The sequence below is a fragment of the Paenarthrobacter sp. JL.01a genome, from assembly GCF_025452095.1.
Classification (GTDB): domain Bacteria; phylum Actinomycetota; class Actinomycetes; order Actinomycetales; family Micrococcaceae; genus Arthrobacter.
In genome coordinates this window covers 619156-733869 of sequence record NZ_CP104877.1, presented here as the reverse complement: position 1 = coordinate 733869, position 114714 = coordinate 619156, and the positions used below count along the sequence as shown (strand labels likewise).

The following is a 114714-nucleotide window of genomic DNA, read 5'->3' as shown; positions in this document are numbered from 1 at the left end:
CAAGCGTCCCGCGCCCCGTACGCCTGCCACCCCAGCCAAGCGACCGGCGTCGAGCGTCCCAACCCAACGCAAGCCGGCCCCCAAACGCTGACGCCCCTGCGTTTCCAGGCCCGCTCTGCGGCCGTACACACGGCTCACACGCGCAGAGCAGGCCTCACAACGGGGGTTCCGGGGCGTTTTCGGGAGGCACCGAGCACTGCCGTCGCCACACCCAGAAGCAGGATCATCCCTCCCATGACCTCTGCGGGCGTCGGAATCTCGTTCAGGACCAGCCACGCCGCCGTCATGCCCACCACCGGGACCAGGAGCGTGAAAGGCACGACGTCGGAGCTCGGGTACAAGGACAACAGCCGGTTCCAGATGCCGTACCCCACCAACGACGCGAACACCGCGGTGTACACAGCGCTCAGGATGGTGGCCGGCTGCAGGTCCGTCAGCGTTGCCCACACGGTGCCTGGGCCATCCACCACCAACGACAATCCAGCCAATGGAACCGGCACCACGGCCCCCGACCACACCACCAAGCCCAGCCCGGACGCTGCCTTTGAGTGCCGGGCCACAACGTTCCCCACCGCCCACGACAAGGCTGCCGCCAGCACGATCATGAGCGGAAGCACCGGAGCCACGGCACTGCGCCCCACCGCCACCACCCCCAACCCCGCGATGCCCAGCACTACACCAAGCAGCTGCATCCGACTCGGCCTTTCGCCAAGGAACCGGGCCGCGAGCAGGATGGTGAACAGGACCTGGGCCTGCAGCACCAGCGAGGCCAGGCCTGCGGGCATTCCGAGGGCCATGCCCAGGTACAGGAGGCCGAACTGCCCCGCACTCATGAAGAGCCCGACGCCGGCAATCGCCTTCCAGCCGACGTCAGGTTTACGGATGAAGAAGATGAAGGGAAAAACAACCAGCAGGAAGCGCATGGCCACGAAAAGCAAAGGTGGGACATCCCGCCCGTTCGTGTGCAGGCCGAGGTCGATGGCGACGAAGTTGACGCCCCAGAGGACAGCTACAAGAACGGCGAGGGCAGAGTGGCGAAGGTTCACGTCTACACTCTGACGCTCTTTTGAATGAAGCACCAGCGTTGAATTCAGCATGAAACCAAGTAGATTTGCTTCATGATTGATATTTCGGCCTTGCGGGCCCTCGTGGCCGTCGAACAACACGGCTCCGTAGTGGCGGCCTCTGACGTCATGGGCTACAGCCCCTCCGCGGTGTCGCAGCAGATCAAGAAACTCGAAAAGCAGACAGGCGTTGCCGTCCTGGAGCGCAATGGCCGGGGTGTCCTGCTGACGGAACGGGGCCTGGCGCTTGCAGGTTACGGCCGACGGATCATGGGCGAACTCGAAGAACTTCAGGCGACGTTGCTGGCCGATCCCGCCAAGCCGTCCGGGCTGTTGCGGCTGGTGGCTTTCTCCACGGCATGCCGGGGCCTGGTAGGGCCCGTCCTCGGGCGCATGGCCGCCACCCGCTCCGCCCTGGACATCACCGTCCTGGCCGAGGACCCGCGCGAGGCCGTGCAGCGGGTCGCCTCAGGCGAAGCAGAACTGGCGGTGGTGCACAACTGGAACTCGGTCCCGCTGGTGATCCCGGAGAACCTCGTGCACGAGGACCTCTGCATCGACCAGGCCGATGTCCTGGTCAACAGCACCCACGCGCTCGCGGCACGTACCGCCGTCGAGCGTGAGGACCTGCTGGACGAGACCTGGATCAGCACCCCCGCGGGCGCCATCTGCAACGAGGCACTCCTGCAGATCTTCGCGGGACTGGGCCGGGTGCCCGACATCCGCGTCTACGACCCCGACTTCTCCACGCACATCGCCATGGTGGAACAAGGCGTGGCGATCGCACTGGTGCCACGGCTCGGCAGGCCCGCGCTGCCGCCCGGGGTGGTGGCCATCCCCGTGGTCAAACCCACGCAGCAGCGGTCCGTTGGAATTGTGTACCGGAAAACCATGACAGCAAGCCCGAACATCAGGCATGTCGTCCGCCTGCTGCGCGAAGCAGCCGCGGCGGAACTGCACGGGCAGCAGCTGCCTGCCGCTAGTGCCGGGGAACCGTGAAGTGCGTCAGCCGGGCGTCCTGACCATCGAGCTCAGCCCAGGACTTTTCCGTTTCCATGACCGTCAAGGCGCTGGTCGGGTAGCGGGTAGCGGCATCCATGTAGGCATCGTGGTCTGAGTCGCGGGAGGCCAGGTGCATGGCAAGGTCCTGCACTCCCGGCATGTGCGAAATCACCATCAACGTTGTCACGGTGTCCGGAACGTGATTGATCACGGTCAGCATGCGGTTGGCCGAGGCCGAATACAGCCCGTCCTCAAGCTTGGGGGTTGGCGCCTTCTCCCCCAGTTCATCGCACACCCAGGTGCAGGTCTGCCGGGTCCTCAGGGCGGAAGAACAGAGAATGAAATCGGGAACCACGCCGTGCTTGAGCAACCACTTCCCGGCAAGCGGGGCTTCGCGATGACCGCGCTCTTCCAGGGGACGCTCGTGGTCCGGCACGCCCACAGGCCAATCAGCCTTGGCATGGCGCATGATCACAAGACGCTTGATGTGGTGGTCGCTCATGCAATAACCCTATAGCCGCGAAGGCACATGCTCACTGGCCGGACAACGCGAAAGCGCCCGCCCTGGAGGGCGGACGCTTCCGGCAGTCAAAAGATCAGATCGAGTATTCCGGAGCGGCCCAGACGATGACCTCGGGGTGCTCGTAGAAGCGGTAGCCCTGTCCACGGACCGTACGCACAGTGTTGGCCAGGCGTCCCAGCTTGGAACGAAGGCGGCGGATGTGGACGTCGATGGTGCGCTCGTTCGGCACTTCCTCGGCGTTGCGCCACAGGCCCTCAAGCAATTCGTCGCGGCCCACGGTGCGCGTGCCGTTTTCAACGAGGTAGTTCAGGAGCTCGAATTCCTTGAAGGTCAAGTTCAGCGACTCGCCATCGAGGTGTACCTCGCGGCGGGCAAGATCGATCAGCACGCCGGAGGGGCGGGCTTCCTGCTGCGGCGCCGGACGGGCGGCTTCAGGGCGCTGGCGGGCGGCCACGGTGGGGTCGCCGAAGGTGGAACGTACGACGTCGAGCGCGGACCCGGGTGCCCCGGCGGGGGCGACGGCGACGGCCGCGTAGCTCTCCGCACCGGTCACCAGGGACTGAGCGTAGGCTCGGATTTCCTGGGCGAGCTTTGCAATGGACGTTCCAGCCGCGGCTGCAGTCTCCTCGTCAATGCCCATGTAGAGCACGAAGCCGCGGGCCACGTTGTCGTTGGCAACGGGGCGCAGCTTGTCCGAGTGTGCAATTACCGGAGTGGGAGCGGTAATGGGTGCCGGCTCTGTGGTGGGTACTGCGCGCAACTGGCCGTAGGAGTGGGGGTTGTAACCCTGGGGCACGTAGCCGGGAGCCTGCTGGCCGGCGCCCTGCGAAGCAGGAGAGTAGCCGGGGCGGTTGCCGAAGCCTGGGCGGAGCCCGGCGTTCGATGCGGCCTTGTTGGCGTTACGGACGGAGATGTGGACGTATCCGGATGCAACTGACATGGAGTGCTTACCTCAAAAGTGAATAGCCGTCATCGCGGCTTCGAATGCTGAATGTCCCCGCAATGAGTTTGGGGAGGGGCGCCCAACGCTGGGCTAGGGGGCGAATGCCTGAAACTTCTTGGGGTGGAAAGTTAGGCTTGCATTCGACAACAGCGGTCATCACGGCCAGCGGGTGTGCTGGACCAGGTTGCTGCGGCTGCAGGTGCTGTTGAGTTCTTGTTCACATTGGAAGTGTGCAACGTAACAAAGGCAACACGCAAGTAACAAAGCTCAGAACCGTCCACATTTTGAGACGTGGAGGTCTATTGTGCTGCAAATCACAATTCAGTGGGGTGCCAAAATGAACGCCATGAGATTCGGTTAGCAAGAGAAATATTCGCCTTCCAGTGAATTTTCTTCGGCCCATGAGGCATGATTCGCACCTTAAGCCACACCAACCCATCCGCAGCGGAATCTCACGATCTGAAACATTTCTTGTCCAATCGGCGCCGGCTCCGATCTCGATTTTTTTGCCTGCGATCTGCTAGAAGCGCTGAAAACGGGCGCGGCCAGCGCCCGTTTTCTCAGGACGTCGTTCTCAGGACGTCGTCCCTGAACCGGACGTGGAGCCCTGCCCCGTGGACGACGTTGCGGTGGTCAGCCGCACCGATGACGCGTTGTAGGCGTCCCCGCTCTTGGCAGCCGTGACGCGCACCGTTGCACCGGAGGTGATGTCAGCTATGGTCAGGCTGCTGGAGGTGCCGCCACGCTGCCTGGTTCTTTGTGCCACCGCAGTGTCCGTGCCAAGGACGTAGGTCCGCGTAAACCCGTCGGTGCTTTTGACGGTCAGCGAGTTGGAAGAAACCTCGCTGACGACTCCCACCTGATCGGCCATGGACACGTACTCGTTGTCGCGGAGGATTACGTACTCCGAGTGGATGGCGGCGTTCAAGCCCCCTCCGAACCCATCCGGTGCCATTCCGCCCATCTGACCGCCCATCTGACCGGGCATTCCCTGGCCGGTTCCATCTTGCCCTGATCCGCCCGGCCCCAGGCCCTGTCCAGGCACGGCTTGGCCCTGCTGCCCACCCAATCCACCGGCCTGCCCCAAGGGAACGTTGGCAGCATCGGCGGAGCCTGCACTGCCCAGAGAGTAGAAACCGGCGGCCGTACCTGCCGCGACCACTACGGCCACACCCGCCACGATCAGCGTCTTCTTGACGGACCACCGGTTCTGCACTCCCGCCTTATCCCTGCCACCGGGCGCCGACCCCCAGCCGGACCCCGACGTTTCCGACGACGGCGCGCCCCACCCTGCCGAAGGACCGTTACTGCCGGACTGGCCGCTTTGGGGCTGGGCAGGCCGGGCCTCGCCCCACGCCCAGGATGACCCGGAGTTTTGGTCGGTGGGTTGGGCAGGCTGCGGCCGTATGGCTTCAGGTTGCTGGCCGGCGGAAGTTGACTCCTGGGTTGACTGCGGCCCTGGGTCTTGGGGGAATTGCTGGTTCCTGGGGAAAATTTGCTCGCTCATGATGGTCTCTCTTGTCTGTTGTTGTCCGATTACGCCCCAGCGTCAGCCCGCCGGCTGTGCGGAAGCTGTGTTGGGGAGCAGTTGATCCTGTGACCTGTGGATCCACGTGCCCCCGGACTCCCACCTCGCTAGTGTTGACTTCACAGGGTCCTCACAGGAGCGGCTCAGCCCGGGCAAACCAGCAGAATGGAGAGTTGTCACATGGCATCCCCGCACTCCATGACGAACAACCTTCCCCAGCTCACCCACCCCGACGGCTCACCCATCCGTGCCTTGGTGGTGGATGACGAACCAAGCCTTGCCGAGCTCATGAGCATGGGCCTTCGGATGGCCGGATGGTCGGTGGGCGTGGCCGCTGATGGACCCCAGGCAGTAAAGCTCGCCAAGGAGTTCCGCCCCGACGTCCTGGTGCTTGATGTGATGCTCCCCGGCTTTGACGGCGTCGAAGTCCTTGGCCGGATACGTGCTTTCGCCCCGGAAGTTCCGGCCCTGTTCCTGACAGCCAAGGACGCCGTGCAGGACCGCATCGTGGGACTGGCGGCGGGTGGCGACGACTACGTCACCAAGCCCTTCAGCATGGAAGAAGTACTGCTTCGCCTGCACCGGCTGGTCCAGCGCTCAGGCGTCGCTGCGATGGACACTGCTGAGCTCGTGGTGGGTGATCTGACCCTGAACGTGGACACCCGGGAGGTCACCCGCGCCGGGGAGGACATCGCCCTGACGGCAACCCAGTTTGAACTCCTCCGTTATCTGATGGAGAACCCGAAACGGGTGGTCAGCAAGGCCCAAATCCTGGACCGGGTGTGGGACTACGACTTTGGCGGCCAAGCCAACATCGTCGAACTCTACATTTCCTATCTCCGCAAGAAGATCGAAGCGAACCACGCGCCGATGATCCACACCGTTCGCGGAGCCGGCTACGTCATCAAACCTGCGGACTAGGCCTTGAGCACACTCTCAGGGGTTGCCAGGAGCCGGCAGCGCAATTGGCTCAATCCCTCCACCTGGCATTTGCGGACCCGCCTGGTCCTGGTGGCCATGGCTTTGCTGGTGGCCATTTGCGGCGCAGTCGGGTTGGTCAGCTACGCCTCGATGGACATGGTTTTCAACAAGCAGCTCGACAGGCAGCTGGAGCAGGCGTCGCGCCGCGCTGACGACTTCGGCAGGCCGCCGTCGAGCTTTCCGAATTCGCCGACAGGACGCCCGGACCCGCTGGAGGCCCGCGGGCAGGCGGCCGGCACGCTGAGCGCCCGTATAGATGGGTCAACGGTGCGCAGCTCCGGGCTGATCGACGCCCGGGGCAACCGCGTTTCCTTGTCTGCCGCCGACGAGCAGGTCCTGCTCGCGCTGCCGACGGGCGACCGTCCCGTGGACCGCACACTGTCCAACGGCGACTACCGGCTCATGGCTGTGAAGACCAATTACGGCGATGTGATCGTCACGGGCCTGCCGCTCGCGGACAAGCAGACAGCAGAGGCTTCGCTGGTCTGGACCATGGTTCTGGTGTCACTGGGCGGCCTGGTGGTGATCGGCCTCGTAGGCACCGTGATTATCCGTCGCACCATGCGGCCCCTGGAGCAGCTGTCCGATGTCGCCACCAAGGTTTCGCGGCTGCCTCTCGACGCCGGTGAAGTGGCACTTGCGGTGCGTGTACCGCCGTCGGCTTCCCATCCCGGCACCGAAGTGGGCAGCGTGGGCCATGCCCTGAACCAGATGCTGAACAACGTCTCCAGCGCGCTGGAGGCCCGTCAGGAGAGCGAGACAAAAGTGCGGCAGTTCGTTGCCGACGCCTCGCATGAATTGCGGACGCCGCTGACGGCCATCCGCGGCTACACCGAGCTGCTGCGGATGACCGAGACCTTAACGGACGATGGCAGGAAGTCCCTGGCCCGGGTGCAAAGCCAGTCCGAACGCATGACTACGCTGGTGGAGGATCTGCTGTTGCTGGCAAGGTTGGACGAGGGCCAACCGCTGAAGGTCACGGACGTGGACCTGACCCAGTTGGTGATCGAGACCGTGAGTGACGAGAAAGTCATGGCCCCGGACCACATCTGGCAGCTGATGTTGCCGGACGAACCGATCACGGTGCGTGGAGATGCCACGCAGTTGCATCAGGTATTGGCCAATCTGCTCTCGAACGCCCGCAAACACACAGATCCTGGAACCACGGTGGTCACCGGGGTGATGCTTTCGGCAGACGGCAGCGCAGTGGTTACCGTAACGGACAACGGGCCCGGCATTCCCGGAGATTTCCAGGGCAGGATTTTCTCCCGGTTCGCCCGGGCAGATGCCGCAAGGTCGGGGGCGGAGGGGACGTCCGGCTTGGGCCTGTCGATAGTCGAATCCATCGTCACGGCCCATGGCGGAAGCGTGGAAGTGACGTCCAAGCCGGGGCGGACAGAATTCGCTGTCCGGCTGCCCGTCGTCGCTAGCGACTGAAGGTAACGGCCCCGGCAAGGCGACTCACCGGCGTCGTGATCTCTGTTACCTAAATGTGACTTCTGACGGAACCTCCTGTACCGTCGAAAGTGTGGGTCGCCCCAAATGGCCCGCATCCGGGATGCGCCGAGCTCTGCCACATCCCGGAGTCCGTTCTTACTCCGAGGCAGAGACGGGGGACCCAGAGTCTCCGGGCCTGGCATTTGCCGGCCCTTGGGGTGAAGCCGCAGCGTAACGCGCGGCCGGATGACCTCATCCGAACCCGACAGCTAACTCCGCAGGCGCTGAGAGGTAATCACACATGTCTGAACTTAACGATCAGACGCGCCCTTCCGCGCGTCACCGCGACCAGAACGACACCCAGTTGACCAAGTCGCAGACCGTCCTCAAAAAGGCCGCCCGTGAGGGCAAGTCCGGCAAGCGCATGCCCGTTGTAGCCGGCGTCATCGCCGCCGCGCTGGGTGTTGCATCACTCGGAACCGCTGCCAACGCCGCCCTCAACCTTCCTGAGGCCAGCCGCGTGGCTGAGACGCAGACCGCCGTCGAGGCCAGCAACGCCAAGGCCGCTGAAGAAGCCGCCGCTGCCAAGAAGGCTGCAGACGAAAAGGCTGCCGCCGCCAATGCCGCGGCAGACAAAGCAGCGGCCGATAAGGCTGCAGCTGACAAGGCCGCTGCGGACAAGGCAGCTGCCGACCAGGCCGCCGCTGCGCAGGCAGCAGCTGAGAAGGCCGCCGCCGACCAGGCAGCAGCAGAAAAGGCTGCCGCTGACGCCGCCGCCAAGCAGGCCGCCGACGCCGCTGCTGCCGCCGCCGCAGAAGCAGCCGCCGCCGCAGCCGCCCCCAAGGCTGTTGACGACCCCGCTGCCGCCAAGGCCTACGCCGCCAGCATCCTGGGCAGCTACGGCTGGAGCGCCTCTGAGATGACGGCACTGAACACGCTGTGGGAGAAGGAATCAGGTTGGCGGACCACTGCCACCAACGCTTCCAGCGGTGCGTACGGTATTGTCCAGTCGCTTCCGGCCGGCAAGATGGCTTCTGTCGGCGCCGACTGGCAGACCAACTACCAGACCCAGATCAAGTGGGGCCTGAACTACATCAAGGAACGCTACGGCTCCCCGTCAGCTGCCCTGGCCTTCCACCTGGCCAACAACTGGTACTAAGCCAAGAGCTTTCCCGAAAAGCCGCTCCCGTTCCGGGGGCGGCTTTTCGCGTGCAGGGGGCGCCTATTCGCGTGCAGGGGGCCCTGCATACTTACACAGTCGCGTCACAGCTTCCGCCTAAAGCCCTCACAATCGGCGGCCCCACTGTGAATGCATGACGCTCATAGATCCCGCCACCAGTGCGCTGCCGAACCCCGCCCATGCGGGGAACTTCGCCGCTCCTGCCTTGCCCCACCGGCAGCCGCGGCGCTTTCCCGTGGACACGCGGACCTCAGTCCCTGTCCTGGACGTCACCATTCCCGTCCACAACGAAGAGACCGACCTCGAGGAATGCCTGCGCCGCCTGCACGGTCACCTGGTGGAGTCGTTCCCGCATACGTTCCGCATCACGGTGGCGGACAACGCCAGCACGGACAACACGCTGAAGATCGCCGAGCGTCTGGCCCGCGAGCTCCCCGAAATCGGCGTCATGCGCTTCGAGGAGAAGGGCCGGGGCAACGCCCTGCGCCAGGTCTGGCTCGCCTCGCCGTCCCCGGTGCTCGCCTACATGGATGTGGACCTTTCCACTGATCTGGCCGCCCTGGCGCCCCTGCTGGCTCCACTGATCTCCGGCCACTCAGACCTTGCCATCGGTACACGTCTGTCCCGCAACTCCCGAGTGGTCCGCGGGCCAAAACGCGAGTTCGTATCCCGCAGCTACAACGTCCTCCTGCATACGCTCATGGGGGCCCGGTTCTCCGATGCCCAGTGCGGCTTCAAGGCCATCCGGGCAGACGTCGCCCACAGGATCCTCCCCCACACCCTGGACAACGCCTGGTTCTTCGACACCGAACTCCTGGTCCTCGCCGAGCGCTGCGGCCTCCGTGTCCATGAAGTCCCCGTCGACTGGACGGACGATCCCAACTCAAGTGTCGACGTCGTACGAACCGCCGTGGCCGACCTCCGCGGAATGGCGCGCCTGACGCGCGACCTCGTCACCGGCCGGATCCCCATCCCGGAGCTGCGCGCGGCCCTGGCCCGCGGCCCGTTGCCGGCGTCGTCGCGAACCTCGGAAGCGACCCCACGCGCCAGCCTGTTCGGGCAACTGGTGCGCTTTGCTGTGATCGGCGCGGCGTCCACCGTCGCTTACCTGCTGATCTTCCTGCTGTGCCGGGGATTCATGGACCCGCAGCTCGCCAACTTCCTGGCCCTGATCGTGACCGCCGTCGCCAACACAGCGGCCAACCGGCGCTTCACGTTCGGCATCCAGGGCGGCAACCACGCCCGCCACCATTTCGAAGGCCTGATTGTTTTCAGCATCGGCCTGGCACTCACCTCGGGCGCGCTGGCCCTGGTGCACGGAACCACGACGCCGGACCGCTGGCTTGAGGTGGCAACCGTGGTTGGCGCGAACCTCGCCGCGACCGTGGCACGGTTCCTCCTGTTCCGCCTGTGGGTGTTTCGCCGCCCCACCAAACCCGCCCCTCAGCCCGAGGGTTCCGACAAGACCACAGAGGTGGCAGCGAAATGATCACAGCCCTTCAGCCAAGCCATGCCGTTGACGAACCCGTGACGTCCCCGGAGACAGCAACCCGCCTGAAGCGCCTCGCTTTCGGACAGCAACCACGCTGGGTACGTCCGTCCGCCGCCTCGCTTCTGGTGGGGACCGCGTTCCTCTATCTGTGGAACCTTGCCGCCACCGGGTACGGCAACTCCTTCTATGCAGCAGCTATCCAGGCAGGCACCAAGGACTGGACGGCACTCTTCTTCGGCTCCCTCGACTCCGGCAACGCGATCACGGTGGACAAGCCGCCGGCGTCCCTCTGGATTCCGGCCTTGGTGGGCAGGATCTTCGGCTTCTCCCCTACCAGCATGCTGGTTCCGGAGGCGCTCATGGGGGTCGCCGCCGTCGGGCTTCTGTACCTGACGGTCAAGCGCGTGTCCGGTCCCGCGGCAGGGCTCCTCGCCGGTGGCGCCCTGGCCCTGACACCCGTTGCTGCCCTGATGTTCCGCTTCAACAACCCCGACGCCATGCTGACCTTGTGCCTCGTGCTGGCCGCGTACCTGACGACCCGCGCCATTGAGAAGGCCGGCTGGAAATGGCTGGCCGCGGCCGGCGCAGTGGTGGGCCTGGCGTTCCTGAGCAAGATGCTCCAAGGGTTCCTGATCGTGCCGGGCCTTGCACTGGCCTATCTCTGGGCAGCTCCCACAACCCTGCGCAAGCGGATCCTGCACCTCGGTGCTGCGGGCGCGGGCATCGTTGCCGTGGCGGGTACCTACATCGCGATCTTCCAGCTGACTCCGGCCTCGGCCAGGCCCTATATGGCCGGCTCGGAGGGCAACAGTTTCCTGGAACTGACCTTCGGCTACAACGGGCTGGGGCGCATCACCGGCTCGGGTGAAGGCGGCGCAGGCGGCATGCCCGGGGGTTCCGGTGCGGGCGGCGGTCTGCCGGGCGGTGGCTTCGGGGGCGCCGGTGGTTTCGGTGGCGCTGGTGGCGGTGGCTTCGGTGGCGCGGCCGGCCTGGGCCGGATGTTCGGGACCAGCTTTGGGGGTGAAGTCTCCTGGCTCCTGCCTGCAGCGTTGATCCTGCTGGTGGCGGGGCTGTGGTTTACGCGCCGCGAAGCCCGCACGTCGCGAAGCCGCGCTGCCCTGCTGATGTGGGGCGGCTGGCTGATCGTCACGGCCGGCATCTTCAGCTTCATGAGCGGCATCGTCCACCCGTACTATGCGGTGGCCCTGGCACCTGCGATTGCCGCCCTTATCGGCATCGGATGCGTCGAACTCTGGCGCGGCCGGGCGTCGTGGATGCCCCGGATCGTGCTGGCAGTGGTGGTGCTGGGCAGTGCGCTGTGGTCCGCAGTGCTCCTGGGCCGGGACGCCTCATGGCTGCCGTGGCTGCGGATCGTCGTGGTGGTCCTTGGTGTCCTCGCCGCCGCCGCACTCCTGCTTCGTGTGGATCAACTGGGTGCCTCCAAGCTCAAGGGTGGCCTCCGACGGCTGCCCGCTGCCGCCGTCGTCGTGTTGTCGTTGCTCGCCGGAGGGCTGGGAACCGGGGCGTGGACAGTGGTTACTGCGGCGACTCCGCACTCGGGTTCCATTCCGACGTCGGGACCTGCCGGTGCGGCCAGCGGCGGCTTTGGCGCCCGGGCCGGACTGGACGGCAGGAACCGCGACTTTGGCGATGCGGAGAATGGCCTCGGCGGGACGACCGATCCGACAGCCAACGCCTTCCCGGGCGCCGGAGGATTCGGCGGCCCCGGCGGCGGGAGCACCGCGAACGCCGAGCTGACGGCACTGCTCAAATCCACCACCACCAAATGGTCGGCCATTGTCTCCGGAGCCACCCAGGCAGCCGACCTGGAACTCGCCACGAACACCAGCGTGATCGCCCTCGGCGGCTGGAACGGCGGCGACCCCTACCCCACTCTGGCCCAGTTCCAGGACATGGTGGACAAAGGCCAGATCAGCTACTTCATCTCCGGCGGCGGAATGGGTGGCGGTATGGGCGGCCGTGGCGGCAACTCCGAGGTCGCAGCCTGGGTAGCTGCCAACTACCAGGCCCAAACCGTCGGCAGTACCACCGTCTACAAGCTGGTGGGCTGACCATGACCACGTACTTCAAACCGCTGACTGAACCAGCGGGCCCGGCGAGCGCGGCACAAAGCCGCGTGGCTCCAGGAAGCCGGGCCGGACGTCGCAGCAACCGAAGCCCCGTCCGGTACCGCCTCGAACTCACGGCAGTCCTTGTGGGAACCGCAGTCCTGTACATCTGGGGCCTCGGAGCCTCCGGTTGGGCCAACGCGTTCTACTCCGCCGCAGCCCAGGCCGGCTCGCAGGACTGGACAGCGTGGTTCTTCGGCTCTTCCGACGCCGCCAATTCCATCACCGTGGACAAGCCTCCGGCGGCACTCTGGATCACTGGGCTGTCCGTCCGAATGTTCGGCCTGAGCTCCTGGAGCATCCTGGTTCCGCAGGCGTTGATGGGGGTGGCGACCGCGTGGATCATGTACCTGGCCATCCGCCGGGCAGCGCTCCCCGCCACGGACAACCTCCGCTTGGCGCACCGCGCCGGCCTCCTGGCCGCCGCGGTCCTGGCCCTCACGCCCGTTGCCACGCTCATGTTCCGCTTCAACAACCCGGACGCTTTGCTTGTCCTGCTGATGACCGCTGCTGGCTACGCGGTGGTCCGCTCCATCCAGGACCGGAAACTGCGATGGCTCATCCTTGCCGGGGTATTCCTTGGTTTTGGCTTCCTGGCCAAGCAACTGCAGGTCCTCCTGGTGGTACCGGGCTTCGCGCTCGCCTACCTTGTTTCGGCCCACCCCAAGCCCGGCAAGCGGGTACTCCACCTCCTGGCCGCAGGGGGCGCAATGGTGGCGTCGGCTGGTTGGTGGATTGCCGCCGTCGAACTTGTTCCCGCGAACCTGCGACCCTATATCGGCGGCTCACAGAACAACTCGATCCTGGAACTGACGTTTGGCTACAACGGCTTGGGCCGGCTCAACGGCGACGAGACCGGCAGTGTCGGCGGTGGCGGCAACGGGTGGGGCACCCCGGGCTTGCTGCGCATGTTCGGCACGGAGTTTGGTGGCCAGATCGCGTGGCTCATTCCGACCGCGCTCGTTCTTGGCGGTGCCCTCTTGTGGCTGGGCCGCCGCGCGCCGCGAACCGACGTGGTCAGGGCCTCGGTCCTTGTGTGGGGTTCGTGGCTGCTGGTGACCGGCCTGGTGTTCAGCTACATGCAGGGCATCATCCACCCCTACTACGCAGTGGCACTGGCTCCGGGAATTGCCGGGCTGGTTGGCCTGGGCGGTGTGCTGTTGTGGCAGCGGCGCCCGCAACTCCCTGTCGCCTTGCTCCTTGGGGCGTCACTGCTGGCCGCGGGGCTCACGGCCTTCGCCCTCCTGGGCCAAGCCCCGACGTTCCTTCCGTGGCTGCGGTGGGTGGTGATTCTTGGCACCGTGCTGCTGGCCACCGCCGTTGTCCTGACCGGCCGCTGGCGCCGGGCCTGGTTGACGCGTACGACGGCGGGCCTCGCCGTCGCTGTTGCCCTCGCCGCACCGCTGGCCTACTCAGTGGCGACCGCCGCCGTGCCGCACACGGGGGCAATCGTGAGCGCAGGTCCGGCCACGGCTGCGGGGTTCGGGCCCGGTTTCGGCCGCAACGGATCAGCGCAGGGTGTTCGGGGACCGGCCACACGGCAGGGCACGGGGCAGACGCTGGGCGGGCAGGGTTTTGGTGGCGGCGGTATTAATGGTGGCGGGCAAGGCGGAGCCATGGGCGGGCTGCTTGGTGCCACCACGCCGTCGTCCGAACTGGTGACCGCTCTCAAAGCCGACGCCGACAACTACACCTGGGCGGCCGCCGTCGTGGGTTCCAACAACGCGGCCGGCTACCAACTGGCCACCGGGCTGCCGGTCATGGCCGTTGGCGGGTTCAACGGAACGGACCCTTCACCGACCTTGGCGCAGTTCCAGCAGCTCGTGGCCGACGGGAAGGTCCACTACTTCATTGGAGGCCGCCTCATGCAGGGCAATGGCGGTTCGGATGCTTCCAGTGAGATCGCGGCTTGGGTGGCCGCGAACTATCAGGCGCAGACCATCGGCGGAACCACAGTGTACGAGCTCCGGGGCTAGGGGCTTGCACCTGACGTAGTCCGGGCCGTCTGACAGGGTGGGCCGCTCAGCTCCGTCGTCGGAAATGCCCCGGAATGATTTTCCCGCTACGCACGTGTTCGGGCACCCAGACGTGCCCATGCGATTGTCGGGGTTTCGACTCACTTGATGCGCCGATATCGATGACTGCCGGAGCGGGAGTCAAGGATGCTACACGCCTGCTGTTCTCACCTTCGAAGGCCCTAACCATGTAGTCCAGGGTTTCAGCATCAGCTCCGAGGCTGAGGGCCTCCTCCCGCCAGTGGGATACCGCTTCCGCGACGTGCTGCAGTCTTTCGATGGCCGAGTCCCGGGTCAACCGAAAAGCGTCGGCGAAGTCCAAGAGATCCCGAACGTCCCTATCGAACAGGCCACCGTGTGGAGTGAGCGGAGTTTCCGATGTCCCCACAGGCATCGGATTCACGTCAAACGACGGTGACAGACGCCAGCCTGTTCCAGTCCTTAGAAGTCCGTGGTTTCTCATGTGGTCATCGGTGTTGTTGACCATGGCTATAAAAGCTGCCCGGCTGAACAACTCGTTGGCGTCCTGAACTGGACTCGCAGATAGGTGTGCGACTTCCGAGGCAATTTTTACGTAATCGGGATGCGAGTATGTGTCCAACTGGAGCGCCGTTCGCACGCTCATGTAAGGAATGCGCCGGGAGCCGTCGCGGTCGAATCGCCGTGTGAGGAAAATGTGGGAAAACTCCGTCAGTGGCATGAGCCGCGACTCGGCGACAAGGATGCGTGCCCGCTGTTGGAGTCTGACAGCGACCATTTCCCACATTTGTACGTTGTTGATGTCCGATGTCTTCGGGAACTTAGCCAACAGCATTGACCCGTCATGGTCCCGTATCCAAGCCTTGGGCTGTGCACCGCCAGGAGAAGAACCGGCTCCCATGAGCAAAGAGTTCTCCTCTTTGACTTCACCGGTTTCAGAAAAGAGCCTGGCTTCATCAGCGAGAACTTTGAGGTCGCGGACCCGGGCCTCCCGACCCCACGACGACAGGAATTGGCCGTTCTCCCTGAACCGGAGCGCTCCCTGTCTCGTTTCATCATTGACCAGCAACAAGTAACCCGCCTCGCCCGTGGGCGGGATCCGGCGGGCACCGTCGGCGAGCGCCTTTTGGCGAAGTTCCTGGAACAGCAGCTTTTTACCCCAGTCGTCCGGGGCAGCATCCTGAAATGACCCGAATAGGTCCCGCCCCAGTGTGGGCGTCTGGGGACCACGACGCAGGGGGAGCTCTGGAGAAACTTCGAAAGCTTCCGCTGCCGATAACCAGCTGTCAGCGTATGTGAAAGAGATATGTTCGCGGGAAGAATGGCCGTCCGTTGCAACGTCCATCGTGCCCGCCAAGGCCTCGTTGACGAGTACTTCAATCTGCCTGATGTTTCGGACCGCCATTAGCTCCGCCTCGGGGCACGTTGCCTGTTCAGCAAATGCGCCCGTGCCTTGCCAAGGTCAGTATTCAGAGGATCGACAGCATTAATAAGATCATCAGCAACACCAAGTACTGACGCTACGGTCATCAGGTGCTCAACCTTTCCACCTTCACCCGCTTCAAGACGCATTAAGGTCTGTCGTGAGATGTCCGCACGTTCGGCAACAAGCTCTTGCGACAAGCCGAGAATGATTCTTCGGCTTCGGAGATTCTCCCCTAGACGCTGGGCGGCATCACTAAGAGTCATGTAGCTATTTTGGAGCATTAGAGCAGCTAATACAACAGAATAGCTACTTTATGCTCCAGCGGAGAGCTCGGCGAAGGCCTCTAATCTTCCGGCTCTGCCTCCACGGCACCCCGGACCGCCGCGATGGACGCGGCCACGTCTCCGGCATCCGTGGTCCAGTTGCTCACGGAAATCCTGAGGATCTCCCGGCCCCGCCAGGACGAGCCGGACATCCACACCGCGCCTTCGGCCATGAGACGTTGCGTGATCCTGTGGGTGCGGTCGTCGCTGCCGAAGCTCACGGAGACTTGGGTGAACACCACGTCGTTGAGGACTTCGACGCCGGGAATCGCAGCCAGGCCCTCCGCGAGCGCCCGCGCGTTTGCCGCCAGCCGCTCCACCATGGCGATCACCCCGGACCGGCCCAGTTGCCGCAAAGCAGCCCACACCGGGATGCCGCGTGCCCGCCGGGACATCTCAGGGACCTTCTCCAAAGGGTCACCCAGTCCCGTTTCGCTGGCAATCAAATAGCTGGTGTGGACGCTGAAGGCGCGGCGCAAGGATTCGGGGCGGGAGACGATCGCCAGTCCGCAGTCATATGGGACGTTGAGGGTCTTGTGGGCGTCGGTAGCCCAGGAGTCGGCCTCCTCTACACCGGCCAGCCGCTGCCTCAAAGTCGGGCTCACAGCAGCCCACAGACCGAAAGCACCATCGACATGGACCCACGCTCCACGGTCGTGGGCAACCGCGATTGCTTCTTCCATGGGATCGAAAGCGCCGGAGTGCAGGTTACCTGCCTGCAAACACACCAAGGACGGACCCGGCTGCTCATCCATGGCTGCTGCCAGGGCGTCGGGGAGGATACGGCCCTCGTGGTCAGCATCGACAGGAACGCAGGAACCCAAGCCAAGGTACCGCAGCGCAAGGTCCACTGCGGCGTGGCGTTCCCTGCCCGCGAAGGTGGTGATTCTCGGCCCGCCATTCAGGCCCAGCGACTCAAGGTCCCAGCCGGCTTCGTCCATCAGGTACTGCCGTCCCGCTGCCAGCCCCACGAAGTTGGCGGTGGTAGCGCCAGTGGTGAATCCGACGTCGGCTGTTGCGGGAAGGTGAAGAAGGTCCAGCAGCCAAGCAGCGGCCGATTCCTCGATGGCGGCTGCCGCCGGGGTGGCGAAGCGAAGCCCGGTGTTCTGGTCCCAGGCCGAGACGAGCCAGTCGGCGGCCATGGCCGCGGGCAGGGTGCCGCCCATGACCCACCCGAAGAAACGGCCAGACTGTATGGCCATGAGGCCAGGCTCAGCCAGAGCCGCAAGCTCATCCACTACCTCGGCGGCATCGGTGGCCTCATCAGGAAGGCGCTGCAGGATGCTGCCGGCTACTTGGTCGGCGTCGGATGAAGGGCGGACAGGACGAGTAGGCACTGACGTGAGCCAAGCACCGGCATGGACCATGGCCCGTTCCAATGCAGCCCCGTAAGCCTCCGGCATCGCAGACATGCGCACAGCGTACCTCCGGTTTTCCGGCGGGAACAGACCAGGCCGAACAGTACCGGGCCGAACCTTGCTAGAGGGTCAGCGTCAGGAGGTGGCCGCCGTCGTCATCCTTCACAGCGGTGACCGTCACCGCCGTGTAGTCCGGGATCCGCCACATGCCCTCTTCCAGTTCGCCGCCGGAGTCACCGACGACAACGGTGCGCATACCTGCCGCGCGCGCAGCGGCAATACCTGCGGGCGCGTCTTCAAAAACCACGACGTCGGCCGGTTCGGCTCCCAGCAGCGCCGCGGCTTTGAGATAGCCTTCCGGATGCGGCTTGCCCCGGGTGACGGATTCGGCGGTGACAGCGGTGGGCGGCATGGTCAGGCCGGCAGCCTTCATGCGGATCTCGGCCAGGACGCGGTCCGCGGAGGTGACCAGGGCGATCGCCTCATCCGGCAGACCCGCAAGCAGGGCCTCGGCACCGGGAAGCGCGATCACGCCGTGGGTCCTGGAACGCTCCATCTCGCCAAGTTCTGCGGTCAGCGCCTCAAGATCAGCGTCTGCGGGCGCGTAACGGCGGACAGTGTCCCCTGCCTGGACGCCGTGGGAGGTGCGAAGAATCTCGTCGTAGTCCAGCCCATAGCGTTCGGCGAACTCCAGCCACACCTGCTCGACGATGGCCGTCGAGTCCACCAACGTCCCGTCCATGTCGAAAAGGACGGCGCGGACGGTCAGCGCGGGTGGTTCGATGGCGGAATTCGCGGCGGGGTGGGTCATGGTTCCATCCTGCCGCACCTGGCGGGAGTTACTCACCCATTGGGTCGCTGCGGCAGATACTGGACCGCCCACTTGTTGCCATCCGGATCCGCGAAGTACACGAAGTGGCCCCAGTCCTGGATGTCGATGTCGCTGACGTCCACGCCGTTGGCTTTGAGTTGCTCGTGTGCTTTGTTGATGTCCGCCACTACGATCTGAAGCGACGGTGCCGTACCCGGAGGTGCGTCATTCAGGCCCTCGCCAATGGCGATGGAGCAGGCAGATCCTGGCGGGGTCAACTGCACGAAGCGGATGCCGTCCGTGGGACGCTCATCGTAATCGGCGTTGAAACCAACCTTGTTGACGTAGAAATCCTTCGCCCGGTCGACGTCGGACACAGGGACAAATACCAGTTCAAGTTTCCAGTCCATGCGCCACAGGCTAACGGCGCGGGGAGGAAACCGGTAGGGGTCTCGGATTTCGACAGCCTAAGCCGCCCTCCGCCGCCTCCTAACCCTGAATACGAGGGACATGAGGAAAGCGCATGCCAGGGCACCCAGGCCGCTGATGACAAGGAACTCGACCACGGGCGAATGCAAGACAGTGTCGTCAGTGAAAGCCCGGACGTGCGATACGGCGAAACCCATGGCTGTGTCCGGAAAAACCAACAGGGCGGCAGGGGCGCCGTAGCAAAACAGTGCACGAGACGCCAGTTGGATCGCTCCGATTGCGCTCGGTTTTCGTACAAGATACCGACAAACCGCAGCAGAGGCCCCTGTCCAGATGAGGAACCATAAGACATTCCCTAGGTGGGACCCGGACTCAAATGCCTGGTAAGACTCGAAGATGCCGAGACCGGAATACTGCGCGGACGTTACATAAACGGCGAAGGATCCCAAGGCCCACGGAAACAAGGCAGCTCCCAGCAGGACCCACTTGTGCACGGCCTGTCTTGGCATCGTCGAGTCCTCCCTTTGTTACCAGTTAACGATCACAGCACCATTGGCGTGAACCGGCACGCAAGCAACCTTCAGAACACGGCTATATGTGCGCCCATCGCAGTTACGACGAGCGCACCACAGTTATGACATAAGAAACGGGACCGTGTATTCCTTAGCCGGCCACGCCGTAGAGGCGGTCGCCGGCGTCGCCCAGGCCCGGCACGATGTACGACTTTTCGTTGAGCTTCTCATCAATCGAGGCCAGGACAATGTTCACGTTGGCGTCCGAAAGCTCTTCTTCCAGCTTGGCCAGCCCCTCAGGAGCGGCGAGCAGGCAGATGCAGGTGACGTCCGAGGCGCCGCGCTTGAAGAGGAACTTGATGGCCTCGCGCAGTGTGCCGCCGGTAGCGAGCATGGGGTCCAGGACAAAGATCTGGCGTCCCGTGAGGTCCTCGGGGAGGCGCTCGGCGTAGGTAATGATGTCCAGGGTTTCTTCGTCGCGGGCCATGCCCAGGAAGCCGACCTCTGCGGTGGGGACCAGTTTGGTCATGCCCTCCAGCATGCCCAACCCTGCGCGCAGGATGGGAACCACCAGCGGCGTGGGCTTGGTGAAAGCCGTGCCGATGGTCTTGGTGACCGGGGTCTCGATCTCGACCGGCTGCGTCTTGACCTCGCGGGTGGCTTCATAGGCCAGGAGGGTGACGAGTTCTTCAGTGAGTTGCCGGAAGACCGGTGAAGGAGTGTTCTTGTCCCGCAATACGGTGAGCTTGTGAGCGACCAGCGGGTGGTCCACGACGAATGTGCGCATCCCCCAAAACTATCATTGAGACATGAGCGCCACCGAGCCGTATCACGCAGATCACCTGGCCTGGATGGGGCTTGCCCTGGACGAGGCCAGGCTGGCGCTGGAAACGGACGATGTGCCGATCGGCGCAGTGGTGTTGGGGCCCGACGGCGGCGTGCTGGGTTCCGGACGCAACGAACGGGAAGCCCACGGGGACCCAACCGCCCATGCCGAGGTGGTGGCGATCCGCCAGGCGGCCGCTGCGCTGAGGCAGCGTGCCCTGGATGCCGGTGCTGAGGGCGATGGATGGCGGCTCGAGGACTGCACCTTGGTGGTGACCCTCGAGCCGTGCGCCATGTGTGCCGGTGCGATTGTGTTGGCCCGAATCCCCCGCGTTGTGTTTGGGGCGTGGGACGAGAAAGCCGGGGCAGCGGGTTCCGTGTTCGACATCCTCCGCGAGCGCCGCCTCAACCACTGGGTGGAGGTCTACGCAGGAGTCCGCGAGGACGAGTGCTCGGTACTTCTCAGGGACTTCTTCGCCGCACACCGGGTGCCCGGCTCTCCCCCGCGAGTTGGCACTTAATGACAATCCGGCGGCCCGGGATTGTCATTAACTGTCACTTCGGTGGAGCTTCCAAGGCGCCCAGCACAGTCCTGGCAGTGGATTCCCAGCCGGGAAGGTGGTCGCGGGCCTGAAGGGCGTTGTCCCGCCAGCGTTGCCGACGGGCGTTGTCCGTGAGCCAGGCCCGGAGTGTTCCCGCCAACGACCCTCCCGGATCCCACGCCGTTCCCGCGCCGGTGTCGCCCAGCGCTTCCACGGCACCGGTCCCCTGCCGCACAATCACCGGGATTCCGTGAGCAAAGGACTCCGTCACCACCATCCCAAACGACTCTGACTGCGAGATCAGCACACTCAGGTCCGCCCGATGCCACTGGTCCTGCAACGCCTGCCCGGTCAGTTCGCCCGTGACACGGATGCGGTCCTGCAGACCGTGATGTTCGACGGCGGCCCTCACCTCTGCCGCGTACGCCGGGTCGGCTTCCTCGGAACCGATGAGAGCGGCCGTCCAGGGCAGGTCCTTGACCTGGCTTAGGGCTTGGATCAAGAGTGTTTGACTCTTGTTCGGCAGGAGGGCCGCGACGGCCACGATGTGCTTGGGGTGGGAGCCTTCGCTGATGTCTGCCGGTTCCGCGCCCGGCGTGGCCACCACAATGTCCAACCGGCCGTGCCTTGCCCGCAATTCGGCTGCCGAGTGGGCACTCGGGCAGATGATCCCCGTCGCCGCTGCCAACGCCTTCGCCTCAAGCCCGGGATGGTCCGCCAACGCCATGTGCGAAAGGATCCACACCTTGGTCCCGGCCTGCACGGCGCCCGCAACCTCTTCCGGTGCGCCGCTCGCCACCAAGCCGTCGGCAATCACGGTAGTGCCGCCGTCGAGCGCTTCTTCGAACAGTTGCCGGTCCGTTGGGCTGCCCACCGGCCAATCGCCGTCGACCGTTACTGTCTCAACCATCGCGCCGAGGGTTGTCAGGTGTTCGGCGAGCTTGGCGTTGTACTTGTTGCCGCCGGAGCCGTGCCGGACGTTGCCGGGGACGAGGAAGCGGATGCGCACTTACTTGGCCGCGAGCTCCAGCGAGTAGCCCGCCCAGGCGTCGGGGTTCTCGCGGAGGACGACGTCGATACCAGCCAGCGCCGGTCCGTCCTCGGTGTCCTGGATCCGGGTGGCCATGGCGTCCGCAATGTGCTTGGCGAGGGCCTCGGTGGTGGAGAGCTTGCCCTTGAAAGCCGGGTGCTCGTCCAGGTTCTTGTAGTTCAGGTCTTCGAGGATTTCCTCCAGGATGCCGCCCGCGGCGCCGATGTCCAGGACGATCGCGTCGTTGTTGAGTTCACGACGCCGGAAGCTGACTTCGGCAACGAACGTGGCCCCGTGGAGGCCTTGGGCCGGGCCGAACGCTTCGCGGGGAAGGCTGTGGGCGATCATGAAGTGGCGTCGGACGGTCAGGCTGAACATGTATTAATCCTCCGGGTTTGGATACGCGACCACGTGGCAGAAACCGCCGGGCCGTTCGAACAATTTAACGAGCGTGCTGGGCAGGCTTTGGAACTGGCATTCGCTGGTCAGGAATGTGTCGAACAGCGGGTCTTTGAGCTGGGCGGCCGCTTCCTGCAAGCGCTGCGCGTTGGTCCGCCGGTGCCTGCGGGGCAGCGCCACCGCGCCCACCTGGCTGGAGCGGATGTTCAGCCTGCGGGCATGGAAATCCTCACCAAGCGGCAGGGTGACTTCCTTGTCAGCGAACCAGGAAAGCTCAATGACGTCGGAGTCATCGCCGGCCAGTTGCAGGCTCAGTTTGAGGCCGTCGTTGGAGGCGGAGCAGTGGAAGACGATGTCGTTGTCGTTGTCCGCGTTCCCAGGCTCGGCAAATTCGATGCCCAGCTTGTCGGCGAGGTTTCGCTTCTCCGGGTCCGCGTCCACCAGCTGCAGGCGGCTCAGGGGATACTTCCGCAGCAGTGTCGCCAGGACGCCGCCCACCAAGCCGCCACCGACGACGGCGACCCGGTCTCCCAGCCTCGGCCCGGCTTCCCAGATGGCATTGATGGCAACTTCGACGATGCCGGTCAGCACCGCACGGCGCGCGGGGACATCCGCGGGGATGGGCGTCAGCTGGCTCGTGGGGACGACGTAGAAGTCCTGATGCGGGTGGAGGCTGAAGATGGTCTTGCCGATCCATTCCTCAGGTCCCTGTTCGACGACGCCGACGCTCAGGTAGCCGTACTTGACCGGGCCGGGGAACTCCCCTTCCTGGTGCGGGGCCTGCATCAGATCGGCCACGCGTTCGGGAACACGGCCCTCGTGAACCACCCGTTCAGTGCCCCGGCTGACCCCGGAGTACAGGGTCCTGACCAGGGCTTCTTCTTCTTTGGGGTTCTCAATGGCTTCGGGGCGCAGTTCACCATCGCCGGACTTGGTGACCCAGTAGGCGGTGGCTTGGTGTACGTGCTCGCGAGGAATAGTCATGGTACTTATGAATCTAGTGGCGGGGCGCTTCGGATGGAAGTTGGCGCTGTTTCGTGGGTGATTTCGGGGTGTCCGCGCTGGCGTGTTGGGGTCTCGTTTTGGGGAACCGGGTCCAACTCCGGTACCCTATTTCAGTTGGTGACGTGTCCGAGCGGCCGAAGGTGCAACACTCGAAATGTTGTTTGGTGTAAAAGCCAACGTGGGTTCAAATCCCACCGTCACCGCCAATGAGAACCCCCGGGAAACCGGGGGTTCTCTGCATTTTCAAGAGCCCCACGGTGGATTCATTGCGCAGTTGCGACTACGCCTGAACGCCAATTCACACGCGACACGATTGGCGGGCCGTGAACAAGGTCAAGGCGTCAGCTCGGCGCGGCGGAACCGAAGCTCGCGCAGGGTTCCGTTCAGGGGCGAGCCGGTGAAAGGCAGCTCCTCGAGCTTGATGGCCGATGCTGTCGCGAGGGCTGTGGCGTTGGCTGCGGCCGCCGCCCGCTGAGGCAAGCCGATGGCGGCGGCAAACTCGCGCCAGTGTCTCGCCCTCAGCCCCTTGGCCCTTCCACTGACAGGGAGAGCCATGGTGTCATCTCCGTAGAGGAGCGTGCACGGGATGTCATAGATCGGCGCCACCGCCCGCCCACCCTTCGGACGACCCAGAACTGAAACGTTCTTCGCGTGCAGGTCGCCGTTGCCGGTAAGCCAGGCGAACACGAACTGCAGATAGAGGTTCCGCACGGCCACCGGCCTGGCCTTGCACAATCCCGCCAAGGCCATAACGACATCCTCGGAGCTGACAGCGTACTTGGATGCCGGCGGAAGATTCATGACCTGCGCAGCGTCCTCCAGAGGCAACCGCCGGACGTCACCGCCGTCGTTCTGGATTCGGTCAAACCGCTCCACGAGCAGTCCGTGCAGACCCAACCGGTCGCGGACCACGTTGTGGGCCGCGACGGGGATCTTCAGGGCCTTGGCCCCAGCCAGGTGCGCCGCCTCATTGACCACAAGCTGCCGGTGCAGTGGCGGGTCCAGCTTGAGCAGGTACCGGCGGCCTGCCAGCGCGAGCGGGGTGGTGAGCATCGAGGCGCTGGCCTTGCTCTGGACACCTGGCAGTCCGTGCAGGTCCACGGCCTCGGCCAAGGAGGCAAAGTCGAGGTCTTCAGGCCTGGACGCGTCGGCCAGGGATTCGGGCTCCAGCGGCGGCTGTCCCGCTGGGACGATCTGGACGTCGCCGGGAACATCGGCGCCGACGGCCAACAGAAGGCTGAGCTCGTCCGCCAGGCTCGTCTTGACGGCATCCTTGAGGACGGTCAGGCGGTGGCCTTCGGGCAAGAGACCGGCGAAAAAGGCCGGCAGCGCACCGTTCGGGGATTCGACCGGATCAGGCGCGAAAGGCAGCGTACTTGCGACGGGACTGGCTGCGTACTCCGGGACGTAGCCGAAGACCACACTGCCGCGCTGCGTGCGTTCCAAGTGGCCGGCCAGTACCCCCGATTTGTAGACATCCGCCTTTCGGACGAACTTCAGCCGGGCCAGATCCTCAGCCATCAATGGTCCCCAGTCGCAGGCCCACAGCATTGGCCGCCGCGACAACCGTCTGCAGCGATGGGTTACCCGTCCCCGTTTCAATGGCGTGGACAGTACGAGCGGACGTGCCAATCAGATCCGCGAGAGTGCCCTGCGTGATACCGGCGACCTTCCGGGCATTCCTGATGTTCACACCAATAGCCTTGACGTCATCCATTAGCTGACCGTTTCTGAAATATGTTGCTGATTTGGCTAGCACCGCCTCCTACGGTGCCCGATATGAAGAGATTACGCAACATATTTCCGAAACGCTGTCGTTGCTCACCTCGCAGCCCCTCCCTGGACGAAATCGGCAACATACTTCCGGTTTTCAACCTCGTAGTGACACCCGCAGCAGCGCGGTACATTATTCACGGATGCCGCAATGACACCCTCGGAGCCGCACGGACGGTGGAGGCAACAATGGCCGGGTCGACCAGCAAGACAGGCAAAAGTACCGACTACGAATTCGTCACTGTCTGGCGCGTGGCGGGGACGCGTGAGGAAGTAGTGGACGTCCTTGGAGATGCCGTGACGCTGAAACAGTGGTGGCCGTCGGTCTACCTGAACGTTACGAGAATAACCCCGGGCGGCCCCGATGGAGTGGGCGCTTCCTTCGACCTCCACACCAAAGGCTGGCTCCCCTACACCTTGCGTTGGCGGCTCACTGTCACGGAACCGGTGACCCTGGATGGCTTCGCACTCACAGCCGTTGGCGACCTGAACGGCATGGGGCGCTGGACCCTCGCAACGGATGGCCCTGAAACAGTCATCACCTACGACTGGCGGGTCAGCACAGCCAAACCCCTCCTTCGCAGGCTGAGTTGGCTCCTCAAACCTGCGTTCTCGGCGAACCACCACTGGGCCATGGCCCGAGGTGAGGAAAGCCTGAAACTTGAGCTCCGGCGTCGTAGGTCCACCACAGATCGGGGCAGCGTTCCGGCCCCACCGGGTCCCACCTTCACCTCGCGGCGCAAACAAACGCAGGAAGGACGTTGACGATGCCCGAGGCCTCCAGGAACAGCGTCCTCTGGCTGCCCGAACCCGAGGAACAGGACTACCCGGCCGCGGCGGACTACCTGTCCTTCCTCGGGTCTGACCATGTGGTGAACCAACTGGTGGATGCCCTGCGGAACGAGAGGATCGTGCATAGGAAAGCCAAAGATATTCTCCGCGCTTCCCGGCTGACCCTGCTGCCGGAGGACAACGCCCACGTGGCATCGGACCGGCGCAAGATCCGCAGCGGCAAAAGGCTTTCACCTGTGCTCATGGTGCGCGGGGACCTGTCCCGTGGCATCCCGGCCCAGATTGTCGATGGGTACCACCGCGTCTGTGCCAGCTACTACACGGACGAGAACACTGACATCCCGCTCAAATTGGCGGACCTCCCGCCCGAGCAAAACAGGTGACATTCCTTCAGCTCTCCCTGATTTCCGCAGTGGCCCTCCTGGGGCCACTATTGGCGTTGCCCCGGAAATGGCATCTGCCGGTAGTCCTTGGCCAACTGCTGGCGGGAATCCTCATCGGACGCACAGGACTGAAACTGGTGGATCCAGGGGATCCAACCTTCACGTTGCTGGCTGATGTCGGCTTTGCCTTGATCATGTTCGTCGCCGGGACCCACGTCCCCGTCCGTGACAAGGCGATCCGGGCGGCCCTGGGTGGTGGTGCGGCGAGAGCTGGAGCAGCAGCTGCGTTGGCGGTGGCAACAGGCATAGGTATCGCTGCCATTTTCGGGACTGGCCATGCACCGTTGTACATTGTGCTGCTGGCGTCGTCTTCCGCGGCCTTGGTGCTGCCGATCGTGGACTCCCTGAGGCTCGGCGGTCCCAAGGTTCTGACAATGATTGCGCAGGTGGCCATCGCTGATATCGCGTGCATCGTTGCCCTGCCTCTGGCCGTCGATCCGCCCAACGCGGGACGTGCAGCCCTGGGTGCGGTCGCGGTCGCGGCATGCGCACTGATCCTGTTCTTCGTCCTTCGCGCCTTGGAGCGCAGGGGCACACGGGACCGTTTGCATGATGTTTCCGAAGACCGGAAGTTTGCCCTCGAGCTCCGGATCCAACTGGCGTTGTTGTTTGCCTTGGCGGGACTGGCCGTCCTCGGCCACGTCTCCGTGATGCTGGCAGGATTCTCCTTCGGCCTGGCCGTGGCGGCAGTAGGCGAACCGAGGCGGCTTGCCCACCAGCTTTTCGCCGTCAGCGACGGTTTCCTGGGCCCCGTCTTCTTCGTTTGGCTCGGGGCGTCCCTGAACCTGAACGACCTCGCCGCCGATCCACGGATGATCCTGCTGGGCCTGAGCCTGGGCGTCGGCACACTGGTGGTCCACTCTGCAATGCGCGTCCTGGGTCAGCCCTTCCCCTTGGCCGTCCTCTCGGCATCGCAGCTGGGAGTCCCCGTGGCGGCGACCACCATCGGATCCCAACTGCACCTGCTGCAGCCCGGCGAAGGCGCGGCCATGATCCTTGGCGCGCTCATCACCATTGCAGCCAGTGCCGTGGCAGGGTCCCGGGCCGCTACTGCGCAGGAAGCCGTAACCAACCCATCCGGGACTGGACCGGCACCGAACTCCCGATAGAATCAAGACGCCTCAACAAGCCAACGCGACAAGAAAAGGGAGGAACCGTGCGCACTTCACAGCCCCGGGCACCCTTCCACGCGTTGCGGTCCGGCGCCATAGCGTTGGTCATCGTGGCCTTGGCGGCCGGCGCCCACGTGGTCGGCGGCGGTTTGCTGCCCATGGCCCCGGTCCTGTTGGCACTGCTGGCCCTCACGGCGTTGGCCACCACGTTGGCAACCCGGTTCAAGCTGAACCTTGTCACCATGGCAGCACTCCTGGGCGCAGGGCAGCTTGCACTCCACGAGGCCTTCACCGCGCTCGGACCCGTAGCCGCCGGCACACCCGGAGCAGCGCACCACCTCGGCAACGAGCCACTGAATCCGGCCCTGCACACAGTCACTGAACACACCCACGAGGTTGGCACCACCGTGGGCGTCCTGATGCTGCTTGCCCACATCGCGGCCACGCTTGGATCTTCGATCCTTCTGGCCAAGGGTGAGGACGCCCTGTGGCAGCTTGCCGCCTGGCTGCGCCCGCTGGTCGCCCTGCCCACGTTGCTCTTCAGGCCCGACGCCGGTGCCTCGCCTGTCGCACTTGGCGCACCTGACGTCTTTATCCCCCGCCCCTGGCGGAACCTTAGGCAAGACAGCCGCCGCGGCCCGCCCGCCGTCGTCGTTCTTACCTAGTTCCGCCCGGCACCAACGCTGCAAAAGCCTTTGCACGGTGACGGGCTTCAAACCCGTACCCCGCGCCGCCTCAGAAGGCGCACCCGAAAGGCAATCCCATGAAGAAGTCCACGCTCCGCCGTACCCTCTCAGCTACCGCCGTCGCCGGCGGAACCGCAGCCCTGATGATGGCCGGAATCGCCGGTGCCTCGGCCCACGTCTCGGTCGATCCGAACAAGACGGCGGCAAACTCCTACGCCCTGTTGACCTTCAGTGTTCCCCACGGCTGCGGCACGTCCGGCACCACCAAAGTGGCCATCAGCCTGCCCGAAGAACTGACGGATGCAACCCCCACTGTGAACCCGAACTGGACCGTGGAAAAGGTGACCGAAAACCTCGCCGAGCCCAAGAAGCTGGAGGATGGCACGTCCATCACCAAGCGGACCAGCCAGATCGTGTACACGGCCAAGGCCCCGCTGGATCCGCACATGCGCGATGCACTGGTCCTTTCGGTGAAGCTGCCGGACTCTGCTGGCAAGACCATCTACTTCCCCACGTACCAGACCTGCGAAACGGGCAAGACGGATTGGATCGAAATCCCCAAGGACGGCCAGAGCGAGGACGACCTGAAGTCGCCGGCTCCGGCCATCGCCATCACCCCGGCAGCAGCAGCGGGTGACCACCACGCGGCATCCACCGAGTCCACGGAGCAGGCAGCAGCAGTAACCGACGACGGCTCGCAGGCCCGTAGCTGGGCCGGCCTGATCGCCGGTATCGCGGGCCTCGGCCTGGGCGGTGCGGCGTTCTTCCGCAGCCGCTCGGCGAAGCCTGCTGCCGTGAAGGCAGAGACGAAGTAACAGCGCAGGTGGCGCCCGGAAGATCACGATCCGGGCGCCAATCCGCGCTGTAACCCGTGGCTGAATTGACTAGGGCCACCGCCGGGGCAAGGCTGGTGCCCATGTGGACTCAGCGCATCAAAACCGGTCTTGTGACGACGACGGCGGCCGCCTCGCTGCTGCTCCTGGCAGCTTGTGGGCCAAGCCCCAGCCCTGCGGACTCGAGCAGTGCCCCGCCAACATCTTCCACTCCTTCAGCGCCCGCGACGTCGGCTTCCCCGTCTGCGTCGGCCACCACGACGCCCTCGCAGACTTCCACGCCCACAGCCACCACTGAGCCACCGGCAGCAGTGGGACAATGCAAGGCCGGCTCGCTGACCGCGGCCACCGATTCCACCGGCGGCGGCGCTGCCGGAAGTGTCTACGAAAAGTTGATCCTGACGAACTCGGGGACGGCCCCCTGCGTTATCGAGGGTTTCGCGGGAGTTTCCCTGACGGCTGACGCGAACGGTGAGCCAATCGGCGAACCCGCAACGCGCGAGTCCACAACCCCCGTCACCAAGATTGAGTTGGCTCCGGGCAAGGCCGCCTGGGCTGAAATCCGCTACACGCAGGCCGGCAACTACGGTGATTGCACCAAGGTCCCCGCGGCTGGCTTCCGCATCTACCCGCCCAACGACACGGCATCTCTGTTCGTCGCCGAGCCGCACGACGCCTGCAGCAACGCCGGCATCAAGCTGCTGACCGTCACCGCTTTCCAGGCTGTTTGATCCCGCCCCCACGGTTCCGGCTTATTCTGTCGGAGCCGTGGGGCATGATGGATGAATGCAGGAGCCGCAGGCGCCCGATGGCGCCATCAGCCGTTTCAGCCAGGCAACCAGGGAATGGTTCCTCGGCGCTTTTTCCGAGCCCACACCCGCCCAGGATGGTGCCTGGAACGCGATCTCCTCGGGTTCGCACGCGTTGGTCGTGGCGCCAACAGGCTCCGGCAAAACGCTCGCGGCCTTCCTATGGGCCCTGGACAGGCTGCACTCCACCCCAGCTGACACGCTCCCTGGCCTTGAGTCCGTGCCTGCCAACGGCAAAGGGCGGGCCAAGCGCCCCAAAACCAAAACCCGCGTCCTGTATATCTCGCCTCTCAAGGCGTTGGGTGTCGACGTCGAACGGAACCTTCGTTCGCCGCTGATCGGCATCACGCAAACGGCAAAGCGTTTGGGCCTTCCGGCACCTCTGGTGACGGTCGGTGTCCGCTCGGGAGATACGACGGCGGCTGATCGCCGAACGCTGCTGACCAACCCTCCGGACATCCTCATCACCACTCCGGAATCACTCTTCCTGATGCTGACCTCCCGTGCCCGGGAAACGCTCAGCGAGGTGGACACCATCATCATCGACGAGGTGCACGCGGTCGCGGGCACCAAACGTGGTGCCCACCTGGCGGTTTCACTGGAACGCCTGGACGCTTTGCTGCCGAAGCCTGCCCAACGGATCGGACTTTCAGCCACGGTCCAGCCCCGGGAGTTGGTGGCACAGTTCCTGGCCGGCCAAGCTCCCGTGGAGATCGTCGCGCCCCCGTCCAAAAAGAACTGGAACCTCACGGTCACTGTGCCTGTGGAGGACATGTCGGACCTGCAGGGTGCGGCCGGCGGTTTCGATTCCGGCCCGGCGTCCGGACTCCAGCCGCAGGCGTCCATCTGGCCACACGTAGAGGAACAGATCGTGGATCTGGTCCTTTCCAAGCAATCCACGATTGTCTTCGCCAACTCCCGCCGGCTCTCCGAGCGCCTGACGGCCCGGCTCAACGAAATTTACGCCGAACGACAGCTGATGGCTGTAGGCGGAAGCGAATGGGGGGCCTCTGAAGAGAACCCGGCTGTTCCGGCTTCCACGGCAACCCCGGCACACATGATGGCGCAGGCCGGCAGCACCACCGGGGCAGATCCGGTTCTTGCCCGCGCCCACCACGGCTCCGTCTCCAAAGACCAGCGGGCCATGATCGAGGACGACCTCAAGTCCGGCCGCTTGCGTTGCGTCGTAGCCACCTCATCCCTGGAACTCGGCATCGACATGGGCGCCGTCGACCTTGTGATCCAGGTGGAATCACCACCCTCGGTAGCCAGCGGCCTGCAGCGCGTGGGACGTGCCGGACACCAAGTCGGCGAGATCTCCGAAGGCGTGCTGTTCCCCAAGCACCGCGCAGACCTCCTGCACACCAGCGTCACCGTGGAACGCATGCTCAGCGGCCAGATCGAGCGGTTGAGCATTCCGGCCAACCCCTTGGACATTTTGGCCCAGCAAACGGTGGCCGCCACGGCTCTGGGCAGCATCGACGTCGAAGAATGGTTCGCCACCGTGCGTCGCTCCGCTCCCTTCGCGAGCCTTCCGCGCTCCGCGTTTGAGGCCACGTTGGACCTGTTGGCCGGACGCTACCCCTCCGACGAGTTCGCTGAACTGCGTCCACGGATCATCTGGGACAGGCACGCCGGAACCATCGAGGGACGGCCCGGTGCCCAACGCCTTGCTGTGACCTCCGGCGGTACCATCCCGGACCGCGGCCTTTTCGGCGTGTACATCATCGGCACGGAAGTCGAGGGCTCGTCCTCTCCAGCCAGCGGGGACGGCAGCGAACCCACGGCATCCGCCCGCGCGGCGAAGGGCGGCCGCCGCGTTGGCGAGCTTGACGAAGAAATGGTGTACGAATCCCGGGTAGGCGATGTGTTCGCCCTTGGCGCCACCAGCTGGAAGATCGAGGACATCACCCACGATCGCGTGCTGGTCTCCCCCGCTTTCGGCCAGCCCGGCAAGCTCCCCTTCTGGAAGGGGGATTCCCTGGGCCGTCCCGTCGACCTCGGTAAGGCCCTGGGTGCGTTCATCCGGGAACTGTCAGCGGCAGATGAGGCACCCGCCATGGAACGCTGCCAAGCCAGCGGCCTGGACGCCTTCGCAGCCAGCAACCTCCTGCAATACCTCAGGGAACAAAAAGAAGCCACGGAGATCGTCCCGAGCGACCGGACCCTGGTAGTCGAGCGTTTCCACGATGAACTCGGCGACTGGCGGGTGGTGCTCCACAGCCCCTTCGGCATGCCTGTCCACGCACCGTGGGCACTCGCCGTCGGACAACGCCTGCAACAGCGCTATGGCCTGGACGGTTCCGCCATGGCAGCTGACGACGGGATCGTTTTGCGCGTGCCCATGATGGAGGACGAGCCACCGGGGGCCGAGCTGTTCCTCTTTGACCCCGAAGAACTCGAGCAGATCGTCACAGCCGAGGTTGGCGGCAGCGCGATGTTCGCTTCGAGGTTCCGTGAATGCGCTGCCAGGGCCCTCCTCCTCCCCCGCCAGAATCCAGCGAAACGGCAGCCCTTGTGGCAGCAACGCCAGCGCTCAGCACAGTTGCTGGACGTCGCCAAGAAGTACCCTTCGTTTCCCATCGTGCTTGAAGCTGTGCGTGAATGCTTGCAGGATGTGTACGATCTTCCGGCTTTGAAAGACATTGCCTCATCGGTGGAACGCCGGGAACTGCGGATCGTGGAAACCACCACCCAGCAGCCCTCCCCCTTCGCAAAGTCACTCCTGTTCGGCTACGTGGCCCAGTTCCTATACGAGGGCGACTCCCCGCTGGCCGAACGCCGGGCGGCTGCCTTGGCCCTGGACTCCACCTTGCTCAACGAACTCCTGGGCCGCGTGGAACTCCGGGAACTCCTGGACGCTGCAGTCATCGACTCCACCGCAATGGAACTGCAACGGCTCGCCCCGGACCGCCGTGTCCGTGGGATGGAAGGCGTCGCTGATCTCCTTCGCCTGCTGGGCCCGCTCAGTGTTGAGGAAGTAGCGGAACGGCTCCAGGGGACAGAGCAAGCGGAAGCAGCCGCCCCGCTGGCCGCGTTGGATCAGCCGGTCGACCCCGACTCACCGGATTACGCAGAGGAAACGCCGTCTGTCGCGCCACACGGCACTGCCGCTGAAGCTACTGCCCACCTCGTTGCCCTGCACAAAGCCAACCGCGCGCTTAAGGTGACCATTGGCGGCGTCGAACGCTATGCGGCAGTGGAAGACGCCGCCCGACTCCGCGACGCCATCGGTGTTCCGCTCCCTATGGGCGTTCCCCTGGCGTTCATCGAACCGGTGAACGATCCCCTGGGCGACCTCGTTTCCCGCTACGCCCGTACCCACGGGCCGTTCACGGCAGCGGAGGCTGCGGCGCGGCTGGGACTGGGCGTCGCCGTCGTCAATACCGCCCTGAAGCGCCTGGCCGGGGATGGCCGCGTGGTGGAAGGCGAGTTCCGGCCCCACGCTGTCGCAGAGCAGCCCGCTGAAGACCCAACTGCAGAGCTCATGAGCCTTGACGCTCCGCCGTCCAGCGAGTGGTGCGATGCCGAAGTGCTGAGGAAGCTGCGGCGTCGCTCCCTTGCCGCGCTGCGGGCCGAGGTGGAGCCGGTTGACACCGCAGCCTATGGCCGGTTCCTCCCGGCATGGCAGAACGTGACCGCCCCGGGGAAGTCCAGAAGCCAGGCGCTGCGCGGGCTCGACGGCATCATCACGGCAGTGGACCAACTCTCGGGGGTACCAATTCCGGCGTCGGCGTGGGAGCCGTTGGTGTTGGCAAGCCGGGTGGCCGACTACAAGCCCGCCATGCTCGACGAACTCATGGCCGCCGGCGAGCTCCTATGGTCCGGGGCCGGATCCTTGCCCGGCAACGATGGCTGGATCAGCCTCCACGTGGCCGACTCCGCCGAGCTGACCCTCAACCCGGACCCCGAGTTCGAACCCGGGGATGCCCAGCAGCGGCTCCTTGAGCACTTCAGCGCCGGGGGTGGGTACTTCTTCCGGCAGCTCACCGAGGTGGCAGGGGGCATGGATGCGGTGCTCAGTGACGATGCCGTCGTCACCGCGCTGTGGGATCTGGTGTGGGCGGGGCGGGTCACCGGAGACACCTTTGCTCCCGTCCGTGCCATGATCTCCGGCGGCAAGACGGCCCACCGGCAGGTCGCCAAGGCTCCACGGGCAAGGGCTCCGCGGATGAGCAGGCTCGGCCGCTCACACGGGACCGGGTTGCTTGGGTCACCGGGCCTCACCGGCGGACGCTACGGTTCGGTATCGGGTGGCATCGCGCCCGCGCCGCCGTCCGCCGTCGGCCGTTGGTCTGCCTTGCCCGCGCCGGAGCTGGACCCCACCATCCACGCCCGGGGCACCGCCGAACTGTTGCTCGACAGATACGGCGTAGTGACCCGTGGATCCGTGATGGCGGAGAACATCCTTGGTGGCTTCGGCTTGATGTACAAGGTCCTGGCCCGGCTGGAGGAAGCAGGCAGGTGCCGCCGCGGTTACTTCATCGAACACCTTGGAGCGGCACAGTTCGCCGTTCCGGCAACTGTGGACCGGCTCAGGTCTTTCACGGAGGATGCGCGCATAGCAAAGGCGGAACCCGTCGCCCTGGCACTCGCGGCAACAGATCCAGCCAACCCCTACGGTGCCGCGCTCCCCTGGCCCGCACTGGCTGTCGACGCCGGTTCGGGGCATCGTCCCGGGCGGAAGGCGGGGGCGTTGGTGGTTATGGTCGACGGCGCCCTGGCCCTTTACGTCGAACGCGGCGGCAAGACGCTGCTCACCTTCAACCAGGACGAGGGCGTGCTGGCAGTAGCTGCCCAGGCCTTGGTTGATGTGGTGCGTCGCGGTGCCGTGGACAAGCTTTTCATGGAGAAGGTCAACGGCCACGACCTCCTGGACACTCCCGTTGCTGCTGCGCTGGCGGCCGCGGGTGCTTACTCAACCCCGAAGGGACTACGGATCCGTGCCTGAAGGCGATTCAATCTGGCGGGCTGCCCACAGACTGCACGAGGCCTTGGCAGGCCAGGTCATCACAGCTTCCGACTTCCGCGTGCCCCGCTTCGCCACACTGGATCTCGCGGGCTGGACCATGGCCGGAGTGGTTCCCAGGGGCAAGCACCTGCTCATGCGCTTGACCGGTCCGGAGGACACCGGGCCCGGAGCCAGCCGGAAACCCCGCGCACTGACCATCCACTCGCACCTCAAGATGGAGGGCAACTGGATGATCTATCCGCCGGGAGGCCGCTGGACCAAGCCCGGGCACACGGCCCGCTGTGTCCTTCGCACGTCGACTGCTGATGCTGTGGGGTTCTCCTTGGGCATCCTGGAAGTAGTGCCCACAGCGGATGAAGACAAGATCGTTGGACACCTCGGACCGGACCTCCTTGGACCGGACTGGGACGAGGAGGAGGCACTGCGCAGGCTGAAGGCAGAGCCGGACGTTACTGTTGGGTTCGCCCTGCTCGATCAGCGGAAACTTGCCGGGATCGGCAACATCTACCGCTGCGACTCATGCTTCTTGTCCGGCGTTCATCCTGCCCTGCCAGTGGGCCAAGTTCCTGATCTGACCAAGATCGTCCGGGATGCCAAACGCCTCTTGGGCGAAAACCTCGGCCCGGGACGCCGGACCACGCTGGGTCCACGTGCCCTGCGCCCCGGTTACTGGGTTTACGGCCGGGAGCGTCAACCTTGCAGGCGCTGCGGAGCCACGATCCGGCGCGGCCTGCTCGCGGGACCCGACGGCACGGAAGAACGCGATATCTACTTCTGCCCGCGCTGCCAGCCGGCCCCGAGCTGAGCCGGTCCTCGTGGCTGCAATGATCCCCGCAGCTGCGACAGCCAGTTGAAACCGCGGCCCGGCCGGGTACTGGATCTTCGTCCGGCCGGGCACAACGGTAACCGCCGCGACGGCGACGCGCGCCCGGCGCAAGGTCCCGTCGACTACTCCAGGAAGCTCCCCAGCCGCCCCAGCAATAGTCGCCGGACCCGCACTTGCTGCGCGCCGCCGTCGGACGCTTTTCTACGCCATCCGCCACCATTTCTGGTTGGCGGAACCGGCGCAATCCCATAATTGCAGACGCGAACCATTCGCGGACCCCCAATCCGCCACATCCACGCATTTGTTGGACTGCGGATTAACCAAATCTCCGGCGTGGGTCAGCTGGAATTGTTGCGCTGCGTTTCCGTTGCATGTAACCAGCTGGATGCGGGCTCCATTGTCAGTGGAGCCCCAGGCCACATCCATGCATTTGCCCAACGATCGAATGGTTCCATTGCTGGCGAAAGTCCATTGTTCCGAGGCGGAGGCGTCGCAATCCCATAATTGCAGTTGGGAACCGTCGACGGCCTGCCGCCCGGCAACGTCGATGCATTTGCCGGCATAACCCTGGATTCGGACAGAGGCCGGCGCGGCCGGTGACGACGGCACGGCCGCCAGTTCGTAAACGCGGACATAATCCACCAGCAGGGATTGCGGAAACACCGTCCCTGCATCCGGAGCGCCTGGCCAGTAGCCGCCAACGGCGAGATTCAGCAGTAGGAAGAAATCATGGTCAAAGGCCCACACCCCGGAAACCGCGGCCGCGCTCTTTCGTGAGTAGGCAATGCCGTCGATGTACCACGTGATGGAGTCTGGGCCCCAGTCCACGGTGAAGGTGTGGAACGCGTCGCCCAGGGCCTTTTTGTTGGGAAGTGTGTAGCTGCCATTGGCCGCGTTGGCGCCGGAATAGCCGGGGCCATGGATGCTCCCCCAGACCGTTCCGGGTTCTTTGCCGACGTTTTCCATGACGTCAATCTCGCCGCTGGTGGGCCAGCCATCGGTGAAGACGTTGTCGCCCAGCATCCAGAACGCGGGCCACATTCCTTGTCCCTTGGGCAGCTTGAGACGGGCTTCGAAACGGCCTTGGGTCCGGCTGAACTTCCCTGCAGTCGTGAGGCGTGCGGACGTGTATTGGCACGGTCCGTAATGGCAGGAGTAGCCCTCGGGATTTTCCCGGCGCACCGTGATGGCCAAGTTTCCCTTGCCATCCAAAGCGGCGTTGCGCGTACTGCCGGTGTAGGACTGCAGCTCTCCGTTGCCCCAGCCCGAACCTCCCGTGTCATGAACCCATTTGCTGTTGTCCGGGGCCGTCCCCGCGGGCCCATTGAACTCATCGCTCCACACCAATGCACCGGCAGCGGGCATTCCGGCTGCCGCCAGCGCCGGAGGCTCAGGAGCGATGAGGGTCGCCACGAGGGTAAATCCGACGAAGACCAGCACCAAGGGCGTGAGTCGTCGCTTCATGAACGCAACTCTGACGGCCCTTTCATACGGAGCGCAAGAGCCTGTGGGCGTGACACGCGAAACGTCACTGGAAGGAAATAATCAACGCGAAAGTACTTAGCAATCCCGTAACGGCGACGAAACGCAGGCGGGAGAAAGTGGGATAAGGAACTTCCGTTCGCAACTGAATTCCTTCCGCTGAGCATCGACGATGCATGCTCCAGGCGCGTCAGCCGTGTCCTCCCACATTTCGCCGTGAAGGCGTCCGGACACCTGCCGCGCCTTTGCCTTTTCCCCAGCAGTTACCGGAGGCTAAATATGGGCATTCGCCAGCAAATTTTGGTCAGGATCCTTGCGGTCCTGGTGGTGTCTTTTGGATTGATTTACATCAGTTGGCGTTGGTCAGGGACCGTTGCGTGGGATGCGTGGTGGATCTCCCTGCCGCTTGTCGCCGCTGAGACGTACAGCCTGGGCGAGTCCACTCTGTACGCGGTCGCCATGTGGAACGCACGACGGCGGCCACCGCCCCCGCCTGCCCTGCCGGGCAGGACCGTGGACGTGTTCATAGCCACCTACAACGAACCCCTCGAGCTCGTCCTCAAGACCGCCATCGCGGCCCGGGACATGGAGTACCCCCACGAAACCTGGATCCTGGATGACGGGAACCGCAGCGCCTTTGCGAGCGCAGCCCGGCAGATCGGCGTGGGCTATATCACCAGAGGTCCCGAGTGGGACGGCCGGCAGCGCTTCGCCAAGGCCGGCAACGTCAATAACGCCCTGTCCATGACCACGGGTGAATTCGTGGCCATCCTTGATGCCGACCAGGTTCCGGAGCCCCGGTTCCTTGACCGCGTCCTGGGCTACTTTGATGCCGAGGAAGTGGCCTTCGTACAGACCCCGCAACATTTCTGGAATGTACCGGACCGTGATCCCCTGGGCAGTCAGGCCGAGCTGTTCTATGGACCCATCCAGCAGGGCAAGGATGGGTGGGATGCCGCGTTCTTCTGCGGCTCAAATGCTGTCCTGCGCAGGGAGGCCCTCATGGCCCTGGGCCTGACGCGCTACACCCGAACCGCCACTGAACACACCTGGAGTGCATTGCGCCGGGGCCGTTCGCGTTTGCAGGATCTCCTGGGTGAGCTGGGCCGCCGGCATCCCACTGCGATGCCGGTGGTTGAGCAGGCGTTGGAGGCGATCAGCCGTGCCGAACAGCAGCTTCGCCGCGGTGAAGTCCTCGCCGAGATCACCTTCGAGCTCAGGGTCTCCTTCCATACGGCGGCGTTGGCTGTTCCGGATGCCATGGAGGATGTCGTGCCGGAGCTTGACGCTGTCCTCGAATCTGTGGACGTCGCCCACACAGACCAGGCATTGGCCATCCATCCGATGGATACCACCACCATTACGGAGGACATGGCCACGGCGATGCACCTTCATGCCATGGGTTGGGGCAGCGTGTACCACCACGAGGTCCTTGTCCACGGGCTGGCCCCGGAGGACGTGTCCACCATGCTCTCGCAGCGGCATCGTTGGGCAGCCGGAACCATGCAAGTGTTTTTCAACGACAACCCGCTGTTCCTGCGCGGGCTGACCCTTGCACAGCGCCTTATGTACCTGGGCACCATGACCAGCTATCTCAACGGCTTCGCGGCACTGAGCTACATCGCCGCGCCGGTGGTGTTCCTGCTCGCCGGCACCTATCCCCTGACGGCAAGTCCTGTGGTGTTCTTCTGCCTGTTCCTGCCGTTCTTTGTCTCATGCCAGCTCTTGTTCCAGGTTGCCGGCAAAGGATCACGCGGTTTGTGGCGCGGCCAGCAGTGGTCCTTTGCCCTGTTTCCCACCTGGATTGCTGCCACCTGCTCGGGTGCTGCGGCTGTCTTCCTGGGCAAGCATCTGACGTTCTCTGTCACGGCCAAGAGCAAGCAGGCGGCGGGCCACGGCTTCCGCCACGTCCGGCTCCAACTGGTGGCGATGGCCATCCTCATTATTTCCTCCGGGGTGGGCATAGCCCGTGCAGCTACTGGTGCGGCGCCGCTTTATCCCACGCTCATCACCCTCGCCTGGGTTGCCCTGGACCTTGCCCTGCTCAGCGTCGTCATCGGGGCCGCCCGGTACCGCGGACCGGGAGAGGAAGAAGTAGATCCGATGCCCGTGCCCGACGAACTCGCCAGCCTCCTTGGCACAGATTCGCTCGCCCCGCCTGCCACCAGGCGCTGACCAGACAAACCCACAAATAAACGCCGTTCCATCCCCCAGCAAGGAGCGACCATCATGTCTACGCTTTCCCATGTCTCAAACGCCACGCCAACATCACTGAAATCATTCGACCTGATCCTCGATGGCGCCTTGGACGCAGCAACGGTCCTCGCCATCCGGCACGACTCCGCCAACGCCGCAACCGACGGGCCCATCCTGGTCCTGTTGGACGTGACCGCAGTGACTTCGGTTGGCGCTTCCGGCGTCGTCGGGCTTTTGGAGGTACTGCACCTCCTGCGCGCCCGTGGCGGAGATTTGCGCCTCTTCGGCAGCTCCGTGGCACTGGAAGACACCCGCCTCCAGGCCCATCTTGGGCAGGTCGCCCGCATCTACGAAAGCCGGGAAGAAGCCGTCGACGGCGGCTGCACACCAGTGCGCGCACGTCACCTGACGCCCCGGTTCGGTGTGCGTAACCTCTTCATGCGTCGGCATCGCACCTTTGGTTGGGGCTGACATGGCCCGGACATCCACAATGATGCCGAACCCGTCCCGGCAGAAAGCAACGCCTCCCACCTTCGCCGGCCATCCCAACCGCAAACGCCGCCGCGCGAGCCTGCTGGTCCCCTTGCTCGTGACAGCCCTGGCAGCTACCGGGCTGGGCTTCGCCTCCAAGGAAGTAGTCCCGATCGTCCAGGCACTATCGCTGTGCAAAGCCGGTGCCGCGGCAGCGATCATCCCCAAAGACGGCGTACTCATGGGGGTAAACCTGGACTGGCACTCCGAAACCCTTGCTGAACACACACAGAATTTGGGGCACAATCCCGCGGTGGTGGTGCAGTTCTCCGACATCCCCTACGACGACGAAACGTGGTCGCACACCACCAACGCCGTCACCCAGGTCCGTGCCGCGGGCGGCGTGCTGCTCCTGACGCTTGAGCCGCACGGCGGCTTGGCGACCATGAGCGACGAAGTCATCGACAAGCTGGCCACCGACTTACGCGCCATCAACGATCAGGGGACGCCCGTCGTCGTACGCTTTGCGCACGAGATGAACGGTTCCTGGTACGCCTGGGGCCAGCAGCCAATCCGCTATGTGGAAGTTTTCCGCAAGGTGGCCGCTGCAGTGCATACCAAGGCGCCGGGCACCTCCATGATGTGGGCGCCGAACTACGGGGGCGGCTATCCGTTCACCGGCGGGCAGTACGCGGCCCGTCCGGGCAGCCCGGATTTCGCCGTACTGGACACCGACCACGACGGCACCCTCACCATGGCCGATGACACCTACGCGCCCTACTATCCCGGGGATGACGCTGTGGACTGGGTAGGAGTCTCGCTGTATCACTGGGGGAACCAGCGGCCTTGGGGCAACAACGATATCGCCGAGCCCGGCAAGTTCCTGGCGATGCTCACGGGAACGTACAACGGCACGGCCGGCAACGACAGTCCGGTGCCCGATTTCTACCAGGTGTACGGCGTCGACCATAACCGTCCGGTAGCCATCCCGGAGACAGCGGCGATCTTCACGCCCGCCCGCAACGGTGCCTCGGAAATGGACGTCAAGCGCACCTGGTGGCGCCAGGTCTTCTCCCCCGAAACCCACCAAAAGTATCCGCAGTTGAAAATGATCAACTGGTTCGAGTGGAAGAAGTACGAGATCGAGATTAACGACGACGTCGACTGGAGGAGCGCTGGATCGCCCGCCATCCGGGACGCGCTGGCTCAGGACCTGCCGGATTGGTTGCGGTACGGCGAGGATTTGGAGGCGTGCCGCTAGGAGCGGCGCAGCGTTACTGGCAGTCCGGCCTCTCGATGGGTGCCATCAAGGACTGGGTTCAGGCAGCGGTTGCGGCCTCCACGGCTTCCGTGGGGGCCGTTTCCTTTGCCCGCTCCGGCACCATGAACCTGGGCAGGAGCACTTGGACGATCGGGCCGATCGCTAAGGCGTACACCACGGTACCCACGCCAACGGAACCGCCCAGCAGGAAGCCAACAGCAAGGACAACCACTTCGATTCCGGTGCGGACCAGCCGAACCGACCATCCCGTACGCCGGACAAGGCCTGTCATGAGGCCATCGCGGGCACCGGGGCCCAGCCGGGCACCGATGTAGCAGGCAGAAGCGATGCCGTTGAGGATCACCGCACCGGCCAGCATGGCGATCTGTCCGCCCAGATGCGAGAACTCCGGGATGAGCCAAAGGCCCAGGTCCGCGAAGAGACCCACCAATACCGCGTTGGCGATGGTTCCCACACCCGGCATCTGCCGAAGGGGAATCCAGAGCAGCAGCACCAGGAAGCTGACCGCGATAACCACGACGCCGATGCTGAGGCCGGTCTTGCCGGCCAGGCCCTGGTGGAAAACGTCCCAGGGGTCCAGACCGAGACCGGCCCGGACGAACATGGCCAGGGAGATTCCGTACATTGCCAGGCCGATCAGGAGCTGCGTGATTCTGCGGGTCATCATGATGTCTATCGTCCAGCAAAACTGGCCTTGTATTCCATAGCCAGTTTGGAATACTGGTCTGATGGCTCCCTCCTTGAATCCCACCGCACTGCTTCGCCTCCTGGGGCAGTGGAACTCCGGCGCCCTGCCCGCCTACCGTGAGCTTGCCGACGTCGTGCGTTTGCTGGTGATGGACGGCCGCATCCCGCTGGACGTCGCCTTGCCCAGCGAGCGCGCACTTGCACAGTCACTGGGCGTCAGCCGGACGACCGTCACGGCGGCGTATGCGAGCCTCCGCGAGCAGGGTTTCCTCACGGCGGGCCAGGGCAGCCGCGGCCGGACCTGCATCCCTCACCGCTCGGCGCCGGCGAGCATGCCTGGCCTGGCCGCGCCGGAAGGCCTCCTGGACCTGGCCTATGCTTCCTTGCCCGCGGCGGGCGAAGCGGTCCACCGCTCGTTCGCGGACGCGCTCACCGAACTTCCGGCGCTCCTGCCGGGGTTCGGATACGACGCCATGGGTGTCACCGCCCTGCGTGAAGCGATCGCGGACAAGTACACGGCCGACGGCGTGCCGACCACCCCCGCACAAATCCTCGTCACGTCCGGGGCGCAGCACGCGCTCAACATCGTGCTGCGCACCCTGGCCGGCAGGCAGGACAGGGTGATGGTGGAACACCCCACGTACCCCAACGCACTGGACGCCATTCGCTCGGCGGGATGCCGGATCCTGCCGGTGGCCCTGCCCCCGGACACCTCACCCGCCTGGGACATCGATGCGATGGTGGCGGCCATGAGCCAGCAACGGCCCGCAATGGCCTACCTGGTTCCGGACTTCCACAACCCGACAGGGCGCATCATGTCCGACCTCCAGCGGAGGAGGCTGGCCCGGGCCGCCGCAGCCGCGGGCACGGTGCTGGTGGTGGATGAGACGCTGCGTGGCCTCAACCTCGACGGCGTACGCACCTCCCCGATGTCAGCATTCAGTTCCGCCGTGGTTTCCATCGGGTCGCTGAGCAAGTCCCACTGGGCCGGCCTCAGGACCGGCTGGATACGCGCGGACGAAGCACTGATCCCCCGCCTCATTGCGACAAGGACCGTGATGGACCTGGGAGGTCCAGTGGTGGAACAGCTCGCGGCCGCGCGCCTGATCAGGTCCTTCTCCGAACCCCTGGAAGCCCGGCTCGGGGAGCTCCGCCGCAACCGGGAGTCGCTGCTGGGCCTGCTGGAGCAACACCTGCCAGAGTGGGACGTGGAAAGGCCGCGAGGTGGCCTGACCGTGTGGTGCCGGCTACCGAGCCCTTGCAGCACAGCCCTCACGGTGCTGGCCCCCGATTTCGGCGTGCGCTTGGCGGCGGGTCCGCGCTTCGGGGTGGGCGGAGCGTTCGAGCACTACCTCCGCGTCCCGTTCACACTGCCCCCGGAGCAACTCGAGGTCGCCGTCCTGGCCTTGCGTGCCGCACAAGAGAAGCTCGACAATTCTCCCCAGCTGCGCCGGACCCTCAAACCCGGGCGCCCGGCCGCCGTCGCCTAACCTTGCCGCCGCACCGCCCAACCCCGGCGCCGCCCAACCAGGGGACAGCACTTGCTTCAATGAGGCTCCGTAGCGACGTTTGCTGTCCCCTAGTTGGGTGAGGTGGCCGCTGAACGCATCCGCTGCTTTGCCGTATTGGTACCCGGGCCGACGGGAACGTGCGATGTTGCCTTCGCAAGGCCGAAGGCCGGCATGCCGTTGTACACCACTTCAATACCCGACGCCGGCACCTGGTACGTCTCGTGCCACACGCCGACGTCCCCGCTGCCCGCGATCTCCCTCATGAACTTCCGCCACGGCCCAAGGTGGGGCGAATCCCGGTCCGCAGCAAATCGCCTCAAGTGTTCCGGGCTTTCCCAGTAGCTCACGATGATCGTGGTCCGCCCGAACCACTGTTCACTACCGAGCAGCCCCGCGTCCGGGTTGGTGGCAAGGTGACGCATCATGGCGGGCATGGCCGAGGCCACTTGGGCAAGCCTGCCAATCTTCCACCACCTGTTGGCCCGCATTCCGATGAGGAACACGGTCACTTCGCTGCGCCCGATGTCGGCTGTGAAACGGCCGGGGAAGATTTCCTGTGCCATGGCGATCCTTATGTTTGTGGAATGTAACCCAGTTTCGTAACAGCGTTATGAAACGATGTTATGAAACAATGGGAAACATGGCAAGACCCATCGTCCACGATCACCTGGTCCAGCAACGGCTGCTGGCAGTCACCGCCGATCTCGTCGACCGGGACGGCCCCGCCCGCGTCACGTTGCGCGACGTCGCCTCCGCTGCAGAAACCTCGACTACGGCCATCTACTCGCTCTTTGGCGGCAAGGCCCAACTGCTCACGGCCGCCATCGACGACGGCTTCCGATCGTTCGGCGAATCCCAGCGCGCGGCGGCAGAAGGCGGACTGCCAAATCTCGGGCGGGCCTATCGCACCTGGGCCTTGGAGCATCCGGCCCTGTACCGGCTCATGTTCGGCGGCGCTCTGGCGTCCTATGTTGAATGCAGCCCGACGCCGGATGTCGCCTCGGACTCGATGCTTCCCCTTGTTGAGGCGGTCACCTCAGCGCAGGAGGCCGGAAGACTCCGGGCCGGGGATCCCATGGTGATCGCGATGGCCATCTGGGGCCAGGTCCACGGCCTGGTAAGCCTGGAGTTGGCACAGATGAACCAGCCGGACACCGACTGGGCGGCCATCTACGATGCCGCCCTTGATGGAGTTGCCCGCGCCTGGGCTCCGTAAGGAACCCAGGCGCGGGACCCGGCCCTTACGCGTATACCTTCTCCAGGAACGCACCCCAGGTTTTCGCGGTCAGCTCCGGGTCTGCCGAACCACTGAAGTCGTGCACGGTCATCCCCACGGGAGCGCCAAAGACATTGCGGCCAAAGAAGCGGTACATGGCATCTGCCGTCCGGAGGCCGAGGAAGTTCTCATCCGAGAAGTCCACCTCGCCGCTGCGCCGCCCAACGCCGTCGAGCTCCAACTCAACAGTAGTCCCCGCAGTGGTTCCATCAACCCCCAGAGCCTTCTTCAGCTGAACGAAACCATCCGGCGTTTGCGACGACGCAGGCGCCTGGATGTCCGTGAATGTCACGGGCTTGCCGTCGAAGAACTGCAAGTACTGGCCCAAGGTGTGCAGGTAGAAGCGGGTGTGCTTGCTGGCGCCGTCGTACTGCTCGTCCCAGTTGTCAGCGAAGATCCCGCTGTGCACGTAATGCAGCTTGGCGCGCCCACCTTCGAGCGGCTCAAGAACGTGCTCGAGTTGGTTGAACCAGCCATCAGGGCCGTCCATCCGCGACACGAGGTGATTCGGGTACTCCTCCACATTTCGCACGGCAGGCCACTGATCCGTGGGGAACATCCAGGCCGCGGTATCGGCGGTGACGGCGTTCCACACGCGCTCGGGGGTGCCGGGCAGCTCGGTATCCGCCACGATTTCGAAGTTCCGGTTGTCAGTCATTGCTTTGGTCCTTGTCTGCTGGTTGTTCTGCTGCGGGAGTGGTTTGTGGTGTGGTTTTCAGTGCGGGGTGAAGGACGACGACGAGCCGGTGCTTGCGCCCGCCACCTGCCTGGGCGGCAGGACCGCCGTCGTGGTACTTGTCCACGAGCTGAGTCACCGCCACCCCGAGTTCTTCCGCGAACGCGGCGCGTTCGGCGGCCGAGCGGAAAGTGATTTCGCCGTCGATCGCGAAGCTGGCCAGTTTTTTCTTGGCCGCGGCTGCGCCGGAAATGAGCTTGCCCATCTCCTGGACAGTGCGGGACGCGAGCGCCAGCAACCAGAAGGCCGAGAAGCGGTCCGCGAATCGGCGGGGGTCCGGCGCAACGGAAGCCAGCGCCACAGGCGAAATCAGGTATGACGCCGCCGTCGCACGCAGTACGCGCTCGGTGACGTTGCCCTTGCGGCGCTCCTCCACCAGTTCCACCAAGCCATGACGCTCCAGGGCCTTGAGGTGGTAGTTCACTTTCTGGCGCGGCAGGCCGACCTTGGCGGCCAACTGGGTGGCCGACGCCGGTTCCACCAGTTCCTGGAGGATGCGTGTCCGGATGGGGTCCAGCGAAGCTTCCGCTGCTGCCGCGTCCTCGATCACTTCGATGTCCAACATGGATCCAGTATGCCTACCGACAATTTTTCTTGTCAAGAACTTTTTTGTGTTCGGTCGCTGGTCCTGTTGCGAGGCAAAGTAGAATTGTCCGGTGATGCAATCCCCCCTCCCCGTACGCGACGGCGTGAACGCCACCCGCCTCCGCCTCCCGGACGAGGGCCCTTGGGACACGGCGATGGACTACATGATGCATCGCTGGGGACACATCGACCCCCAAGGCATCGAGGACCGTTTCGACGCCGGCGAAATCGTGGGTGAAGGCGGCGTGCCCCTGACACGGAGCACCAAGCTGGAGGACCACACCTTCATTTGGTACTACCGCACCCTGCCTCCGGAAAACCGCCTGCCCGTGGAGATCAGCATCCTCCACCAGGACGAGCACATCCTCGTGGTGGACAAGCCGCACTTCCTGCCCACCACGCCCGGCGGCACCTACATCCAGGAATCGGCGCTGGTCCGGCTGCGGAACCTGCTGGACCTGCCGGACCTCATCCCCATGCACCGCCTGGACCGCATGACCGCTGGTTTGCTGCTGCTCTCCACCAACCCGGAGACACGCGGCAAGTACCAGGTGCTCTTCGAAAAGCGCCAGGTTCAGAAAGAGTACGAGTGCGTCTCGGCCGCGACGCCCGCCGCGGGCTATCCCGCCGTCGAATTTCCCGCCACGGTCCGCAACCGCATGACCAAGTCCCGCAGCTATCTGCTGGCCGAAGTCATCGACGGCGAACCTAACGCGGAAACGCGGATCGAGCAAGTAAAAACGTTCGACGCCGGCACTCAGCAGCGCGCGCTGTACCGGCTGGAACCCCACACCGGCAAAACGCACCAGCTGCGGGTGCACATGGCCTCACTCGGCCTCGGAATCGTCAACGACGCCTTCTACCCGGAGCTGCTGGACAAGGCCCCGGACGACTACAGCAAGCCGCTCCAACTACTGGCCCGCGGCATCACCTTCGTGGACCCCATCACCAAGAAGCCCGTGGAATACCAAAGCCAACTGGAACTCAGCGAAGCACACCCCTCCTAAGGCAACGCTGAGCGGAAGACCGCCGTCGTGTCCTCCGAGAACAGCACGAACTCCACCAACTCCAGTGGACCGTCCCCCGTCCCGCCTGCCGCAGCAGAGGTCGCAAACCGTTCAACGGCGTCGAACGCTACCTCGGCGACCTGGCGGGCATCCCAACCATAGATACCCGCGCTGATTGCCGGGAAGGCAATCGACCGGGCACCCAAGCCGGCAGCCACCACCAAGCTCTCGCGGAAGCAGGACTCCAGCAGCGCCGGGTCGGTCTGCCCTGCATGCCGGTTCGGCCCCACGGTATGGATCACCCAGCGCGCCGGAAGCCTGAACCCGGGCGTCGCCACTGCGGCTCCCACGGGCAGCCCATCAGGCAGGCTGGTGCGGCGTAGTTCGCGGCAAGCCTCAAGAAGCTCCGGTCCGGCGGCCCGGTGAATGGCGCCGTCCACTCCCCCACCGCCGAGCAGCGAAGAATTGGCCGCATTGACGATTGCGTCCACTGAACGGGTGGTGATATCCCCCTGAAGGATGTCGATGCGCATGCCCACAGTCTCGCGTCCGAGCGGTGGACGCGGCAAGTGCGGTATTTTGTGCGCATGGACATCACCGCCCCGGAGACCTGGGGATCCGCAATCTACCTGTGGATCGTCCCCATTGTGCTGGGCGATGCCATTTTCCCGCCCATTCCCTCCGAGATGGTGGTGATCACCGGCGGAGCGCTCGCAGCCGACGGTCACGCCAACTTCTGGCTGATCCTTGTCTTGGCCGCATTTGCTTCCTGGCTCGGTGACATGGCGGTTTTCATGCTGTTCAAACGGAGGATCAGCCACGTCCTGGACCGGTGGTCGTGGGGCCGCCGCGTTCACCGCGGTATCCACGAAGCGATCGCCAAAGCGGGCCGCTCGTCCACCTACGGCGCAATCATCGGTGCGCGCTTCATTCCCGGCGGCCGGCTCGCGACGTCCGCGGCAGCTGGAATCGCCAACGTCTCCATCCGCGGATTCGGTTTCTGCGCAAGCCTCGGCGGCGTCCTGTGGGCAGTGTGGCAAGTGGGACTGGGCTACTTCACCGGCTCGGCTACCAAACTCCCGTTCTGGGCCAGCTCGCTCATCGGGGTGGGCGTCGGCCTGGTGATCGGCGTGGTGGTAGGCCTGATCGTCACCCGGCGGCGCGGGTCCCGCTCTCCGGTGGATGAGCCGTTCGACGCCGACGGGTCCGGCAGCGTTGCCCGCCCGGAAGAGAGCTAGACGGGCGACCAGCGTCCGCGGCTGCGGCGCAGCACGTACAGGCTGCCGGTAACAGCAACCCGTTCGACGGCGTCACGCATCATGGCTGCCGACGTCAGGGCGTCGTCGTTCTCACCTGCGTAGTCCCGGTCATTCACTGTGAAGCGAAGGCTGATCTGCGGAACGCCGCCCACGATGTCCAACTGGTTCGATTCCACATGGTGGCGGGTTTCCAGGGCCTCGATCGCCGCGGCCATGACGGACTCCGGAGCGTTTCCCGGTTTGAGGCCAGTGATCTTCAGCTTGGTTTGGAACGACGGCATCCCACCACCCTAACCCTCCCTCACATCCCCCGCCCTTTAAACGGATCCCTCCCCCACATCCCCCGCCCTTTAAACGGATCCCTCCCCCACTGGGTGAGGGAGGGATCCGTTTTACCGCTCGGGATGTGAGAGAGGGTTTAGCCGGTGTTGCGGAGGCCGGCGGCCACACCATTGACGGTGATCAGCATGGCCCGCTGCAGCCGCTCGTCGATCTCGGCGCCGGAAACGGACTCCTCGCGGACACGACGGAGCAGTTCCACCTGCAGGTAGCTGATCGGATCCAGGTACTGGTCCCGGATTTCCAGGGAGCGCTTCAGCGTGGGCTGGGCGTCCAGCAACTCAATCTCGCCGGTGAGCCGTTCCACCTCGGCCACAGTGAGCTCGTACTCGTCACGGATCATGTGGAACAAGCGGTGCAGTTCCTTCGGAACCAACGAGGAAACATAGTGCCCCGCGATCTCCATGTCCGTCTTGGCCAGGGTCATCTCCACGTTGGAGATGACCGAGCGGAAGAAGTGCCAGCGGTCCATCATCTCGCTGAGCTGCCCGGTGTCACCGGCCTCGCGGGCGGCCTTCAAGCCGGAACCGACTCCGAACCAGCCCGGCACGATCTGGCGGGACTGCGTCCAGCCGAAGACCCACGGAATGGCGCGGAGCCCACCGAGTCCTGCGCCGGAGTCCGGACGCTTGGAGGGCCGCGATCCGATGTTGAGGGAGCCGAGCTGTTCCACCGGAGTGGAGGACAGGAAGTAGGCCGGAAGGTCGGGATCGTCGATGAGCTCGCGGTAGCGGGCAAACGCGGCGTCAGAAATGGTCTCCATGACGTTGGCGTAGCGTTCACGCTCGTCTTCAGAGGTCCGCGGCGTACGGTGCAGTGCCGAGCCCTGCATTACCGCGGCCAAAGAAAGCTCAAGGTTTTCCCGGGCAAGATCCGGCAGCGAGTACTTGTCTGAGATGACCTCGCCCTGTTCGGTGAACTTGATTTCCCCTTCAAGGACACCGTTCGGCTGGGCCATTATGGCGTCGTAGGTGGGTCCGCCACCACGGCCCACGGAACCACCGCGGCCGTGGAACAGGCGCACCCGTACACCATGCTTGGCGGCAACATCGCGCAGCTTGCGCTGGGTCTTGTGGATCTCCCACTGGCTGGTCATGACGCCGGATTCCTTGTTGGAGTCCGAGTAACCGAGCATGATTTCCTGGATATCGCCGCGGAGCCGCACCAGTTCGCGGTAGGACGGATCGGACAGCAGCTGGTCCACGATCTCCGCTGAGGCACGCAGTTCTTCCACGGTTTCCAGCAACGGAGCAAAACCGATCTTGGCGTGGGGCTTTGCGCCGAAGAGGTCGATCAGGCCGGCCTCGCGGGCCAACACGGTCGCGGCGAGGACGTCGTCGGCACCACGGGTCATCGAGATGATGTAGGTCTCCACCACGTCCGGGCCATAGGTGTGCAGGGCCTGCCGGATGCTGCGGAAGACGTCATAGGTGCCGTCAGCCGTTCCCTCAAGCTTGATCGGGTGACCGGAGAGCGGACGGCGCGAAGCGAGCTCTGCGCCAAGGAACTCGAACCGCTCTTGGCGGGTCAGTTCGCCGTACGGCTTTTCGGTGCCGAGCCGGTCTACCAGCTGCCCGACGGCGTCGTGGTGGTAGTCGGCATGCTCACGGATGTCGAGGGTGGCCAGGTGGAGGCCGAAAGCTGCGATGGCCCGGCGGACGCGTGCCAGTGCACCGTCGGCCACCAGTGCTGCCGAGTGGTTCCGAAGCGAGGTTTCCAGGAGTCCGAACTCGGCCAGCAGCTCCGGAGTTGTGGAGTAGTCCCGGCCCGGCTCGTGGTGGGTCGAGGCCGCAATACGCCTGCCCGTGTTGATGAGCTTTGCCTTGATGCACGTGAGCTTGAGCCGGTAGGGCTCCTGGGCATTCAGTTCCAGGATGCGCTTGTCCAGGCCCGGCAGGTTCTTCAGGTCCACCTCGATGGAGTCCACCAATTCCTGGTCCGCACCGAACAGCGCAGTCGAGTTGGACAGGACGGAAATCAGATCATCGATCAGTGCGATGCCGATACGGACCGCGTTCTGGTTCTGAAGCTGCAAAATTTCGCGGGTCACTGCCGCCGTGACGTTCGGGTTGCCGTCGCGGTCGCCACCGATCCACGAACCAAAACGGAGCGGCGCACCGGCGGCAGGGAGCTTCACGCCGTGTTCGGCAAGGAGCTCCGCGAGGTCGGTGAGCATTTCCGGCATGGCGTCCGTGAGGATGCTGTTCAGGTAGTAGATCGCGTTGCGTGCCTCGTCCACAGGGGTGGGCCGGACCTGACGGAGTTCGTCGGTCTGCCACATCTGGTCGATGATTTCCGAGAGCTGGCGGTCCTGGCGGCGGCGGGCGGAGGTGCCCTCCTGCGTCGGTTGGGCCAGGACGTCGGAGAGTTTCCGGATCTTGTCCAGCACGGAACGCCGTGAAGCCTCTGTGGGGTGCGCCGTGAAGATCGGACGAACGTCCAGCTCGTTGACAACGTCCTGAAGGACCTGGGGACCTGCCTGTCCGGCGATCTCGGACACGGCCTTGGCCAACCAGCCATCCTTCTCCTGGCGGGTACGCAGGCCGCGCACGCGGTGCACCTGTTCAGCTGCGTTGCTGAGGTGGAAGTAGAACGCGAAGGCCCGGACCAGGTCGGTGGCTTGCTCAAGCGGCAGGGAGGCGAGCAATTCGCGGACCTGGGCAACGACGTCGTGCGCGCTCCAGGGGCCGGTGGCGTCAGCGCCGCCCCGCGCTGCTTCCTTTGATTCCTTGGTCAGCAAGCGGACCTGCTCTACGAGTTCGAGCAGTTCCGGACCGTGCTGCCGGACCAGGGACTCCCCCAACAGGGTGGAAACGCGGCGCACATCGGCGCGCAGTTCTGCAGCGAGGTCGGTGTCTTGATGGGCAGTGTGAACCATGGATACATACCTTCGGGGAGAGGTTTGGCCCGTACACTGCGCTGGATACTGTGAGCCGGATTACTGTTGTTTCCTACGGGATCTTACCCGGCCCCAACCCCAGCAAAGAATGTGTCTCAAAATTTGGCACAGGCTGTTGCGCCCTGCCGTAAAGTCACACCGCGCCGCCCACCACCTGCCCGGCAGCGTATCGCTTCATGGCATGGTGCAGGAGTTCGGGCGCGTACGCACTGTGCGGGCCGAACCGCGCATTCACTTCCAGGACCACCGGCGTTCCGTCCGGCATGCGCCGGATGTCCATATCTACGGCCCCCGTCAGGCCCAGGGCCGCAGTGGCTGCGGCTGCGGTGCCGGCGACGTCGGACGCCGACGACGGCGCCAGCCTTTTGACCGAGACGGCACTGCCCCAGCGTCCGTACTTGAGTTCGGATTTCTCCATCACCACAACAACGTCGCGGTGATCGCCTTCAATTCCACTTCGGTACACCATGGGCGCATATTCAGTTCCCGTGGCGAAGCGCTGAACAAGCCAGGAATCGTCCAAGGTGCGCCAGATGCGTTCGGCGTTCCGGCCGCCGTCGGTGTGTCTTTCCAGGATCTGCACTCCCCGGCCGCCCCGGGACACGCGTGGTTTCACCACCAACCATCCGCCCATCCTGGCCATCGCCTCATTCATGGAGCTGAAGTCTCCGGGTAATCCGAAATCGGGTACCGGTACGCCGACGTTGTCCAAGCACTTCATGGTGAGGTATTTATCGCTCGCAATTGAGACCGGCGCAGGGTCTGCAATCAGCATCTCGGCGCCGGGGGCAAAGTCTTTCCTGGCCGCTGCTGCGGCCACCAACTCCCCGCTGACCGTCGGTATGACAACATCGACGCCGTGGGCGGCCACGAGTCCGCGCAGTTCCCACAAGTAGCCGGGAGCGTCCACCGGCGAAACCACGGCCACCGCATCTGCTGCCGAACCATGGACCGGCCGCATATCAACACCCAGAACCCAGTGTCCAAGGTCCCTTAGCTGACGTGACAGCGAAAGCCCTGTCGACCCACCGACACCTGTAACCATTACCCGTACCATCGCGGCTCCCATCAGTATTTGCAAACAAAGTTGGCGGTCGTAAGGCCTGTGCCACTAAGGGAGTAGCTGAGCAGGCCGCCGGAACCGGGATCATTGGGCACGGATTCCAGATGAAAGTGGAGGTCACTTCTCTGGACCAAATCCGTCACGCAGGACACCGCATTGGAATTTATCGCCGAGCACGACCAGCCGGCAGGCGCCACTACGGGCTGGGCTCCGATCAGGACATCGTTATCCAGCGCCAGGACAACCTTGCCGCTCCCCAAGGGTTCGGTTCCCGATGCGGTGAAGTTGATATCCCAGCTTGAAACGCTGGAGGTCCCTGCCCCGTTACGGTCCGTCGTGGTGACCCACTTTGCTGAACCGCTGACGGCAGCCAACGACGTCGACGGCGGTTTGGGCGCGGTGGTCGCCGACGGCGTCGGGACTGGTACGGGCGTAGTCTTCGGCTCCGGTGGAGTGACAGGTGCCGGTCGCTCTTCCACGGGCACAGGAGGGGCGTCGGCGGTGGGCGCTGTGACGGTGGGCGGTGCCGGCGGGGGTGTTGGCGGCCTTGGGCTAGGCTCCGGAGACACAGCACCGGTTTCGACGGCGTGGGGCTCCGGAGGAGCGTCGGGCACAATGATGTCCACAATTCCCATGGTCCCCAGCACCAATCCGACAGCGGCCGCCGCGGTGACCGCAGTGGCGACCGGATGAGCCAGTGCGGGTACGGCGAGGAAACCCTTGACCGGTAAGATCCCGCCCAGCACCCCAAGCCCTGCCCCCTTTCCTACCCACGCTGCCAGCGGAATGCCCGTGACCAGGGGCAGGAGAACCGCCCGCATGGTTCCCTGGACATCTTTCAACTCAGCGAGGGCTGCCGTGCATTGTGCACAACCGCGCAGGTGCGCGCGGACTTTGGCCTCGGCGCCGCTGGCGAGGCCTCCTCGAATGTAGGAGCCAAGCTTCCCAGCGAACTCTGCGCAGGCGCTGTCAGCCTTTTCGGCAATGTGGAACTGCAGGTACTGCCTCCGCAATCCTTCACGCGCGCGTACTGCCAGGGCGGAGACGGCATTGGCTGACAACCCCAGGATCGGAGCGACGGCCGCGGGTTTCATCCGTTCAACGTCCAGGTACCACAAGACGGCCTGCCAGCGTTCGGGCAATGACCGGAACGCCTTGGCCACCGTCTTGGACTCGAAAGCCTCGACGGCGGCGTCAGGCCCGGCCATGGTCTGGTCCAGCAAAGACTCGTCGCCACTGGGAACCAGCCTGCCGCTCTTACGATTCTGCTGGTGCGAGAGCCTGGTTACTGTGGATAACAGATAGGCCCGGAAGAAGTTGTCGGGCCCTTTGCCGGCCACCAGGCTCCGGAGTACCGATTGGAAGGCTTCGGCTACGACGTCTTCAGCGTCGCTCGGGTTGTCGACATTACGCTTGGCAACGGTTGAGGCGATGGCTACGTGGCGCTCATAAAGGTGGTTGAAGGCCGACATGTCTCCGCTGCGGACCAGCTCAATCAAATGCCCGTCGTCGTTGACTCCACGGTTGGATTTGTTGCTCGAGCGTGACCCCCGTGCCATCTATGCGCCCCCAAAACGTCATGAACCGTGCCCATATAGATGAAGTGGGGGCCGACTGTGAGACGTGACGCGATTTTGTCCACAATCTTTACCAACGTTCTCTTGGACCTGCGTCGTCACGAAACGGCATCGGCGGGCACTGTTCCGATATGACATCGTTCCGGACAAAGCCACTTGCCGAATGCGCCTTTCCGCGGCATCTTTTGCTGCGCCGGTGGCAAACCACCAGCTACCAGGCAGGCTGGAGGTTCCGCTCGGATTGGTTCCAGCCGGAGGTCCGGACCGTGGTGATGTCCCTCGCCACAAGGGCCGTCATTCCGGCAAACACGGCCAAATCCCTGGGCGCTGCGCGGGCCAGGAATGGCGTGGGCATCAGCGAAACCATGATGGATTTCAGGGCCCTCTTCACGGCGGCGAATCAATCCCTGGACGTGGATGCCCTTCAGTCGCTGGCCGAGGGCTGGGCCGAGGCCACCGAGGCCGCTCCGCCGATTTCCTGCACCGACGTTTATACAGGCCTGGCTACCAAGGCCCATTTCCAACGCCAAATCCACGAGGTCTCGGGGTTAGCCACAGGATGTCAGGGGGCGTATGCGCTGGCTGTCCTCTCGATGCCCGGCCACCGGGGCAGCCACGGCTATTGTTGGACCCAACTGGCCCTCCTCGGAGAGGCAGTGAAAGGACAACTCAGAGGGACCGGGGCAACAGCCATGTACCAGGATTCCGCGATCCATATCCTCTTTCCCGTCAGTGAGGAGAACCTCTCCAGGGTGGTCCAGTGCAAAGCGGCCTTGGAAGCTGTTGAGGACGCCGCCCTCACCCCTGTCCGGATCGCGTTCTATCCCCTGGCGTCCGATGCTGCGGCGGTGCCCACAGTAAAGGCCCCTGTTGTATCCTTCTTCGAATCAAACTGAGGAAGGTCACTGCGTCATGAAGTGACCAAATCTGACACTGACTCTTTGATGGGCCACACCCGGGACTCTCCGGGCGTGCCATCACACGCGGCTCGCGCTGGCATGGGTTGGGGGCCAGCGCGAGCCGTTCCAAGGGAATGCAACCTGCTGGTGCATGGTTGAGAGGAATGCACACAACGCGCGACCCTCAGCCAAGGAGAACCATGAGCTCGCCAACCACAGCAACCGACCCCCTGATCGCCCGTTGGGAGCGGTTCCGTGAGGGGCGGAATTCAGCCCTGGCCACCGAACACGGCTGGCTGACGTTGACGTCTTTCCAGTGGCTCGCCGCGGAGCCGTCTCCGGTGGACCTGGCGCCGGGCCTGTGGTCAACGGACGGAACAACGGCCTTCCTGACTGCCAAAGCAGAGGACGGACTCACGGTAGTGGCCACCGGAGCGAAGGTGGACGGAACCATCAGCGCAGTTCTGGAGGACGAAGAGTCGCTGATGTGGGTCCAGTACGGCGGTACTGACGGCAAGCAGGTCGTGGTGGAACTGGCCATGCGCGCTGACAAGTACGCCATCCGCACCCGCGATGACGCCTCTCCTGTCCTGACGGAGTTCACGGCCGTACCCACCTACGATTACAACCCGGCGTGGGTCATCAATGGCCGTTTTGAGCCCTACGAGGAACCCCAGGATGTCCCCATCGGCACGGCCAACCCGTTGGTGGACGGCGTGCATCGTTCAGTGGGCGAGGTTGTCTTCCACGTCCCGGGCATCGGGCACGAGATCCGGCTCCATGCCGAGGCCGAAAAGCTGGGCGCGCTCAACGTCACTTTCCACGACGAAACCAACGGGGACACCACTGACGAGTGGCGCAAAGTCTTCATCCCCCGGCCCCGGCCCGATGGCTCAGTGGTGATCGATTTCAACCGCGCCATCAACTACCCGAGTGCCTTCACGCCGTACGGCACCTGCCCCATGCCCGTCCGGGGCAACTCGATCGATGTGCGGGTGGAAGCCGGAGAGAAGATCCCGGCGGCCTAGGCGATGGCAGATACGCCCGTCACGGCCCGGCCGGCGATCAGCGAGTTGATCTCATACGAGCCCTCGTAGGTGTAGATGGCCTCGGCATCGGCAAAGATCTTGGCCATCCGGTAGTCGCTGACAATTCCGTTGCCACCGAGGATGGACCGTCCGCGGGCCACGGTGTCGCGCATTCGGGCGCTGCAATAGGCCTTTGCGAGCGCCACCTGGGCCATGTCCGCGCCTCCGTGCCGCACTCCGTTTGCGTCCGTGAAGATGTCCTCCTGCAGTTGGGCAATGCGGACCATCATCCCCATGCTGGCCACCGCGTTTCCGAGCATTTCCACCAGGTTCTGCTGAACGAGTTGGAACCTCGCCAGCGGACGACCGAACTGCAAACGCTCGACGGCGTACTGCCGGGCGACGTCGAACGCCGCCAGTTGCTGGCCTACTGCCTGCCAGGCAACCATGATGCGCGATCCCCGCAGCAGGTGGTTGGTGTCGGAAAAACTGCTGATACCCGAGAACCGGTCAGCCTCGGCAACGTGTACATCCTGGAAAACAATGTCCGCGTTCTGCACTGTCCGGAGGGCTATCTTGTTCTCGATCCGGCTGCGGGTGATGCCCGGCAGTGACGCGTCCACGATGAAGGCCCGCATGGCTCCGTCGGCTTCGTCCTTGGCCCACACCAGCATGTAATCGCAGAACGTCCCGTTGCCGATCCAGCGCTTGGCGCCGTTGACCACCCAGTAATCACCGCCGTCGGAGGCTGGCCTTTCGACCCGGCGGGCGGTGGTTTCCATACCGCCCGCGACGTCGGAACCGTGGTCGGGTTCGGTGAGGGCGAAGGCCCCTGTGGTCCGGAGGTTCGACGCGTCGTCGAGGTAGCGGTCCTGCTGGGAGTCGCTGCCAAAGTCGTACAAGGACTCCACGAAGAGATCGTGGTGGACCATGAAAAAGGTGGCGATAGAGGTATCCACGCGCGTCATCTCCGCGATCACCAGTCCCGCAAACAGGTGCGTGTACCCGCGTTGGGCAGGGGCACTGAGCCGGAGCGCGGCGAGTTTGGGAAGGATGTGCTCGGGGAATTCCGCTTTCTCCCACCATTGCCCGGCATAGGGTGCGATCTCGGTGGCCAGAAAGGCCCGGAGTTCGTTGAGTTTCCGCTGTTCCTGGACACTGAGCAGCGATTCGAAATCGAAGAAATCCGCCGTGGGCAGGCCTGCCACCGAGGCGGGCACGGAACCGGCTGAGACGGGCGCACCGCTGTAATCACCCATCATTTGATTCCCATCCGGATGGCGCCATCCAGGCGGATGGTCTCGCCGTTCAACATGGCGTTTTCCACGATGTGGGCGGCCAGGTTGGCGTATTCCGCGGCCCTGCCGAGGCGTGCCGGGTGGGGAACCTGCTGTCCCAGCGAGTCCTGGGCCGCCTGGGGAAGTCCGGCCATCATGGGGGTCTCGAAAATGCCCGGCGCGATGGTGGCCACCCTGATCAGTGACCGTGCCAGTTCACGTGCCAGCGGAAGGGTCATGGCGGCAACTGCCCCCTTGGAGGCTGCGTACGCAGGCTGGCCGATCTGGCCTTCGAAGGCCGCCACCGAAGCGGTGTTGATGATGACGCCGCGCTCAGGACCACCCAGTTCTGTTGAGACGGGCTCGGTTTCCGCCATGGCCGCAGCGGCAAGGCGGGTGACGTTGAAGGTACCGATGAGATTGATCTGGATGACCTTGTTGAAGGTCTCAAGCGGCAGCACACCGTCCCGCCCAAGAACCTTGCCCGGCGTCGCAATACCGGCACAGTTAACCACGATGCGGAGGGGGCCCAGCGAGGCTGCCGTGTCCACGGCGGACTGGATCCGGGCTTCGTTGGTGACATCAGCCGGGGCAAAGACAGCTTTGCCGCCGACGCTTCGGGAATTCAGTTCCGCCGCGTAGGCCTCACCCGCCGACTGCGGCAGGTCCACCAGCACCACCGAGGCTCCGGCGTCGAACAGTCGCTTTGCCGTAGCGGCCCCCAAACCTGACGCGCCGCCAGTGACCAGGGCCACCGTGCCGTTGATGTCCATCCATCCTCCTTGATGCCGAAATCCGTTAATGCATGTTAACTGGAATTATGATCCAGCGCACCCCGGCTCCCCCGATAGGCTGGGTCAATGACCAGCCATGCCGAGCCGTCAACGAACCCAAGCGAATGGGCCGCACGCGCCAACCAGGCGGCCCGTTCCGTGACCCGCAGTTTTGGCAGGCGGCTCCTGTTCCTGCCCGGTACCCATATCGGCGCCATCAAAATTCCCGGCAACAGTGTCCGCAGCCTTCTGGGTCCGTGGCATTACTGGTGGCAGGCGCATTACGTGGACTGCCTGGTGGACGCCGGCCGCCGGGAACTCGCCACCGGAACAAGGTTCGACGGCGACTCCCGCCCGAGCGCGGGACGGCTCGCCTCCCGGCTGGTCACCACCATCCGGCTGCGGAACCTGCTGAGGTTCGAGAACCATTTCTACGACGACATGGCATGGTTGGCCCTCTCAACGCTCAGGCTCGAAAAGCTGGCGGAGGAAACCAGTAAGCCGGGCCGACGCCGCAATGCCTACGTCCGGAAGCGGTTGACCCTGCAGTTCGACTCAGCCTCCACCGACGACCTCGGCGGGGGCACGTTCTGGAGCACCAAGAGGGACTTCAAGAACACCCCGGCCACCGCTCCCGTAGCCCTTTTCTATGCCCGGACCGGCCACGGTGAACGGGCGCAAGCACTGGTGCAGTGGCTCAACTCCAGGCTCCTGCATCCTGAGCGTGGCGTTTACCAGGACGGCATCCGGATCCGGAACGGGGCTACGGTCCTGGAAGAGGCCGTGTACACGTATAACCAGGGGCCCATCCTCGGGGCTTTGCTGGAACTGGGCGGGCAGGAAAACCTTGACCGGGCCGCACGCCTGGTTGATGCCGTCGCCCGCGAGCTGACGGTACCGGGCACGCGCGTGATCCGTGGCGATGGGACCGGCGATGGCGGCCTCTTTACCGGCATCCTGGTCCGCTATCTGGCGTTGGCAGGGCGGGACAACCGGCTGCCAGAGCCAACACGGCAAACGGCGCGGGGCATGGTCCTCGCCACGGCGGAGGCCTTCTGGTCAAGCCGCCGTGAAGCTCCCGAACTTGCGCGAGGCACTGCACACGGCAACCCTCCTCTGCTCTTCTCCCCCGACCCGCTGCGGCCGGCGACCGAAACCTATCCGGCGGGTACCGGTGTCGAACTTTCCACCCAGCTGCAGGCCTGGATGACCCTCGAAGCCGCCGCCATGCTCTAGCCGGCTTCGGTTTGTTTCGGCTGCTTCTTTTGCGGATACGGGCTCTCATGGCGGGCCAGCATCTCCACAAAAGCTGCGATCTTGCGTGCCCGTGTATCGGCCCGCTTGACCAGGTTGGTCCGGTGGATCAAGGCGAAGCGGTTCTGGGAAGTGAGGACGTCGAACATGGCTTGTGCCTCGGGAACTGCGGCGATTGCCGCGGCGAGGTCTTCCGGTACCACCGAGTCCGCAGGCCCGGCGTAGGCAGCTTCCCAGCGGCCGTCGGCCTGTGCGGCCTCGACGGCGGCCCGCCCGGCGTCGGTCATCCTGCCCTCGGCTTCCAGCCGGGCAATGATCCCTACATTCCGTGCGGACCAGATGCTGCGGCGGCCGCGCGGGGTCATGCGCTGGAAGTAGCTTTCGGCGTCGCGCCTGCGGGTCTGGCCGTCGATCCAGCCAAAGCAGAGGGCCTCGTCAAGTGCGGCGTCGTAGTCCAGTTCCGTGACGTTGCCGCCCTTTTTGTGCAGGACCAGCCACACGCCGGGACTGTCCGCGGCATGCTCGGCCAGCCATGCGCGCCAAGCGGCGCCGTCTTCGACGATCAATTCCTCAAGCTCGATGGGCATGGTCCCATTCTGCTGTGGAAGCGGCGGGCACGGATACGGCCACGCGGAATAGGCTGGGAACCGACCACCAGAAACCGGAGGACCAATGCTGCGAGCCCGCCCCATCCACTACACCTCACGGCCGGAACAATGGTCCGCGCTGCTGCACGCCTTGGGTTTGGCAACGACCGTTGACGACGGTGACTGGAAGGAGTTCGACGCCGGTTCGGGTCGCCTTGCCGTGGCCCGGGTGGAGCACGGCCACCCCCTGGACGCCATCACTGTCTTCAGCGTGGAAGTCGGAGACCTGGAGGAATTCGCACGGCGCACCGAAGACGACGGCACCCAGGCCGAAGTCCACCAAACGCCGGATGGCGCCACTGTGCAGATCTCGGCCGATGACGGGTTCGAGTTCTTCGCCTTCCCGGCTCAGCGGGCAGCCGACGGCTCGTGGGCCACCTCGCCGGAGGCCGATCCCGCCCTCACCGTAGTGGCAACGTGGGTCAGCCCGCTGGTGGGTGTCGCAGCCAACGATCTCCGGAACATCGGCGCCCGGCCCCGAACCGAAGACGACGAATCAGCCACGTTGACCACCAAGAATGGCGGAATCCTGCGCGTCATCCGCGGTGCGGACAGCGGGAACGGCGACCTCGCGTTCGAGTACGACGGCGATCTGGAACCTTTGCTGGGCCGGCTCCACTCTGCGGGCGCCGACGCAAGGCTCGAGGACGATGTCCTGTATGTCGCCAACCCTGATGCCGCAGGTGGGTCGGCGCCGGCGTCGATCGTAGTGGAAAGGTCCCGCGCCGCCAGCACGCAAGCCCTCTAATGCCGCCGAGAGCGGAACGGCCCCTGCAACGGGACGCCGCCACGGAAGTTCCACCGGGGATGCGGTAGAACTTAACCATGAGCGTACGTACACCTGACCCGTATCCAGGCTGGCTTTCCGATGAGGACCTATTCGAAGCCCGCGGCCGTCTGCCCATGGTTTACGTGGAGGCTGTTCCCGTCAGGCTGGATCCGCTCGGATATGTCAACGAAGTAGGCACCCTGCTGCAGGGCGACGCCGACGGCAACATGGTCCGCTACCTCGTCTCAGGCCGGGTACTGTACCGCGAGACCATTCGCGCTGCGCTCCTGCGGCACATGGAAAAGGACCTCGGCCCCCTGGCGTTCCCGCAGCTGCCCATCAGCCCTGTTCCCTTCACGGTGGCCGAGTACTTCCCGGCTCCCTCGCAGACGGGCTTCACCGACGAACGCCAACACGCCGTGTCGCTGGCCTACGTCATCCCTGTCACCGGAGAGTGCGAACCCCGGCAGGATGCTTTGGAACTGACATGGATGACGCCGCAGGAAGTGCTGAGCGACAACGTGCAGCAGGAGTTCGACGGCGGTCGCGGCAACCTCGTCCGGCAGGCGCTCGCTTTCTCGGGCGTCGTTCTCTAGCGGGTCACGGCCCCTCTGACAGCCGGTCTTTGTAGACTGGACGGCGGACCCCAAGAGAACCAAAGGATTTCCGATGACTCACAGCCCAGCCACACAGCAGTACAGGGAAAAGCAGGCTGGGGACCTGCGGCCCGGGGATTTCGTGTTCCCACCCGGCGACGGGCCGGCCCAGGAAATCGTCAGTATCGACGTTGAGAATGATGACTACGGCGTCGCCGCTTTGTTGCTCGTGACGATCGACGACGGCGGCACCTTGCGTATCGCTGTCGGGTCCAGCGTTCCGGTAGGGGACGGTGCTCCCGCGGGCGTGGGTGCCGACGGGATTGTCGACGACGCCGACGCGGCCGCCGGGCCCGCCGTCGTCGTGCCCCCGAGGCCCGAAACCCCACCCACGTACACCGGCCCCAGCGCCGAGGAACTCGCGCTCATCCCCGAGCCGGACGGGACGCCCGAAGCAGTGGTGCGGTCCGCCGCCGCGAACCACAAGGGCAAGAACAGCGTGCAGGTGCTGGCGGAGAGGCTCGCGAAGGGCATCAATACCAAGTCCGGAAGCTGCCTCCGGGACCTCAGCAACCTGGCGTTCGACCTCTGCATTGTGCTGCGGGATCCGGACAACGCCCTGGCTGTGGCGGACCTGCTGAACGTGCTGCCGTTCGACGGGAACCTTGACAGGTGGGCCTCGATCGAGCGGGCCCTGGCTCTTTCCAGTTTCATCTGCCGGGAAGCCGGACAAAGCGAACGCGCAGCCGTGTACGAGAAACTGCTTCGCGCCCCTGAATTCCAGGAGGAAGACCCCTTCAAGGCCCGGGTCAACGCCCGGGTGCGCCAACGCTCGCTGAACGAACCCAACCTGTATGACAAGGAAATCTTCCGCGCGATCGACAACGGCAACCACGAGGCCGAGCGCGACTGGCGCTTCCTGCGCCTGGAAGCGCTGCTGTTCCTGCGGGCACACGGCGGCTCGAAAACCATCAGCGAGGACGAGCTCGCCAGGCGGATCGACAGCGAATTGGAATCCGTGCGCGCCTAGTTTTCGTGCGCCTTGGGCCGGGGAATTTCAAGGCCTGTTATGTGGGCTCGAACGGCGGTAGATTCGGGGCCATGACGAACAATCTGAGCGTTGTGGTTAATGCCGATGCGCAGCAGGTGTGGACCATGCTGCGTGAACCGTCGTTGGTGGCCCAATGGCACGGTTGGGAAGCCGATGATCTCGCCGATGAAATCAAACAAATCTACTTCAACACGGACGTCGTGGAAGGACCCGACCACACGAGCCTGACGGTCAATGGCGGGGACGTTTTTGAGCTTCACCCCGTCTCCGGGGGCACGGAAGTGAGGATCACCCGGGTTGCCTTGGACCATGATTCCGAGTGGGCTGACTGGGACGAGGACATCACGCAGGGCTGGCTGACGTTCCTCCACCAACTGCGCTTTGCCTTGGAACGGCACCCCCACGGTCAGCGGCGGACGCATTTCGTGTCGCTGCCCGGCAAAGGCGGTCCGGCGATTGAGAAGCTTGGCCTCGGGGACCTGCCTCCGGTTGGTGAGGAGTACTCGCTCACGCTCGCTACAGGCGAGAAGATCTCCGGCAAAGTCTGGTTCAAGAGCCGGCACCAAGTGGGCCTTACGGTTCACAGTTATGCCGAGCACGGGGATGGCCTGTTGATCGTCGCCGAGCAACTGCCGATTCCGGAAAAGAGGCCCGACGGCGGCTCCATGGTGATTGCCTCCACTTTCGATTTGGGGGCCCACACCCTGGCGGACATCCGGTCCTCGTGGGACAACTGGAAGGCCGAAAACTACGGCTCCTAGGGCTTATCCGGCAGGTTGCTCCCGGTAAAGCTGGCACACTTGGTAGCGTGCCAGCTTCCTCATCTGCCCCTGCATCTTCCCCTTCGCTGCCCGGTTTGTCCGAGCGGCAATCCGGGTTCTCCTTCTCGGTGGGCACGCGCCTGACCGAGACGTGCTCGCCGTCGTCCTCGCTCGTGGAGGCGAACGGGGGCGCGTTCCTGGGCCGGACTGGAACCATCACCACGCCGCACGGGACAATCCAGACGCCGGCGTTCATCGCCGTCGGGACCAAAGCCACCGTAAAGGCCGTGCTGCCCGAGTCCATCGCGGACCTCGGCGCGCAGGCCGTGCTGGCCAATGCCTACCACCTTTACCTGCAGCCCGGACCGGAAATCCTCGACGCCGCGGGCGGGCTGGGCGCGTTCATGAACTGGTCAGGCCCCACGTTTACGGACTCCGGCGGATTCCAGGTGATGAGCCTTGGTTCCGGGTTCAAGAAGGTCATCGACATGAAGAACGTGGACTCTTCCGGACCTGACGACGCCGTGGCCCCCGGCAAGGAACGGCTGGCGCACATTGACGATGACGGAGTCTGGTTCAAGTCCCACCTCAACGGGGACCGGCACAGGTTCTCGCCGGAGATCTCCATGCAGGTCCAGCACCAGATCGGCGCGGACATCATGTTCGCCTTTGATGAGCTGACTACGCTGCAGAACTCCCGCGGCTACCAGGAAGAGTCGCTGGAACGGACGCGGTTATGGGCGCTGCGGTGCCTGGCGGAGCACTCGCGTTTGACGGAATCCCGCGTGGGCAAGCCGTACCAGGCGTTGTTCGGCGTGATCCAGGGTGCCCAGTACGAGGACCTGCGCCGCAAAGCCTGCCGTGACCTCGGGGCGATGCCTTTTGACGGCTACGGCATCGGCGGGGCGTTGGAGAAGGAAAACCTGGGCACAATCGTGCGTTGGTGCAATGAGGAACTGCCCGAGGACAAGCCCCGTCACCTCCTGGGCATTTCCGAGCCGGACGACATCTTCACGGCAATCGAGAACGGCGCCGACACCTTCGACTGCGTCTCCCCCACCCGCGTGGCCCGCAACTCCGCGTTCTACACACCGTTCGGGCGCTTCAACCTGTCCGGGGCGAAGTACAAGACTGATTTCGGCCCCTTGCAGGAAGGCTGCGACTGCTACGCCTGCGCCAACTACTCCCGCGCCTACATCCATCACCTGTTCAAGGCCAAGGAAATGCTGTCGGCGACGTTGATCTCCATCCACAATGAGCGCTTCGTGGTGAAGATGGTGGACGATGCCCGCCTGGCCATCGAATCCGGGGACTTCTTCGAGTTCAAGGCGGAGACGCTGGGGCGGTACTACTCGTAACTGCGCCGGGTTCGCGGGAAACGTGCGACGGCGTTGGGAAACTTCCAGCGAATTGGCACGTTTCCGGCGAACTCGGCGAGTAGTTAGGCCGCGACTACCCCGTAGCTCGGCTCGCGCTTCTTGATCCAGCCCACCACCAGCACGGTGATCGGCACGAAGATGAACTCGACGGCGGTCTTGTAGAGGAAGCCGACGAGGACGTAGTTGACGAACGAACCCACGTCGGAGATACCGATCACGGACGCCGCAATGCTGCAGAAGATCAGGGTGTCCACGAATTCGCCCACCACCGAGGAACCCATCAAACGCGCCCACAGGCTCTTTTCGCCAGTGCGTGCCTTCATCTTCACCAGGATCCAGGAGTTGATGGTCTGGCCTGCCAGGAAGGCCAAGAGCGAGGCCAGGACAATCTGCGGCACTGGTCCGAGCGCACCCTCGATGGCGGCCTGCTTGGCCGTTCCGTACTCGTCATCGAAACCCGGCAGGATGATGATCACCCAGTAGCAGAGGGATGCGAAGACGGACAAGGCGAACGAGGTAATGATGGCCTTCCGGGCCTCCTTGAAGCCGTAGACCTCGCTCATGACGTCGCCCAGTATGTAGGCCAACGGGAAGAGGAAGAAGCCCCCGTCCGTGATGATCGGGCCCAGCGCTACACCCTTGGAGGCGCCGATGTTGGAGAGGATCAGCACCACGGCCATGATGGCCAACATGATGCCGAAGTAGGGGGAACCTATCGAGGCAAAGCGCGGTGCCGGTTTGCTGAGAGTGCTGGAGCCAGAGGGCGTGGGCATGGGTCATCCGTTTCGTAGTGGTTCGCGCAGGCGGCCCCGACGTGAGGCGGCCCCGCTGTATTAGCACTGGGCGGTGGGGCATGCGGCCGGCACCGGTTACATTGTCCCACCCCGCCCGGCACCCTTACTTACAACCCACCCCCTTCCCCCCAACCCTCACTCACAACCCACCCCCTTCCCCCCAACCCTCACTCACAACCCCCACTTTTGAACACGTTCAATTCGTGCCATACTATTTTCTGAACACGTTCAAAAACCCAGGAGTGACGAATGGCTGCCAAAAGTGAACAAACCCGTCAATTGGTGGCAGACGTCGCGCTGAAGATGTTCCGCGAGATTGGCTTCGAGAAGACCACCATGAGGGCCATAGCCCAGGAGGCCGGGGTGTCGGTGGGCAATGCCTACTATTACTTCGCGTCCAAGGACGAGCTGGTCCAGGAGCTCTACATCCAGGTGCAGGACGAGCACGCCGCGGCCGCCGCCCAGGCCCTCGAAAACGTCCGGGATCTCGCCGGCCGCCTGAAGGCCGTGCTTCACACCGGAATCGACGTCATGACGCCGTACCACCAGTTCGGTTCCGACTTCATCTCGACGGCGATCCGGCCGACGTCGCCCGTCAATCCGTTCGGAGAGGCGTCCACCGCCGCCCGGGACGCGTCGCTCGCGATCTTCCGCACCGCCGTCGACGGCTCCTCGCCCGCTGTCGCCAAGAAACTGCGCGGCGACCTGCCCGAACTGCTGTGGCTGGCGTACATGGGTGTCGCGCTGTTTTGGGTCTACGACGAATCCGAGGGCCAACGCCGCACACGCAGGCTGATCGACGGCGCAGCGCCGCTGGTTGCCCGTGGCCTGTCGCTCGCGAAGATTCCGGGGGTCGGCAAGGTGTTCGACGACGTCCTCGGGCTCGTACGCAGCGTGAAGGAAGACTCGTGAAGACTGTGGTGATCGCGGGTGCTTCCGGCTTCATCGGCAGCTACTTCCGGCGCCGGTTTCTCCAAGACGGTTGGCAGGTCCGGACGGTTGGGCGGGCCGCGTCGGCCAACGCGCAATGGGACGACGACGGCGCCATCACCAAAACGCTGGACGGCGCTGAGCTGCTGGTGAACCTCGCCGGACGATCCGTGAATTGCCGTTACAACGAGCGCCACAAGCGGGAGATCCTGGAGTCCCGGGTGCAGACGACGCGTGCCTTGGGGCGTGCGGTTGCTGGGTGTGCCGAACCACCCCGGACGTGGATCAACTCGAGCACCGGAACCATTTATCGGCATGCGGAGGACCATGCGCAGTCCGAGATTTCGGGAGAGTTGGGCAGCGGATTTTCCGTGGACGTGGCCCGGGCCTGGGAGGACGAGTTGGCAGCTGCTGTCGCGCCCGCTACGCGCAAAGTGCCGCTGCGCATTGCGATCGTGCTGGGCGCCGGTGGCGTCATGGGTCCCCTCCGGAACCTCGCCCGACTTGGCCTGGGCGGGCACATGGGTCCGGGCACGCAGAAGTTCAGTTGGATCCATGTGGAGGACCTGTGTCGAGCGGTGCTGTTCATTCACGAACGGCCAGAGCTGACTGGTCCCGTCAACGCCGCTTCACCCTACCCGGTGGACAATCGTGAGCTCATGGCTTTGGTGCGGCAGAGCCTGGGTGTGCCGTTTGGCTTCCCAACGCCGTCGTGGCTGCTTGCGGCCGGGGCTATTCTCATCCGAACCCAGACCGAGCTGGTGCTGAAAAGTCGATGGGTTGAGCCCCGCAGACTGCTCGATGCTGGATTCGCGTATGAATACCCGTCGCTGGCCGGTGCGCTCAATGAGATCACCGAGGGCTCACTCACGTAACCACCCCACCCGACCAACCCTCACTCACCTACATGTCCGGAGGCGATTATGAACGATGACAGTTGGACTGACGAGGCCGAATATGGGTTGATCGCAGCCGGACCGCGGCACAGCTGGCGATACGGATCAAAGGCCCGGGTGGTGATCGATGGCAAGGGGTTGGCACTCGGAATTGCTGTTGCACACCTGACTTTTTGGTTTTTGCTGACTCTTCAATCACCGGGATGGGCAGTTCTTTTCTTCATCTACAGCCTGCTTCCGGTGTGGGCTGTCGGCGCTGGCGTTGGATCACTCCTAGGGCTGGCGCTGCGGCGGGTCCGTAACCAGTGGGTTCATGTCGCCGCCTTTTTCGCCGGTCCCTTGCTTGTCTGCGTACCGGTGGGCGGGCTGTCGCAGGCCGGTTCGGTTCTGCTCTCATTATCCGTCGCCGTCGCTGGGGGCGTTGGACGACTCTCAATTTGGAAGTTGGTTCGCGTCAACGATCCCGGTCCGGGCCATGGGATGTGACCGAGCGTCCACCCCAAACCCGCGGAACCTGACCGAGCGTCCACCCCAAACCCGCCGAACCTGAGCGAGCGTGCGCCGGAAACCCTCGGGGCGTGAGAGAGCGTGAGCCGGAACCCCGCGGGACGTGAGCGAGCATGCGCCGGAAACCTAAGGAAGTGTTAGGAAATCCGTTCCCGCGTTGGCTGTGCCGTGCATCACCCATAGTTTGGAATACGTCCTCTTCATCCCCAAGAGGGCCTTTCTTAGTCGACGAAGAGCCATGCGCAACGAAGCCATGAGCACCCGCTTCATGGACAGAACGAACACATGCAAGACACGGCCGCCTCAGCTGCTGCCGTCCAGGAAGGTTCATTGATGAGCACCCAACAAGCTGCACCTCTGAGCGAAGCCGCCCAGACCCGCAAGGCAGTGAGCAACATCCTCAAGGGCTCCGCGGGCAACCTCGTGGAATGGTTCGACCTCTACGTCTACACAGTGTTTGCGGCGTATTTCCAGTCGCACTTCTTCAACTCCTCCGACGATCTCCAGGCCGGCCTTGAAGCGATGGCCGTCTTCTCGACGTCGTTCCTTATGCGTCCGATCGGCAGCTGGTTCTTCGGCCGTTACGCAGACCGGAAGGGCCGCAAGGCCGCGTTGACCTTGAGCGTGACCCTCATGTCGGCTGGTTCGTTCGCCATCGCGATCCTCCCAACACAGGATGTCATCGGCCTGTGGGCGCTCATTCTGCTGGTCTTCATCCGCGTGCTCCAAGGCTTCTCGGTCGGCGGCGAGTACGGCACCAGCGCGACGTACATGTCCGAGGCGGCGACGGCCAAGCGCCGCGGCTTCTTCTCGAGCTTCCAGTACGTGACGCTCGTGGGCGGCCAGATGCTGGCGCTCCTGGTGCTCGTGATCCTGCAGAACACCATGACCAAGGAAGCCCTGACTGAATGGGGCTGGCGTATCCCGTTCGCCATTGGCGGCGTGGCAGCGCTTGTAGTGCTTTGGCTTCGCCGTTCCATGGAAGAAACGGTCTCCGCTGACCAGATCCGCGCGGCACACGTCAAGGTTGCAGGGGAAGCACAGCCCGGCACCATGAAGCTCCTGTTCACCAAGCACTGGAAGCCGTTGCTGATCTGCATCGGCATCACCCTTGGCGGCACGGTGGCGTTCTACACCTACACCAACTTCATCCTGAAGTTCATGAACGATACCTCCGGCATCGCCAAGACGGACACTTCGGTGATCAACTTCTGGGCCCTCTTCATCTTCATGCTGCTCCAGCCGGTGTATGGCTTGATCTCGGACAAGATCGGCCGCAAGCCGTTGCTCGTATGGTTCGGTGTGACCGGCGTGCTGTTCACCTGGCCGCTGCTCTCCACGCTTGCAGGCACCAAGGATCCCTTCGTTGCCTTCCTGCTCATGATGGGTGGTCTGCTGATGGTGGGTGGTTACACCTCCATCAATGCCCTGGTGAAGGCCGAACTGTTCCCGGCTTCCATCCGCGCTCTCGGCGTCGGCCTGGGCTACGCAATCGCCAACTCGCTCTTCGGTGGCACGGTTCCGCTCATTGGTGCAGCGCTGCAGAAGGCCGGCCAGGAGGACCTGTTCTTCACCTACGTCACGGCAGCAATCTTCATCTCGCTGTTGGTCTACGTCTTCGCCCTGAAGAACAAGAAGGCCACGCACCTGGATACTGAGCAGGGCCACGCCTGGAAGGGCCGGGGCGATGACAAGAAGGATCTGATCGACGCCTGACCCACCCGATTGTGAGGCACGTTCTGCGCCCGTTGTTACTCCCGGAGGACGCAGAGCGGGCCTCGCAACGTTAAGGGGTGATGGAGCGTTTCGAAAAAGGCGCCCGTAGGTGATCGAGCGTTGGGATGTACGACGGCGGCTGCCGGGCTTGGGTGCCCCGGCCGGCCGCTGAAAGGGGCGGACGCTCCGGGAAAGGAGTAACCTCCAAGACGGACCAAAGCCCCGAGACAAAGAAGGAACCACCGTGCACGTGCTCATCGTCGAGGATGACGACGCCATGGCCTCAGCTTTGAGCGCCGCCGTCGCCTCCGCCGGGCACAAGCACACCCGGGTTTCCCGGGGCGAGGACGCACTCCTGGCACACCGGCAGCATGAGGTTATCCTGCTGGACCTGGGCCTGCCGGATCTGGACGGCCTGGACGTCCTCAGGAAGCTGCGCCAAGTCACCCAGATCCCCATCTTGATCCTGACGGCCCGCGACGACGAACGCAGCGTGGTCCTTGGCCTCCGCTCAGGCGCCGACGACTACCTGGTCAAACCCGTAAAACTCGTCGAACTCCTTGCCCGCATCGAGGCCGTCACCCGCCGGAGCAACCGCGCCGGGCAAGCAGCGCCACACACGATCGTCCTGGGCGAACTGGAGGTGGACCTCGACCGCCGTGTTGCCTCGATCGGCAAAAGGGAACTCCCCCTCACGGCGACGGAGTTCGACCTCCTGAGCCTCCTCGTCAGGCATGCGGGCTCCGTGGTGACCCGCGAACAGATCCTCGACGCACTCTGGGGCGATGCCTTCCTGGCCCATTCCCGTTCAATGGACGTGCACCTGACGGGCCTCAGATCCAAGCTCAAGATGCCGGGGTTCATCATCAATGTCCGGGGCGTCGGCTACCGCGTCGAGCAGCCGTGAAACTCCGGGTCCTGGGCATCCTGAGCCTGTTGGTGGTGATCATCGTGGTGACGGTATCCAGCGTGATCCTGACATCGGCCAGCCGCGAGCTCACCCAGGAGCTGCAAATCAACCGTGTCGCCGCCCTGAACCGCTTCGCGCAGCTGGCAACTGACGCCCTGGAGGACAACAACACCACCCAACTCCAACGTGAAATGAACCGCTACACCGAGCTGTATGGCGAAGGAATCCTGATCCATATGCAAGGCCAAACCCTCCATTCAGGGGAACTTCGCGATGACCAGCCACAGGTCCGGGACGCGCTCGGCCGGGCAAGCCTGAACCTCAGCGACACCACGTTGGATCCCGTTCGCGCCTTCGGGACAGGCAACCAAACCATCTCCCGTTCCTTCGGCACGGCCAGCCAGGTCCTCGGCGAGGTGGTGCTGGAAGTGAACCTCGACGTCGCCCGCCAGAAGTTGCGGGAGCGGTGGCTCGTCGTCGGGGTGGCCGCCGTGGCGCTTGGCGCGCTGCTCCTGCTGGCCGCTGCCCGTATCACCGGCTGGGTTTTGCGACCGGTCCAGCGCCTTAGCAAGGCCGTCCATGAGCTTCAAGCCACCGGCACAACCACCCAACTGCCTGAAGCCGGGCCGCCTGAACTGCGCGAACTCAGCCGCTCCTTCACCACCATGGCCAACACAGTGAGCCAGAGCATGGAATCGCAGCGCCGCCTCATCGCGGACACCTCGCACCAGCTCCGCAACCCGGTCGGGGCCTTGCGTTTGAGGATCGATCTGCTGCAGCTGGCGCTCCGTTCCGAACCGGAGAAGGCCGCCGCTGCCGAGGTCGTGGCCGAGCTTGAGCGGGTGGAAGGAATGCTCGACGGCGTGCTGAAGCTGGCGACCGCGGAACATCGCGCCTCCGCAGGGGCTGCCCACGCCGATCAGGAGTCTCAAAACCAGCGCCTTTCGGTGATCGACCCCTTTCCCATCCTGCAAGGAGAAGTGGAACGGGCATCCCCCGCGGCCGCTCAGACAGGCGCCACAATCGGGCTCAGCCAGCCGCCACGGCCAATCACCATCGCATGCAACCCGGAGGAACTCGCGCATATGGTCGGTGAGCTCCTGGCCAACGCCATCAAATACGCCCCCGCCGCCCACATCGAAGTGGCGACCGAACCCGCCCAAGGAGGCACCGCCGTCGTGATTTCCGACGACGGTCCCGGCCTCCCAGCCGATCAGCGTGCCGTGTCCACCAGCCGGTTCTGGCGGGCGCCCCAACACAGCAGCATCCCCGGCAACGGCCTGGGGATGACGATCGTGGAAAGGCTGGCGGAAGCGAATGGGGCGAGGTTGGTGCTGGAAGACAGCAAGCCACACGGATTGACGGTTCGCTTGGAATTCGGGGGCCCAAGGGAGGGTTCCGATGCCTGACTTTCCCGCGATCTCGCGGCGGAACGCCATGAGAGCCGCCGTGTCGTTCGGTGTGCTGGCAGCGGCTGTTGGCTGCTCCCCGGCGGAGAAGCCTCAAGAACTCACCGTGGCCGGCGGCGAACAGGGCGGCTTCTACCTTGAATTCGCCGCGCTCTTGGCCGACTTGCTGCAACGCGAACGCATCGCGGACAGGGCCCGGGCGTTGACCACCGGCGGCAGTCTCGAGAACATCCAGCGGGTGTTGTCCGGCGAGGCGACCTTCGCCGTCGCCCTGGCCGACGCCGCCGCCCAACCCGCCGCCAGCAGCCACAGCGAAGGACGACTGGTTGCCCTCGGCAAGGTGTACCAGAACTACGTCCACTGCATCGTGCGCCAGGACAGCGCCATCCGGTCGTTCGCGGACCTCGCCGGTAAGACCGCGGGGGTAGGCGAAGTTGGTTCGGGAACCACCCTTACGGCCGGCAGGATCATTGCCGCGGCGGGTCTTGCGCCGCAGACGGCACAGCCGGACAAGGCCGTGAAACAGGTCAACCTCGGCTTGAACCAAGCCATAGCGGCACTTGCCGACGGATCAATCGACGTCATGATCCAGTCCGGAGGCGTCCCGACGGCGCCCATCGCCGCTGCTGCCCAGGACATCGGCGTGCGGCTTCTTGATTTGTCCGGGCTCATTCCGGCAACGCGGGCGCAGTCCGGGTTCTTCTACGACCGCGTCCTCATTCCAGCCAACAGCTACGGCAACGCTCCTGCGGTGTGGACCGTGGGCGTCGCCAACCTGCTCCTGTGCCGCAGCGACTTGGCAGACCACGTTGTTCGGCAGACCGTGGAGCTCATGGTGGAAAAGGCCCAGGACCTGGTGCCGAAGTCGAGCGCAGGAGTTCAGTTCCTCAGCCCGGAGACGCTGATCAACACCGCTGGAGTGCCCTTGCATCCGGCTGCCGAGGCCGCTTACCGGGCCTTGCACGGCTAGCCCCATTTAGGAGTCGCGCAGGAGCAACTGCCAAAATGGAATCATGACTTCAGCCGTTGCCCCAGCCATTGCCCTGACCATCGCCGGCTCCGAAGCGACCGGTGGCGCCGGCGCGCAGGCCGACCTCAAGACCTTCCAGGAACTCGGTGTGTTCGGAATCGCGAACCTCACCTGCATCGTGTCCTTCAACCCGCAGGACAGCTGGAACCACCGTTTCGTGCCGGTGGACCAGCAGGTCATTGCGGACCAGCTGGAAGCCACGACGGCGGCATACGGTGCCGCTTCTGGCGCACCTTCGGTTCTGGACACCGTGAAGATCGGCATGCTCGGCAGCCCGGCAACCATCAGCACCGTGGAGAATGCCCTGTCCGGCGGCACGTTCAAGCACGTGGTGCTCGACCCCGTGCTGATCTGCAAGGGCCAGGAACCGGGCCATGCCCTGGACACCGACCAGGCCTTGAAGGCACAGATTCTGCCACTGGCCACGTACGTCACGCCCAACCACTTTGAAGCCGAGTCGTTGTCAGGGCTCACGATCACGGACGAGGAGTCCCTGAAGGCCGCAGCCATCCGGATCCACGAGATCAGCGGCGCAGCAGTCCTCGCCAAAGGCGGGGTGCGGCTGGAAGGACCCGACGCCGTCGACGTCTACTACGACGGCGAAACGCTGGAAGTCCTGCGCGCGCCGAAGGTTGGCGAAGTTGCGGTCTCCGGTGCCGGTTGCTCGCTTGCTGCGGCCGTGACCGCGGAGTTGGCCAAGGGCGCGACGCCCCTGGAAGCCGCCCGCACCGCCAAGGCCTTCGTCACGGCGGGCATCAAGAACCGGGTGTCCTCCGGCGCACCGTTTGACGCGCTGTGGCAGGGCGGGGCATTGAGCTAGCCCTTCCGCTTTCCAGACAAGAACAGCCGCTCCGGAAACCCTTCCGGAGCGGCTGTTGTTGTCAGGGGCTAGCGCGAAACCTTGCCCATCAGCGAGGCGATCGGGCGCAGGAACAACGGCCGTGCCAGGAACCAGGCGGCGGCTGTGAAGACGATGGAGGCCGCGAAGATTCCGAAGCCCCACCAGCTGTTGTCGTTGTTGGCCGCGTACATGTGGTTCAGGTTGTTCAGCGCCCCCGTGGCCAGCACCAGGGTCACATGGACGATCACGAACGCCACGAAGTAGATCATCACGGGGAAGTGGATCTTGCGGGCCAGCTCGATGGGGTAGAACTTGTTGATGGCGGCCTTCTTTGGCCATGCACCGGACATCCGGATACCTGTGATGATAGCCAGCGGCGCGGCGATGAAGACAGTGATGAAGTAGGTCAGGAGCTGGAGGCTGTTGTAGTTGTTCCAGCCGTTCTCAACGGGCCAGTTCAGCGAGGCGTACTGCAGGCCGGCCGAAACCGCGTTCGGGAAGACGTCCCAACTGGTCGGAACGATCCTCAACCATTGGCCGGTCGCGAAGAGCAGAACGATGAAAATGATGCCGTTCAGGACCCACAGGGCGTCCAGGGTCAGGTGGAACCAAAGGTCCAGGCTGATTTTGCTGGGCGGGTTCTTGGTCTTGATGAAACCCTTGTTGTTCCTGGTCCAATACGCCGGCGGGCGGCTAGTGGTGCGCACCTGCCAGCCCGAACGAATGATCAGGACAATGAAGAACATGTTCAGGAAGTGCTGCCAGCCAAGCCACGCCGGGAATCCAGTGGGCGTGCCCTCCGGGATCGCTGAGTGGCCAGGGTAGTCCGTCAGGAACTGCTGCACCGGCTGCAGGGTTCGGAGCCACTGAGCCACCAGAACCACGATCAGGGCCACCACCAAAGCTCCCGCAGTGACGACGACGGGCTTGAACCACCTGTTCGACGTGATCCCGGACGACTTGCTTGAAACGGACATCAGGCCGCGTTCCTCTCTGGCTTGGTTGGCTGCGACCAGTTGGCGCTATATAGCGATTCAACCAGTTGCAGCCCGACGGCGAAAACGGCACCCGGGTTTCGGGGCGTCCCACGTCAAAAATCGCAGCATTCGGATATATGCCGCAATATGTATTTCTAGAACCGACTTCCAAAATTATTTCCCGTCCCTGTTGCGCTGGTCAAGGGTCACTGCTGGCTATGTGGATAATTTCGAGGGTAGGATTCCAGAAAATAACGGTGAAACACGCCGAGTCCTGGCCCATCCGCGAGGGAGTTCCGGTTTGGTCCGCAAAACCTCTGAAGCAGCAACCTCCGCGGGCTCCTGGAAGTGGACACGCACCGCGGCAACGCAGCGCAACCTGTTGGATGCCGCCGCCGACGTGTTCGTGGAACACGGCTTCACGGACGCCAGCATCTCCGACATCGTGGCCCGCGCAGGATCCAGCGTCGGCAGCCTCTACCACCACTTTGGCGGCAAGACCGAGCTCTTCCTGGCCCTCTGGGACGATTACCAAAACGAGCACGAACGCCTGGTAGCCGCCGCAGTGGCCAAGGCCCGCAAAGCCGGGGAAACCGAACCGCTGGCCCTGTTCAACGTCGGCAGCCGCAGCTACTTCGATTACACCTGGAAGCACCGTGACTTGGAGCGCGTGTTCATCGAGGGCGACACTCCCCCGGGCTTTGAGGTCCTCCGTCGTGAACGCGGCCGTGAATGGGTCCGCCAAAACTCTGTGCTGCTCGGAACCAGCGAGGACACCCTGGGACGGCTCACCGTCGCGGTGATCACGGACATCATTACGGTTGCCGGCCACGAGGTCGCCTTGAGTGCCACCAAGAAGGCGGCGGACGACGTCGTCAACGCTGCGGCAGTGCTGGTGGCGCGGCTGGTTCCCTAGCCCAGGTGCGCCGCGAGTTCGCGGGAAACCGGCGAGATCGCCCGGAAACTTCCAGCGATCTCGCAAGTTTCCCGCGAACTCGAGCCTCCGGCCACCGAAAGACTCAGCGCCCGGAGTGGGCCTCCAGGAAGGAGTACACCTCGGTCTCGTCCACGCCGGGGAACGCCCCCGGAGGCATCGCGGCGAGCAGGTGTGAGTGGGCCCGGGCCGAAGGCCACGCGTTTCCGGCCCACTCGTCGGCCAACGCCGCGGGCGGACGCTTGCAGCAATTCGGATCCGGGCAGTTCGACGTTGCCCGGGCCGTGGTTTCACGGCCACGGAACCACTTCACGTGCTGGTACGGCACGCCAATGCTCAACGAAAACTCCCCTGAAGCCGAACGCTCGGTGCGGGCGGTGCACCAGTACGTTCCGGACGGCGTATCGGTGTATTGGCTGTAGGCGCTGAACTTGTCCGGCACATCGAACACAGCCCGCGAGGTCCACGCCTTGCACGACGGCTGCCCCTCGATCGCCCCGGTGTGATCCTGCGGGAACGTCACGCCGTCGTTCTCGTAGGCCTTGTAGATGATGCCGGACTGGTGGGTCTTCTGGAAGTGCGTGGTGATGCCCAGGTGCTTGGTAGCCAGGTTGGTGAAGCGGTGCGCGGCGGTTTCGTACGACACGGCGAAGGCATCGCGGATGTCCTCCACCGCGATTTCCTTGGCAGCTTTGGCCTTTTGCAGGAACTCCACTGTGGCATGCTCGGGCAGCAACAAGGCCGCCGCGAAGTAGTTGGTTGCCACGCGCTGTGCCAGGAAGTCGCCGTAGTTCCGCGGAGTTTCGTGCCCCAGGACGTAGTGTCCCAGTGCCTGCAGCAGCACAGAACGGGGGTCGTGGTCCTGCCTCTGGTTCTGTGTCAGGTAAATTCTGCGGTTCTTCAAATCCGTTACAGACCGCGTGGAATGCGGCAGGTCACCCACATGGTGAAGCGAAAAACCGAGGTTCTCGGCGATGTCCGCAATGACGTGTTGGCTCAGCGGACCCGTAGTGTAGCCGACCCCTTTCAGGACCTTCTGCGCCTCGGCCTCATACTCGGGGAAATAGTTACCGCGCTCGCGCATCATGGCACGCAACTCGCCGTTCGCGCGGCGGGCTTCCTCCGGCGTCGCGGCTTGCTCATTAAGTTTGCGTTCGAGCTCCTGAAGCAGCCCCACCTGCGACTCCAGAACCTCCAGCGGAAGCCGCGAGCTGATGCGGATTTTGGGCAGGTTCAGCGACTCGTACAGGGGTCCGCGCTGGTACCGTTCGAGCTCGATTTCCAAGGCTGCGCGGCGGCTCGGCGGTTCCGCACCAAGCAATTGGTCGATGCTCACGTTGAGGGACGCGGCCAGCTGCTGAAGCAGTCCCAGTTTGGGCTCGCGCTTGCCGTTTTCAATCAGGCTCAGCTGGCTTGGTGCGGTCCCGACGGCGGCACTCAGGTCATCGAGCGTCAGGCCGGCTTGCTTGCGCAGGTGGCGCACGCGGCGGCCGAGGCTGATGACGTCCAGTTCGGGGGTTGCAGGGGACGACGACGGCGACGCGACGTCTCGATTCCAGCTTGAAGGCGACATTTCTTGAGAATACGCGAAGAACTGCATTTCTTTCCATACTTTTCCTCTAGAAAGGCCCTTGAAAGTGCAGAAAAGTAGTTCTCACGAAAAAGAAATACAGACCCCGGTGAGCCGGCCGAAGCAGCAAGGAAGCTGCGGAGGCCAGCCCGGGAGCCCCGCCAGGATATTAGGAGACATGCAATGACCGCATCGTTTGAACCAGCAGAGCAGACCGCCGAGCAGCAGGCAGCAGCGCTGGAACTTGAATGGTCCGCCAACCCGCGCTGGGAGGGCGTCACCCGTGATTACTCAGCTTCCGACGTCGTCCGCCTCCGCGGTCGCGTCTCCGAAGAGCACACCCTGGCCCGCCGCGGTTCGGAGAAGCTCTGGAAGCAGCTCACCGAGGAAGCCCCGAACGGCGGCTACACCAACGCCCTCGGTGCACTGACCGGCAACCAGGCCGTCCAGCAGGTCAAGGCGGGACTGCGAGCCATCTACCTGTCCGGCTGGCAGGTTGCAGCCGACGCCAACCTCTCCGGTCACACCTACCCGGACCAGTCCCTGTACCCGGCCAACTCGGTGCCGCAGGTTGTCCGCCGCATCAACAACGCACTGCTCCGCGCAGACCAGATCGAATACGCCGAGGGCGTCAAGACCGTTGAGGACTGGCTGGTGCCGATCGTCGCCGACGCCGAGGCCGGCTTCGGTGGCCCGCTCAACGCCTACGAGCTCATGAAATCCATGATTACCGCCGGCGCCTCAGGCGTGCACTGGGAAGACCAGCTCGCATCCGAGAAGAAGTGCGGACACCTCGGCGGCAAGGTCCTGATCCCCACCCAGCAGCACATCCGGACCCTGAACGCAGCCCGCTTGGCAGCCGACGTCGCCGGTACCCCGACCGTCGTCATCGCCCGCACCGACGCCGAGGCAGCAACCCTGATCACCTCCGACGTCGATGAGCGCGACCAGGAATTCATCACCGGTGAACGTACCCCCGAGGGCTTCTACAAGGTCCGCAACGGCATCGAACCCTGCATTGCCCGCGCCAAGGCCTACGCACCGTACTCCGACCTCATCTGGATGGAGACGGGTACCCCGGACCTGGAGCTGGCCCGCAAGTTCGCCGAGTCGGTCAAGGCTGAGTTCCCGGACCAGATGCTCTCCTACAACTGCTCCCCGTCCTTCAACTGGCGCAAGCACCTGGACGACGCCACAATCGCCAAGTTCCAGCGCGAACTCGGTGCCATGGGCTTCACGTTCCAGTTCATCACCCTGGCCGGCTTCCACGCCCTGAACTACTCGATGTTCGACCTCGCCCACGGCTACGCCCGTGAAGGCATGAGCGCCTACGTCGAGCTCCAGGAAAAGGAATTCGCCTCCGAGTCCCGCGGCTACACCGCCACGAAGCACCAGCGCGAAGTCGGCACCGGCTACTTCGACGACATCGCAACCGCGCTCAACCCGAACGCATCAACCTTGGCCCTGGTGGGATCCACCGAAGAAGGCCAGTTCCACTAACCCACCCCGACGGCGATTGTCGCCTCCGGCCTGCGGAGCGGTGATGCTCTGCCTGCTATTCCCCACGTCCCGGTTTCGACCTCGCTGAGCGAGGACGGACCGGGACGCAGGGCCCCTTTTACGCAGGCTGCCGCATCACCACACCTCCGGCCTCGTGGGCACCTCACCCGACCTGCCGCCGTCGAACATTTTCTTAGGAGTCTTGAAATGAACAGCTTCACCGACAACTTCACTATTAATGGCATCACCCTGACTGCGCAGCCCATTTCGCGGCAGAACGAGGTCCTCACTCCGGATGCGCTTGAGTTCGTCGGCAAGCTGCACCGTGCTGTTGCTGATCGTCGGCAGGAGCTGATGCAGGCACGGCACGCCCGGCGTAACGCGATTTCGAGTGGCCAGGATCCCCGTTTCCTGCCGGAAACCGAGGGCATCCGCAATGACCCGTCCTGGCGCGTGGCTCCCCCGGCACCGGGTCTCGAGGACCGCCGCGTGGAGATTACCGGTCCGGTGGATAAGAAGATGACCATCAACGCCCTGAACTCCGGCGCGAAGGTCTGGCTGGCCGACATGGAGGACTCCTCCACTCCGACCTGGCGCAACGTGATCCAGGGCCAGTTGAACCTGACCGATGCGCTGGAACGCCGGATCGACTTCACGTCACCGGAGGGCAAGGAGTACAAACTCAAGGCCGCTGACGAGCTGCCCACTATCGTGGTCCGTCCGCGTGGCTGGCACCTGCCGGAGAAGCACATGCTGATCGATGGCAAGCCGATTGCCGGCGGAATCGTGGACTTCGGGCTGTACTTCTTCCACAATGCCCGCCGCCTGCTCGCCCAGGGGAAGGGCCCGTACTTCTACCTGCCCAAGATCGAGAACCACCTCGAAGCCCGGCTGTGGAACGACATCTTCATCCTGGCACAGGACCTGCTCGGCATTCCGCAGGGCACCATCCGCGCCACCGTGTTGATTGAAACCATCACGGCCGCGTTCGAGATGGAAGAGATCCTGTACGAACTGCGGGACCACGCCAGTGGATTGAACGCCGGCCGTTGGGACTACATCTTCTCGCTGATCAAGAACTTCCGTACCCGTGGGCCCCGTTTTGTACTTCCGGACCGCGGCCAGGTGACCATGACCCAGCCGTTCATGCGGGCCTACACCGAGCAACTGGTCCGGGCTTGCCACCGACGCGGAGCCTTGGCAATTGGTGGCATGGCAGCAGCTGTTCCGAACCGCAAGGACGAGGCAGCCAACGCAGCTTCCTTCGAGAAGGTCCGTGCCGACAAGACCCGCGAAGCCAACGACGGCTTCGACGGCTCGTGGGTTGCCCACCCGGACCTGGTGCCCGTATGCCGCGAAGTCTTCGATTCGGTGCTCGGCGAGAAGCCGAATCAACTCGCCAAGACCCGCGAGGACGTCACCCCGGACGATCGTGCCCTGATCGACATCTCCACCACGACAGGAACCATCACCGAACACGGCGTTCGCCTCAACATCGAAGTAGGCATCCGCTACATCGAGTCCTGGTTGCGCGGCAATGGTGCGGTGGCCATCCATAACCTGATGGAGGACGCCGCCACCGCCGAAATCTCCCGGTCCCAGCTATGGCAGTGGATCCACTCCCACGCCATCACCGACCAGGGCGACATCATCACCCGCGAGTGGGTCGAGGACATGCTGGACGAGGAATTCGCCCGCCTGGAACGCTTCGACGGCGACCGCTTCGCTGATGCACGCGCCATCTTCGAAGAAGTGACCCTGGCAGAAGAGTTCCCCACCTTCCTGACCATCCCCGCCTACGCCCGCTTCCTCACCGAAGCCCGCGAAGAAGCTACGGAAGAAGAACTGGTCGCCGCCTAGCAGCACTCGCCACAGCAACCCAACAAGCCCCGTCGCTGGGCTGCCTGCACTGTTCGCAACAAGTGCCCCCGAAGGCCGGGGAGGCAGCCCAGCACCGGAACAACCACCCAACCAGGGGACAGCAAACGCTCCACTGAGCACTCAGTGGAGCGTTTGCTGTCCCCCAGTTGGGTTAAAGGGGTTTAGGCCTGGCGGGATACCCAGCGCACGGACAACGTGGTGCACACACAGAACGCGACTACAGAGCCCAGGATCACGAACAACGGCGCAGTCCAACCGTCGGACACGCTGTGGACGTAACCAACAATCGTCGGCGCCAAGGCAGCAAAGCAGTAACCCACGCCCTGGACCACGGCAGACATCTTCCCCGCGGCAGCCTGGGAACGGGCGAACTGGATGATGGCAATGAAGATCACCGTAATCCCGCCGCCCTGCGCAATCCCACCGAGGGAAGACCACAGCCACCACCACGACGGTGCCAGCAACAAACCAACGGGAACGGTCAGCCACAAGGCACTCAAGGTGGCCGCGACCGCCGTCGTACTGCTGAAACGGGCCAGGAGCGGCACGCCCAGGCCGCCCAGGATCGCGAAAATCTGGAACAGCGAGGAACCGGCGCCCGCCTGGGCGGTGTCCATCGCGAGTTCGTCGGACAGGAAGCTCGGGAGCCACGCGGTGACGCCGTAGTAGGAGAAGGCCTGGCCGGCAAAGCCCAGGGTCAGGCCGGCGGTCAGCCATCCAACACCGGCGACGCGCCCCGAACCGGACGGCGCGGAAGACCCGACGGCGGCAGGCACCAGGGCGCGCCTCGCACCTACCGTCGGGACCCAGAAAAGGATCGCGGCCAGGGCCAGCAACGCGCTTGCGGCGAGGGAGAGCCGCCACCCCACCAGTGCAGCCAACGGCGCTGTAGCAACGGAGGTGAGGAAGGAGCCGATGTTCAGTGCCGCCGTATAGACGCCCATCGCAGTCGCCTGCCGTCTGGGAGCGAAGTCACGCCGGATGATCAGCGGGACCGCGATGTTCCCGATGGTGATGGCCAAACCGATGACGACCGTGCCCGCCATCACCAGCGCGCCGCCACCGACGGAGCGGATCACCACACCGGCCAGCACTCCGAGCAGGGTCAGCATGACCGCAAACTCGGCGCCCAGCCGGCGTCCGGCCAATGACGCCAACGGCGAGGCAAGCGAGAAGCAGAGCACAGGGATGCCTGTCAGCAACCCAAGTTCCACCGGCGAAAAGCCGAGGTCCTGTCGGAGCAGATCCACCACCGGCGCCACGGCGACGAACGGCCCGCGCATATTCAGGGCAATCAGCCCGATACATGCCAGCAGCAACCAGCCTCTGGGAACTTTGGCGAGGAATTGGCTCATGGTGTGGACCGGCAAGTGACAGGAAACGTTTTCATCAGTTTCATTGCTATCACGCCTGCGCGTCCCCACCGGCATCCATGAAGCCTCACCCCGTGGCTTGCAGCGTGGCCTCGATCACCGCAGGCGAAAGGACGTAGCGGGTCACCATCTGGCTCGCGCCAAGGATCGCGGAGCGCTCGCCGGCCATGGAGATACCGATACGGAGGTGCGTGGTGGCCAACGGCAGCGATCGCCGGTAGACCACCTCGCGGATGCCTGCCACCAAGTGCTCGCCGGCCTCTCCCACACTGCCGCCAATGATGATCATGGAAGGGTTCAGCAGGTTGACCACGGTGGCCAGGACGTCCCCGACGTCGCGCCCGGCCTGCCGCAACGCCTGGATGGCCTGCAGGTTTCCCTCACCGACCAAGCGCAGGACGTCCGCGCCGTTGCTGGCTTCCAGCCCTTGTGCCCGGAGTTGGTGCGCGACGGCGGGACCCGACGCCAGTGCCTCGAGACAGCCGTAGTTGCCGCATCGGCAAAGGACGTCGTCTCCGCGTGGAACACGGACGTGGCCGAGGTCGCCGGCGGTGCCGTTGGCGCCACGCTGCAGCTCACCGCTGCTGATGATGCCCGCACCAATGCCGGTGGCCACCTTGATGAAGAGGAAATTGTCGTGGTCGGGCCAGTACGCGGTCCGCTCCCCAAGCGCCATGATGTTGACGTCGTTGTCCACCAAGACAGGAACAGGCAGCGAGCGCTGGACGTAAGTTACGACGTCGAACCCGTCCCAACCCGGCATGATCGGCGGCTTTACGGGCCGTCCGGTGTCGTGTTCCACGGGGCCCGGAAGTCCGATGCCCATGCCCGCAAGGTCGCCCGGCTCCCGACCGGCCTCGGCCAGGAGCTCGCGGCCCGCGGACACCACACGGTTCAGGACCACTTCGGGACCGTCGGCTACTTCCTGCTTCAGCCGCCGCTCCGCCAGGACGCTGCCGCCGAGGTCGGTGACGGCGACAATCACGTGGGTTGCTCCGACGTCGACCGCCAGTACCACCCGCGCGGCAGGGTTGAAGGCAAAGCGCGACGGCGGCCTGCCGCCGCTGGAGCTTGCCTCACCTGCCGGACCGACCAGTCCGGAGTTGATCAGCGCGTCGATGCGGGAGGCGACGGTGGAGCGGGCCAACCCCGTGGTGAGGGCCAACTCGGCGCGGGTCCGGGCCTGGCCGTCGCGGAGAAGTTGGAAGAGATCACCAGCGCGCGACAGATTGCCGGCCTCTAAGACCTGGGCGTTTCCGGCGTCGTTTGCGGGTGCTGGAGTCATGCACTTAGTGAAGCACGATTGCTTATGCGTGTCATGCAATAAAAGTTTGTCGGCCATATTTCAACTTTTGCTTGACCGCCGTCAAAAGTCCCCCTAGGTTGTGATGAGCAGCACATCACGACCGCAGATGGTGGTTATCACCCCGGCCGATTCCGCACTCACCCACAATGACGAGGAGAGACAGTGTCATATTCGATCCAGCTCTACACGGTCCGAAAGGCCTTGGAAGAGGATCTTGCTGGAACCATCCAGCGTTTGGCAGAAATTGGTTTCACGATGGTGGAGCCGTACCGCTTTGTCGCCAAGGCCGCTGAGCTGAAGCAGGCATTGGCAGAGAACAACCTCACCGCCCCCTCCGGCCACGCTCCATTGCTCAGCGATGACCAGGACGCAATCTTCGCCGCTGCACAGCAGTTGGGCATCGGCACTGTCATCGACCCCCACGTTCCCATTGAGCGCTGGAACAGCATTGAAGACATCAAGGAAACCGCCAACCAGCTCAACGCAGCCGCCGCCAAGGGTGCCGAGTACGGAGTCCGCGTCGGCTACCACAACCACTGGTGGGAAGTTGAGTCGGTCATCGACGGGAAAACGGCCATTGAGCACCTCGCCGACCACTTGGCTCCTGAGGTGGTCCTGGAGCTCGACACCTACTGGGCAGCGGTTGGTGGCCAGAACCCGGCTGAACTCCTGGCCCGCCTCGGTGACCGGGTGAAGTTCATCCACATCAAGGACGGCCCCGTCACCTCGGATCCGTCCCAGCAGTTGGCTGTGGGCGACGGCAAGATGCCCATTTGGGAGGTTCTCGACGCGGCCGGTTCGCTCGAGGCAGGCGTCGTCGAGCTTGACGACTTCGAGGGCGACATGTTCGAAGCCGTCCGCGACAGCTACAACTACCTCAGCGCTGGAAAGGTCAACGCATGAGCCACGCAACAGGAGCATCCTTCGGCCCGGTTGGTTCCGGCCCCGTCGGAGTCGGCATCATCGGCGCCGGTGTCATCAGCAAGCAGTACCTGGACAACCTGACCAGCTTCCCGGACGTCAAAGTAGTTGCCATCGGCGACTTGTTCGAAGACGCGGCAGCCGCCCGCGCCGCTGAGTACGGCATTGCGAAGCACGGCGGGGTGGACGCCGTCCTGAATGACCCCGACGTCGAAATCGTCGTCAACCTGACCATTCCTGCCGCGCACGTTGAAGTAGCTACCCAAGCGGTCAATGCCGGAAAGCACGTGTGGAGCGAAAAGCCCTTTTCCCTGGACCGCGAAAGCGGACTTGGACTGCTCAAGGTCGCTGATGCTGCAGGTGTACGCCTGGGTTGCGCGCCGGACACCTTCCTCGGCGCCGGGCTCCAGACGGCCCGCCGCATGATCGAGCGCGGAGACATCGGTACCCCGTTGACCGCCCTGACACTCATGCAGTCCCCCGGCCCTGAGTCCTGGCACCCCAACCCCGCCTTCCTCTTCCAGGACGGGGCAGGGCCACTGTTCGACATCGGCCCTTACTACCTGACCACGCTGGTTCAGACCTTTGGCAGCATCCGCCGGGTTGCCGCTTTCGGTTCGAAGTCCCGCGAGACCCGGGTCATCGGTTCCGGCCCCAAGGCAGGCGAAGTCTTCGACGTCACCGTTCCCACGCACGTCAGCTCCATCCTTGAGTTCGAAGGTGGCGAGTCCGCGCAGAGCATCTTCAGCTTCGATTCGCCGCTCAAGCGTGCAGGGTTTGTGGAAATCACGGGAACGGACGCCACCATCGCGCTTCCGGACCCGAACATGTTCGACGGCGACATCAGGATCTGCGCGCTGGGTTCCGACGATTGGACCACTGTTCCGTCGGTGGGCTCTACCGCGAGCCGGGGCGCCGGCGTCCTTGAAATGGCACGCGCCATCCGCGAAGGCCGTCCTCACCGTGCCCAGGGCGAGTTGGCCTTCCACGTCCTGGACACCATGGCCTCCATTGCGGAGTCGATCGACAACCGGGCCTTCGTGGATGTCGAAAGCTCCGCTGACAAGGTTCCCGCCCTCCCCGAGGACTGGGACCCCACCGCAGCAACTCTCTCCGCCTGATCAACAGCAAGCAACAGCCCCAATCAACATAGCCCCAGCTCGACGACGAGAAATCGGAGCAATAATGAAGAACCCCTTGAAAGTCCTTTCGGCATTCGCCGCCACGGCCGCCCTGGCCCTGAGCATGAGCGGCTGCGGTGGAGGCGACACTCCACAGGCCTCCAGCGACACCATCACCTACTGGGCCTCCGACCAGGGCAACAGCCTTGACGACACCGCAGCCAAGTTGAAGCCCAGCCTTGACCGGTTCACAGAGAAGACGGGCGTCAAGGTCAAGCTGGAAGTTATCGGCTGGACCGACCTCTACAACCGCATCCTTACGGCAGTAACCAGTGGCGACGGTCCCGATGTTTTGAACATCGGCAACACCTGGGCCGTGACGTTGCAGGAAACGGGCGCCTTCGAGCCTGTTGAAGGCGAGCTCCTCAACGCCGTCGGCGGCAAGGACCGCTTCCTGCAGACCAGCTGGTCAACCGGCGGCGCCGAAGGCAAGACGCCGACGTCGATCCCGCTGTATGGCTTGGCCTACAACCTGTACTACAACACCAAAATGTTCAAGGAAGCCGGCATCGAAAAGGCGCCGGTCACCTGGGAAGAGTTCGTGGCCGACGCCAAGAAGCTGACCAAGGATACCGACGGCGACGGCAAGCCGGACCAGTGGGGCTTCACGGCTGCTGGAGCCTCGGTATCCGCCAACTCGCACCAGGCGTTTGTCCGTGGCCTGCAGAACGGGGGAACGCTTTTTGATAAGGATGGCAAGCCGACGTTCGACAGCGACCCCCAGGTCCAGGGCGTCAAGCAGTTCGTTGACCTGATGGCTGTCGACAAGGTGATGTCGCCCTCTGACGCCGAACTGAGCCAGGGTAGCCAGAAGGTGGACAACCTCATCAACGGCAAGGCAGCCATGATGTTTGACCAGAGCCCGCTGAAGAACTTCGCAGCACGTGACTTCAAAGACTGGGGCGTTGCCGCCATCCCGATGATGACCGCTGACGCAACGGGCGACCGCGCCACACAGAGCCACGTGGCCGGCATCAACCTGAGCGTGTTCAAGAACAGCAAGAACAAGGCAAATGCCATCAAGCTCGCTGCCTTCCTGACAAGTGACGAGGAGCAGGTCGCCCTGAACAAGGCTTACTCCTCCCTGCCTGTTGTCAGCGCCGCATCCAAGGACGCTGCATTCCAGACCGAGGAGGTCAAGGCCAAGAACGAAGCCTTGTCCAACCACTCCAAGCCGATGCCGCTGATCGCAAAAGAAGGACAGATGGAGACCCTGACGGGTACCGCCATCAAGAACCTCTTTGCCAAGGCAGCAACCGGAACTGTTTCCGAAGACGACATCAAGGCGGCCCTCAAGGACGCCAACAACCAGATGGCCGCGGCCCAGTAACCATGCCCTGCGGGTGGGGGCGCCACTGACGGTGGCGCCCCCACCCCGGCAAAGGAGCTTCCATGTCACATTCAGCACTGGACAGCGGAAAAGCCGCTGAGGGCAGCAAACCGCCCGCCAATCCTGAGCCCGATGGGCCCACTCAAGCGCCGCCGATCCGCAAACGGCGCCGGTCTTTCCTTCCCTACGGCCTCATTGCACCGGCCGCCATCCTTGAACTCCTCATCCACATCGGACCCATGCTTCTGGGTGTTTGGATCGCGTTCATTTCCCTGACCCAGCTCAACCTCACCAACTGGCTCAATGCGCCGTTCGTGGGCCTGCAGAACTTCATCAACGGCCTCAACCCGGAGAGCACCATCGGGCAGGCCTTCTTCAGCACAGTTGGCCGTACCCTCCTTTACACCATTCTCGTAGTGGGCTTCTCATGGGTACTCGGTATGGCCGGTGCCGTCTTCCTTTCCTCGAACTTCAAGGGCCGCGCTCTTCTGCGGACCTTCTTCCTGGTTCCGTACGCGCTTCCTGCTTACGTCGGAACCATTGCGTGGGCCTTCATGTTCAACCAGCGCGACGGCGCGGTGAACCAGATCCTGGTGGACACCCTCCATCTCTTCGGTGACCACCGCCCCTTCTGGCTCCTTGGCGAGAACTCGTTCGGAGCCATGGTGGTAGTCAATGTCTGGCAGCTGTGGCCCTTCGCCTTCCTCATGCTGATGGCGGCACTGCAGAACGTTCCGAACGATGTCTACGAGGCAGCAGCCATTGACGGCGCCACCCTCTGGCAGCAGTTCCGGACCATTACCCTGCCCATGGTCCGCCCCGCCAACGGGGTGCTGCTGATGGTGATGTCCCTGTGGACGTTCAACCAGTTCAACATTCCTTTCGTCCTGTTCGGTGCCACTTCCCCCAAGGAAGCCACCCTCATATCCCCCTTGATCTACCAGAACTCGTTTGGCAGTTGGAACTTCGGCCTCGGCGGAGCAATGAGTGTTCTCCTTCTGATCGCCCTCTTCATCGCTTCTGTCTTCTACATCCGCATGGTGCTGCCAAAGGGAGCCGACAATGATTGAGACCCGTAAGTTCCGGATCCTGAGGAACGTGGTCCTGACCGTCCTCTCCCTCTGGGTCGCAATACCACTCTTCGTGGTGGTTTCAACGTCCATCAAACCCTTGAAGGACGTCGCCGGGCTGTTCCAGTGGATTCCGCGCGAGATCACCCTTGCTCCGTACTTTGATATCTGGACCACAGTGCCGCTTGCGAAGTACTTCCAGAACAGCCTCATCATCACCATTGCTGCCACGGCGTGCTCCGTCACCGTCGCGGTGCTGGCCGCGTACGCGATCGCGAGGTTGCCGTTCAAGGGCAAGCGCGCCTTCAGCCTCACGGTCCTGTCCACCCAGATGTTCCCCGGCATCCTGTTCCTGTTGCCGCTCTACCTGATCTTCACCCAGATCCGGAACATCACCGGCCTTCAGCTCCAGGGCTCCTACCTCGGCTTGATCATCACGTACATGACGTTCACCTTGCCGTTCGCCATCTGGATGCTGAGCGGGTACTTCGCTTCCATCCCCAAGGAGTTGGAGGAAGCCTCCATGATTGACGGCACGGGCCGCATGGGCGCACTCTTCCGCGTCATCCTCCCGGTCGCCAAGCCGGGCATCATCGCGGTGGCCGTCTACTCATTCATCTCGGCGTGGGGTGAAGTGCTGTTTGCCTCGGTCCTTACCAATGAGTCCACCAAGACTCTGTCCCTTGGTTTGAAGGCCTATGCCAGCGAGTCCGATGTGTTCTGGAACCAGCTCATGGCCGCCTCCGTGGTGGTCAGCCTGCCGGTCCTCATCGGATTCATCCTGGTCCAGAGGCACCTTGTCGCAGGCCTTTCAGCGGGCGCAGTCAAGTAACTGCCGAGCACATCACGCCTCCGGGCACTGTCCACCGGACCCTTATCTAGGAGCATCACAATGAACACGGCGCAGACGCCCGCACTGTCGAAGGACAACACCGACCGCCCCCTCGGCGTGGCCGCCATCGGTTACGCCTTCATGGGGAAGGCCCACTCGAATGCGTGGCGGAACGTGGCCAGTTTCTTCGACGTCCCGGCCTTCGAGCAGAAAGTGCTGGTGGGCCGGGACGCCACCCAGGTGGCCGAAGCCGCCGCCAAGTACGGATGGGCCGAATCGGCCACAGACTGGCGTGAAGTCATCGAGCGCGAGGACATCGACATCATCGATATCTGCGCACCCGGTTGGATGCACGCCGAGATCGCCATCGCCGCCCTGGAAGCCGGCAAACATGTCCTGGTGGAGAAGCCGCTGGCCAACACACTGGGTGAAGCCGAGCTCATGACCGCCGCCGCTGCCAAAGCCCGCAAACGTGGCGTCCAGTCCATGATCGGCTTCAACTACCGCCGGGTCCCCGCGCTCGCCCTCGCCCGCGAGTTGATTGCCGAGGGTCGCCTCGGCACCGTCCGCCATATCCGCGCCGCCTACCTGCAGGACTGGCTCTCCGACGCAGAATCCCCCATGACCTGGCGGCTCCGTAAGGAAACCGCGGGCTCCGGCGCGCTCGGCGACATCGCCTCGCACGCCATCGACCAGGTCCTCTACCTCCTCGGCGATGCCGTCACCGAGGTCTCCGGCCGCCTGCAGACCTTCGTAGACCGCCGCCCCGGCGACGCGGGGCTGGAAGAAGTAACGGTCGACGACGCCGCTTGGGCCACGCTGACCCTCGCCTCCGGAGCAATCGCCTCAGTGGAAGTCAGCCGCGTGGCCACCGGCCGGAAGAACTCCCTCACCCTCGAGATCTACGGCGACAAGGGCACCATCCTCTTCGACCTCGAGGCATTGAACGAGCTCGGCTTCCTGGACTCGACAGTTCCGGTGCGGGAGCAGGGCTTCCGCCGGATCCTGGTCAACGAGCCCGGGCACCCGTACCTTGAAGCATGGTGGCCGCAAGGGCACATCATCGGCTGGGAACACACCTTCACGCACCAGATCCGCGACTTCCTGACCGCCATCCACGACGGAAGCCAGCCGTCGCCGTCGTTCGAGGAGGGCCTGAACGTCCAGCACATCCTGGCCGCCGTCGAAGAGTCTGCGGCCGCTAAAAGCTCACTGATCCAACTGTCCCCCAAACCAATCAACACCCCTATCGAAGGAGCCTGACCATGCCACGCCCGTACACCCTGTTCACCGGCCAGTGGGCCGACCTCCCGTTCGAGGAAGTCGCCAAACTCGCCTCGGGCTGGGGCTACGACGGCCTGGAAATCGCCGTCTCCGGAGACCACCTCGACGCCTGGCGCTGGGATGAGCCTGGCTATGTCGAGTCCAAGCTTGCCGTGTTGGAGAAGTACAACCTCAAGGTCTGGGCGATCTCCAACCACCTCAAGGGCCAGGCCGTCTGCGATGACCCGATCGACTTCCGCCATGAAGCAATCGTCGGTTCCAAAGTGTGGGGCGACGGCGACCCCGAAGGCGTCCGCCAGCGCGCCGCCGAGGAAATGAAGCACACTGCCCGCCTTGCCAAGGCGCTCGGCGTGGACACCGTTGTCGGGTTCACCGGCTCCTCGATCTGGCAGTACGTGGCCATGTTCCCGCCCGTCCCCGAGAAGGTCATCGAAGCCGGCTACCAGGACTTCGCCGACCGCTGGAACCCCATCCTGGACGTCTTCGACGAATGCGGTGTGAAGTTTGCCCACGAAGTACACCCTTCCGAGATCGCCTACGACTACTGGACCACGGTCCGCACCCTTGAGGCGATCGGCCACCGCGAAGCCTTCGGCCTCAACTGGGACCCCTCCCACATGATGTGGCAGGGCATCGATCCCGTCTCCTTCATCTGGGACTTCAAGGACCGGATTTACCACGTGGACTGCAAGGACACCAAGGTCCGCCAGACCGGTCGCAACACGGTTCTCGGCTCGCACCTGGCCTGGGGCGATCCCCGCCGCGGCTGGGACTTCGTCTCCGCCGGACGCGGCGACGTGCCCTGGGAAGCCTCCTTCCGTGCACTCACCGCCATTGGCTACGACGGACCCATCAGCATCGAATGGGAAGACGCCGGCATGGACCGCCTCCACGGCGCCCCCGAAGCCCTCGCCGCGCTGAAGAAGTTCGACTTCCCGGCGTCGCAGACCAGCTTCGACGCCGCCTTCAGCCAGGACTAACCCCTCCCCCTCCGGAGTTTTTGTACAGATAACGCCCTTTAGAAGCCTTCTTTAGGGCGTTATCTGTACAAAAACTCCCATCACAAGTGGCAAAGGAGCCCACCGTGATCCGCACCTTGCAAACAGGACAACGCTGCGAGGTGCGGATCGCGTCGGTCTCCAGCCGCAGCGAACTCCTTTACAGCACCGGGGACATCCTCCTTGAAGCCCCCAATTGGACCCTTGACGGGCAGTCCCTGATCCTGAACGGGGACGGGAAGCTCTGGAAGCTGGACGTTGACTCCGCGCAGCTGACGGAAATCCCGCTCACTGGCATCCCGGACCTCAACAACGACCACGTCCTGGATCCCGAGGGCGAAGGCATCTTCCTCTCGGCCAACGACGGCCACATCTACCACGCCCCGTTGGAGGGCGGCGCCGCCACGCGCATCACCAAGGACGACGGCTACTTCCACTTCCTCCACGGAGTAAGCCCGGACGGCAAAGAACTCGCCTACGTCGGTATCGAGGGTGGTGACTTTACGCGGCCCGGTCGCCTCATGGTCATGGCGTCCGACGGCGGTGCTGGCGCCCCCATCGACGTCGGTCCGGGCCACTGCGACGGGCCGGAGTACTCGCCTGACGGTGCATGGCTGTACCTGAACACTGAATCCTTCGGCTCGACCAAAGGCCACGCCCAACTTGCCCGCGTCCGCACGGATGGCAGCGATTTCGAGCAGCTGCTGCAGTCTGGATCAGTCGACTGGTTCCCGCACCTCTCCCCCGATGGCCGTCATGCCAGCTACATCCGGTTCCCCGCCGGAACCGTAGGCCACCCCGCTGACTTGCCTGTCGACGTCGTGCTTGTTTCGACCGAAAACTGGGCTGCCCCGCTGAGGACGTGGCCACTTTCCGGCGGTCAAGGTACCCTCAACGTCAACAGCTGGTCGCCGGATTCCGCGTGCTTTGCGATTGTGGCGTACCCGCTTACTGACCCAGCAAAGGACCAACCACGTGACGCTTAGCAATGGCACTTCCGACGGCACCATCCGCTGGGGAATCCTCGGCACCGGATTCATCGCTGGACTTCAAACGCAGGACTTGAAGGACAACGGCTTCACAGTGCAGGCTGTCGGTTCGCGGTCGTTGGATACCAGCCGGGCCTTCGCGGAGCAGTACGGCGTGGCAACGGCGCACGGCAGCTATCAAGAGCTGGTGGCGGATCCCTTGGTGGACGTGGTCTACATCGCCACGCCACACCCCATGCACCACGCCAACGCGCTCCTGGCGCTCAACGCGGGCAAGCACGTGCTGGTGGAGAAGTCGTTTACGATGAACGCCCGCGAAGCACAGGAAATCGTTGAGCTCGCTGCCTCCAAAGGGCTCGTCGCACTGGAAGCCATGTGGACGCGTTTCCTGCCGCACATGATCCGTCTCCGGGAAATCATCGCCGCAGGCACCATCGGCGAAGTCCGCAAGGTGGTGGCCAGCCACAACCAGAGCCTGCCCAAGGACCCTGCACACCGCCTCAACGATCCCGCCCTAGGCGGCGGCGCGCTGCTGGACCTTGGCATCTATCCCATCTCCTTCGCGTTCGACATCCTCGGCGCACCGTCCGCCATCCACGCCAGCGCGTCAATGACGGCCACCGGGGTGGACCGCCAAACAGCGGCGATTTTCGATTACGACGGCGGCGCGCAGGCAATCGTCGACTGCGAACTTGACGCAGCAAGCGCCAACCGGGCCATGGTGATCGGCACCGAAGGCTGGATCGACGTCGAGCACACTTGGTACAACCCCGTTCCGTTCACGGTCCACGCGGTGGATGGCAGCGTCGTTGAGCGGTACGACCAGCCAGTGAACAGCCGGGGAATGCAGTACCAAGCCGCGGAATTGGAACGACTGGTCCGGGAAGGTTCCACCGCCGGAACTATCTTGCCCCCGGGCGAGAGCGTTGCCATCATGGCTGCCATGGATGGGATACGGCGGCAGATCGGGCTCCGCTACGAGGCGGACGCTGTCGGGGAGGGAGACGACAATGACTGATTCCCCGCGCCTCACTGAACTCCGGCAGCAGGAAGAAGAGCTGGTCTTCGCTTCATTCGATCACCATGACGCCTGGCGGCTCGGTTCCCTGATCGCCAACCACGCCATCGCTTCCGGGTTCGGGGTTGCCATCGACATCCGCCGCCACAACATCGTGCTCTTCCGCTGCGTCCTGCCCGGCGCTACGTCCGACCAGGAAGAATGGATCCGCCGAAAATCCGCCTCCGTGCTGCGCTTTGAACACAGTACTGCCTTGCTTTCAGAGGAATTCGCGACCCGGGGCCACAGCCCGGTGGGTGGAGGTTGGCTGGCCCACGAGGACTACACGTTGGCGGGTGGATCCTTCCCTCTCCGCGTGCGTGGTGCAGGGGTGATCGGGGCTGTGACGGTGTCCGGTCTGAGCTCCGACGAGGATCATCAGCTCGTGGTGGACGGGATCCGGAGCTACCTGAAGACGGTGGGGGTTTAAGGGCGCGGCGCCAAGTACCGAGTGATCTCGGCCGCTGAATCCTGCAGTTCAATGGTGCCCGCGGCGACTCCAACCACTAGGTCAAAGCCCTTATCTGTGGGGAAGTCATGCCTGTATCCGTTGATCCAAAGCAATAGCACCATGAGCGTCCACGCAGTCCGCTTGTTGCCGTCGATAAGTGGGTGGAACCGGGCGACGGACTCCAATAGGGCAGCTGCCTTCATTGCAAGATCAGGGTAGGCCTCCGCTCCCATGACGGTTGTCGCCGGTCTGGCCAGCGCGGAGGCCAGCAGACCAACGTCGCGGACATGGAAGCCGTAGCGATCAACCACCTGAAGAGCGTCTTCGATGTCGAGGTACGCTGTCACGCGTCCTCGAGCCGAGTCAGCAGCTCAGCATCGTGGCTCATCACGAAATCGAGACCTTCACTGATTTCGCGTCGACGCGCATGTCGCTGCAGCACCAACTCTGCGCCCTGCAACAGGAGCGCGGACTTGGACGTGTGTTCCTCAGCGGCCAACTTTTCCAGCCGGCGATCCAGGTCTTCGGGGACACGCAGATTCATAGCCATGGGATTATGGTACCAATTCGGTACCTCGAAGCCGAGCTGGGTCTGATCTGAGCGGGTCACCGCCCCTTCAGCACATAGCGCCTTTCAGGACGCCCGACGCCGTACTTGAGTCTCACGTCCAGCGCGCCTTCGTCGTGGAGGTATTCAAGGTAGCGACGGGCGCTGACCCTGGAGGTTCCGAGCTGTCCGGCGAGCTCGGCCGCGGAAAGATCGCCCGGGGCTGATTTCAAAGCGGACTCGACCAGTTCCAGCGTCTCCACGCTGCAACCCTTCGGCAGCGAACGCTCGGAGACACTCAAGCCGAAAACCCTGTTGACGTCGGACTGTTCGGCCTCGTGCTTGGAAGCATCCAGCCCTTGGTAGGCACTGAGGTAGTGCTCCAACCGTTCCTGGAGATCGGATTGGGAGAACGGCTTGATCAGATAATGGACAATCCCGCCGCGAAGGGCTTTGCGCACCGTCTCCACCTCGCGGGCGGCACTGATCACCAGCACGTCCAGGTCCGGGGCAACATCCCGCAGCTGGTGCATGAGGTCCAGCCCATTGATGTCGGGCAAATGGATGTCCAGGAGCACCAGGTCCGGCTGCAACCGTCGTGTTTCGAGGACTGCTTGCGCTCCCGTGTGGGCAACTCCCACCACCCCAAAGCCGGGGCTTCGCTGGATAAACCCGGCATGGACCTTGGCCACCATGAAGTCGTCGTCAACGATCAATACCTTTATCACGGTTGCGATGCCCCTTTGCTGAATCGTGCGGTGAACACTGCACCATCGTCGTTTGCCACGGTCAGGTCGCCGCCGCTGCGCCGGCAGATAACCCTGGACAGCGCCAGGCCGAAACCCCTCGCGTCACCGGGCCCCCGCTCCTTGGTGGAGTAGCCCTGCTGGAAGATGTTCTCGGCAGAACCGGAAGGCACACCGGGTCCATTGTCCTGGACAGTCACCACCACGTCGTCGGGCGAGTCCACCACCAGCACACTGACCGATGCCCCGGGAAGGCCAGTGACGGCGTCGAACGCGTTATCCACCAGGTTGCCCACCACAGTGGTAATGTCCCGCGAAAGTTCATCCTTGACGCGAGGAAGCGCGGACCGCGGGTCCAGCTTCAGCTCGACGCCGCGTTCGGTAGCCAGGCTGGCCTTCGCGATCAGCAGGGCTGCGAGCGCCGGGTCCTCGATCCGGCGGGTCACATCGTCGTTGAGGCGGGTTCGTTCCACGGTGGCGCCGTTGACGAACTGCACCACGGAATCGTACTCGCCGATCTGGATCAGGCCGGAGATGACGTGGAGCTGGTTGGCGAACTCGTGGGCCTGCGCCCGCAAGGTGTCCGTGACTGTGCGGGTGGCGCCGAGTTCACTCTCGAGGGACGACAACTCGGTGCGGTCCCTCAGGGTAGTCACGGATCCGATGTCGCGCCCGTGGGAACGGAGGGCCACGCGGTTCATCACCACCAGCCGCTCCCCCACCAGTACCAGTTGGTCAGGGTCCGACTGTTCACGGGTCAGCACCACTTTCAACGCCGGATCCACAGGAAGGGAACGGAGCTTCTTGCCCACGCAATCGTCGGGTAATCCAAGCAGTTGGCGGGCGCTCTGGTTCGCCACGGTGATCCGTTCGTGCGGGTCCAACGCCACCACGCCTTCCTTGAGGCCTTGCAGCATGGCTTCCCGGTTCTCAACCAGCCCGGTGATTTCCCGTGGCTCCATGCCGAGGGTCTGCCGTTTGACGCGCCGGGACAGCAGAAGAGAGCCGGCCACACCGAGGACACTGGCCACGCCAAGGTAGGTAAGAAGGTTGGGGACAGCGTCGCCGAGCCTTTCCAGGGTGGAGGGGTAGTTGCGGCTGATGGAGGCAATCCCGATCATTTCTCCGGAATCGTCGATCACCGGCACGTGGGCAGAGAGGACTTCCCCGGTGTTGCCGTGCAGGACCCCGGTCCAGGCCCGCCCTTCCATTACCCTGCTCTCACCCAGCGGCAAGGGCCGGCCAATCAACCCAGGGTCCGAGGCCGTGATGACGGTGCCGTCCAGTTTGGCGAGGGCCACGTGGGCTGAACCAGAGACCGTCCTGACGGATTCAGCGACGGCCGGGAGCGCCGAACCTCCGCGTGGTTCGGCGGTGGGGAGCAAAGCCCTCACGGCGGGGTTGTTGCCCAGGGCTTCGGCAGCGGACAGTGCCCTGCGGCCCTCGGTGCGTTCAAAAGCTGCGGCAGACTGCGCCAGGGAGATGGCCACCACCGCCACCAGAACGGCCAGGACAATCAGCAACTGCAGCACAAGGTACTGCCCGGCAAGGGACATGCCTCTTCTTCGAGCCAGTCGAGTCACTGAAAATTCCTTTGGTGGTGCCAGAGAGTGGAGCATGTTAGGGGCGCTCCGCGTGGCGTACCGGAACTATACCCCAGAGCCGCAGGGGACCTTCCACCACCGTGAACGCAATGAACTTAAAGATCACTGCGAACACAAGAGTGATCGCCGTCACGGCCGCCCCTAGCATCAATGCACGGGGCACAACGTTGATCGCCCTGCACAGAATTCAACACTGAGAAGAGGAACACCATGCGCCAGATCCGCGCATTGCGAGTCGCCGCCGTCGCCGCCGGCCTCGCCCTTATGGCCACCGGTTGCGGTGCCACGGGCAAGAGCTCCACAAGTTCTGAAAGCTCCGGCGCTGCCGCCGGACCCGTCACCGGCCTCCAGATCATGGTTCCGAACACCCCCGGTGGCGGCTACGACACCACCGCCCGGGCAGCGGCGAAGGTCCTGGACGACGAGAAGATCGCCAACAACACCGAGGTCTTCAACCTCGCGGGCGCAGGCGGAACCGTTGGCCTGGCGCGTGTGGTGAACGAAAAGGGCAACGGCGACCTCACCATGCTGATGGGTCTGGGCGTCGTCGGCGCCAGCTACACCAACAAATCCCAGTCGAAGCTGACTGACACCACCCCCCTGGCCAAGCTGATTGAAGAGCCGGGCGCCATCATGGTCAGCAAGGACTCCCCCTACAAGACCATCGACGACCTCGTGAAAGCCTGGAAGGCCAACCCGGCATCCATCTCCGTTGGTGGCGGTTCCTCCCCCGGCGGACCTGACCACCTCCTGCCAATGCAGCTTGCCGGCGCTGTCGGCATTGACGCCACCAAGGTCAACTTTGTCTCCTACGACGGCGGCGGCGATCTCCTCCCCGCCATCCTCGGCAACAAGCTGGGCTTTGCCGCATCCGGTGCCGGTGAGTACCTGGAGCAGATCAAGTCCGGTGAAGTCCGCGTCCTGGCCACCAGTGGCGAGAAGCGGCTTGACGGCGTGGATGCCCCGACACTCAAGGAATCCAACATCGACCTCGTGTTCAGCAACTGGCGCGGCATCGTGGCCCCTCCGGGCATCAGCGACGCCGACAAGAAGTCGCTGATCGCCGCACTCGAGAAGATGCACGCTTCTGAGGGCTGGAAGCAAGCGCTCAAGACCCACAGCTGGACTGACGCATTTGTCACCGGTGATGAGTTCAAGTCGTTCCTGACCGACCAGGACAAGCGGGTGGCGGACGTCCTCACCAAGCTTGGTCTGGCGTGAGCTCTGCAGTAACAGGCTTGAAAGGCCGCGCCGAGCTGGGGGTAGCCCTCCTGCTCGGCGTGGTTGGCGTCCTGGTTTTCCTCGACGCCAACGGCCTGGTGACCCCGTACTCCAAGTCAGACCCCGTAGGCCCCAAGACGGTCCCCTTCATTGTTGCCGGCATCCTCCTGGTCTGCGCCGTGATGCTCGCCATCAACGTTCTCCGCGGCGGCAAGGGCGAAGCCGAAGAAGGCGAAGATGTGGATCTGACCCACCCCGCGGACTGGAAGACCATCCTTCCGCTTGCCGGCGCATTTCTGCTGAACATCCTGCTTATCGACTGGGCCGGCTGGGTTATCTCCGGCACCATCCTGTTCTGGGGCAGCGTCCTTGCCCTGGGCAGCCGCCGGTACATCCGCGACGGCATCATCTCCGTGGCACTTTCCCTGCTCACCTTCTACGGCTTCTACCTCGGCCTGGGCATTGCTTTGCCGGCCGGGCTCCTGGAAGGAATCCTCTGATGGACGTCTGGTCCTCCTTGATGGACGGCTTCTCCACCGCCCTGACTCCCATGAACCTGATGTACGCCATGATCGGCGTCATCCTGGGCACCGCCGTCGGCGTCCTCCCCGGACTGGGTCCGGCCATGACCGTGGCACTGCTCCTCCCCGTCACCTATGCCCTTGAACCCACCAGCGCGTTCATCATGTTCGCCGGTATCTACTACGGCGGCATGTACGGCGGCTCCACCACGTCCATCCTGTTGAACACCCCCGGTGAATCGTCGTCGGTGGTGACGGCCATCGAAGGCAACAAGATGGCCAAGGCGGGACGCGCCGCCCAAGCACTCGCGACGGCGGCCATCGGCTCGTTCGTGGCGGGCACCATCGGCACTACCCTCCTTGCCGTCTGCGCGCCGATCGTTGTGAAGTTCGCCGTCAGCCTCGGCTCCCCCAGCTACTTCGCCATCATGATGCTGGCGCTCCTGGCCGTCACCGCGGTCCTGGGCAAGTCACGCCTGCGTGGCTTCGCCTCCTTGGGCCTTGGTTTGGCCATCGGCTTGGTGGGCCTGGATTCCGTAACCGGTCAGAGCCGCCTCACGTTCGGCATTCCGCTGTTGTCCGACGGACTGGACATCGTGGTGGTGGCCGTGGCCATCTTCGCCGTGGGCGAGGCACTCTGGGTAGCTGCCCACCTGCGCCGCAACCCGCTGCACATCATTCCCGTCGGCCGCCCGTGGATGGGCAAGAAGGACTGGCAGCGTTCGTGGAAGCCGTGGCTTCGCGGTACCGTCTTCGGTTTCCCCTTCGGGGCCTTGCCCGCCGGCGGTGCCGAAATCCCCACCTTCCTCTCCTACGTCACCGAGAAGCGCCTCAGCAAGCACCCTGAAGAGTTCGGTCACGGTGCCATCGAAGGCGTGGCAGGTCCGGAAGCGGCGAACAACGCTGCTGCTGCCGGCACCCTCACCCCCATGCTGGCGCTCGGCCTTCCGACCAACGCCACGGCCGCGGTAATGCTCGCAGCGTTCACGTCCTACGGCATCCAGCCCGGCCCCCAGCTCTTTTCGAGCCAGGGACCGCTGGTGTGGGCACTGATCGCAAGCCTCTTCATCGGCAACCTGTTGCTCCTGCTGATCAACCTGCCCCTGGCGCCGATGTGGGCCAAGTTGCTGCAACTGCCCCGCCCGTACCTGTACGCAGGCATCCTGTTCTTCGCCACGTTGGGTGCCTACTCCGTGAACCTCCAGGCATTCGACCTGGTGATCCTGCTGGTCCTGGGCGCGTTGGGCTTCATGATGCGCCGGTTCGGGCTCCCGGTCCTGCCGCTCATCCTCGGCGTCATCCTGGGTCCGCGGCTGGAAGGCCAGCTCCGCAAGACCCTCCAGCTCAGCGCCGGCGACCCGGCAGGGCTCTTCAGCGAGCCGATCGCCGTCGGGATTTACGTCATCATCGGCATCATCCTGGCCTGGCCGCTGGTGTTCAAGCTCATCCGGCGGAACCGTCCGTCGGCAGTGCTTACTGCGCCGTCAGGTCCGGACAGCCATGCTGAGCCCGAATCAATCCACCACGAGACCACCCCGGTCCAGCACAAACAGGAGAAACCATGACCATCGTGGTGGGATACGTCCCCACGCCGGAGGGCGAAGCAGCACTGACGCAGGCGATCGCCGAGGCCAAGAAGAGCAAAGAGACACTGCTGGTCATCAACTCGTCCAAGGGCGATGCCCTGGTGGATAACCGTTTCGCCCAGGAGCCGGAGATCCAGAGCATCGAGGACAGGCTGGCCGGACACGGCATCCAGCACATCATCAAGCAGCCCATTCGCGGCCATGACGCAGCGGCAGAGGTGCTTGACGCTGCCGAAGAGCACGACGCCGGCCTGATCGTCATCGGCCTCCGGCGCCGCAGCCCGGTGGGCAAGCTCATCATGGGCAGCGTGTCCCAGCGGATTCTGCTGGAGGCGGACTGCCCGGTCCTTGCGGTCAAAGCGGACTAGGAGTTTTTGTACAGCTAATGCCCTTAAGACGCGTTCTTAGGGGCATTAGCTGTACAAAAACTCACGACGGCGGCTGGTCACTTAGGTGACCAGCCGCCGTCGTGTTTAATCACCGGCTACCACATCGCCTTGTTGAGCGGCGTGACGGTGAGGCTTTCGAGCCGGGCGGTCCCTCCTTCCGAGAAGAGGGACAGGGAGTTGGCGCCTGCCGAAGGGAAGACCTGGTCCGTGAGCGTCGTCAGGCCATCCTGGGCAAACACCTCCACGGAGGCCTTGTCCACATAGATCCGCAAGGTGAGCTTGCCGTTGATGAGCTGGACCGGGGCATCATCCAGAGACGCGAACGCAGGGTGAAAGCCTTCGTTTCCGGAGGCGGTCCTGTCAATGAATGCCCGCCCTGAGGCCGTTGTGTAGCCAATCCTGGTGGCCTCCGTGCCGTCACCCAGAACCTTCAGCCCGAACGCCGACGCCGTTCCCGGAGAGAACTGAGCATCGATCTGCAGCACGTCACCGGAAATGGGAAGACTGCTGGTTCCCGAAGCGATGTCCTGGGCGGGAGCCGTGTAGGTAGCCCCTGTGTTCTTCAGGCTATCCACCTGTTGGACGGCTTTCTGGGTGAGCCGGGGACCCTGGCCGGTCTGCGTGAGCTGGACTTCGCGGGGCAAGGCCATGGAACCCCGCCAGGTGCTGGTGGGCGTGGACTGCCCGTAATCCCAGTTGTTCATCCAGCCGAGCATGATCCGCTTGCCGTTCGGGACGTTGTTGAACGAGACCGCCGCGTAGTAGTCCCTTCCCCAGTCCAGCCAGTCGTGCTGTTCCAAGCGGGTGATATCGGAAGCCACGAACTCGTCCGCCAGGATGTGTCCCCACCCGCCACGGTTGTTGTCCACGATCCGGATGGTCGCTTGGCTCCCCTTGTAGGCGCTGACATCCCAGGCCTTCCAGTCCAGATGCTCGGAGTCGGAGCCCGTAGTGGTGCGGACGGCTTGCCCGTTGACCACCAGGTTCACCGTGGTCTCGCTGCTTCGCGGCTGCGCCGGTTGTGAGCCCAGGACCATGTTGTCCAGGGTCAAGTGGCCCCACGGTCCGGTGGCGTTGTCCACGATCCGGATCCGTGCGATCTGGCCGTAATACTGGGAGACATCCCAGTTCTTCCAGTTCAGATCACCCGAGTTGCTGCCTGTGGTGCTCCGGACGGGAACGCCGCCTACCAACAGTTCCACTTGGAGTGAGCCGTCCGTCCGGTTGCCACCACCCAGGAGGAACCCGATATTGGTGTTGGTCAGATAGAACTCCGGTGAGGTGATGGTTCCAGTGTTGTTGTCGGCGTTGGGTCCGCCTTCGAAGGTGTTGATGCGCTTTCCTAAGGCGTATTCGCCGCCCACTGTTGACGGGTTCCTGGCTGCCTCGAAGTCTCCGCTCAGCTGCCAGCCGGCAGCGCTGAGCGTTCCCGGATAATCGAAGCCGTCGAACAGCAGGTAGCCCGGCGGCGGGGTGTTGCCCATCTGCTCCCCCGGTTGCCGCGGGTGGTTTCCGCCGCCGGCCAGGAAGTTGATGTAGTCCTTGGTGACGGTGAAGGGCGCCGACTCCAAGGTGCCTGTGGGGACGTCTCCGCCGTTGAACCCGTTCACCAACCCGGAACCAATGGAACCTGTCACTGCTTGCTGGCCCGTCAGCGTTCCACTGGCCGGCGCACTTCCCCAAGGGCCTGCAGGGTTGGCCGGATCATTGCCAACGTTCCAGCCGCTGTAGCTCCCGCCGTTGAAGCCAGCGAGCAGGTTGCCCGGCGGAGCAACGTCTACCGGATCGGTGGTTTCGGAGGTGAAGGTAGTGCCGTTAAAACTTCCGACGAAGTATTGGCCTCCACTACCGCCGGCCACTGATCCCGGGTTGATGTTCACCACCAGCACCCATTTTGTGTTGTTCGCGTTGCCATCCACTGCCAAGGGGAAAAGATCCGGGCATTCCCACTGCCCGCCGGTGGCATTGGCCGGCTTGAAGTCGTCCAGGTAAGTCCAGCTCTTCAAGTCGCTGCTCTTGTAAAACAGCACCCTGTGCTCGTTGGCTTCCACGGCCGACATGACCCAGTAGGAACCGGCGGGGCCTTGGTACCAGAACACTTTCGGGTCGCGGAAGTCCGTAGTGTTCCTGGAGAGCACGGGATTTCCGGAGTACTTGGTCCATGTCTGGCCGCTGTCCGTGCTGTACGCCAGGGATTGGGCCTGCTTTCCTGGGTACAAGGGGTGGTTGCCGGTGAAATTGCTGGTGTAAACGGCCACCATCGGAGGGTTTTGAAGTGTTCCAAAGCCACTGGTATTCTGCGAGTCCACCACGATGGAACCGGAGAAGATATCCTCCGTGGCCTGTCCGCTGCCGTTGACGGTCTGTGCGATGGCCAACGGCTGTTCGGACCAATGCAGCAGATCCGTGGAGGTCGCGTGGCCCCAGCTCATGTTGCCCCAGGTCGTCCCGTAAGGGTTGTACTGGTAGTACATGTGGTACGTCCCGTTGTTGTAGACGAGCCCGTTGGGATCGTTCATCCAGTTCTTCAACGGGGTGTAGTGCACAGAAGGACGGTACTGCTGGGTTGCGGGGTCAGGATCGGTGGCATGCGCCGGAGCTGTTGTCGCCGCGAGGGACAGTGAAACCACGACGGCGGCAATCACCGAGGCGACCACCGGCGGTTTGGTGCGTCTTGTCATCATTGACAGACCTTCCTGCTCAGCCCGGCGCTAAGGGGTTGCCCGGAACGAGTAGGAGCTGGTGTAATGCACAAATTCGCCGGCACCACCACTGTCCAGCACCTTGGTGCCGGTGGTTGAACCGTCCAGCACCACCGTGTTCGCAGCCACCGAGGAGATGGTGTTGTTCGCGGCGATGTAGTTGTTGGCGCCGGAGGCCACCAGGATGATGGTGGGCTTCTGGCCCGACGGGCTCACTGAACCCGAAGGGACGTCGTAGCTGAAGTGGTTGCCCGTGACTGTGTTCCCACTGCCTGCCAGGTGAACCAATCCGAAGAGGTCATCCAGGCCATTGTTGTACGGCTTGAGGGGATCGAAGGGTTCCATTTGCCGCAGGAAGTGGTTGGCGCCCACCAGGTTTTCCGTGCAGCTTCCCTCGAAGTTGACCATGCCGGGGTAAAACGCGTGGAACCGGTTGCTGGTGATGGTGGAGCGGGTGCAGTTCTTGAAGTGCACACTGCTCTTGCCCCGCGGGAAGACATTGTTGGCGCTGACCAGCAAGCCCATATGGCCCTCCGCGTAGATGGAGAAGCCCACGTAGCCTGCGCCGATCAGGTTGTCGGTGACCTTGGAGGCCTGCCCGGATCCGGTGAGTTCCACGCAGCTGCCGCATTCGGCCAGGAAGTTGCCGCTCACACTCAGCGCGTCGGTATCCCGGACCACCAGGCCGTGTTCCAGGTAGACCATGCCCATGCCTTCCACCCGGCAGGAGTCGTTCGCGGAATCGAAGCGGATGCCTGTCTTGCCGTTGACGTAGGAATTCTGGTTGGAGTTGAAGGACACCCCGTCCAGGCAGAAATTCTGGAACACGATGGAGCTCAGGCGAGGGTCGCCGGTGCGGTAAACCCTGAAGGCGTCGGTGTTTCCATCAGTGTTTTCCACCCGGATCCGACTGCCACCGGGGTTGATTTCATACCAGCTTGACGTGTTGCCTGCGTTGTAGCGGATGCTGCTGGACGTGAAGCCGTGCCCGGATCCACGGATGGTCAGGAAGCTGATGTCGATGTTGACCCGGGTCTTGAGCGAGTAGTCTCCCGGCGGGATGTAGACAACGGCCCCCGGTTTGGATGCCTGGTTGGTCTGCTGGGATTTCACATCGGCAATGATGCTGTTGATGATGAGCCCGATGTCGTTGTAGGGCGTTGCGGACGGGTTTCCGGGGACAGACCAGGTGGTGACGTCGTAGACAGTGGTCACAGCGTGTTCTCCTCACATCGTTGGGGGTACTGCTTGAGTGGCCTAGCTTCGTGTTGGGTAGTGCATGCGTACCGCTAGAGCATGCCGATGATTGCCCGGTGGCCCGTGGCTGCCGGGGTCTCCGCGGCAACTGCCTGCTGGGCTGGTTCTTTTGCCAGAGCTTCCTTAGCGGACAGCACGACGGCGGTGGCCGCGACTGCCGCTGCGGGAATCAACCGGAGGATGCTCCTCCGGCTCAGGGGCAGGGATGGGTCCATGGTTCTCCTTCGAACTCGGTGACTGCTTTGGTTGTTGCTTGATCGGCCATGGTGGACGCGTCCAAGGACGATGGAACGCGCCGCACCGGTTCCCGCCCGGCGCACCCGTGGGTACGGGGGCGATCGGCGCAAACGGGTGCGGCCAAACAACCGGGGCGTTGCCAAAAACTTGCCAAATCAGCCAAAATATGCCAAAACGATTTGTCGAGTGGCGCGGATCACTTTATGGGCATCCGGTCCCAAGCGTCAAGAGTCCGAAAAGTTTCGTGGGAAACAGTTGACACGGCCGTTCTCTCGGCCCTAATGTCAGTGCCAAGTCGTTTTGGCAAAACGATTTTTCAAGCCAAAGACGTGTCATCCCCATCTCTCTGCAATTTCCGTTCAAGAGAAAGTGAGTCGACAGCGATGTCCACTCGAAACACCATCTCCAAGCTCGTCACCCTCGGCGGGCTGTGCACCGCCGTCGCACTCGTTGCCACCGGTTGTGGCGCCGGCGGTCCCGCACCATCTTCAGGCGGTTCAGGCGGTTCCAGCTCCATTAACGTCCTGGTCGAAGCCGGCGGCCACGCCGAACTGACCGGCGTAGCCGAGCAGTGCAAGAAGGACGCCGGCGTGGACGTTAACTTCGTCGAACTCCCCTACGACGGCATGTTCAACCGACTCTCCAGCGAATTCTCCTCCGGCAACGTCTCCTTCGACGTCGCCGCACTGGACTCCGTATGGCTCCCCAGCTTCAAGGACGCCGTCCAGCCCATCGACGAACTCTTCACCGACGAGGCAAAGAAGGACATCTTCCCGGCCCTGGTGAAGGAAGCCAACGTGGACGGCCACTTCATCGGCATGCCCGCCTGGACCAACGCCGAGATCATCCTGTACCGCAAGGACCTGTTCGAAGACGCCAAGAACAAGGCCGATTTCCAGGCCAAGTACGGCTACGAGCTCGCCGCCCCCAAGACGTGGAAGCAGTACCAGGACATTTCCGCGTTCTTCACCAAGGACGGAATGTACGGCACGGACGTCAAGGGCGCCGTGGAAACCGAATGGCTTGCCCACGTCCTCCAGGCCGGCTCACCGATGGTCCTGGACAAGGACAACAACGTGGTGATCGACAACGCCGCCCACAAGGAAGCCCTGGACTTCTACGTAAGCCTGGCCAAGGATGCTCCGAGTGGCGCTGCACAGGTTGACTGGGCTGCAGCTCAGAACCTGTTCAACCAGGGCAAGACCGCCATGACCCGCTTCTGGGCCCACGCCTACCGCCAGATTCCTGCCGATGCTCCGGTGGCAGGAAAGGTGGGAGCCGCAGCGATGATCGGCGGCAGCGCCGGCGTCGCAGGCGTTCCGGGACCGTGGTACCTGTCCGTTCCCAAGGCAACCAAGAACACGGACGCTGCCAAGAAGTTCGTCAAGTGCGCCTACGACTACAACGACAAGGGAATTGAATCCAAGCTTGGCTTGGCATCGCGGATCAGCGCCTTCCAGAAGTACCAGGACCAGCCCGGTTACGAAAGCTTCAAGCCGCTCATCGAGACCCTCAACGGCCAGGCCACGGCCACCCGGCCCGCAACCGCCAAGTGGCAGCAGATCGTTGACACCGTCCTGATCCCGTTGCTGCAGAAGGCCGTGGCCGGTGGCGACACCTCCGCCCTCCTGGCCGATGCCAAGAAGCAGATCCAGGACCTCCTGAAGTAAGACTCCGCGGCCGGCACCGGCACGCGCACAGCGCGAAAAACAGTGCCGGCCGCGGTCCCAACCAGCAGAAAAGAAATACCGTGCGTATCTCCGATCGCCGCTTCGCCCTCTATTTGATGACGCCCGCGGCACTGTTCCTGGCCGTATTTGTGGCCTACCCGCTCTTCCGCCTGGTGGCAGACAGCTTCTTCAAGATCTCCCCCATAGCCGGTGGCCCCCGCGACTTCGTGGGGTTCCAAAACTACGTCACCGCGTTCACCTCCGAGGCCTTCACCAGCGCTGGATGGCGGACCTTCGCCTACACCCTGGTGGTGGTGACCCTCGAATTCGCCCTGGGCCTCGGCATGGCCTTGCTGTTCACAACGCTCGGCAAAAAGTCCCAGATCTGGCGGACCGTCTTCCTCTACCCGCTGATGATCGCCCCGATCGTGGCAGGCCTGCTGTGGAAGTTCCTGATGATCGACAACTTCGGCCTGATCGGAACGCTCCTCCACCAGGCGGGTCTCCTGTCCGATCCCAACCAGATCGGTTGGCTCTCCGACCCCAACATCGTGTTGTTCTCGGTGGCCATCCCGGATATCTGGCTTACCACCTCGTTCATGTGCCTGGTGCTGTTCGCAGGGCTCCAGAACATCCCCGGTGACCTCCTCGAGGCCGCCCGCCTGGACGGTGCACGGGCTCCGGCGCTCCTGTTCCGGATCATCCTTCCACTGCTTCGTCCCGTGATTGCCGTAGCACTGGTGGTCCGCGGAATCGATGCGGCGAGGGCCTTTGACACCATCCTTATCCAGACCAACGGCGGACCCCAGTCGGCCTCGGAAACCATGAGCTTGCTGATCTACCGGACCATGATCCGCTTCGGCGATCCCGGCCTGGCCAGTGCCATGGGCACGATCTACCTTCTGGCAATGCTGGCCATTGCCTTCGTTGCAGTGGGCACCATCTGGCGGCCAGGAAAGGACAACTGATGAGCACCACGAGCGTCGCCACCATGGCCAGCCAGCCGCCGTCGGGCCTCCCCGAAGCGCAGCCGCTGCGCAAGCGGCGGGGGGTCAACCGCGAAGGACTCGAAGCCGGCCGCCGCAGCACCCGGACCATCCTGTGGATCCTGCTGGCCGTCGCCATGGTCCTCTACGGGTTCCCGTTCCTGTACCTGCTGTTCACCTCGTTCAAGACCCCGATCGACACCATTGCTGTACCACCGACCATCCTGCCGAAGGAGTGGACGCTGGAGAACTACACCAACGCCCTGGGCCGCAGCGGCGTGGTGGCGTCCTTCATCAACAGCATCCAGACCGCCGTCATCAGCACCCTGCTTTCGCTGATTCTCGCCGTCCCGGCAGCCTACGGCATCACGCGTTACAAGACACCGAGTGGCCGTGTCTTCATAATGGCCGCGCTGGTCACGCGGATGGTGCCGCCGGTTGCGATCGGCATTCCGCTGGCCTCCATGATGGCCTCTGCAGGGCTGGCGGATACGCCGATCGCATTGTCCATCGCACACACCACCATCTCCCTGCCGCTCTCGATCTGGCTGATGTCCAGCTTCTTCGAATCCGTCCCCCGGGACCTCGAGGAAGCTGCAACCGTGGACGGCTGCAGCAGGCTGGGCGCCCTGTGGCGGGTGGTGATCCCGGTGGTGTCCGGCGGCATCGCGGTCACAGCGATCTTTGCCTTCCTGGCTTCGTGGAATGAGTTCCTGTTCGCGCTGCTCATGACGGCCATCCGTTCGCAGACCACGCCCGTGGTGATCGCGAACTTCCAGACCCAGTTCGGCCTGGATTGGGGATCGATGACCGCCCTCGCCGCCGTGTACTCGATCCCGGTCATCCTGCTCACGCTCCTGCTGCAGCGCAAGATCGTAGCGGGCATGACGCTGGGCGCGGTCAAGGGCTAGGCCCACCATCAAGCAGTAGCCTACTGATAGCCCCTCCGGGGCATCACCAACCATAAGGACGTGGGAGCCACATGAGCAGCAAGAACATCGGTATCAAGGACGTTGCCGTCGCCGCCGGCGTGTCCGTCACCACCGTGTCCCACGTTCTCAACGAGGTCTCCTACGCCCGGATCAGTGAGGAAACCAGGGACAAGGTCCGCTCAGCCGCCGAACAGCTGGGCTACGGCCCCAACCGCCTGGCGCAGGCCCTGCGCACGCAACGGACCGGCATGCTCGGTTTGGTGAGCGAGGAAATCGCCACTACGCCGCACGCGGGCAGGATCATCCTTGGCGCTGATGAGGCCGCCAAAGCCCGGGGGTACAACCTCATGATCATCAACACCCCGGGTTCAGCCAGCCTCGAATCCCGGCAAGCGGACGTCCAGGCCTTGTTGGAGCGGCGGGTTGACGGCATCCTGTACGCCACGATGTACCACCGGAACGTCGAGCTTCCGGGCAACCTGGGCAGCGTACCGTCGGTCCTGGTGGACTCCGTTGCCACTGCCGGGAACATCACGGCCGTAGTCCCGGACGAGGACGGCGGCGCCCGCGCTGCTGTCGGGGCGCTTCTCGACGCCGGCCACACCCGGGTTGGCTTCATCAACAACACCGACGACGTCCCTGCGACCCGCCAGCGGCTGCAGGCCTTCCGGGCCATGCTCACCGAAGCGGGGCTCGACGGCGGTGCGGCGCCCGTCGAGTCCGAGGTCTCCGAAGTGCAGGGCGGCTATGAGGCCGCCAAGCGGATCCTGTCCCGGGAGGACCGGCCCACGGGACTCTTCTGCTACAACGACCGGATGGCCATGGGCGCTTACCGGGCCGCGGCAGAGTTGGGGCTCAGCATTCCAGGAGATCTTTCCGTGGTGGGCTTCGATGACCAGGAACTCATCGCCGCCAACCTCTACCCAGGCCTTACCACCGTGGCCCTCCCGCATTACGAGATGGGAGCGTGGGCCACTGAACACCTCATCGATGCCATCGAGGGCAAGGACGACCTCTCCTTGATGGCGCTCCACCCGACCATTCTGGGCTGTCCCCTGGTCCGCCGTGACTCGGTCGCGGCTCCGCGGTAGCACCCAGCCAGCCCTTCAACGTCCCAAAAGGAACGCACCACATGTCCAGTAGCCTTGATGCCGCACGCCCGGAAACAGCACCGGCCCTCACTCCCAGGTTCCGGCCTGCCATCCATTTCACGGCACGGGACACCTGGCTGAACGACCCCAACGGCCTGGTTTTCCACGACGGTTTGTACCACCTGTTCTTCCAGAACAACCCCTACGGCAACGTCTGGGGCAACATGTCCTGGGGCCACGCCTCCTCCCCTGACCTCACGAGCTGGAAGGAACATCCCGTGGCCATTGCCGGGGATGAAACAGAGGACATCTTCTCCGGAAGCGTGGTGGTGGACCATGGCAACACCTCCGGTTTCGGAACCACGGAGTCCCCGGCTTTGGTGGCTGTGTACACCAGCGCCTTCAAGGCAGGGCCACACGGTGGCACGCAGGCGCAGTCCCTGGCGTACAGCTCCGATTCGGGAATGACCTGGCAAAAGTACGGCGGGAATCCGGTGCTCACCCGGGACTCCGCGCATTTCCGCGATCCCAAAGTCTTCCGCTACGAAGGCGCCGCCGAGGGGGCCTTCTGGGTGATGGTCGCCGTCGAAGCGCAGCAGCAAAAGGTGGTCCTCTACCGCTCTGATGACCTCAAGACCTGGGATTTCCTGAGCGACTTCGGCCCGGCCAACGCGGACGCCGGCGAATGGGAATGCCCGGACCTCTTCCCCCTGGTTGCGGACGGGGATCCCGAAAGCATCAAGTGGGTGCTGATCGTCAATGTGAACCCGGGCGCTGTCGCAGGGGGTTCGGGCGGACAGTACTTTGTGGGACAGTTCGACGGCGTTACTTTCGTTCCGGACGCAGGCTCACTTGCAGCGCCTTCCGGAGTCACCTCCCTGCCGGAGGGCTCTGCCCGGGCGGAAGCACTGCAGCAGAGCCTGTGGCTGGATTGGGGACGCGACTGCTATGCCTCGGTGTCCTTCAGCAACACCCCGGATGACCGGCGGATCATCATCGGCTGGATGAACAACTGGGACTACGCCAACCAGCTTCCCACTGCACCATGGCGTTCCTCCATGACCCTTGCCCGCCAGCTGCGCCTTGAAACCGTGGACGGGGCCGCCCGGCTGGTCCAGCGCCCGGTCCTCGGGGACCCGAAAGAGGAGCTCTTTCACGCGGGCTCCATCGAGGTGGGATCATCAGCCCTCCGCTTGCCGGACGCCGTACCGGGTGCAGCCCAGGTCATCGAAGCTGAAATCCTCCCTGGAACCGCAGAGCGTGTTGGGCTGCGACTGCTCGCCAGCTCCGACGGACGCCAAGGCGCTGTCCTGAGCTACACCCCGGGCAGTGGACGACTCACCCTCGACCGCACCCGTTCAGGAGACACCGCCTTCCATGAAAAGTTCGCCTCCGTCGAATCCGCCCCTGTGGCCCTGGAGGACGGCCTCCTCAAGCTGCTTGTTGTGGTGGACCAGTGCTCCGTGGAAGTCTTCGCCCAGGACGGCAGAGTGGTCCTGACGGATCTGGTGTTCCCGGATGCCACCAGCCAGGAGAACTGGCTGACCGCAGAGGGCGGCACAGCCACAGTTATTAAGCTCGCTGTCTCACAAAACGCCTAAGGAGTACGTCATGCAGATCATCCCGGAGCCGCAGAACCTCACAGGGCCGGCATCGAATCCGGCGCCGGAAGTCGTTGTTGTTGGTGAAGCTTTGGTGGACATCGTCGTCTCCCCGCGGGGAACCGTGGAGCACCCCGGAGGCTCGCCCGCGAACGTGGCCTACGGCCTCGGACGCCTCGGCGTGCCAACCGCTTTGTTGACCTCGATCGGAGACGACCACCACGGGTCCGCCATCGAACGGCACCTGGCGAGTGCCGGCGTCGAACTTCTGGCCGATGCCCGCCCGGGCGTCCGAACCGCTACGGCAACCGCCACCCTGGCCTCGGACGGTTCGGCCCATTATGACTTCGACATTCAGTGGGAGCTCCCCCGGATCACCCCCACCACCCTGCCAAAGATCCTGCACACGGGGTCGATTGCCACGTTCCTGGAGCCCGGAGCGGCAGCGGTACGGGCGCTGCTGGAACAGGTACACCAGCGGTGCGTGGTCAGCTACGATCCCAATGTCCGGCCGGCCCTGGTTGGCAGCCAGGCCCAGGCGAGGTCCATTTTCGAGGAGCTCATTCCTCTCACCGACGTGGTCAAACTCAGTGATGAGGACGCGCAGTGGCTCTACCCGTCCTTATCCATCCAGGACATTTCCCGGCGCATCCTGGACCTCGGGACCGGACTCGTGGTGGTGACCAGGGGTTCGGAGGGCTCCATGCTCTCGACCTGCGGCGCCCAGGTCCTGGTTCCCTCGGTCACGTCCACTGTGGCTGACACCATCGGCGCGGGCGACTCGTACATGTCCACCTTGATCTTCGGCCTTCTGCAGACCGGGGTTGACCGGCTCACGGAGGAGGCACTGGAGTCGTTGGGCGGCAGGGCCACCAAGGCCGCGGCCATCACTGTACGTCGTGCGGGCGCCAACCCGCCGACGTCGGACGAGCTGCTGGCCGAACTGCCCGAACACCAGCCCGCCAACTGACCACCCCCAACTTCAAGAGGATCCACACCATGTCCAGCAGCAACTACTACGACGTGACCACCTGGCCCGTCGGCGACCCGTCCAAGGACGTCGGCGAGGTCATCAACAGCATCATCGCCGACGTCAAGGAACGCCAGAACGCCACAGATGTGAACGACGGCGGCAAGCCCGGTGCCGTGATCTACTTGCCGCCGGGCGACTACCGCCTGCGAACGCAGGTCCTGATCGACATCAGTTTCCTCAGGATCCAGGGCTCGGGCCACGGCTTCACGTCTTCCAGCATCAGGTTCAACGTTCCCGAGGACGAATGGCCCGATCTCCATGAGCTGTGGCCCGGTGGCAGCCGTGTGTTGGTTGATCTTCCTGCTGCTGACAGCGCGGACCCGGCCAGCGGGGCCGCCTTCCGTGTTGAGCGTGCGGGCAGTCCCCGGATCAGTTCCGTAGAGTTCGCCAACTTCTGCATCGACGGGCTGCATTTTGCCCCGGACGGCTCGGACCTGCCAGCGGAGAATACCTATGTCAATGGCAAGACCGGCATCCACGTTGCCAGCGCCAACGACTCGTTCCGCGTCAACGAGATGGGCTTCATCTACCTCGAACACGCCCTGACCATCCACAATGCCGATGCCCTCTCCATCCACAACAACTTCATTGCCGAATGTGGAAGCTGCATCGAGCTGCGCGGCTGGGGTCAGGCATCGAAGATCACGGACAACCTGATTGGCGCGGGCTTCAAGGGCCACTCGATCTACGCGGAGAACCATGGCGGACTCCTGGTAACGGCCAACAACGTCTTTCCACGCGGAGCCAGCAGCGTCCATTTCAGCGGCGTGACGCGCTCCAGCATCACCAACAACCGGCTGCATTCCTTCTATCCGGGCATGGTGGTCCTGGAGCGGAACAGCTCGGAGAATCTTGTGGCCACCAACCATTTCCTCCGCGACCACGAGCCTTGGACGCCGTTCCTCGGGATCGACAATGGGCTGGATGATCTCCACGGGGTCCTCAGCATCAGCGGCAACAACAACTCGGTGATCGGCAACCACTTTTCACAGATCATCGATTCGGAGCACATCCGTCCGGAAGGCGCGACGCCGGTCACTATCCGGCTGCGTGAAGGCGCGGGCAATTTCGTGTCGAACAACCACGTGGTGGCCATGAACGTCCATGCCACCGCCAGCGACGACTGCTTTGAGGCCCAGGTGGATGCCCTGCTGACCACTGACGCTGCCAAGGAGCTGGCCGTGACCGCAGTCCTGGTGGACCCGGAATCGGCGCGGAACACCATCCTCGACTCAGGCCGGGAGACACAAATCAGCGCAGACCGGGCAGCCAACGCCATCCGGCCCACCCCCTAACATGGAGTTTTTGTACAGCTAATGCCCTTAAGATGCGTTCTTAGGGGCATTACCTGTACAAAAACTCGCAAGGGGGAATACGTGGCCGAGAACATCCGCACCGCAACAGCACACGACGCCGGGAAGCTGGCCGAGCTCGCGGCCGTCACCTTCCCGCTGGCATGCCCTCCCGGCTCCTCACCGGCGGACATCCAGGCGCACCTTGAAAAGACGCTCAGCGAAGCCAACTTTTCGGAGTACCTCGCCGACGCGAACATCACCATTCTGGTGCTCGACGACGACGGGCAGCTCAACGGCTACACCATGCTGATTGCCAAGCCCACAGGAGACCCCGACGTCGCCTCCGTGCTCTCGGCGCTCCCATCGACAGAGCTGAGCAAGTGCTACGTCCACCCCGACCACCACGGCAAGGGCGCGGCGTCGAGGCTGATCCACGCGTCCTTGGCGCTGGCCACGGACAAGGGTGCAGCGGGCGTATGGCTCGGCGTGAACAGCCAAAACGCCAAAGCCATCCGCTTCTACGAGAAGAGCGGTTTCCAGCGCGTAGGCACCAAGTCGTTCAAGCTCGGCAACACCGTGGAGCACGACTTCGTCATGGAGAACAGGCTCTAGCCGAACAGGTCACCGGCCAGGGGCGGCCGCGGATCGTTGCGCAACTGGAGTCCCTGCGGCAGGCCTTCCACAGTCCCGGAAGTGCCCGCGGCCCGTACCGTCAGCCGGGAACTCCCCAGCAGTACATTTTCGGCCGTGAACTCGCCGAATGACGCCGGGAGGATCGGCGCGAGGTGCAGCACATCCCGCGTGAAGTCGGGGTCGAACCGCAGCAGTATCCGAGCCAGTTGCACCGGAGCCGCAGCCGCCCACGCCTGCGGGGAACACGCCGTCGGATACGGGACCGGCTCCGAAAAGTCCCGCCGGTCAAAGCCGCAGAACAACTCGGGAAGCTGCCCGCCAAAGTGCTCGGCGGCGTCGAACAGTCCGCTGGCTATCCGGCTGGCTTCGTCCGTGAAGCCGTAGCGCATCAGCCCGGTGGCGGCGAGCGCCGTGTCGTGGGGCCAGACGGAGCCGTTGTGGTAGCTGACGGGGTTGTAGGCGCCCATGTCGGAGCCAAGGGTGCGGATGCCCCAGCCGGTGAACATCTCCGGAGACATGAGCCGCTCCGCCACCTGCGGTGCCTTGTCTTCATCCACGATGCCCACCCACAGGCAGTGCCCCATGTTGGACGTGCAGGAATCCACCGGCTGCTTGTCCTTGTCCAGCGCCAGCGCGAAGTAACCCTTGTCCGGCAGCCAGAACGTCTTGTTGAAAGCTTCCTTGAGCTCTTCGGCGCGGTCAGCGCACCGGCGTTCGACGGCGGTGTCCCCCGCCGCGCGTGCCAACAGGGACCGGCCCACGTAGGCCGCATAGGCGTAAGCCTGCACTTCGCAGAGTGCGATGGGAGCCTCCGCCATCCGGCCGTCCGCGAAATTAATCCCGTCCCACGAGTCCTTCCAACCCTGGTTCACCAAGCCGTGCTCGTTGGGCCTCTTGTATTCGATGAACCCGTCGCCATCGCGGTCCCCGTACTGCTCCATCCATTCGATGGCCCGGTCCGCGTGGGGAAGGAGGGATTCGATGATGTCGTCTCCGAGCCCCCAACGGCTCAGCTCACCCAGGGTGGAGACGAACAGAGGGGTGGCGTCGGCGGTGCCGTAATAGGCCGTGCCGCCCAGTGAGAGCCCCGCGGTGATACCCAGCCTGACCTCATGCGGCATGCGTCCGGGTTCTTCTTCGGAATCGTTGTCCACTTTGCTGCCCTGCAGTCCTGCCAAGGTCTGGAGCGTGCCCGCGGCAAGGCCCGGATCCACCATCAGGGACATGTAGGAGGCAAGTAGCGAGTCCCGTCCGAACAAAGCCATGAACCATGGTGCCCCGGCGGCGATGGCGGCACGGCCGGGGTGTTCGTCGTCGAAAATCCGCAGTGCTCCGAGGTCCCGCTGGCTCTGCTCCAGGACATCGGTGACATTCCGGTCGGTGACCGTGACGCGCGGAACGTGTTCCTCCCATTGGGTTTGCCGGCGGGCTCCTGTGCTGTGCTGCAGTGGTGTTCCCACGGTGAAGCGGTCTTCAGGCGCCTCGCCGTTGACCAGGGGCAAGGCGATGATGGTGGTGGACCAATCCTCCCGGGCGGGAATGGTGACGTTGAAGGTCAACCCTTCACCGGTGACTTTTGCCCCTTCGGCCTGGAACAACACCCCGCGCCGCTGGCCACTGGAGTGCAGGGCATCGATGTGCAGTCCGTCGTCCTGTGCAGCCCTGATGGTCTCCTCTGCGGTTCCCACCCGGCCGCCTTTGACGTCGAAGAGGTCGGCAAGGTCGGCGTCCAGGAGCAGTTCGATGGTGCAGGTGGACGGCGTTCCGGAGTAGTTGGTGATGGTGATGTCATCGCGCAGTCCCGAGCCGATGCTGCGCTGGTGCCGGACAAGCAACGGGCTTTCGAAGCGCCCGTCTTCCGTGCAGGCCCTGCCGACGTATTCGGCTTGGAACGACGCCGGGTTGCGCGCCACCAGGGGCTCCCGGGGTTCGCCGTTGATCCGCAGCACCCAGCGCGAGACGATGCGTGTGTCCTGGTAGTAGGCCCCCTGTG

At 64.1% G+C, this 114714-nt stretch carries 106 protein-coding genes, 1 tRNA gene and 1 riboswitch (2 of these 108 cut by a window edge); of the genes, 66 read left to right on the top strand and 41 right to left on the bottom strand.

Annotated elements, in window-relative coordinates:
- Positions 1–91, top strand: partial view of a hypothetical protein gene (locus N5P29_RS03605; RefSeq protein WP_262277299.1) — the final stretch only. It extends 575 nt beyond the left edge of the window; the window shows 91 of its 666 coding nt (coding positions 576–666); the start codon falls outside the window, past its left edge; the stop codon is at positions 89–91.
- A 43-nt stretch (positions 92–134) separates the two neighbouring features.
- Here N5P29_RS03605 and N5P29_RS03600 read toward each other — a convergent pair whose 3' ends face one another.
- A complete protein-coding gene (locus N5P29_RS03600; RefSeq protein WP_262277298.1) occupies positions 135–1046 on the bottom strand; it encodes an EamA family transporter in 912 nt (303 codons plus the stop codon).
- A 72-nt stretch (positions 1047–1118) separates the two neighbouring features.
- Between N5P29_RS03600 and N5P29_RS03595 the strand changes: the two genes are divergently transcribed.
- A complete protein-coding gene (locus N5P29_RS03595) occupies positions 1119–2063 on the top strand; it encodes a LysR family transcriptional regulator (RefSeq protein ID WP_262277297.1) in 945 nt (314 codons plus the stop codon).
- Here N5P29_RS03595 and N5P29_RS03590 read toward each other — a convergent pair.
- The 3 genes from N5P29_RS03590 to N5P29_RS03580 form a co-directional block, all read right to left on the bottom strand.
- Entirely contained in the window at positions 2044–2568 is a 525-nt protein-coding gene (locus N5P29_RS03590) for a SixA phosphatase family protein (protein WP_144661558.1), read from the bottom strand. The two genes, N5P29_RS03595 and N5P29_RS03590, sit on opposite strands and share 20 nt — an antisense overlap.
- A 94-nt stretch (positions 2569–2662) precedes the next feature.
- A complete protein-coding gene (locus N5P29_RS03585; protein ID WP_262277296.1) occupies positions 2663–3529 on the bottom strand; it encodes a winged helix-turn-helix domain-containing protein in 867 nt (288 codons plus the stop codon).
- Between the two features lie 577 nt (positions 3530–4106).
- On the bottom strand, positions 4107–5039 hold the full coding sequence (locus tag N5P29_RS03580; RefSeq protein WP_262277295.1) for a hypothetical protein: 933 nt from the start codon (positions 5037–5039) through the stop codon (positions 4107–4109).
- A gap of 201 nt (positions 5040–5240) precedes the next feature.
- On the opposite strand from N5P29_RS03580, the gene N5P29_RS03575 reads away from it, so the two are divergent.
- The 6 genes from N5P29_RS03575 to N5P29_RS03550 all read left to right on the top strand — a co-directional run bounded on the left by N5P29_RS03575 (position 5241) and on the right by N5P29_RS03550 (position 14255).
- Positions 5241–5981, top strand: a complete 741-nt coding sequence (locus N5P29_RS03575) for a response regulator transcription factor (protein ID WP_262277294.1) — start codon at positions 5241–5243, stop codon at positions 5979–5981.
- A 3-nt stretch (positions 5982–5984) separates the two neighbouring features.
- Positions 5985–7478: a sensor histidine kinase gene (locus N5P29_RS03570; RefSeq protein ID WP_262277293.1), complete on the top strand. Its 1494-nt coding sequence runs from the start codon at positions 5985–5987 to the stop codon at positions 7476–7478.
- Positions 7479–7592: 114 nt separating this feature from the next.
- Positions 7593–7776: riboswitch (cyclic di-AMP (ydaO/yuaA leader) on the top strand.
- A gap of 3 nt (positions 7777–7779) precedes the next feature.
- Entirely contained in the window at positions 7780–8637 is an 858-nt protein-coding gene (locus tag N5P29_RS03565) for an aggregation-promoting factor C-terminal-like domain-containing protein (RefSeq protein WP_262277292.1), read from the top strand.
- Positions 8638–8791: 154 nt separating this feature from the next.
- The gene (locus tag N5P29_RS03560; RefSeq protein ID WP_262277291.1) at positions 8792–10147 is read left to right on the top strand and encodes a glycosyltransferase; all 1356 of its coding nucleotides are present in this window, start codon (positions 8792–8794) and stop codon (positions 10145–10147) included.
- On the top strand, positions 10144–12222 hold the full coding sequence (locus tag N5P29_RS03555) for a glycosyltransferase family 39 protein (RefSeq protein WP_262277290.1): 2079 nt from the start codon (positions 10144–10146) through the stop codon (positions 12220–12222). The genes N5P29_RS03560 and N5P29_RS03555 overlap by 4 nt, the downstream gene beginning before the upstream one ends.
- 2 nt (positions 12223–12224) lie before the next feature.
- Positions 12225–14255, top strand: a complete 2031-nt coding sequence (locus tag N5P29_RS03550; protein WP_262277289.1) for an ArnT family glycosyltransferase — start codon at positions 12225–12227, stop codon at positions 14253–14255.
- 46 nt (positions 14256–14301) lie between these two features.
- Here N5P29_RS03550 and N5P29_RS03545 read toward each other — a convergent pair whose 3' ends face one another.
- The 6 genes from N5P29_RS03545 to upp form a co-directional block, all read right to left on the bottom strand.
- Entirely contained in the window at positions 14302–15678 is a 1377-nt protein-coding gene (locus N5P29_RS03545; RefSeq protein WP_262277288.1) for a type II toxin-antitoxin system HipA family toxin, read from the bottom strand.
- Positions 15678–15962: a helix-turn-helix domain-containing protein gene (locus tag N5P29_RS03540; protein WP_262277287.1), complete on the bottom strand. Its 285-nt coding sequence runs from the start codon at positions 15960–15962 to the stop codon at positions 15678–15680. Before N5P29_RS03540 ends, N5P29_RS03545 begins: the two co-directional genes overlap by 1 nt.
- Positions 15963–16042: 80 nt before the next feature.
- Entirely contained in the window at positions 16043–17434 is a 1392-nt protein-coding gene (locus tag N5P29_RS03535) for a pyridoxal phosphate-dependent decarboxylase family protein (RefSeq protein WP_262277286.1), read from the bottom strand.
- A gap of 67 nt (positions 17435–17501) precedes the next feature.
- Complete coding sequence (locus tag N5P29_RS03530; protein WP_262277285.1) at positions 17502–18191, bottom strand: HAD-IA family hydrolase; 690 nt, start codon at positions 18189–18191, stop codon at positions 17502–17504.
- 32 nt (positions 18192–18223) lie between these two features.
- Positions 18224–18601, bottom strand: coding sequence for a VOC family protein (locus N5P29_RS03525; RefSeq protein WP_262277284.1), 378 nt, complete (start codon positions 18599–18601; stop codon positions 18224–18226).
- A 682-nt stretch (positions 18602–19283) separates the two neighbouring features.
- Positions 19284–19919: a uracil phosphoribosyltransferase gene (upp, locus tag N5P29_RS03520; RefSeq protein WP_144661546.1), complete on the bottom strand. Its 636-nt coding sequence runs from the start codon at positions 19917–19919 to the stop codon at positions 19284–19286.
- A gap of 22 nt (positions 19920–19941) precedes the next feature.
- On the opposite strand from upp, the gene N5P29_RS03515 reads away from it, so the two are divergent.
- Complete coding sequence (locus N5P29_RS03515) at positions 19942–20478, top strand: nucleoside deaminase (RefSeq protein WP_262277283.1); 537 nt, start codon at positions 19942–19944, stop codon at positions 20476–20478.
- Positions 20479–20512: 34 nt separating this feature from the next.
- Here the strand turns inward: N5P29_RS03515 and N5P29_RS03510 are convergent, their stop codons facing one another.
- Genes N5P29_RS03510 through N5P29_RS03500 form a run of 3 tightly spaced genes read right to left on the bottom strand, consistent with a single transcriptional unit; the run spans position 20513 to position 22912 of the window.
- Positions 20513–21508: a glycosyltransferase family 4 protein gene (locus N5P29_RS03510; protein WP_262277282.1), complete on the bottom strand. Its 996-nt coding sequence runs from the start codon at positions 21506–21508 to the stop codon at positions 20513–20515.
- Complete coding sequence (locus N5P29_RS03505; protein WP_144661544.1) at positions 21509–21907, bottom strand: 6-pyruvoyl trahydropterin synthase family protein; 399 nt, start codon at positions 21905–21907, stop codon at positions 21509–21511.
- 3 nt (positions 21908–21910) lie between these two features.
- A complete protein-coding gene (locus N5P29_RS03500; protein WP_262277281.1) occupies positions 21911–22912 on the bottom strand; it encodes a zinc-dependent alcohol dehydrogenase in 1002 nt (333 codons plus the stop codon).
- A gap of 137 nt (positions 22913–23049) precedes the next feature.
- On the opposite strand from N5P29_RS03500, the gene N5P29_RS03495 reads away from it, so the two are divergent.
- Positions 23050–23139: transfer RNA gene (locus N5P29_RS03495), tRNA-Ser, on the top strand.
- A 127-nt stretch (positions 23140–23266) separates the two neighbouring features.
- Here N5P29_RS03495 and N5P29_RS03490 read toward each other — a convergent pair.
- Both N5P29_RS03490 and N5P29_RS03485 read right to left on the bottom strand, forming a co-directional pair.
- Positions 23267–24454, bottom strand: a complete 1188-nt coding sequence (locus tag N5P29_RS03490) for a type II toxin-antitoxin system HipA family toxin (RefSeq protein WP_262277280.1) — start codon at positions 24452–24454, stop codon at positions 23267–23269.
- Positions 24447–24650, bottom strand: a complete 204-nt coding sequence (locus N5P29_RS03485; protein ID WP_064722601.1) for a helix-turn-helix transcriptional regulator — start codon at positions 24648–24650, stop codon at positions 24447–24449. The genes N5P29_RS03490 and N5P29_RS03485 overlap by 8 nt, the downstream gene beginning before the upstream one ends.
- Before the next feature lie 245 nt (positions 24651–24895).
- Between N5P29_RS03485 and N5P29_RS03480 the strand changes: the two genes are divergently transcribed.
- The 8 genes from N5P29_RS03480 to N5P29_RS03445 all read left to right on the top strand — a co-directional run bounded on the left by N5P29_RS03480 (position 24896) and on the right by N5P29_RS03445 (position 35158).
- Positions 24896–25471, top strand: coding sequence for an SRPBCC family protein (locus tag N5P29_RS03480; protein WP_262277279.1), 576 nt, complete (start codon positions 24896–24898; stop codon positions 25469–25471).
- A 2-nt stretch (positions 25472–25473) separates the two neighbouring features.
- Positions 25474–25881 carry a hypothetical protein gene (locus N5P29_RS03475; RefSeq protein WP_262277278.1) on the top strand — a complete coding sequence of 136 codons (408 nt, stop codon included), beginning with the start codon at positions 25474–25476 and terminating at the stop codon, positions 25879–25881.
- Complete coding sequence (locus tag N5P29_RS03470) at positions 25878–27050, top strand: cation:proton antiporter (protein WP_262277277.1); 1173 nt, start codon at positions 25878–25880, stop codon at positions 27048–27050. The genes N5P29_RS03475 and N5P29_RS03470 overlap by 4 nt, the downstream gene beginning before the upstream one ends.
- Before the next feature lie 47 nt (positions 27051–27097).
- Positions 27098–27718 carry a hypothetical protein gene (locus N5P29_RS03465; RefSeq protein ID WP_262277276.1) on the top strand — a complete coding sequence of 207 codons (621 nt, stop codon included), beginning with the start codon at positions 27098–27100 and terminating at the stop codon, positions 27716–27718.
- Positions 27719–27816: 98 nt separating this feature from the next.
- On the top strand, positions 27817–28554 hold the full coding sequence (locus tag N5P29_RS03460) for a YcnI family copper-binding membrane protein (RefSeq protein WP_262277275.1): 738 nt from the start codon (positions 27817–27819) through the stop codon (positions 28552–28554).
- A gap of 101 nt (positions 28555–28655) precedes the next feature.
- Entirely contained in the window at positions 28656–29303 is a 648-nt protein-coding gene (locus N5P29_RS03455) for a DUF4232 domain-containing protein (RefSeq protein WP_262277274.1), read from the top strand.
- A gap of 55 nt (positions 29304–29358) precedes the next feature.
- The gene (locus tag N5P29_RS03450; RefSeq protein WP_262277273.1) at positions 29359–34332 is read left to right on the top strand and encodes an Lhr family helicase; all 4974 of its coding nucleotides are present in this window, start codon (positions 29359–29361) and stop codon (positions 34330–34332) included.
- Entirely contained in the window at positions 34325–35158 is an 834-nt protein-coding gene (locus N5P29_RS03445) for a DNA-formamidopyrimidine glycosylase family protein (RefSeq protein WP_262277272.1), read from the top strand. Before N5P29_RS03450 ends, N5P29_RS03445 begins: the two co-directional genes overlap by 8 nt.
- 222 nt (positions 35159–35380) lie before the next feature.
- On the opposite strand, the gene N5P29_RS03440 is transcribed toward N5P29_RS03445, so the two are convergent.
- Entirely contained in the window at positions 35381–36643 is a 1263-nt protein-coding gene (locus N5P29_RS03440; RefSeq protein ID WP_262277271.1) for a ricin-type beta-trefoil lectin domain protein, read from the bottom strand.
- A gap of 297 nt (positions 36644–36940) precedes the next feature.
- Here N5P29_RS03440 and N5P29_RS03435 point away from each other — a divergent pair, with 297 nt between their 5' ends.
- Genes N5P29_RS03435 through N5P29_RS03425 form a run of 3 tightly spaced genes read left to right on the top strand, consistent with a single transcriptional unit; the run spans position 36941 to position 40589 of the window.
- Complete coding sequence (locus tag N5P29_RS03435) at positions 36941–38836, top strand: glycosyltransferase family 2 protein (protein WP_262277270.1); 1896 nt, start codon at positions 36941–36943, stop codon at positions 38834–38836.
- Positions 38837–38890: 54 nt separating this feature from the next.
- A complete protein-coding gene (locus N5P29_RS03430) occupies positions 38891–39328 on the top strand; it encodes an STAS domain-containing protein (RefSeq protein ID WP_262277269.1) in 438 nt (145 codons plus the stop codon).
- A 1-nt stretch (position 39329) separates the two neighbouring features.
- A complete protein-coding gene (locus tag N5P29_RS03425) occupies positions 39330–40589 on the top strand; it encodes a glycoside hydrolase family 26 protein (RefSeq protein ID WP_262277268.1) in 1260 nt (419 codons plus the stop codon).
- A 58-nt stretch (positions 40590–40647) separates the two neighbouring features.
- On the opposite strand, the gene N5P29_RS03420 is transcribed toward N5P29_RS03425, so the two are convergent.
- A complete protein-coding gene (locus N5P29_RS03420; RefSeq protein WP_262277267.1) occupies positions 40648–41277 on the bottom strand; it encodes a membrane protein YczE in 630 nt (209 codons plus the stop codon).
- Positions 41278–41338: 61 nt separating this feature from the next.
- Between N5P29_RS03420 and N5P29_RS03415 the strand changes: the two genes are divergently transcribed.
- A complete protein-coding gene (locus tag N5P29_RS03415) occupies positions 41339–42787 on the top strand; it encodes a MocR-like transcription factor YczR (RefSeq protein WP_262277266.1) in 1449 nt (482 codons plus the stop codon).
- Between the two features lie 89 nt (positions 42788–42876).
- Here the strand turns inward: N5P29_RS03415 and N5P29_RS03410 are convergent, their stop codons facing one another.
- Positions 42877–43371: a DUF4188 domain-containing protein gene (locus tag N5P29_RS03410; RefSeq protein WP_262277265.1), complete on the bottom strand. Its 495-nt coding sequence runs from the start codon at positions 43369–43371 to the stop codon at positions 42877–42879.
- 77 nt (positions 43372–43448) lie between these two features.
- On the opposite strand from N5P29_RS03410, the gene N5P29_RS03405 reads away from it, so the two are divergent.
- A complete protein-coding gene (locus N5P29_RS03405; RefSeq protein ID WP_262277264.1) occupies positions 43449–44024 on the top strand; it encodes a TetR/AcrR family transcriptional regulator in 576 nt (191 codons plus the stop codon).
- 25 nt (positions 44025–44049) lie between these two features.
- Here N5P29_RS03405 and N5P29_RS03400 read toward each other — a convergent pair whose 3' ends face one another.
- Together N5P29_RS03400 and N5P29_RS03395 are read right to left on the bottom strand one after the other, a co-directional pair.
- Positions 44050–44742 (bottom strand): SRPBCC domain-containing protein, encoded by a 693-nt coding sequence (locus N5P29_RS03400; RefSeq protein ID WP_262277263.1) that lies wholly within the window; start codon positions 44740–44742, stop codon positions 44050–44052.
- On the bottom strand, positions 44735–45385 hold the full coding sequence (locus tag N5P29_RS03395; RefSeq protein ID WP_262277262.1) for an ArsR/SmtB family transcription factor: 651 nt from the start codon (positions 45383–45385) through the stop codon (positions 44735–44737). The genes N5P29_RS03400 and N5P29_RS03395 overlap by 8 nt, the downstream gene beginning before the upstream one ends.
- A gap of 94 nt (positions 45386–45479) precedes the next feature.
- On the opposite strand from N5P29_RS03395, the gene N5P29_RS03390 reads away from it, so the two are divergent.
- The gene (locus tag N5P29_RS03390; protein WP_262278501.1) at positions 45480–46412 is read left to right on the top strand and encodes an RluA family pseudouridine synthase; all 933 of its coding nucleotides are present in this window, start codon (positions 45480–45482) and stop codon (positions 46410–46412) included.
- Here N5P29_RS03390 and N5P29_RS03385 read toward each other — a convergent pair.
- Positions 46409–46945, bottom strand: a complete 537-nt coding sequence (locus tag N5P29_RS03385) for an O-acetyl-ADP-ribose deacetylase (RefSeq protein WP_262277261.1) — start codon at positions 46943–46945, stop codon at positions 46409–46411. The two genes, N5P29_RS03390 and N5P29_RS03385, sit on opposite strands and share 4 nt — an antisense overlap.
- Before the next feature lie 54 nt (positions 46946–46999).
- Between N5P29_RS03385 and N5P29_RS03380 the strand changes: the two genes are divergently transcribed.
- Positions 47000–47650, top strand: coding sequence for a DedA family protein (locus N5P29_RS03380; protein WP_262277260.1), 651 nt, complete (start codon positions 47000–47002; stop codon positions 47648–47650).
- Here the strand turns inward: N5P29_RS03380 and N5P29_RS03375 are convergent.
- From N5P29_RS03375 to N5P29_RS03360, 4 genes are all read right to left on the bottom strand, one after another.
- Entirely contained in the window at positions 47647–47952 is a 306-nt protein-coding gene (locus N5P29_RS03375) for a hypothetical protein (RefSeq protein ID WP_144661514.1), read from the bottom strand. The genes N5P29_RS03380 and N5P29_RS03375 overlap by 4 nt on opposite strands.
- A 137-nt stretch (positions 47953–48089) precedes the next feature.
- Positions 48090–50888, bottom strand: a complete 2799-nt coding sequence (ppc, locus tag N5P29_RS03370) for a phosphoenolpyruvate carboxylase (protein WP_262277259.1) — start codon at positions 50886–50888, stop codon at positions 48090–48092.
- Between the two features lie 154 nt (positions 50889–51042).
- Entirely contained in the window at positions 51043–51954 is a 912-nt protein-coding gene (locus N5P29_RS03365; protein ID WP_262277258.1) for an ATP-grasp domain-containing protein, read from the bottom strand.
- A gap of 23 nt (positions 51955–51977) precedes the next feature.
- Positions 51978–53531, bottom strand: a complete 1554-nt coding sequence (locus N5P29_RS03360; RefSeq protein WP_262277257.1) for a sigma-70 family RNA polymerase sigma factor — start codon at positions 53529–53531, stop codon at positions 51978–51980.
- Positions 53532–53680: 149 nt separating this feature from the next.
- Here N5P29_RS03360 and N5P29_RS03355 point away from each other — a divergent pair, with 149 nt between their 5' ends.
- Together N5P29_RS03355 and N5P29_RS03350 are read left to right on the top strand one after the other, a co-directional pair.
- Positions 53681–54445, top strand: a complete 765-nt coding sequence (locus tag N5P29_RS03355) for a hypothetical protein (protein ID WP_262277256.1) — start codon at positions 53681–53683, stop codon at positions 54443–54445.
- Between the two features lie 203 nt (positions 54446–54648).
- On the top strand, positions 54649–55476 hold the full coding sequence (locus N5P29_RS03350; protein ID WP_262277255.1) for a DUF1684 domain-containing protein: 828 nt from the start codon (positions 54649–54651) through the stop codon (positions 55474–55476).
- Here the strand turns inward: N5P29_RS03350 and N5P29_RS03345 are convergent.
- Both N5P29_RS03345 and N5P29_RS03340 read right to left on the bottom strand, forming a co-directional pair.
- A complete protein-coding gene (locus tag N5P29_RS03345) occupies positions 55473–56738 on the bottom strand; it encodes an acyl-CoA dehydrogenase family protein (RefSeq protein WP_410007893.1) in 1266 nt (421 codons plus the stop codon). The genes N5P29_RS03350 and N5P29_RS03345 overlap by 4 nt on opposite strands.
- Positions 56735–57526, bottom strand: a complete 792-nt coding sequence (locus tag N5P29_RS03340) for an SDR family NAD(P)-dependent oxidoreductase (RefSeq protein WP_262277254.1) — start codon at positions 57524–57526, stop codon at positions 56735–56737. The genes N5P29_RS03345 and N5P29_RS03340 overlap by 4 nt, the downstream gene beginning before the upstream one ends.
- An 87-nt stretch (positions 57527–57613) precedes the next feature.
- Here N5P29_RS03340 and N5P29_RS03335 point away from each other — a divergent pair, with 87 nt between their 5' ends.
- On the top strand, positions 57614–58762 hold the full coding sequence (locus N5P29_RS03335; RefSeq protein WP_262277253.1) for a glycoside hydrolase family 76 protein: 1149 nt from the start codon (positions 57614–57616) through the stop codon (positions 58760–58762).
- Here the strand turns inward: N5P29_RS03335 and N5P29_RS03330 are convergent.
- A complete protein-coding gene (locus N5P29_RS03330) occupies positions 58759–59367 on the bottom strand; it encodes a YdeI/OmpD-associated family protein (protein WP_262277252.1) in 609 nt (202 codons plus the stop codon). The two genes, N5P29_RS03335 and N5P29_RS03330, sit on opposite strands and share 4 nt — an antisense overlap.
- An 85-nt stretch (positions 59368–59452) precedes the next feature.
- Here N5P29_RS03330 and N5P29_RS03325 point away from each other — a divergent pair, with 85 nt between their 5' ends.
- The 5 genes from N5P29_RS03325 to tgt all read left to right on the top strand — a co-directional run bounded on the left by N5P29_RS03325 (position 59453) and on the right by tgt (position 63962).
- On the top strand, positions 59453–60175 hold the full coding sequence (locus N5P29_RS03325) for a hypothetical protein (RefSeq protein ID WP_262277251.1): 723 nt from the start codon (positions 59453–59455) through the stop codon (positions 60173–60175).
- Positions 60176–60252: 77 nt separating this feature from the next.
- Positions 60253–60792, top strand: coding sequence for an NUDIX hydrolase family protein (locus N5P29_RS03320; protein ID WP_144661505.1), 540 nt, complete (start codon positions 60253–60255; stop codon positions 60790–60792).
- Between the two features lie 73 nt (positions 60793–60865).
- Positions 60866–61822: a DUF6707 family protein gene (locus N5P29_RS03315; protein ID WP_262277250.1), complete on the top strand. Its 957-nt coding sequence runs from the start codon at positions 60866–60868 to the stop codon at positions 61820–61822.
- A gap of 71 nt (positions 61823–61893) precedes the next feature.
- Positions 61894–62604 carry an SRPBCC family protein gene (locus N5P29_RS03310; RefSeq protein WP_262277249.1) on the top strand — a complete coding sequence of 237 codons (711 nt, stop codon included), beginning with the start codon at positions 61894–61896 and terminating at the stop codon, positions 62602–62604.
- A gap of 47 nt (positions 62605–62651) precedes the next feature.
- On the top strand, positions 62652–63962 hold the full coding sequence (gene tgt, locus N5P29_RS03305) for a tRNA guanosine(34) transglycosylase Tgt (RefSeq protein ID WP_262277248.1): 1311 nt from the start codon (positions 62652–62654) through the stop codon (positions 63960–63962).
- Positions 63963–64045: 83 nt separating this feature from the next.
- On the opposite strand, the gene N5P29_RS03300 is transcribed toward tgt, so the two are convergent.
- A complete protein-coding gene (locus N5P29_RS03300; RefSeq protein WP_262277247.1) occupies positions 64046–64756 on the bottom strand; it encodes a queuosine precursor transporter in 711 nt (236 codons plus the stop codon).
- 270 nt (positions 64757–65026) lie between these two features.
- On the opposite strand from N5P29_RS03300, the gene N5P29_RS03295 reads away from it, so the two are divergent.
- From N5P29_RS03295 to N5P29_RS03260, 8 genes are all read left to right on the top strand, one after another.
- A complete protein-coding gene (locus N5P29_RS03295) occupies positions 65027–65689 on the top strand; it encodes a TetR/AcrR family transcriptional regulator (protein ID WP_262277246.1) in 663 nt (220 codons plus the stop codon).
- Positions 65686–66582 (top strand): TIGR01777 family oxidoreductase, encoded by an 897-nt coding sequence (locus N5P29_RS03290; RefSeq protein WP_262277245.1) that lies wholly within the window; start codon positions 65686–65688, stop codon positions 66580–66582. Before N5P29_RS03295 ends, N5P29_RS03290 begins: the two co-directional genes overlap by 4 nt.
- Positions 66583–66723: 141 nt before the next feature.
- Positions 66724–67089: a hypothetical protein gene (locus N5P29_RS03285; RefSeq protein WP_262277244.1), complete on the top strand. Its 366-nt coding sequence runs from the start codon at positions 66724–66726 to the stop codon at positions 67087–67089.
- A gap of 354 nt (positions 67090–67443) precedes the next feature.
- Positions 67444–68826: an MFS transporter gene (locus N5P29_RS03280; RefSeq protein WP_144661497.1), complete on the top strand. Its 1383-nt coding sequence runs from the start codon at positions 67444–67446 to the stop codon at positions 68824–68826.
- 244 nt (positions 68827–69070) lie between these two features.
- On the top strand, positions 69071–69733 hold the full coding sequence (locus N5P29_RS03275) for a response regulator transcription factor (protein ID WP_262277243.1): 663 nt from the start codon (positions 69071–69073) through the stop codon (positions 69731–69733).
- Positions 69730–71145 carry a sensor histidine kinase gene (locus tag N5P29_RS03270; protein WP_262277242.1) on the top strand — a complete coding sequence of 472 codons (1416 nt, stop codon included), beginning with the start codon at positions 69730–69732 and terminating at the stop codon, positions 71143–71145. Before N5P29_RS03275 ends, N5P29_RS03270 begins: the two co-directional genes overlap by 4 nt.
- Positions 71138–72115: a TAXI family TRAP transporter solute-binding subunit gene (locus N5P29_RS03265; protein WP_262277241.1), complete on the top strand. Its 978-nt coding sequence runs from the start codon at positions 71138–71140 to the stop codon at positions 72113–72115. Before N5P29_RS03270 ends, N5P29_RS03265 begins: the two co-directional genes overlap by 8 nt.
- 43 nt (positions 72116–72158) lie before the next feature.
- On the top strand, positions 72159–72995 hold the full coding sequence (locus N5P29_RS03260) for a hydroxymethylpyrimidine/phosphomethylpyrimidine kinase (RefSeq protein ID WP_262277240.1): 837 nt from the start codon (positions 72159–72161) through the stop codon (positions 72993–72995).
- 68 nt (positions 72996–73063) lie between these two features.
- Here the strand turns inward: N5P29_RS03260 and N5P29_RS03255 are convergent, their stop codons facing one another.
- Positions 73064–73993 carry a cytochrome b/b6 domain-containing protein gene (locus N5P29_RS03255; RefSeq protein WP_262277239.1) on the bottom strand — a complete coding sequence of 310 codons (930 nt, stop codon included), beginning with the start codon at positions 73991–73993 and terminating at the stop codon, positions 73064–73066.
- Positions 73994–74294: 301 nt separating this feature from the next.
- On the opposite strand from N5P29_RS03255, the gene N5P29_RS03250 reads away from it, so the two are divergent.
- A complete protein-coding gene (locus N5P29_RS03250) occupies positions 74295–74909 on the top strand; it encodes a TetR/AcrR family transcriptional regulator (protein WP_262277238.1) in 615 nt (204 codons plus the stop codon).
- 103 nt (positions 74910–75012) lie between these two features.
- On the opposite strand, the gene N5P29_RS03245 is transcribed toward N5P29_RS03250, so the two are convergent.
- A complete protein-coding gene (locus tag N5P29_RS03245) occupies positions 75013–76527 on the bottom strand; it encodes an XRE family transcriptional regulator (protein ID WP_262277237.1) in 1515 nt (504 codons plus the stop codon).
- Positions 76528–76680: 153 nt separating this feature from the next.
- Here N5P29_RS03245 and aceA point away from each other — a divergent pair, with 153 nt between their 5' ends.
- Both aceA and aceB read left to right on the top strand, forming a co-directional pair.
- Positions 76681–77997, top strand: a complete 1317-nt coding sequence (gene aceA / locus N5P29_RS03240) for an isocitrate lyase (RefSeq protein WP_262277236.1) — start codon at positions 76681–76683, stop codon at positions 77995–77997.
- A gap of 207 nt (positions 77998–78204) precedes the next feature.
- The gene (gene aceB, locus N5P29_RS03235; RefSeq protein WP_262277235.1) at positions 78205–79857 is read left to right on the top strand and encodes a malate synthase A; all 1653 of its coding nucleotides are present in this window, start codon (positions 78205–78207) and stop codon (positions 79855–79857) included.
- A gap of 182 nt (positions 79858–80039) precedes the next feature.
- On the opposite strand, the gene N5P29_RS03230 is transcribed toward aceB, so the two are convergent.
- Together N5P29_RS03230 and N5P29_RS03225 are read right to left on the bottom strand one after the other, a co-directional pair.
- Complete coding sequence (locus tag N5P29_RS03230; protein WP_262277234.1) at positions 80040–81233, bottom strand: MFS transporter; 1194 nt, start codon at positions 81231–81233, stop codon at positions 80040–80042.
- 85 nt (positions 81234–81318) lie between these two features.
- Positions 81319–82536, bottom strand: coding sequence for an ROK family transcriptional regulator (locus N5P29_RS03225; protein WP_262277233.1), 1218 nt, complete (start codon positions 82534–82536; stop codon positions 81319–81321).
- A 183-nt stretch (positions 82537–82719) separates the two neighbouring features.
- Between N5P29_RS03225 and N5P29_RS03220 the strand changes: the two genes are divergently transcribed.
- From N5P29_RS03220 to N5P29_RS03175, 10 genes are all read left to right on the top strand, one after another.
- Entirely contained in the window at positions 82720–83460 is a 741-nt protein-coding gene (locus N5P29_RS03220) for a sugar phosphate isomerase/epimerase family protein (protein ID WP_144661487.1), read from the top strand.
- Complete coding sequence (locus N5P29_RS03215) at positions 83457–84599, top strand: Gfo/Idh/MocA family protein (RefSeq protein ID WP_262277232.1); 1143 nt, start codon at positions 83457–83459, stop codon at positions 84597–84599. The genes N5P29_RS03220 and N5P29_RS03215 overlap by 4 nt, the downstream gene beginning before the upstream one ends.
- A 64-nt stretch (positions 84600–84663) precedes the next feature.
- Positions 84664–85989, top strand: a complete 1326-nt coding sequence (locus N5P29_RS03210; protein ID WP_262277231.1) for an ABC transporter substrate-binding protein — start codon at positions 84664–84666, stop codon at positions 85987–85989.
- A gap of 62 nt (positions 85990–86051) precedes the next feature.
- Positions 86052–87059: a carbohydrate ABC transporter permease gene (locus N5P29_RS03205; RefSeq protein WP_262277230.1), complete on the top strand. Its 1008-nt coding sequence runs from the start codon at positions 86052–86054 to the stop codon at positions 87057–87059.
- On the top strand, positions 87052–87891 hold the full coding sequence (locus tag N5P29_RS03200; RefSeq protein WP_262277229.1) for a carbohydrate ABC transporter permease: 840 nt from the start codon (positions 87052–87054) through the stop codon (positions 87889–87891). Before N5P29_RS03205 ends, N5P29_RS03200 begins: the two co-directional genes overlap by 8 nt.
- Before the next feature lie 60 nt (positions 87892–87951).
- Positions 87952–89154, top strand: a complete 1203-nt coding sequence (locus N5P29_RS03195; protein WP_262277228.1) for a Gfo/Idh/MocA family protein — start codon at positions 87952–87954, stop codon at positions 89152–89154.
- Positions 89155–89156: 2 nt separating this feature from the next.
- Positions 89157–90155 carry a sugar phosphate isomerase/epimerase family protein gene (locus N5P29_RS03190; protein ID WP_262277227.1) on the top strand — a complete coding sequence of 333 codons (999 nt, stop codon included), beginning with the start codon at positions 89157–89159 and terminating at the stop codon, positions 90153–90155.
- Positions 90156–90259: 104 nt separating this feature from the next.
- On the top strand, positions 90260–91159 hold the full coding sequence (locus N5P29_RS03185) for a TolB family protein (RefSeq protein WP_262277226.1): 900 nt from the start codon (positions 90260–90262) through the stop codon (positions 91157–91159).
- Positions 91149–92180: a Gfo/Idh/MocA family protein gene (locus N5P29_RS03180; protein ID WP_262277225.1), complete on the top strand. Its 1032-nt coding sequence runs from the start codon at positions 91149–91151 to the stop codon at positions 92178–92180. Before N5P29_RS03185 ends, N5P29_RS03180 begins: the two co-directional genes overlap by 11 nt.
- On the top strand, positions 92173–92649 hold the full coding sequence (locus N5P29_RS03175) for a heme-degrading domain-containing protein (RefSeq protein ID WP_262277224.1): 477 nt from the start codon (positions 92173–92175) through the stop codon (positions 92647–92649). The genes N5P29_RS03180 and N5P29_RS03175 overlap by 8 nt, the downstream gene beginning before the upstream one ends.
- Here N5P29_RS03175 and N5P29_RS03170 read toward each other — a convergent pair.
- The 4 genes from N5P29_RS03170 to N5P29_RS03155 are packed head-to-tail and all read right to left on the bottom strand — an operon-like array spanning position 92646 to position 95519.
- Positions 92646–93017 carry a type II toxin-antitoxin system death-on-curing family toxin gene (locus N5P29_RS03170; RefSeq protein ID WP_262277223.1) on the bottom strand — a complete coding sequence of 124 codons (372 nt, stop codon included), beginning with the start codon at positions 93015–93017 and terminating at the stop codon, positions 92646–92648. The two genes, N5P29_RS03175 and N5P29_RS03170, sit on opposite strands and share 4 nt — an antisense overlap.
- Positions 93014–93220: a ribbon-helix-helix protein, CopG family gene (locus tag N5P29_RS03165; RefSeq protein ID WP_223941739.1), complete on the bottom strand. Its 207-nt coding sequence runs from the start codon at positions 93218–93220 to the stop codon at positions 93014–93016. The genes N5P29_RS03170 and N5P29_RS03165 overlap by 4 nt, the downstream gene beginning before the upstream one ends.
- Before the next feature lie 56 nt (positions 93221–93276).
- Positions 93277–93945, bottom strand: coding sequence for a response regulator (locus N5P29_RS03160; protein ID WP_262277222.1), 669 nt, complete (start codon positions 93943–93945; stop codon positions 93277–93279).
- A complete protein-coding gene (locus N5P29_RS03155; RefSeq protein WP_262277221.1) occupies positions 93942–95519 on the bottom strand; it encodes a sensor histidine kinase in 1578 nt (525 codons plus the stop codon). The genes N5P29_RS03160 and N5P29_RS03155 overlap by 4 nt, the downstream gene beginning before the upstream one ends.
- A 258-nt stretch (positions 95520–95777) precedes the next feature.
- Here N5P29_RS03155 and N5P29_RS03150 point away from each other — a divergent pair, with 258 nt between their 5' ends.
- The 4 genes from N5P29_RS03150 to N5P29_RS03135 are packed head-to-tail and all read left to right on the top strand — an operon-like array spanning position 95778 to position 99263.
- Entirely contained in the window at positions 95778–96788 is a 1011-nt protein-coding gene (locus N5P29_RS03150) for a Bug family tripartite tricarboxylate transporter substrate binding protein (protein WP_262277220.1), read from the top strand.
- Positions 96785–97288 (top strand): tripartite tricarboxylate transporter TctB family protein, encoded by a 504-nt coding sequence (locus tag N5P29_RS03145; RefSeq protein WP_262277219.1) that lies wholly within the window; start codon positions 96785–96787, stop codon positions 97286–97288. Before N5P29_RS03150 ends, N5P29_RS03145 begins: the two co-directional genes overlap by 4 nt.
- Complete coding sequence (locus N5P29_RS03140) at positions 97288–98874, top strand: tripartite tricarboxylate transporter permease (protein ID WP_262277218.1); 1587 nt, start codon at positions 97288–97290, stop codon at positions 98872–98874. The genes N5P29_RS03145 and N5P29_RS03140 overlap by 1 nt, the downstream gene beginning before the upstream one ends.
- Complete coding sequence (locus N5P29_RS03135) at positions 98871–99263, top strand: universal stress protein (protein ID WP_262277217.1); 393 nt, start codon at positions 98871–98873, stop codon at positions 99261–99263. Before N5P29_RS03140 ends, N5P29_RS03135 begins: the two co-directional genes overlap by 4 nt.
- A gap of 116 nt (positions 99264–99379) precedes the next feature.
- Here N5P29_RS03135 and N5P29_RS03130 read toward each other — a convergent pair whose 3' ends face one another.
- The 3 genes from N5P29_RS03130 to N5P29_RS03120 all read right to left on the bottom strand — a co-directional run bounded on the left by N5P29_RS03130 (position 99380) and on the right by N5P29_RS03120 (position 103458).
- Complete coding sequence (locus N5P29_RS03130) at positions 99380–101965, bottom strand: GH32 C-terminal domain-containing protein (RefSeq protein ID WP_262278499.1); 2586 nt, start codon at positions 101963–101965, stop codon at positions 99380–99382.
- A 30-nt stretch (positions 101966–101995) separates the two neighbouring features.
- Positions 101996–103201 carry a NosD domain-containing protein gene (locus N5P29_RS03125; RefSeq protein WP_262277216.1) on the bottom strand — a complete coding sequence of 402 codons (1206 nt, stop codon included), beginning with the start codon at positions 103199–103201 and terminating at the stop codon, positions 101996–101998.
- A 74-nt stretch (positions 103202–103275) separates the two neighbouring features.
- The gene (locus N5P29_RS03120; RefSeq protein ID WP_262277215.1) at positions 103276–103458 is read right to left on the bottom strand and encodes a hypothetical protein; all 183 of its coding nucleotides are present in this window, start codon (positions 103456–103458) and stop codon (positions 103276–103278) included.
- A 405-nt stretch (positions 103459–103863) separates the two neighbouring features.
- On the opposite strand from N5P29_RS03120, the gene N5P29_RS03115 reads away from it, so the two are divergent.
- The 8 genes from N5P29_RS03115 (at position 103864) to N5P29_RS03080 (ending at position 112700) form a co-directional block, all read left to right on the top strand.
- The gene (locus N5P29_RS03115) at positions 103864–105150 is read left to right on the top strand and encodes an ABC transporter substrate-binding protein (RefSeq protein WP_262277214.1); all 1287 of its coding nucleotides are present in this window, start codon (positions 103864–103866) and stop codon (positions 105148–105150) included.
- An 80-nt stretch (positions 105151–105230) separates the two neighbouring features.
- Positions 105231–106118: a carbohydrate ABC transporter permease gene (locus N5P29_RS03110; protein ID WP_262277213.1), complete on the top strand. Its 888-nt coding sequence runs from the start codon at positions 105231–105233 to the stop codon at positions 106116–106118.
- Between the two features lie 23 nt (positions 106119–106141).
- Positions 106142–107047, top strand: a complete 906-nt coding sequence (locus tag N5P29_RS03105; protein WP_262278498.1) for a carbohydrate ABC transporter permease — start codon at positions 106142–106144, stop codon at positions 107045–107047.
- 71 nt (positions 107048–107118) lie between these two features.
- Positions 107119–108159, top strand: coding sequence for a LacI family DNA-binding transcriptional regulator (locus N5P29_RS03100; RefSeq protein ID WP_262277212.1), 1041 nt, complete (start codon positions 107119–107121; stop codon positions 108157–108159).
- A gap of 41 nt (positions 108160–108200) precedes the next feature.
- Positions 108201–109760, top strand: a complete 1560-nt coding sequence (locus N5P29_RS03095) for a glycoside hydrolase family 32 protein (protein ID WP_262277211.1) — start codon at positions 108201–108203, stop codon at positions 109758–109760.
- Between the two features lie 10 nt (positions 109761–109770).
- A complete protein-coding gene (locus tag N5P29_RS03090) occupies positions 109771–110730 on the top strand; it encodes a carbohydrate kinase family protein (protein ID WP_262277210.1) in 960 nt (319 codons plus the stop codon).
- A gap of 29 nt (positions 110731–110759) precedes the next feature.
- A complete protein-coding gene (locus N5P29_RS03085; protein WP_262277209.1) occupies positions 110760–112088 on the top strand; it encodes a NosD domain-containing protein in 1329 nt (442 codons plus the stop codon).
- Between the two features lie 81 nt (positions 112089–112169).
- Entirely contained in the window at positions 112170–112700 is a 531-nt protein-coding gene (locus N5P29_RS03080; RefSeq protein ID WP_262277208.1) for a GNAT family N-acetyltransferase, read from the top strand.
- Here the strand turns inward: N5P29_RS03080 and N5P29_RS03075 are convergent.
- Positions 112697–114714: the 3' portion of an amylo-alpha-1,6-glucosidase gene (locus tag N5P29_RS03075; RefSeq protein WP_262277207.1), read on the bottom strand. Its footprint extends 118 nt past the window's final position; 2018 of the gene's 2136 nt are visible here — the last part of the coding sequence; its start codon lies off the right edge, out of view — the gene reads right to left on this strand; it ends in the stop codon at positions 112697–112699. The genes N5P29_RS03080 and N5P29_RS03075 overlap by 4 nt on opposite strands.

Coding starts and splice junctions, on each gene's coding strand:
- N5P29_RS03140 (WP_262277218.1), top strand. CDS start 97,288: ATGGACGTCTGGTCCTCCTTGATGGACGGCTTCTCCACCGCCCTGACT.
- N5P29_RS03480 (WP_262277279.1), top strand. CDS start 24,896: ATGGCCGGGTCGACCAGCAAGACAGGCAAAAGTACCGACTACGAATTC.
- N5P29_RS03435 (WP_262277270.1), top strand. CDS start 36,941: ATGGGCATTCGCCAGCAAATTTTGGTCAGGATCCTTGCGGTCCTGGTG.
- upp (WP_144661546.1), bottom strand. CDS start 19,919: ATGCGCACATTCGTCGTGGACCACCCGCTGGTCGCTCACAAGCTCACC.
- N5P29_RS03130 (WP_262278499.1), bottom strand. CDS start 101,965: ATGACAAGACGCACCAAACCGCCGGTGGTCGCCTCGGTGATTGCCGCC.
- N5P29_RS03400 (WP_262277263.1), bottom strand. CDS start 44,742: ATGACTGACAACCGGAACTTCGAAATCGTGGCGGATACCGAGCTGCCC.
- N5P29_RS03525 (WP_262277284.1), bottom strand. CDS start 18,601: ATGGACTGGAAACTTGAACTGGTATTTGTCCCTGTGTCCGACGTCGAC.
- N5P29_RS03380 (WP_262277260.1), top strand. CDS start 47,000: ATGGACATCACCGCCCCGGAGACCTGGGGATCCGCAATCTACCTGTGG.
- N5P29_RS03540 (WP_262277287.1), bottom strand. CDS start 15,962: ATGACTCTTAGTGATGCCGCCCAGCGTCTAGGGGAGAATCTCCGAAGC.
- N5P29_RS03505 (WP_144661544.1), bottom strand. CDS start 21,907: ATGTTCAGCCTGACCGTCCGACGCCACTTCATGATCGCCCACAGCCTT.
- N5P29_RS03205 (WP_262277230.1), top strand. CDS start 86,052: ATGTCACATTCAGCACTGGACAGCGGAAAAGCCGCTGAGGGCAGCAAA.
- N5P29_RS03100 (WP_262277212.1), top strand. CDS start 107,119: ATGAGCAGCAAGAACATCGGTATCAAGGACGTTGCCGTCGCCGCCGGC.
- N5P29_RS03085 (WP_262277209.1), top strand. CDS start 110,760: ATGTCCAGCAGCAACTACTACGACGTGACCACCTGGCCCGTCGGCGAC.
- N5P29_RS03230 (WP_262277234.1), bottom strand. CDS start 81,233: ATGAGCCAATTCCTCGCCAAAGTTCCCAGAGGCTGGTTGCTGCTGGCA.
- N5P29_RS03135 (WP_262277217.1), top strand. CDS start 98,871: ATGACCATCGTGGTGGGATACGTCCCCACGCCGGAGGGCGAAGCAGCA.
- N5P29_RS03310 (WP_262277249.1), top strand. CDS start 61,894: ATGACGAACAATCTGAGCGTTGTGGTTAATGCCGATGCGCAGCAGGTG.
- N5P29_RS03365 (WP_262277258.1), bottom strand. CDS start 51,954: ATGGTTACAGGTGTCGGTGGGTCGACAGGGCTTTCGCTGTCACGTCAG.
- N5P29_RS03425 (WP_262277268.1), top strand. CDS start 39,330: ATGGCCCGGACATCCACAATGATGCCGAACCCGTCCCGGCAGAAAGCA.
- N5P29_RS03535 (WP_262277286.1), bottom strand. CDS start 17,434: ATGTCTGCGATGCCGGAGGCTTACGGGGCTGCATTGGAACGGGCCATG.
- N5P29_RS03375 (WP_144661514.1), bottom strand. CDS start 47,952: ATGCCGTCGTTCCAAACCAAGCTGAAGATCACTGGCCTCAAACCGGGA.
- N5P29_RS03415 (WP_262277266.1), top strand. CDS start 41,339: ATGGCTCCCTCCTTGAATCCCACCGCACTGCTTCGCCTCCTGGGGCAG.
- N5P29_RS03315 (WP_262277250.1), top strand. CDS start 60,866: ATGACTCACAGCCCAGCCACACAGCAGTACAGGGAAAAGCAGGCTGGG.
- N5P29_RS03155 (WP_262277221.1), bottom strand. CDS start 95,519: ATGTCCCTTGCCGGGCAGTACCTTGTGCTGCAGTTGCTGATTGTCCTG.
- N5P29_RS03150 (WP_262277220.1), top strand. CDS start 95,778: ATGCGCCAGATCCGCGCATTGCGAGTCGCCGCCGTCGCCGCCGGCCTC.
- N5P29_RS03590 (WP_144661558.1), bottom strand. CDS start 2,568: ATGAGCGACCACCACATCAAGCGTCTTGTGATCATGCGCCATGCCAAG.
- N5P29_RS03575 (WP_262277294.1), top strand. CDS start 5,241: ATGGCATCCCCGCACTCCATGACGAACAACCTTCCCCAGCTCACCCAC.
- N5P29_RS03460 (WP_262277275.1), top strand. CDS start 27,817: ATGAAGAAGTCCACGCTCCGCCGTACCCTCTCAGCTACCGCCGTCGCC.
- N5P29_RS03515 (WP_262277283.1), top strand. CDS start 19,942: ATGAGCGCCACCGAGCCGTATCACGCAGATCACCTGGCCTGGATGGGG.
- N5P29_RS03335 (WP_262277253.1), top strand. CDS start 57,614: ATGACCAGCCATGCCGAGCCGTCAACGAACCCAAGCGAATGGGCCGCA.
- N5P29_RS03555 (WP_262277290.1), top strand. CDS start 10,144: ATGATCACAGCCCTTCAGCCAAGCCATGCCGTTGACGAACCCGTGACG.
- N5P29_RS03395 (WP_262277262.1), bottom strand. CDS start 45,385: ATGTTGGACATCGAAGTGATCGAGGACGCGGCAGCAGCGGAAGCTTCG.
- N5P29_RS03550 (WP_262277289.1), top strand. CDS start 12,225: ATGACCACGTACTTCAAACCGCTGACTGAACCAGCGGGCCCGGCGAGC.
- N5P29_RS03265 (WP_262277241.1), top strand. CDS start 71,138: ATGCCTGACTTTCCCGCGATCTCGCGGCGGAACGCCATGAGAGCCGCC.
- N5P29_RS03410 (WP_262277265.1), bottom strand. CDS start 43,371: ATGGCACAGGAAATCTTCCCCGGCCGTTTCACAGCCGACATCGGGCGC.
- N5P29_RS03560 (WP_262277291.1), top strand. CDS start 8,792: ATGACGCTCATAGATCCCGCCACCAGTGCGCTGCCGAACCCCGCCCAT.
- N5P29_RS03500 (WP_262277281.1), bottom strand. CDS start 22,912: ATGACTATTCCTCGCGAGCACGTACACCAAGCCACCGCCTACTGGGTC.
- N5P29_RS03245 (WP_262277237.1), bottom strand. CDS start 76,527: ATGCAGTTCTTCGCGTATTCTCAAGAAATGTCGCCTTCAAGCTGGAAT.
- N5P29_RS03320 (WP_144661505.1), top strand. CDS start 60,253: ATGAGCGTACGTACACCTGACCCGTATCCAGGCTGGCTTTCCGATGAG.
- N5P29_RS03190 (WP_262277227.1), top strand. CDS start 89,157: ATGCCACGCCCGTACACCCTGTTCACCGGCCAGTGGGCCGACCTCCCG.
- N5P29_RS03330 (WP_262277252.1), bottom strand. CDS start 59,367: ATGCCCATCGAGCTTGAGGAATTGATCGTCGAAGACGGCGCCGCTTGG.
- N5P29_RS03255 (WP_262277239.1), bottom strand. CDS start 73,993: ATGTCCGTTTCAAGCAAGTCGTCCGGGATCACGTCGAACAGGTGGTTC.
- N5P29_RS03090 (WP_262277210.1), top strand. CDS start 109,771: ATGCAGATCATCCCGGAGCCGCAGAACCTCACAGGGCCGGCATCGAAT.
- N5P29_RS03095 (WP_262277211.1), top strand. CDS start 108,201: ATGTCCAGTAGCCTTGATGCCGCACGCCCGGAAACAGCACCGGCCCTC.
- N5P29_RS03485 (WP_064722601.1), bottom strand. CDS start 24,650: ATGGATGACGTCAAGGCTATTGGTGTGAACATCAGGAATGCCCGGAAG.
- N5P29_RS03475 (WP_262277278.1), top strand. CDS start 25,474: ATGCCCGAGGCCTCCAGGAACAGCGTCCTCTGGCTGCCCGAACCCGAG.
- aceB (WP_262277235.1), top strand. CDS start 78,205: ATGAACAGCTTCACCGACAACTTCACTATTAATGGCATCACCCTGACT.
- N5P29_RS03340 (WP_262277254.1), bottom strand. CDS start 57,526: ATGGACATCAACGGCACGGTGGCCCTGGTCACTGGCGGCGCGTCAGGT.
- N5P29_RS03530 (WP_262277285.1), bottom strand. CDS start 18,191: ATGACCCACCCCGCCGCGAATTCCGCCATCGAACCACCCGCGCTGACC.
- N5P29_RS03165 (WP_223941739.1), bottom strand. CDS start 93,220: ATGGCTATGAATCTGCGTGTCCCCGAAGACCTGGATCGCCGGCTGGAA.
- N5P29_RS03215 (WP_262277232.1), top strand. CDS start 83,457: ATGAGCCACGCAACAGGAGCATCCTTCGGCCCGGTTGGTTCCGGCCCC.
- N5P29_RS03120 (WP_262277215.1), bottom strand. CDS start 103,458: ATGGACCCATCCCTGCCCCTGAGCCGGAGGAGCATCCTCCGGTTGATT.
- N5P29_RS03580 (WP_262277295.1), bottom strand. CDS start 5,039: ATGAGCGAGCAAATTTTCCCCAGGAACCAGCAATTCCCCCAAGACCCA.
- N5P29_RS03350 (WP_262277255.1), top strand. CDS start 54,649: ATGAGCTCGCCAACCACAGCAACCGACCCCCTGATCGCCCGTTGGGAG.
- N5P29_RS03405 (WP_262277264.1), top strand. CDS start 43,449: ATGGCAAGACCCATCGTCCACGATCACCTGGTCCAGCAACGGCTGCTG.
- aceA (WP_262277236.1), top strand. CDS start 76,681: ATGACCGCATCGTTTGAACCAGCAGAGCAGACCGCCGAGCAGCAGGCA.
- N5P29_RS03210 (WP_262277231.1), top strand. CDS start 84,664: ATGAAGAACCCCTTGAAAGTCCTTTCGGCATTCGCCGCCACGGCCGCC.
- N5P29_RS03225 (WP_262277233.1), bottom strand. CDS start 82,536: ATGACTCCAGCACCCGCAAACGACGCCGGAAACGCCCAGGTCTTAGAG.
- N5P29_RS03490 (WP_262277280.1), bottom strand. CDS start 24,454: ATGGCTGAGGATCTGGCCCGGCTGAAGTTCGTCCGAAAGGCGGATGTC.
- N5P29_RS03200 (WP_262277229.1), top strand. CDS start 87,052: ATGATTGAGACCCGTAAGTTCCGGATCCTGAGGAACGTGGTCCTGACC.
- N5P29_RS03115 (WP_262277214.1), top strand. CDS start 103,864: ATGTCCACTCGAAACACCATCTCCAAGCTCGTCACCCTCGGCGGGCTG.
- N5P29_RS03430 (WP_262277269.1), top strand. CDS start 38,891: ATGTCTACGCTTTCCCATGTCTCAAACGCCACGCCAACATCACTGAAA.
- N5P29_RS03355 (WP_262277256.1), top strand. CDS start 53,681: ATGACATCGTTCCGGACAAAGCCACTTGCCGAATGCGCCTTTCCGCGG.
- N5P29_RS03595 (WP_262277297.1), top strand. CDS start 1,119: ATGATTGATATTTCGGCCTTGCGGGCCCTCGTGGCCGTCGAACAACAC.
- N5P29_RS03280 (WP_144661497.1), top strand. CDS start 67,444: ATGAGCACCCAACAAGCTGCACCTCTGAGCGAAGCCGCCCAGACCCGC.
- N5P29_RS03175 (WP_262277224.1), top strand. CDS start 92,173: ATGACTGATTCCCCGCGCCTCACTGAACTCCGGCAGCAGGAAGAAGAG.
- N5P29_RS03440 (WP_262277271.1), bottom strand. CDS start 36,643: ATGAAGCGACGACTCACGCCCTTGGTGCTGGTCTTCGTCGGATTTACC.
- ppc (WP_262277259.1), bottom strand. CDS start 50,888: ATGGTTCACACTGCCCATCAAGACACCGACCTCGCTGCAGAACTGCGC.
- N5P29_RS03295 (WP_262277246.1), top strand. CDS start 65,027: ATGGCTGCCAAAAGTGAACAAACCCGTCAATTGGTGGCAGACGTCGCG.
- N5P29_RS03545 (WP_262277288.1), bottom strand. CDS start 15,678: ATGGCGGTCCGAAACATCAGGCAGATTGAAGTACTCGTCAACGAGGCC.
- N5P29_RS03345 (WP_410007893.1), bottom strand. CDS start 56,738: ATGATGGGTGATTACAGCGGTGCGCCCGTCTCAGCCGGTTCCGTGCCC.
- N5P29_RS03385 (WP_262277261.1), bottom strand. CDS start 46,945: ATGCGCATCGACATCCTTCAGGGGGATATCACCACCCGTTCAGTGGAC.
- N5P29_RS03105 (WP_262278498.1), top strand. CDS start 106,142: ATGGCCAGCCAGCCGCCGTCGGGCCTCCCCGAAGCGCAGCCGCTGCGC.
- N5P29_RS03450 (WP_262277273.1), top strand. CDS start 29,359: ATGCAGGAGCCGCAGGCGCCCGATGGCGCCATCAGCCGTTTCAGCCAG.
- N5P29_RS03455 (WP_262277274.1), top strand. CDS start 28,656: ATGTGGACTCAGCGCATCAAAACCGGTCTTGTGACGACGACGGCGGCC.
- N5P29_RS03325 (WP_262277251.1), top strand. CDS start 59,453: ATGCTGCGAGCCCGCCCCATCCACTACACCTCACGGCCGGAACAATGG.
- N5P29_RS03585 (WP_262277296.1), bottom strand. CDS start 3,529: ATGTCAGTTGCATCCGGATACGTCCACATCTCCGTCCGTAACGCCAAC.
- N5P29_RS03565 (WP_262277292.1), top strand. CDS start 7,780: ATGTCTGAACTTAACGATCAGACGCGCCCTTCCGCGCGTCACCGCGAC.
- N5P29_RS03360 (WP_262277257.1), bottom strand. CDS start 53,531: ATGGCACGGGGGTCACGCTCGAGCAACAAATCCAACCGTGGAGTCAAC.
- N5P29_RS03260 (WP_262277240.1), top strand. CDS start 72,159: ATGACTTCAGCCGTTGCCCCAGCCATTGCCCTGACCATCGCCGGCTCC.
- N5P29_RS03420 (WP_262277267.1), bottom strand. CDS start 41,277: ATGATGACCCGCAGAATCACGCAGCTCCTGATCGGCCTGGCAATGTAC.
- N5P29_RS03195 (WP_262277228.1), top strand. CDS start 87,952: ATGAACACGGCGCAGACGCCCGCACTGTCGAAGGACAACACCGACCGC.
- N5P29_RS03390 (WP_262278501.1), top strand. CDS start 45,480: ATGCAATCCCCCCTCCCCGTACGCGACGGCGTGAACGCCACCCGCCTC.
- N5P29_RS03300 (WP_262277247.1), bottom strand. CDS start 64,756: ATGCCCACGCCCTCTGGCTCCAGCACTCTCAGCAAACCGGCACCGCGC.